Origin of the sequence: Nocardia pseudovaccinii NBRC 100343 (assembly GCF_001613225.1) — a bacterium.
GTDB classification, from domain to species: Bacteria; Actinomycetota; Actinomycetes; order Mycobacteriales; family Mycobacteriaceae; genus Nocardia; species Nocardia pseudovaccinii.
Map to the genome: position 1 here is coordinate 1 of NZ_BDBY01000034.1, position 111,569 is coordinate 111,569.

The 111,569-nt window shown below is 65.3% G+C and carries 122 protein-coding genes and 3 pseudogenes; 59 read left to right on the forward strand and 66 right to left on the reverse strand.

Annotated elements, in window-relative coordinates; genetic code table 11:
* Positions 1-95: 95 nt before the first annotated feature.
* The 5 genes from NP3_RS03925 (at position 96) to NP3_RS03945 (ending at position 5,788) form a co-directional block, all read left to right on the forward strand.
* Positions 96-1,100 carry a lactonase family protein gene (locus NP3_RS03925; RefSeq protein ID WP_063037842.1) on the forward strand — a complete coding sequence of 335 codons (1,005 nt, stop codon included), beginning with the start codon at positions 96-98 and terminating at the stop codon, positions 1,098-1,100.
* A gap of 124 nt (positions 1,101-1,224) precedes the next feature.
* The gene (locus NP3_RS03930) at positions 1,225-2,115 is read left to right on the forward strand and encodes a LysR family transcriptional regulator (RefSeq protein WP_307676529.1); all 891 of its coding nucleotides are present in this window, start codon (positions 1,225-1,227) and stop codon (positions 2,113-2,115) included.
* Positions 2,116-2,125: 10 nt separating this feature from the next.
* Entirely contained in the window at positions 2,126-3,040 is a 915-nt protein-coding gene (gene kdgD / locus NP3_RS03935) for a 5-dehydro-4-deoxyglucarate dehydratase (protein ID WP_063037844.1), read from the forward strand.
* A 26-nt stretch (positions 3,041-3,066) separates the two neighbouring features.
* Positions 3,067-4,509, forward strand: a complete 1,443-nt coding sequence (locus NP3_RS03940; protein WP_063038201.1) for an aldehyde dehydrogenase (NADP(+)) — start codon at positions 3,067-3,069, stop codon at positions 4,507-4,509.
* A 1-nt stretch (position 4,510) separates the two neighbouring features.
* Positions 4,511-5,788 carry a glucarate dehydratase family protein gene (locus NP3_RS03945; RefSeq protein ID WP_063037846.1) on the forward strand — a complete coding sequence of 426 codons (1,278 nt, stop codon included), beginning with the start codon at positions 4,511-4,513 and terminating at the stop codon, positions 5,786-5,788.
* On the opposite strand, the gene NP3_RS03950 is transcribed toward NP3_RS03945, so the two are convergent.
* Together NP3_RS03950 and NP3_RS03955 are read right to left on the reverse strand one after the other, a co-directional pair.
* Positions 5,774-6,442 carry a cyclase family protein gene (locus tag NP3_RS03950; RefSeq protein ID WP_063037848.1) on the reverse strand — a complete coding sequence of 223 codons (669 nt, stop codon included), beginning with the start codon at positions 6,440-6,442 and terminating at the stop codon, positions 5,774-5,776. The genes NP3_RS03945 and NP3_RS03950 overlap by 15 nt on opposite strands.
* Before the next feature lie 21 nt (positions 6,443-6,463).
* Complete coding sequence (locus tag NP3_RS03955) at positions 6,464-7,021, reverse strand: TetR family transcriptional regulator (protein ID WP_063037850.1); 558 nt, start codon at positions 7,019-7,021, stop codon at positions 6,464-6,466.
* A gap of 92 nt (positions 7,022-7,113) precedes the next feature.
* Between NP3_RS03955 and NP3_RS03960 the strand changes: the two genes are divergently transcribed.
* Positions 7,114-8,709: a GMC oxidoreductase gene (locus tag NP3_RS03960; RefSeq protein ID WP_063037852.1), complete on the forward strand. Its 1,596-nt coding sequence runs from the start codon at positions 7,114-7,116 to the stop codon at positions 8,707-8,709.
* Between the two features lie 3 nt (positions 8,710-8,712).
* On the opposite strand, the gene NP3_RS03965 is transcribed toward NP3_RS03960, so the two are convergent.
* Positions 8,713-9,237, reverse strand: coding sequence for a MarR family winged helix-turn-helix transcriptional regulator (locus NP3_RS03965; protein WP_307676533.1), 525 nt, complete (start codon positions 9,235-9,237; stop codon positions 8,713-8,715).
* A 110-nt stretch (positions 9,238-9,347) separates the two neighbouring features.
* Between NP3_RS03965 and NP3_RS03970 the strand changes: the two genes are divergently transcribed.
* A complete protein-coding gene (locus tag NP3_RS03970) occupies positions 9,348-10,793 on the forward strand; it encodes an MFS transporter (protein WP_063037854.1) in 1,446 nt (481 codons plus the stop codon).
* Positions 10,794-11,072: 279 nt separating this feature from the next.
* Complete coding sequence (locus NP3_RS03975) at positions 11,073-11,477, forward strand: hypothetical protein (protein ID WP_063037855.1); 405 nt, start codon at positions 11,073-11,075, stop codon at positions 11,475-11,477.
* 189 nt (positions 11,478-11,666) lie between these two features.
* Here the strand turns inward: NP3_RS03975 and NP3_RS47595 are convergent, their stop codons facing one another.
* The 5 genes from NP3_RS47595 to NP3_RS47600 form a co-directional block, all read right to left on the reverse strand.
* The gene (locus NP3_RS47595; RefSeq protein WP_157124063.1) at positions 11,667-12,398 is read right to left on the reverse strand and encodes a hypothetical protein; all 732 of its coding nucleotides are present in this window, start codon (positions 12,396-12,398) and stop codon (positions 11,667-11,669) included.
* 33 nt (positions 12,399-12,431) lie between these two features.
* Entirely contained in the window at positions 12,432-12,971 is a 540-nt protein-coding gene (locus NP3_RS03985) for a hypothetical protein (RefSeq protein ID WP_063037859.1), read from the reverse strand.
* 47 nt (positions 12,972-13,018) lie between these two features.
* Complete coding sequence (locus NP3_RS03990) at positions 13,019-13,237, reverse strand: hypothetical protein (RefSeq protein ID WP_063037861.1); 219 nt, start codon at positions 13,235-13,237, stop codon at positions 13,019-13,021.
* On the reverse strand, positions 13,230-13,661 hold the full coding sequence (locus NP3_RS03995) for a hypothetical protein (RefSeq protein ID WP_157124064.1): 432 nt from the start codon (positions 13,659-13,661) through the stop codon (positions 13,230-13,232). The genes NP3_RS03990 and NP3_RS03995 overlap by 8 nt, the downstream gene beginning before the upstream one ends.
* Before the next feature lie 441 nt (positions 13,662-14,102).
* A complete protein-coding gene (locus NP3_RS47600; protein WP_157124066.1) occupies positions 14,103-14,270 on the reverse strand; it encodes a hypothetical protein in 168 nt (55 codons plus the stop codon).
* 287 nt (positions 14,271-14,557) lie between these two features.
* On the opposite strand from NP3_RS47600, the gene NP3_RS04005 reads away from it, so the two are divergent.
* The 4 genes and pseudogenes from NP3_RS04005 (at position 14,558) to NP3_RS04015 (ending at position 17,115) form a co-directional block, all read left to right on the forward strand.
* Positions 14,558-15,943, forward strand: a complete 1,386-nt coding sequence (locus NP3_RS04005) for an NsdA family TPR-like regulatory protein (protein WP_063037865.1) — start codon at positions 14,558-14,560, stop codon at positions 15,941-15,943.
* Positions 15,940-16,494, forward strand: coding sequence for a GNAT family N-acetyltransferase (locus NP3_RS04010; RefSeq protein WP_063037867.1), 555 nt, complete (start codon positions 15,940-15,942; stop codon positions 16,492-16,494). The genes NP3_RS04005 and NP3_RS04010 overlap by 4 nt, the downstream gene beginning before the upstream one ends.
* Before the next feature lie 54 nt (positions 16,495-16,548).
* Positions 16,549-16,653, forward strand: a pseudogene (locus NP3_RS51785) (MmyB family transcriptional regulator); the annotation flags it as partial.
* A 120-nt stretch (positions 16,654-16,773) separates the two neighbouring features.
* Positions 16,774-17,115, forward strand: coding sequence for a helix-turn-helix domain-containing protein (locus NP3_RS04015; protein WP_063037869.1), 342 nt, complete (start codon positions 16,774-16,776; stop codon positions 17,113-17,115).
* 26 nt (positions 17,116-17,141) lie between these two features.
* On the opposite strand, the gene NP3_RS04020 is transcribed toward NP3_RS04015, so the two are convergent.
* Positions 17,142-18,146, reverse strand: a complete 1,005-nt coding sequence (locus tag NP3_RS04020) for a LacI family DNA-binding transcriptional regulator (RefSeq protein WP_063037871.1) — start codon at positions 18,144-18,146, stop codon at positions 17,142-17,144.
* A gap of 166 nt (positions 18,147-18,312) precedes the next feature.
* Here NP3_RS04020 and NP3_RS04025 point away from each other — a divergent pair, with 166 nt between their 5' ends.
* Together NP3_RS04025 and NP3_RS04030 are read left to right on the forward strand one after the other, a co-directional pair.
* A complete protein-coding gene (locus NP3_RS04025) occupies positions 18,313-19,308 on the forward strand; it encodes a sugar ABC transporter substrate-binding protein (RefSeq protein WP_245720800.1) in 996 nt (331 codons plus the stop codon).
* On the forward strand, positions 19,305-20,273 hold the full coding sequence (locus NP3_RS04030; RefSeq protein WP_245720801.1) for an ABC transporter permease: 969 nt from the start codon (positions 19,305-19,307) through the stop codon (positions 20,271-20,273). Before NP3_RS04025 ends, NP3_RS04030 begins: the two co-directional genes overlap by 4 nt.
* A 41-nt stretch (positions 20,274-20,314) precedes the next feature.
* On the opposite strand, the pseudogene NP3_RS04035 reads toward NP3_RS04030, so the two are convergent.
* Both NP3_RS04035 and NP3_RS50250 read right to left on the reverse strand, forming a co-directional pair.
* A pseudogene (locus NP3_RS04035) lies at positions 20,315-21,187 on the reverse strand (RNA-guided endonuclease InsQ/TnpB family protein); the annotation flags it as partial.
* A gap of 27 nt (positions 21,188-21,214) precedes the next feature.
* Positions 21,215-21,472 carry a hypothetical protein gene (locus tag NP3_RS50250; protein WP_245720803.1) on the reverse strand — a complete coding sequence of 86 codons (258 nt, stop codon included), beginning with the start codon at positions 21,470-21,472 and terminating at the stop codon, positions 21,215-21,217.
* 111 nt (positions 21,473-21,583) lie between these two features.
* Here NP3_RS50250 and NP3_RS04040 point away from each other — a divergent pair, with 111 nt between their 5' ends.
* From NP3_RS04040 to NP3_RS04065, 6 genes are all read left to right on the forward strand, one after another.
* A complete protein-coding gene (locus tag NP3_RS04040) occupies positions 21,584-22,354 on the forward strand; it encodes an ATP-binding cassette domain-containing protein (RefSeq protein WP_084508111.1) in 771 nt (256 codons plus the stop codon).
* Entirely contained in the window at positions 22,351-23,295 is a 945-nt protein-coding gene (locus NP3_RS04045; protein ID WP_063037876.1) for a ribokinase, read from the forward strand. Before NP3_RS04040 ends, NP3_RS04045 begins: the two co-directional genes overlap by 4 nt.
* A 24-nt stretch (positions 23,296-23,319) precedes the next feature.
* The gene (rbsD, locus tag NP3_RS04050; RefSeq protein WP_063037878.1) at positions 23,320-23,709 is read left to right on the forward strand and encodes a D-ribose pyranase; all 390 of its coding nucleotides are present in this window, start codon (positions 23,320-23,322) and stop codon (positions 23,707-23,709) included.
* 188 nt (positions 23,710-23,897) lie between these two features.
* Entirely contained in the window at positions 23,898-25,286 is a 1,389-nt protein-coding gene (locus tag NP3_RS04055; protein WP_063037880.1) for an amidase, read from the forward strand.
* 60 nt (positions 25,287-25,346) lie between these two features.
* Complete coding sequence (locus NP3_RS04060; protein ID WP_157124067.1) at positions 25,347-25,916, forward strand: DJ-1/PfpI family protein; 570 nt, start codon at positions 25,347-25,349, stop codon at positions 25,914-25,916.
* 64 nt (positions 25,917-25,980) lie between these two features.
* Positions 25,981-26,433: an SRPBCC family protein gene (locus tag NP3_RS04065; RefSeq protein ID WP_063037882.1), complete on the forward strand. Its 453-nt coding sequence runs from the start codon at positions 25,981-25,983 to the stop codon at positions 26,431-26,433.
* A gap of 18 nt (positions 26,434-26,451) precedes the next feature.
* On the opposite strand, the gene NP3_RS04070 is transcribed toward NP3_RS04065, so the two are convergent.
* On the reverse strand, positions 26,452-27,315 hold the full coding sequence (locus tag NP3_RS04070) for an EamA family transporter (protein WP_218024801.1): 864 nt from the start codon (positions 27,313-27,315) through the stop codon (positions 26,452-26,454).
* Between the two features lie 296 nt (positions 27,316-27,611).
* Between NP3_RS04070 and NP3_RS04075 the strand changes: the two genes are divergently transcribed.
* Positions 27,612-28,115 carry an Lrp/AsnC family transcriptional regulator gene (locus NP3_RS04075; protein ID WP_063038211.1) on the forward strand — a complete coding sequence of 168 codons (504 nt, stop codon included), beginning with the start codon at positions 27,612-27,614 and terminating at the stop codon, positions 28,113-28,115.
* Between the two features lie 27 nt (positions 28,116-28,142).
* Here NP3_RS04075 and ald read toward each other — a convergent pair whose 3' ends face one another.
* On the reverse strand, positions 28,143-29,249 hold the full coding sequence (gene ald / locus NP3_RS04080) for an alanine dehydrogenase (RefSeq protein WP_063037884.1): 1,107 nt from the start codon (positions 29,247-29,249) through the stop codon (positions 28,143-28,145).
* Between the two features lie 186 nt (positions 29,250-29,435).
* On the reverse strand, positions 29,436-29,954 hold the full coding sequence (locus NP3_RS04085) for a PadR family transcriptional regulator (protein WP_157124069.1): 519 nt from the start codon (positions 29,952-29,954) through the stop codon (positions 29,436-29,438).
* A gap of 90 nt (positions 29,955-30,044) precedes the next feature.
* On the opposite strand from NP3_RS04085, the gene NP3_RS04090 reads away from it, so the two are divergent.
* Complete coding sequence (locus NP3_RS04090) at positions 30,045-30,605, forward strand: hypothetical protein (protein ID WP_063037885.1); 561 nt, start codon at positions 30,045-30,047, stop codon at positions 30,603-30,605.
* A 16-nt stretch (positions 30,606-30,621) separates the two neighbouring features.
* A complete protein-coding gene (locus NP3_RS04095) occupies positions 30,622-31,923 on the forward strand; it encodes a carotenoid oxygenase family protein (RefSeq protein ID WP_063037887.1) in 1,302 nt (433 codons plus the stop codon).
* 2 nt (positions 31,924-31,925) lie between these two features.
* On the opposite strand, the gene NP3_RS04100 is transcribed toward NP3_RS04095, so the two are convergent.
* From NP3_RS04100 to NP3_RS04105, 3 genes are all read right to left on the reverse strand, one after another.
* Positions 31,926-32,903 (reverse strand): quinone oxidoreductase family protein, encoded by a 978-nt coding sequence (locus tag NP3_RS04100; RefSeq protein WP_063037889.1) that lies wholly within the window; start codon positions 32,901-32,903, stop codon positions 31,926-31,928.
* A gap of 318 nt (positions 32,904-33,221) precedes the next feature.
* On the reverse strand, positions 33,222-33,356 hold the full coding sequence (locus tag NP3_RS46435) for a helix-turn-helix domain-containing protein (protein ID WP_169814439.1): 135 nt from the start codon (positions 33,354-33,356) through the stop codon (positions 33,222-33,224).
* Between the two features lie 84 nt (positions 33,357-33,440).
* Positions 33,441-34,181, reverse strand: a complete 741-nt coding sequence (locus NP3_RS04105) for a PP2C family protein-serine/threonine phosphatase (protein WP_157124071.1) — start codon at positions 34,179-34,181, stop codon at positions 33,441-33,443.
* 168 nt (positions 34,182-34,349) lie between these two features.
* Between NP3_RS04105 and NP3_RS04110 the strand changes: the two genes are divergently transcribed.
* Complete coding sequence (locus tag NP3_RS04110) at positions 34,350-35,174, forward strand: class I SAM-dependent methyltransferase (RefSeq protein ID WP_063037891.1); 825 nt, start codon at positions 34,350-34,352, stop codon at positions 35,172-35,174.
* Positions 35,175-35,255: 81 nt separating this feature from the next.
* A complete protein-coding gene (locus NP3_RS04115; protein ID WP_062987240.1) occupies positions 35,256-35,447 on the forward strand; it encodes a hypothetical protein in 192 nt (63 codons plus the stop codon).
* 26 nt (positions 35,448-35,473) lie between these two features.
* Here NP3_RS04115 and NP3_RS04120 read toward each other — a convergent pair whose 3' ends face one another.
* On the reverse strand, positions 35,474-35,872 hold the full coding sequence (locus NP3_RS04120; protein WP_063037898.1) for a hypothetical protein: 399 nt from the start codon (positions 35,870-35,872) through the stop codon (positions 35,474-35,476).
* 176 nt (positions 35,873-36,048) lie between these two features.
* Here NP3_RS04120 and NP3_RS04125 point away from each other — a divergent pair, with 176 nt between their 5' ends.
* Positions 36,049-36,900: an alpha/beta fold hydrolase gene (locus NP3_RS04125; protein WP_063037900.1), complete on the forward strand. Its 852-nt coding sequence runs from the start codon at positions 36,049-36,051 to the stop codon at positions 36,898-36,900.
* Between the two features lie 2 nt (positions 36,901-36,902).
* Here NP3_RS04125 and NP3_RS04130 read toward each other — a convergent pair whose 3' ends face one another.
* Positions 36,903-38,123, reverse strand: a complete 1,221-nt coding sequence (locus NP3_RS04130) for an FAD-dependent monooxygenase (RefSeq protein ID WP_063037902.1) — start codon at positions 38,121-38,123, stop codon at positions 36,903-36,905.
* A 95-nt stretch (positions 38,124-38,218) separates the two neighbouring features.
* Here NP3_RS04130 and NP3_RS04135 point away from each other — a divergent pair, with 95 nt between their 5' ends.
* Positions 38,219-38,986, forward strand: a complete 768-nt coding sequence (locus NP3_RS04135; RefSeq protein ID WP_063037904.1) for a TetR family transcriptional regulator — start codon at positions 38,219-38,221, stop codon at positions 38,984-38,986.
* A gap of 124 nt (positions 38,987-39,110) precedes the next feature.
* Here the strand turns inward: NP3_RS04135 and NP3_RS04140 are convergent, their stop codons facing one another.
* Complete coding sequence (locus tag NP3_RS04140) at positions 39,111-39,788, reverse strand: class I SAM-dependent methyltransferase (protein ID WP_245720804.1); 678 nt, start codon at positions 39,786-39,788, stop codon at positions 39,111-39,113.
* A gap of 3 nt (positions 39,789-39,791) precedes the next feature.
* On the opposite strand from NP3_RS04140, the gene NP3_RS47605 reads away from it, so the two are divergent.
* Together NP3_RS47605 and NP3_RS04150 are read left to right on the forward strand one after the other, a co-directional pair.
* Positions 39,792-40,433 (forward strand): TetR/AcrR family transcriptional regulator, encoded by a 642-nt coding sequence (locus tag NP3_RS47605; protein WP_157124073.1) that lies wholly within the window; start codon positions 39,792-39,794, stop codon positions 40,431-40,433.
* A gap of 103 nt (positions 40,434-40,536) precedes the next feature.
* Complete coding sequence (locus NP3_RS04150; RefSeq protein ID WP_063037908.1) at positions 40,537-40,932, forward strand: hypothetical protein; 396 nt, start codon at positions 40,537-40,539, stop codon at positions 40,930-40,932.
* Between the two features lie 63 nt (positions 40,933-40,995).
* On the opposite strand, the gene NP3_RS04155 is transcribed toward NP3_RS04150, so the two are convergent.
* The 6 genes from NP3_RS04155 to NP3_RS04180 form a co-directional block, all read right to left on the reverse strand.
* Complete coding sequence (locus tag NP3_RS04155) at positions 40,996-42,213, reverse strand: cytochrome P450 family protein (protein WP_063037910.1); 1,218 nt, start codon at positions 42,211-42,213, stop codon at positions 40,996-40,998.
* 13 nt (positions 42,214-42,226) lie between these two features.
* Positions 42,227-43,348, reverse strand: a complete 1,122-nt coding sequence (locus NP3_RS04160; RefSeq protein WP_245720805.1) for a cytochrome P450 — start codon at positions 43,346-43,348, stop codon at positions 42,227-42,229.
* Between the two features lie 130 nt (positions 43,349-43,478).
* Entirely contained in the window at positions 43,479-44,084 is a 606-nt protein-coding gene (locus tag NP3_RS04165; RefSeq protein ID WP_063037915.1) for a GTP-binding protein, read from the reverse strand.
* Positions 44,059-44,409 (reverse strand): DUF742 domain-containing protein, encoded by a 351-nt coding sequence (locus NP3_RS04170; RefSeq protein ID WP_063037917.1) that lies wholly within the window; start codon positions 44,407-44,409, stop codon positions 44,059-44,061. Before NP3_RS04170 ends, NP3_RS04165 begins: the two co-directional genes overlap by 26 nt.
* Positions 44,406-44,834: a roadblock/LC7 domain-containing protein gene (locus NP3_RS04175; protein WP_063037919.1), complete on the reverse strand. Its 429-nt coding sequence runs from the start codon at positions 44,832-44,834 to the stop codon at positions 44,406-44,408. Before NP3_RS04175 ends, NP3_RS04170 begins: the two co-directional genes overlap by 4 nt.
* Positions 44,834-46,264 carry an ATP-binding protein gene (locus NP3_RS04180; protein WP_063038219.1) on the reverse strand — a complete coding sequence of 477 codons (1,431 nt, stop codon included), beginning with the start codon at positions 46,262-46,264 and terminating at the stop codon, positions 44,834-44,836. The genes NP3_RS04175 and NP3_RS04180 overlap by 1 nt, the downstream gene beginning before the upstream one ends.
* 355 nt (positions 46,265-46,619) lie before the next feature.
* Between NP3_RS04180 and NP3_RS04185 the strand changes: the two genes are divergently transcribed.
* Together NP3_RS04185 and NP3_RS04190 are read left to right on the forward strand one after the other, a co-directional pair.
* Complete coding sequence (locus tag NP3_RS04185; protein WP_040689525.1) at positions 46,620-47,051, forward strand: type II toxin-antitoxin system Rv0910 family toxin; 432 nt, start codon at positions 46,620-46,622, stop codon at positions 47,049-47,051.
* 13 nt (positions 47,052-47,064) lie between these two features.
* Positions 47,065-47,847, forward strand: coding sequence for an alpha/beta fold hydrolase (locus NP3_RS04190; RefSeq protein WP_063037922.1), 783 nt, complete (start codon positions 47,065-47,067; stop codon positions 47,845-47,847).
* A 41-nt stretch (positions 47,848-47,888) separates the two neighbouring features.
* On the opposite strand, the gene NP3_RS04195 is transcribed toward NP3_RS04190, so the two are convergent.
* On the reverse strand, positions 47,889-49,424 hold the full coding sequence (locus tag NP3_RS04195; protein WP_063037924.1) for a DHA2 family efflux MFS transporter permease subunit: 1,536 nt from the start codon (positions 49,422-49,424) through the stop codon (positions 47,889-47,891).
* A 98-nt stretch (positions 49,425-49,522) separates the two neighbouring features.
* On the opposite strand from NP3_RS04195, the gene NP3_RS04200 reads away from it, so the two are divergent.
* Positions 49,523-50,695 (forward strand): cytochrome P450, encoded by a 1,173-nt coding sequence (locus NP3_RS04200; RefSeq protein WP_063037926.1) that lies wholly within the window; start codon positions 49,523-49,525, stop codon positions 50,693-50,695.
* A gap of 128 nt (positions 50,696-50,823) precedes the next feature.
* Here NP3_RS04200 and NP3_RS04205 read toward each other — a convergent pair whose 3' ends face one another.
* The 18 genes from NP3_RS04205 to uraD all read right to left on the reverse strand — a co-directional run bounded on the left by NP3_RS04205 (position 50,824) and on the right by uraD (position 70,038).
* The gene (locus NP3_RS04205) at positions 50,824-51,414 is read right to left on the reverse strand and encodes a TIGR03086 family metal-binding protein (protein ID WP_063037928.1); all 591 of its coding nucleotides are present in this window, start codon (positions 51,412-51,414) and stop codon (positions 50,824-50,826) included.
* Positions 51,415-51,481: 67 nt separating this feature from the next.
* Positions 51,482-52,408 carry a DMT family transporter gene (locus NP3_RS04210; protein ID WP_063037930.1) on the reverse strand — a complete coding sequence of 309 codons (927 nt, stop codon included), beginning with the start codon at positions 52,406-52,408 and terminating at the stop codon, positions 51,482-51,484.
* Between the two features lie 109 nt (positions 52,409-52,517).
* The gene (gene alc / locus NP3_RS04215) at positions 52,518-53,684 is read right to left on the reverse strand and encodes an allantoicase (protein ID WP_063037932.1); all 1,167 of its coding nucleotides are present in this window, start codon (positions 53,682-53,684) and stop codon (positions 52,518-52,520) included.
* Complete coding sequence (gene allB / locus NP3_RS04220; protein WP_063038221.1) at positions 53,681-55,060, reverse strand: allantoinase AllB; 1,380 nt, start codon at positions 55,058-55,060, stop codon at positions 53,681-53,683. The genes alc and allB overlap by 4 nt, the downstream gene beginning before the upstream one ends.
* Before the next feature lie 19 nt (positions 55,061-55,079).
* Complete coding sequence (locus NP3_RS04225) at positions 55,080-56,558, reverse strand: glycerate kinase (protein WP_084508119.1); 1,479 nt, start codon at positions 56,556-56,558, stop codon at positions 55,080-55,082.
* Positions 56,559-56,564: 6 nt separating this feature from the next.
* Positions 56,565-58,340, reverse strand: a complete 1,776-nt coding sequence (gcl, locus tag NP3_RS04230) for a glyoxylate carboligase (protein ID WP_063037933.1) — start codon at positions 58,338-58,340, stop codon at positions 56,565-56,567.
* Between the two features lie 2 nt (positions 58,341-58,342).
* Complete coding sequence (locus NP3_RS04235; RefSeq protein WP_063037935.1) at positions 58,343-59,269, reverse strand: NAD(P)-dependent oxidoreductase; 927 nt, start codon at positions 59,267-59,269, stop codon at positions 58,343-58,345.
* Entirely contained in the window at positions 59,250-60,068 is an 819-nt protein-coding gene (locus tag NP3_RS04240) for a hydroxypyruvate isomerase family protein (protein WP_063037937.1), read from the reverse strand. The genes NP3_RS04235 and NP3_RS04240 overlap by 20 nt, the downstream gene beginning before the upstream one ends.
* Complete coding sequence (locus NP3_RS04245) at positions 60,065-60,445, reverse strand: allophanate hydrolase-related protein (RefSeq protein WP_040699294.1); 381 nt, start codon at positions 60,443-60,445, stop codon at positions 60,065-60,067. The genes NP3_RS04240 and NP3_RS04245 overlap by 4 nt, the downstream gene beginning before the upstream one ends.
* A 183-nt stretch (positions 60,446-60,628) precedes the next feature.
* Positions 60,629-61,696, reverse strand: coding sequence for an XdhC family protein (locus NP3_RS04250; protein WP_063037939.1), 1,068 nt, complete (start codon positions 61,694-61,696; stop codon positions 60,629-60,631).
* A gap of 4 nt (positions 61,697-61,700) precedes the next feature.
* Positions 61,701-63,143: an NCS2 family permease gene (locus NP3_RS04255; protein WP_063037941.1), complete on the reverse strand. Its 1,443-nt coding sequence runs from the start codon at positions 63,141-63,143 to the stop codon at positions 61,701-61,703.
* Between the two features lie 132 nt (positions 63,144-63,275).
* A complete protein-coding gene (locus NP3_RS04260) occupies positions 63,276-65,609 on the reverse strand; it encodes a xanthine dehydrogenase family protein molybdopterin-binding subunit (RefSeq protein WP_174566168.1) in 2,334 nt (777 codons plus the stop codon).
* On the reverse strand, positions 65,609-66,979 hold the full coding sequence (locus NP3_RS04265; protein WP_063037943.1) for an 8-oxoguanine deaminase: 1,371 nt from the start codon (positions 66,977-66,979) through the stop codon (positions 65,609-65,611). The genes NP3_RS04260 and NP3_RS04265 overlap by 1 nt, the downstream gene beginning before the upstream one ends.
* 23 nt (positions 66,980-67,002) lie before the next feature.
* Entirely contained in the window at positions 67,003-67,473 is a 471-nt protein-coding gene (locus tag NP3_RS04270; protein ID WP_063037945.1) for a (2Fe-2S)-binding protein, read from the reverse strand.
* Positions 67,473-68,348: an FAD binding domain-containing protein gene (locus NP3_RS04275; RefSeq protein ID WP_063037947.1), complete on the reverse strand. Its 876-nt coding sequence runs from the start codon at positions 68,346-68,348 to the stop codon at positions 67,473-67,475. Before NP3_RS04275 ends, NP3_RS04270 begins: the two co-directional genes overlap by 1 nt.
* A gap of 2 nt (positions 68,349-68,350) precedes the next feature.
* On the reverse strand, positions 68,351-69,226 hold the full coding sequence (gene pucL, locus NP3_RS04280) for a factor-independent urate hydroxylase (protein WP_063037949.1): 876 nt from the start codon (positions 69,224-69,226) through the stop codon (positions 68,351-68,353).
* Between the two features lie 3 nt (positions 69,227-69,229).
* On the reverse strand, positions 69,230-69,529 hold the full coding sequence (uraH, locus tag NP3_RS04285; RefSeq protein ID WP_063037951.1) for a hydroxyisourate hydrolase: 300 nt from the start codon (positions 69,527-69,529) through the stop codon (positions 69,230-69,232).
* Complete coding sequence (gene uraD / locus NP3_RS04290) at positions 69,526-70,038, reverse strand: 2-oxo-4-hydroxy-4-carboxy-5-ureidoimidazoline decarboxylase (protein WP_063037953.1); 513 nt, start codon at positions 70,036-70,038, stop codon at positions 69,526-69,528. The genes uraH and uraD overlap by 4 nt, the downstream gene beginning before the upstream one ends.
* Positions 70,039-70,232: 194 nt before the next feature.
* Here uraD and NP3_RS04295 point away from each other — a divergent pair, with 194 nt between their 5' ends.
* The 4 genes from NP3_RS04295 (at position 70,233) to NP3_RS04305 (ending at position 75,216) form a co-directional block, all read left to right on the forward strand.
* On the forward strand, positions 70,233-71,702 hold the full coding sequence (locus tag NP3_RS04295) for a PucR family transcriptional regulator (RefSeq protein WP_218024802.1): 1,470 nt from the start codon (positions 70,233-70,235) through the stop codon (positions 71,700-71,702).
* A 482-nt stretch (positions 71,703-72,184) separates the two neighbouring features.
* On the forward strand, positions 72,185-73,642 hold the full coding sequence (locus NP3_RS04300; protein ID WP_157124077.1) for a hypothetical protein: 1,458 nt from the start codon (positions 72,185-72,187) through the stop codon (positions 73,640-73,642).
* 43 nt (positions 73,643-73,685) lie between these two features.
* Positions 73,686-74,045: a hypothetical protein gene (locus NP3_RS47610; protein WP_157124079.1), complete on the forward strand. Its 360-nt coding sequence runs from the start codon at positions 73,686-73,688 to the stop codon at positions 74,043-74,045.
* Positions 74,046-74,472: 427 nt separating this feature from the next.
* Positions 74,473-75,216: an alpha/beta fold hydrolase gene (locus NP3_RS04305; RefSeq protein WP_063038225.1), complete on the forward strand. Its 744-nt coding sequence runs from the start codon at positions 74,473-74,475 to the stop codon at positions 75,214-75,216.
* 40 nt (positions 75,217-75,256) lie between these two features.
* Here NP3_RS04305 and NP3_RS04310 read toward each other — a convergent pair whose 3' ends face one another.
* The 3 genes from NP3_RS04310 to NP3_RS04320 are packed head-to-tail and all read right to left on the reverse strand — an operon-like array spanning position 75,257 to position 77,855.
* Positions 75,257-76,006 carry an SDR family oxidoreductase gene (locus NP3_RS04310; RefSeq protein WP_063037959.1) on the reverse strand — a complete coding sequence of 250 codons (750 nt, stop codon included), beginning with the start codon at positions 76,004-76,006 and terminating at the stop codon, positions 75,257-75,259.
* Positions 76,007-76,059: 53 nt separating this feature from the next.
* A complete protein-coding gene (locus tag NP3_RS04315; protein WP_063037960.1) occupies positions 76,060-77,280 on the reverse strand; it encodes an NADH:flavin oxidoreductase in 1,221 nt (406 codons plus the stop codon).
* Complete coding sequence (locus NP3_RS04320) at positions 77,277-77,855, reverse strand: TetR family transcriptional regulator (protein WP_063037962.1); 579 nt, start codon at positions 77,853-77,855, stop codon at positions 77,277-77,279. The genes NP3_RS04315 and NP3_RS04320 overlap by 4 nt, the downstream gene beginning before the upstream one ends.
* Positions 77,856-78,138: 283 nt before the next feature.
* Here NP3_RS04320 and NP3_RS04325 point away from each other — a divergent pair, with 283 nt between their 5' ends.
* From NP3_RS04325 to NP3_RS04350, 6 genes are all read left to right on the forward strand, one after another.
* Positions 78,139-78,744, forward strand: a complete 606-nt coding sequence (locus NP3_RS04325) for a hypothetical protein (protein WP_063037963.1) — start codon at positions 78,139-78,141, stop codon at positions 78,742-78,744.
* 137 nt (positions 78,745-78,881) lie between these two features.
* On the forward strand, positions 78,882-79,580 hold the full coding sequence (locus NP3_RS04330) for a helix-turn-helix transcriptional regulator (RefSeq protein ID WP_063037965.1): 699 nt from the start codon (positions 78,882-78,884) through the stop codon (positions 79,578-79,580).
* Positions 79,581-79,677: 97 nt separating this feature from the next.
* Positions 79,678-80,055 carry a VOC family protein gene (locus NP3_RS04335; protein ID WP_063038227.1) on the forward strand — a complete coding sequence of 126 codons (378 nt, stop codon included), beginning with the start codon at positions 79,678-79,680 and terminating at the stop codon, positions 80,053-80,055.
* A 225-nt stretch (positions 80,056-80,280) separates the two neighbouring features.
* Positions 80,281-81,909, forward strand: coding sequence for an NTF2-like N-terminal transpeptidase domain-containing protein (locus tag NP3_RS04340; protein ID WP_084508164.1), 1,629 nt, complete (start codon positions 80,281-80,283; stop codon positions 81,907-81,909).
* A gap of 70 nt (positions 81,910-81,979) precedes the next feature.
* Positions 81,980-82,696 carry a response regulator transcription factor gene (locus NP3_RS04345; protein WP_063037967.1) on the forward strand — a complete coding sequence of 239 codons (717 nt, stop codon included), beginning with the start codon at positions 81,980-81,982 and terminating at the stop codon, positions 82,694-82,696.
* Positions 82,693-84,189, forward strand: a complete 1,497-nt coding sequence (locus tag NP3_RS04350; protein ID WP_169814441.1) for a sensor histidine kinase — start codon at positions 82,693-82,695, stop codon at positions 84,187-84,189. Before NP3_RS04345 ends, NP3_RS04350 begins: the two co-directional genes overlap by 4 nt.
* Position 84,190: 1 nt before the next feature.
* Here the strand turns inward: NP3_RS04350 and cqsA are convergent, their stop codons facing one another.
* A complete protein-coding gene (gene cqsA / locus NP3_RS04355) occupies positions 84,191-85,423 on the reverse strand; it encodes an alpha-hydroxyketone-type quorum-sensing autoinducer synthase (RefSeq protein WP_084508123.1) in 1,233 nt (410 codons plus the stop codon).
* Positions 85,424-85,609: 186 nt separating this feature from the next.
* On the opposite strand from cqsA, the gene NP3_RS04360 reads away from it, so the two are divergent.
* Genes NP3_RS04360 through NP3_RS04370 form a run of 3 tightly spaced genes read left to right on the forward strand, consistent with a single transcriptional unit; the run spans position 85,610 to position 88,295 of the window.
* Entirely contained in the window at positions 85,610-86,506 is an 897-nt protein-coding gene (locus NP3_RS04360; protein ID WP_218024803.1) for an RNA-guided endonuclease InsQ/TnpB family protein, read from the forward strand.
* Positions 86,458-87,114 carry a response regulator transcription factor gene (locus NP3_RS04365; protein WP_063037974.1) on the forward strand — a complete coding sequence of 219 codons (657 nt, stop codon included), beginning with the start codon at positions 86,458-86,460 and terminating at the stop codon, positions 87,112-87,114. Before NP3_RS04360 ends, NP3_RS04365 begins: the two co-directional genes overlap by 49 nt.
* On the forward strand, positions 87,111-88,295 hold the full coding sequence (locus tag NP3_RS04370; RefSeq protein WP_063037976.1) for a sensor histidine kinase: 1,185 nt from the start codon (positions 87,111-87,113) through the stop codon (positions 88,293-88,295). Before NP3_RS04365 ends, NP3_RS04370 begins: the two co-directional genes overlap by 4 nt.
* Positions 88,296-88,312: 17 nt before the next feature.
* Here the strand turns inward: NP3_RS04370 and NP3_RS04375 are convergent, their stop codons facing one another.
* The gene (locus NP3_RS04375; RefSeq protein WP_063037978.1) at positions 88,313-88,705 is read right to left on the reverse strand and encodes a hemophore-related protein; all 393 of its coding nucleotides are present in this window, start codon (positions 88,703-88,705) and stop codon (positions 88,313-88,315) included.
* A 90-nt stretch (positions 88,706-88,795) separates the two neighbouring features.
* Complete coding sequence (locus tag NP3_RS04380; RefSeq protein WP_063037980.1) at positions 88,796-89,431, reverse strand: class I SAM-dependent methyltransferase; 636 nt, start codon at positions 89,429-89,431, stop codon at positions 88,796-88,798.
* Between the two features lie 60 nt (positions 89,432-89,491).
* Here NP3_RS04380 and NP3_RS04385 point away from each other — a divergent pair, with 60 nt between their 5' ends.
* The 3 genes from NP3_RS04385 (at position 89,492) to NP3_RS04395 (ending at position 91,002) form a co-directional block, all read left to right on the forward strand.
* Positions 89,492-89,992 carry a GNAT family N-acetyltransferase gene (locus NP3_RS04385; RefSeq protein ID WP_063037982.1) on the forward strand — a complete coding sequence of 167 codons (501 nt, stop codon included), beginning with the start codon at positions 89,492-89,494 and terminating at the stop codon, positions 89,990-89,992.
* 137 nt (positions 89,993-90,129) lie between these two features.
* Positions 90,130-90,717: a GNAT family N-acetyltransferase gene (locus tag NP3_RS04390; RefSeq protein WP_084508125.1), complete on the forward strand. Its 588-nt coding sequence runs from the start codon at positions 90,130-90,132 to the stop codon at positions 90,715-90,717.
* 48 nt (positions 90,718-90,765) lie between these two features.
* Complete coding sequence (locus tag NP3_RS04395; protein ID WP_084508128.1) at positions 90,766-91,002, forward strand: NUDIX domain-containing protein; 237 nt, start codon at positions 90,766-90,768, stop codon at positions 91,000-91,002.
* Positions 91,003-91,011: 9 nt separating this feature from the next.
* Here NP3_RS04395 and NP3_RS04400 read toward each other — a convergent pair whose 3' ends face one another.
* On the reverse strand, positions 91,012-91,251 hold the full coding sequence (locus tag NP3_RS04400) for a hypothetical protein (RefSeq protein WP_063037984.1): 240 nt from the start codon (positions 91,249-91,251) through the stop codon (positions 91,012-91,014).
* A gap of 5 nt (positions 91,252-91,256) precedes the next feature.
* Complete coding sequence (locus NP3_RS04405; RefSeq protein ID WP_157124083.1) at positions 91,257-91,475, reverse strand: hypothetical protein; 219 nt, start codon at positions 91,473-91,475, stop codon at positions 91,257-91,259.
* A 424-nt stretch (positions 91,476-91,899) separates the two neighbouring features.
* On the opposite strand from NP3_RS04405, the gene NP3_RS04415 reads away from it, so the two are divergent.
* Positions 91,900-93,249, forward strand: a complete 1,350-nt coding sequence (locus NP3_RS04415) for a helix-turn-helix domain-containing protein (protein ID WP_063037990.1) — start codon at positions 91,900-91,902, stop codon at positions 93,247-93,249.
* Entirely contained in the window at positions 93,246-93,830 is a 585-nt protein-coding gene (locus NP3_RS04420; protein ID WP_063037992.1) for an N-acetyltransferase, read from the forward strand. The genes NP3_RS04415 and NP3_RS04420 overlap by 4 nt, the downstream gene beginning before the upstream one ends.
* A 90-nt stretch (positions 93,831-93,920) precedes the next feature.
* Here NP3_RS04420 and NP3_RS04425 read toward each other — a convergent pair whose 3' ends face one another.
* The 3 genes from NP3_RS04425 to NP3_RS04435 form a co-directional block, all read right to left on the reverse strand.
* On the reverse strand, positions 93,921-94,163 hold the full coding sequence (locus NP3_RS04425; RefSeq protein WP_063037994.1) for an MTB12 C-terminal domain-containing protein: 243 nt from the start codon (positions 94,161-94,163) through the stop codon (positions 93,921-93,923).
* Between the two features lie 74 nt (positions 94,164-94,237).
* Positions 94,238-95,035 (reverse strand): helix-turn-helix domain-containing protein, encoded by a 798-nt coding sequence (locus NP3_RS04430; RefSeq protein ID WP_157124085.1) that lies wholly within the window; start codon positions 95,033-95,035, stop codon positions 94,238-94,240.
* 630 nt (positions 95,036-95,665) lie between these two features.
* A complete protein-coding gene (locus NP3_RS04435) occupies positions 95,666-96,730 on the reverse strand; it encodes a fatty acid desaturase family protein (protein WP_063037998.1) in 1,065 nt (354 codons plus the stop codon).
* A gap of 368 nt (positions 96,731-97,098) precedes the next feature.
* On the opposite strand from NP3_RS04435, the gene NP3_RS04440 reads away from it, so the two are divergent.
* On the forward strand, positions 97,099-97,713 hold the full coding sequence (locus NP3_RS04440) for a class I SAM-dependent methyltransferase (RefSeq protein WP_063038000.1): 615 nt from the start codon (positions 97,099-97,101) through the stop codon (positions 97,711-97,713).
* 34 nt (positions 97,714-97,747) lie between these two features.
* Here the strand turns inward: NP3_RS04440 and NP3_RS04445 are convergent, their stop codons facing one another.
* On the reverse strand, positions 97,748-98,155 hold the full coding sequence (locus NP3_RS04445) for a PaaI family thioesterase (protein ID WP_063038002.1): 408 nt from the start codon (positions 98,153-98,155) through the stop codon (positions 97,748-97,750).
* Between the two features lie 66 nt (positions 98,156-98,221).
* Here NP3_RS04445 and NP3_RS04450 point away from each other — a divergent pair, with 66 nt between their 5' ends.
* Both NP3_RS04450 and NP3_RS04455 read left to right on the forward strand, forming a co-directional pair.
* Positions 98,222-98,890: a TetR/AcrR family transcriptional regulator gene (locus NP3_RS04450; protein WP_063824665.1), complete on the forward strand. Its 669-nt coding sequence runs from the start codon at positions 98,222-98,224 to the stop codon at positions 98,888-98,890.
* Between the two features lie 195 nt (positions 98,891-99,085).
* On the forward strand, positions 99,086-99,505 hold the full coding sequence (locus tag NP3_RS04455; RefSeq protein ID WP_063038004.1) for a hypothetical protein: 420 nt from the start codon (positions 99,086-99,088) through the stop codon (positions 99,503-99,505).
* Between the two features lie 70 nt (positions 99,506-99,575).
* On the opposite strand, the pseudogene NP3_RS51375 reads toward NP3_RS04455, so the two are convergent.
* Positions 99,576-100,503: pseudogene (locus NP3_RS51375) on the reverse strand (IS5 family transposase).
* 43 nt (positions 100,504-100,546) lie between these two features.
* Entirely contained in the window at positions 100,547-101,149 is a 603-nt protein-coding gene (locus tag NP3_RS04470) for a TetR/AcrR family transcriptional regulator (protein WP_063824682.1), read from the reverse strand.
* Between the two features lie 82 nt (positions 101,150-101,231).
* Here NP3_RS04470 and NP3_RS04475 point away from each other — a divergent pair, with 82 nt between their 5' ends.
* The gene (locus NP3_RS04475; protein ID WP_063824683.1) at positions 101,232-102,332 is read left to right on the forward strand and encodes a Gfo/Idh/MocA family protein; all 1,101 of its coding nucleotides are present in this window, start codon (positions 101,232-101,234) and stop codon (positions 102,330-102,332) included.
* 253 nt (positions 102,333-102,585) lie between these two features.
* On the opposite strand, the gene NP3_RS04480 is transcribed toward NP3_RS04475, so the two are convergent.
* Both NP3_RS04480 and NP3_RS04485 read right to left on the reverse strand, forming a co-directional pair.
* Entirely contained in the window at positions 102,586-103,788 is a 1,203-nt protein-coding gene (locus NP3_RS04480) for a glycoside hydrolase family 76 protein (RefSeq protein WP_084508133.1), read from the reverse strand.
* A 243-nt stretch (positions 103,789-104,031) separates the two neighbouring features.
* A complete protein-coding gene (locus NP3_RS04485) occupies positions 104,032-104,613 on the reverse strand; it encodes a TIGR03086 family metal-binding protein (RefSeq protein WP_063038240.1) in 582 nt (193 codons plus the stop codon).
* A gap of 70 nt (positions 104,614-104,683) precedes the next feature.
* On the opposite strand from NP3_RS04485, the gene NP3_RS04490 reads away from it, so the two are divergent.
* Positions 104,684-105,292, forward strand: coding sequence for a TetR/AcrR family transcriptional regulator (locus NP3_RS04490; protein WP_063038010.1), 609 nt, complete (start codon positions 104,684-104,686; stop codon positions 105,290-105,292).
* A gap of 21 nt (positions 105,293-105,313) precedes the next feature.
* On the opposite strand, the gene NP3_RS04495 is transcribed toward NP3_RS04490, so the two are convergent.
* The 3 genes from NP3_RS04495 to NP3_RS04505 form a co-directional block, all read right to left on the reverse strand.
* Positions 105,314-106,051: a MerR family transcriptional regulator gene (locus NP3_RS04495; protein ID WP_063038012.1), complete on the reverse strand. Its 738-nt coding sequence runs from the start codon at positions 106,049-106,051 to the stop codon at positions 105,314-105,316.
* Between the two features lie 30 nt (positions 106,052-106,081).
* A complete protein-coding gene (locus NP3_RS04500; protein ID WP_063038014.1) occupies positions 106,082-106,984 on the reverse strand; it encodes an alpha/beta fold hydrolase in 903 nt (300 codons plus the stop codon).
* Positions 106,985-107,053: 69 nt separating this feature from the next.
* Entirely contained in the window at positions 107,054-107,527 is a 474-nt protein-coding gene (locus tag NP3_RS04505) for a GtrA family protein (protein ID WP_084508168.1), read from the reverse strand.
* A 208-nt stretch (positions 107,528-107,735) separates the two neighbouring features.
* Here NP3_RS04505 and NP3_RS49765 point away from each other — a divergent pair, with 208 nt between their 5' ends.
* Positions 107,736-107,903 (forward strand): hypothetical protein, encoded by a 168-nt coding sequence (locus tag NP3_RS49765; protein ID WP_218024804.1) that lies wholly within the window; start codon positions 107,736-107,738, stop codon positions 107,901-107,903.
* A 113-nt stretch (positions 107,904-108,016) separates the two neighbouring features.
* The gene (locus tag NP3_RS04510; protein WP_063038016.1) at positions 108,017-108,733 is read left to right on the forward strand and encodes an oxygen-binding di-iron domain-containing protein; all 717 of its coding nucleotides are present in this window, start codon (positions 108,017-108,019) and stop codon (positions 108,731-108,733) included.
* A gap of 163 nt (positions 108,734-108,896) precedes the next feature.
* On the opposite strand, the gene NP3_RS04515 is transcribed toward NP3_RS04510, so the two are convergent.
* Positions 108,897-109,655 carry a helix-turn-helix transcriptional regulator gene (locus tag NP3_RS04515; RefSeq protein ID WP_157124086.1) on the reverse strand — a complete coding sequence of 253 codons (759 nt, stop codon included), beginning with the start codon at positions 109,653-109,655 and terminating at the stop codon, positions 108,897-108,899.
* Between the two features lie 222 nt (positions 109,656-109,877).
* Between NP3_RS04515 and NP3_RS04520 the strand changes: the two genes are divergently transcribed.
* The gene (locus tag NP3_RS04520) at positions 109,878-110,435 is read left to right on the forward strand and encodes a hypothetical protein (RefSeq protein WP_157124089.1); all 558 of its coding nucleotides are present in this window, start codon (positions 109,878-109,880) and stop codon (positions 110,433-110,435) included.
* A gap of 51 nt (positions 110,436-110,486) precedes the next feature.
* Positions 110,487-110,969: a hypothetical protein gene (locus NP3_RS04525; RefSeq protein ID WP_063038022.1), complete on the forward strand. Its 483-nt coding sequence runs from the start codon at positions 110,487-110,489 to the stop codon at positions 110,967-110,969.
* A 22-nt stretch (positions 110,970-110,991) separates the two neighbouring features.
* Here the strand turns inward: NP3_RS04525 and NP3_RS04530 are convergent, their stop codons facing one another.
* Positions 110,992-111,561, reverse strand: coding sequence for a TetR/AcrR family transcriptional regulator (locus NP3_RS04530; RefSeq protein ID WP_063038024.1), 570 nt, complete (start codon positions 111,559-111,561; stop codon positions 110,992-110,994).
* Between the last annotated feature and the right edge of the window lie 8 nt (positions 111,562-111,569).

Here is a 111,569-nt window from a genome sequence, read left to right on the forward strand (position 1 = left end):
TTCATGCTGGTGCAGCGGTTCGTGCCGGAGACAAATGGTCGCAGTCTGGAGCAGATCGAGTTGGAGCTGCGGGCCCGGGTCAGCGGTAAAACCGCATGAGCGTGGCCTATGTCTCGAATGCCGACAGTCGCGAAATCTCGGTGCTGCGACTCGACGACGAGGGTGCGCTGACGCTCGTCGAGTCGCAGGCAGTGGACGGTACGGTGATGCCTTTGGCGATGAGCCCGGACCACCGGTACCTCTACGCATCACTGCGCTCGGCGCCGTTCGCGGTGGCGGTATTCGCCAGACATCCGGCAACGGGGCGGTTGACACCACTGCCGTCTGCGCCGTTGCCGGACAATATGGCCTATCTCGCTACGGATCGAAGCGGGCGTTATCTGCTGAGCGCTTCGTATTCGGGTGACAAGATCGCCGTCAATCCGATCGCATCCGATGGCGGCATCGGACCGCCGATCGCGGTGGAATCGACACCGCCGCATGCGCATTCGATACTCACCGACCCGTCGAACCGGTATCTGTTCGCGGCAGCGCTCGGCGGTGATGCGATTCTGCAGTATCGCTTCGATGCCGAAACCGGGCGGCTCACGCCGAATGAGCCGCCCCAGGTCGAGACAGCACCCGGCGCTGGTCCACGTCACCCCGTGTTCCATCCGTCCGGCGCGTTCGCCTTCGTGACGAATGAGCTGGACGGCACCGTGAACAGTTACCGCTTCGAATCCTGCACGGGCACATTGACTCTCATCGCGTCGGCGGCGGTGCGGCCGCCGGAGTCCGGAGGGCCGCCCTGGACTTCGGAGCTGCGCGGCACACCCGACGGCCGCTATCTGTATGTGGCCGAACGGACTTCGAGCACGATCACCGGATTTCGCATCGACCCGGCAACCGGACTGCTCGATCCGGTCGGACACACCCCCACCGAGGCCCAGCCGCGCGGATTCGCCATCGATCCGAGCGGGCGGTTCCTGGTGGTCGCGGGGCAGAAATCTGATGCCGTCACCAGCTACGCCATCGATCCCGCGACCGGCTCGCTCACCCCACGACAGCGGCTCGCGGTCGGTCGCGATCCCAACTGGGTCGAGATCGTCGCCCTCCAATAAATACCTTGAAGGTATTGGTTGATGCCGAATTGGCGTTGGACGAGTATCAGTAGCGAGTCATAGCCTGCGGAGAGCGCAATCTGCGGGCAAGGCGGAATGCACGCCACAACGCAGGAGGAGAACGATGTCGATGCTGTCGCTGGAGCAGGTCCGCGGCTTCGTCACGGTGGCCGAGGAGGGTAATTTCCGACGGGCGGCCGAACGTCTGCGGATGACGCAGCCGCCGCTCAGCCGCCAGATCCAGAAGCTCGAACGCGATATCGGCGTGGAACTGTTCGACCGCACCCAGCGGCAAGTCCAACTGACCCCGGCCGGGGAGGTTTTCCTGACCGAGGCCCGCCGTCTGCTGGCACTGGCCGGTGCCGCGCCGGGCACCGCCCGCCTGGTCGCCGCGGGCGGGGCGGGCACGGTGCGGATCGGGTTCACCGCGGCGTCGGGTTTCGGGTTCCTCGGGCGGTTCCTCAATCACATCGAGGCCGGACTCGACCAGGTCGAGATCGTGCTGCGCGAGATGGTGAGTTCCGACCAGTTCGAGAACCTGCGCAGCGGCAGCCTCGATCTGGCGCTGGCCCGCCCGCCGTTCGACCGCACCGAATTCGATTCGCGGCTGGTGCATTCCGAAGGTTTGATTCTGGCCGTGCCGGAGCAGCACAAGCTGGCCGGGAACGGTCCGATCGCGATCGAGGAACTGGGCGGCGAAACCCTGCTGGTGTACGCGCCGGGCCCGGCTCGCTATTTCGCCGATCTGGTCTCCGGCATCCTCGCCGCCGTGCCATACACCGCCACCCATGAACTCACCCAGGTGCACACCATGCTCGCGCTGGTGGCCGCCGGACGCGGCCTGGCCCTCGTACCGGAAACCTCCACCCATCTGCATCCCGACGGCGTGCGGTTCCGCCCGCTCATCGGCGTCGAGGATCCCGTTGTCCTGCACGCGATCTGGCGAGGTGACTGCGCCAATCCGGCGCTGCACCGAGTCATCGAACTGCTCGATTCGCTGCCGCCCGCTCCTTGAAAGGATCGATATGTCCCATCTGTCCGCCGACGAGTTGGGCCCCGCACTGGGCCGCGGGCTACTGTCCTTCCCCGTCACGCATTTCGATGCCGAGTTGGTCTTCGACGAGGCCGCCTATCGAAAGCACATTGCCTGGCTCTCCCGATACGAGGTGGCGGGTCTGTTCGCCGCGGGCGGTACGGGTGAGGGTTTCTCGCTGACGCCACCCGAAATCGGTCAGGTGGTGCGCGCCGCGGTCGCTGAAACCGGCGGACGGATCCCAGTTGTCGCACCAGCCACCGCGGGCACTGCCGCGGCGATCGAACAGGCCCGCTCCGCCGAAGCCGCTGGGGCCGAAGGCATTCTGCTCATGCCGCCGTATCTCACCGAGGCCGGACCGGACGGGCTTGTCGAACATGTCGCGGCCATCTGCGCCGCCACCTCGCTCGGCGTCATCTTCTACAGCCGCGCCAACGCCACATGCAATGACGTGACCTTGGCCAGGATGGCCGATCGCTGCCCGAACCTGGTCGGGTTCAAGGACGGTGTCGGCAACATCGAGACTATGACGCGCATCTATGCCCGGCTCGGCGACCGGCTCACCTACATCGGCGGGCTGCCGACCGCGGAGACCTTCGCCCTGCCCTATTCCGAAATGGGTGTCACCACATACTCTTCCGCGATCTTCAACTTCGTGCCGGAGTTCGCGCTCGACTTCTACCGCGCCGTGCGGGCCCGTGACCGCGACGAGGTCTACCGGCGGTTACGCGACTTCGTCATCCCCTATCTCGATATCCGTGACCGCGCTCCCGGTTATGCGGTGTCGATCGTCAAGGCCGGACTGACCGCAATCGGTCACCCGGCCGGGCCGGTGCGGCCGCCCCTGACCGATCTCACCGCGCCCGAGCTCGCCGAACTGACCGCACTGGTCGCCACGATCGCATGAACAGCCACAACCTTCGGGAGGATTTCATGGACACCGACCTCGACGAACTCGAGCGGATCATCGCCGCCGCGACCGACGCCGCAGGCCGCCTCGCCGACACCACACCCACCGAACGCGCGCGGTGGCTCACCCGGATCGCCGACGCCCTCGATGCCGCCGCCGATGAACTCGTACCGCTCGCCGCGGCCGAGACCCATCTGCCCGAAACGCCGCGCCTGCGTGGCGAATTGACCCGCACCACCTTTCAGCTGCGACTGTTCGCCGAAGTGCTCGGCGATGGCGAATTCCTCGCCGCCACCGTGGATCACGCCGATCCGAGCTGGCCGATGGGACCGCGACCCGATATCCGGCGCAGCCTCGTACCGATCGGCCCGGCACTCGTTTTCGCCGCGAGCAACTTCCCGTTCGCGTTCAGCATCGCGGGCGGCGATACCGCCTCGGCACTGGCCGCGGGCTGTCCTGTTGTCCTCAAAGCACATCCGGGCCACCCACGGCTGTCCGAACGGACCGGCGCGATCGTGCGCGAAGCGCTGACAGCGGCCGGGGCACCAGAAGGCACCTTCGCAGTCGTCCACGGCGTCGAAGCGGGCACTACCGCTCTGCGCCATCCGGATATCGCCGCCGCATCGTTCACCGGTTCCCTGGCGGGTGGCCGCGCATTGTTCGATATCGCATCGTCACGACCGCGCCCGATCCCGTTCTACGGCGAACTCGGCAGCGTCAATCCGGTAGTGGTACTGCCCGGCGCGATTCGCGCGCGCGGACAACAGATCGTCGAGGGGTTCGTCGGATCGTTCACCCTCGGTGCCGGACAGTTCTGCACCAAACCCGGTGTGCTGCTGTTGCCATCGGAGCACGGACTCACCGACGCGCTGACCACCGCGGTAGCGGCTGTGCCACAAAGGCCGCTACTCAACGAGCACATCGCCGACGGCTTCCGATCGCGCGTCACCACCCTGCGCGAAAATTCCACAGTCACTGCCCTTTCGGCGCCCGACGATCTGCTCGCACCGACCTTGCTGAGCGTGCGCGCCACCGATTTCCGGTCAGGCGGTGCGGCCCTGCAGGCGGAATGCTTCGGCCCGGCGGCGCTTGTCGTCGAATATGCGAATCTCATCGAGTTGCAACAGGTTCTGCGCGAACTCGAGCCCGGACTCACCGCGACGATCGTTGCGGAGGACTCCGAGATCGACGACGTGCGCCCCCTCCTGCCCGCCCTTACCGCTCTCGCGGGCCGACTGCTGTGGAACGACTGGCCCACCGGCGTCACCGTCAGCTGGGCCCAACAGCACGGCGGCCCATATCCGGCCACCACTGCCCCGACAACCACGTCGGTGGGCACCGCAGCCATCGCCCGCTTCCAGCGGCCGATCGCCTGGCAGGGCTTCCCGGATCGACTGCTCCCACCCGCCCTGCGCGAGGCCAACCCGTGGCGGCTGCCGCGCCGCGTCGACGGAAAGCGAGACTGATATGTCCCCCGTTATCACCGATGTCCGACTGACCCCGATCCTCATCGCCGACGCTCCCCTGCTCAATGTCGGTGGCGTGCACCAGCCGTATACGCCGCGCCTGATCGTCGAGATCGAAACCGACAGCGGCGCTTGCGGTCTCGGCGAAACCTATGGCGACCGCGTCTACCTCGATCGCGCGGCCGAGCTCGCCCCACAGCTGATCGGCATGCCGGTCGCCGCGGTCAACGCCGTCCGCCTGCTCGGCGCGAACACCACCGCGGAGGTGCTGATCGACAACCCGATCGCGGGCGGACTGCGCGGCACCCTGACCACCGACAAGGTCCGGCTCAGCGTGATATCGGCCTTCGAATCCGCCGCACTCGACGCCCACGGTCACGAACTCGGCCTACCTGTACACGCCTTGCTCGGCGGCAAGGTCCGCGACCGGGTCGACTATTCCGGCTACCTGTTCTACAAGTGGGCCGACCATCCGTTCCCCGACGCGCCGACCGACGACTGGGGCGAGGTCATCGATCCCGACGGCGTCGTCCGCTTGGCCGAGAAGTTCGCCGCCCATGGCGGATTCCGCTCGTTCAAACTCAAGGGCGGCGTATTCCCGCCCGAGGAGGAAGTCGCCGCGATCGAGGCATTGGCCAAGGCATTTCCGGATCATCCGCTGCGGCTGGATCCCAACGGCGGTTGGTCGCTGAGCAGCGCAACGACTGTCGCCGAACAACTTTCGGGTGTCGTCGAATACCTGGAAGACCCGACCGCCCGCCGCGAGGATATGGCCGAAGTGCACCGCCGCACCGGCATGCCGTTGGCCACCAATATGATCGTCACCTCGATCGAAGAAGTCCGTCCCGCTTTCGATCTCGATGCCGTCCAGATCGTGCTGTCCGACCATCACTTCTGGGGTGGACTGTTCGCCACTCGCGACCTGGCCGCCGTCTGCCACGCCTACGGCAGAGGCGTTTCGATGCACTCCAATACCCACCTCGGAATCAGCCTCGCGGCAATGACCCACGTGGCCGCCACCGTCCCCGAGTTGACCTACGCCTGCGACACCCATTACCCATGGCAGCCCGAGGATGTGATCGCCGAACCAATCGGCTTCGAAGAGGGCGCCGTCACCGTCCCTGACGCACCCGGCCTCGGCGTCCAACTCGATACCGACGCACTCGAGCGCCTCCATTATCGCTGGAAAGCCTTGCCGCAGTGGCACAATCGCAATGACATCGCGGGCATGCGCCTGGTCGATCCGGCGTACCGGCCGCCGACCTCACCCAAATACTGACGAATCGGTCCAGGCGACCGCGCGCAGCGGAAACGAGCCCATCCCACGCACCGGCGCCGGGAGCGCGACCAGCCTGGCACCGGTGTCGGGGACCACGTCCAGGTTCGTCAACTGCTCGATGATCGGGATTCCCGCCCCGAGCAGCGTGTGGTGGCACGGCCGCGTCGGCAGGGACGTGTCGTCGATGTCGAGCGAGTCGATGCCGACCAGTGCCACATTGGCGGCGACCAGTGCATCGGCGACCTCGCCGACCAAGAACGGATGACCGGGGCCGAGATACTCCGACGATCCCCATCGCGCCGACCATCCGGTATGCACGAGCACCGCCTTGCCCCACAGCCGGGCCGGGTCGCCGAGCACATCCGGCCCGACTACGCGGATTCCCATCGCGCGGATCATGACGATCGGCACGTTGAACAGCCGTTCCAGCGGCAGCTCGGCGATATCGGCGCCGTCGGCATGGAAGTGCGAGGGCGCGTCGATATATGTCCCCGCAATGCCGACGGTATCCACGCGCGCGATTTCGTAGGTCATATCGATCAGCGCCGACCGGTCACGTGCGATGTGTGTGGTGACTCGCGGTCCAGGCAGACCGGGATAGGTGAGCATGCCGTCCGAGATCGGATGAGACAGCTCAACTATCGCCTTGCTCATGCTAGAGACCGTACCCGCAGATCACGCGCGCAGCCCACGCTCCAATATCGCCCACGCCTGCCGGGATGTGGCCCGCCTGGATTTCGGGTCCGTCTTGGCTAGCACGGCCGCCAGCATCGCCACCGCTAATACGACGTCCATTGCCGTGACATCGGCGCGAATATCGCCGCGTTGACGCGGGTCGTCGAGTTTCTGGGCGATGAGGCCGAGTAGCCGCCATGCCGCACCGAGCAACTGCTCGTCCTCGGTGTTCGACGGATAGATCATGGCGATGAAGGCCGCGGACGCGTTCAGCTGATCGACGATGAGAGCCAGCACGTCCCGGACCGTGGTCGCGGGGTCGGCGGCAAGCACTTCCAACTCGACGATATTCTCCTCGAATACCGCCAGCGCCATGCTCTCCCTGGTCGGAAAATGCCGGTACAGCACACCCTGTCCGACACCTGCGGCGCGCGCGATCAAACTCAGCGGTGCGTCGAAACCGTTCTCCGCGAATACAGTTCGAGCCGCGCGAATCAGAGCCGCCCGGTTTCCAGCCGCTGCTTTGGGTCCCGGGTTCGGTCGGCGCGACGCTGTCATCCACCCAACGCTACCGCTTGACTCGACCGACAGTCTCCAGCAAACTGTCGAGCAATCCGGACAACACAGTCCGGATGTGAGTGAGGACGCGCATGTCGGTGATCACCCGCCGGACCCTGTTGACCGCAACCGCGGCGGCTGGCGTCGCCATACTCGGCTCACGAACCACCAGCCCGACGCACGGCATCGCCGCACGGGTCAACAGCGTCCCGCTCACCCGGGAGGAGCGCCGGGTCGTGGTGGTCGGATCCGGATTCGGCGGCGGCGTGACCGCGCTGCGCTTGGCCCAGGCTGGCGTGCCGGTGCTGCTGCTCGAACGCGGGATGCGCTGGCCGACCGGGCCGAATGCGGAGACCTTCCCCCGCGCATCGGCCCTGGACAAGCGGGTGCTCTGGTACCGGTCCAGCCCGACACTATTCGGTGCACCACTGGTTTTCGAACCGTATACCGGCCTGGTCGAGGCTGTACCCGGAACGAATATGACCGCCCTGTGCGCCGCGGGCCTCGGCGGCGGCTCGCTGATCTACCAGGGCATGTCGCTACAGCCCACCCAGCCGGTCTTCGATGCGAATCTGCCAGAGGAACTCGACTGGACGACCATGGATCGGGTTCATTACCCGAGGGTGGCGCGCATGCTCGGGCTCGCGGTGGCACCCGACGAATTGATCGCGGACCGGAACTACACGGCCGCACGCGTATTCGGTGATCATGTGCGCCAGGCCGGACTGCCGCTGTCGAAGATTCCGATGCCCATCGACTGGAACTACGCACTGGCCGAGCTGCGCGGTGAAATGAAGCCGTCGTACACCAACGGCGACGGCGCGATGGGCGTGAACAACGGCGGTAAGCATTCGGTCGATGTCACCTACATCGCCGCGGCCGAGGCGACCGGACGGGTAGAGGTGCAGACGCTGCACCAGGTCACCGATGTCGAACGCGGCCCCGACGGCCGCTGGATCGTGTACGTCGAGCGGCTCGACGCCTCCGGCAATGTCCTGGAAAACAAGATCATCACCGCCAATGCCCTGGTGCTGTCGGCGGGCAGCCTGAACACCACCAAGCTGCTGGTGCGGGCCGGGGCGAAGGGAAAGATTCCGGACCTGCCCGATGGGCTGGGCCAGCAGTGGGGCACCAATGCCGACCGGATCTACGTATGGACCGACCCCATCTCCGATTTCGGTGCGGCACAGGGCGGTCCCGTCGTCTACGGAAGTAAGAACTGGGACGATCCGCAGGCCGCGTTCACCGTCATCCAGGCCTCCATACCGCCGATGCAGATGGACCCGAAGAGCACCATGCTGGTCGGATACGGCGTCAGCGCGGACCGCGGCCGGTTCGTCTACGATTCGGCGACCGACGACGCGATCCTGCAGTGGCCGAAGAACGGCGACGCGAGCATCCAGAACAATCACATCGATCCGACCGTGCGCCGAATCGCCGGTCCGACAAGCGTTTTGGTGGATACCAACGCGCTGTTCCCGTCCACCTGGCATGCCCTCGGCGGCGCGAGCATGGGATCGGTCTGCGATCTCGACGGGCGGGTCCTGGGTCAGCGCGGTCTCTATGTGGTCGACGGCGCGCTCCTGCCGGGTAACGCCGCGGCCTGCAATCCGTCGATGACGATCGCCGCCGTCGCGGAGCGAGCCCTCGACCACCTGGTCTCCCGGGACATCGGCACCGCGATCTGACGACTACGGGCGCGGCCAGGGACGGCCGAGATAGCGCTCGATGTCGATATTGAAACGCTGCAGGTAATCGGCGAAGGCGGCCGCGTCCTGTGGTGACCAGTCCGCGAGGATCGTCGCCAGGGTTTGCAGCGATTCGTCGCGTTCGCGGTCGAGTTGCCGTTCGCCTTCGGCGGTAATGCGGAATTTGCGGGCCATGCCGCCATCCGGATCCGGGATGCGTTCCACTACATCGTCGCGCACCATGGCCGCGGTCCGCCGGTTCAACGTCGACACATCCTGACCCACCGCCTCGCTCAGCTGCCCAAGCGTCATCGGGCCTGCCACGCGCAGCCGATTGAGCAACGTATACGTGTTGCGATCGAGCCGACGCCCGCCGAGCTGCCGGGAGGCAAGGCTGTACCGGCCGAACAGCATGGTCTCGAACTCGATCTTGTCGAGGGTTTTGTCCATTTCGGGGTCCTTCTGCCGATCCGCGCCGACCTGCGCCTGGATTCCGTAGCACCAGGTATACCACGCGATGTGCGTCACACACATAATGTGCAACTAGCACATAGCATGTATATGCCATACAGTGTGCATAGAGCACATAGCATGCGCTCAACATACTTCCGCTGATTTCGACCGATTCGGAGACGCGCGTGAAAACCCCAGCCCCCGCTACCCGGCCAGGCGGCGTCCTCGCCGTGCTGGCCACCGCAGGCATCGTCGCCTCGTTGATGGCGACACTCGTTATGCCGCTGCTCGGTGAGCTACCGCAGCTGCTGCACACCACCTCGTCCAACGCCACCTGGGTGGTCACGATCACTCTGCTCGTCGGCGCCGTGATCACTCCGGTCGCCGGACGACTCGGCGACCTCTACGGCAAGCGAAGGATCCTGCTCGCCTCGATCGTGCCGCTGGTCGCCGGTTCGCTCGTCTGCGCCGTCGCGACCTCGATCGTGCCGATGATCATCGGCCGCGGCCTGCAGGGCGCTGGCGTCGGCATCATTCCGCTTGGCATCAGCGCACTGCGTGATCTGCTGCCGCCGCAGCGGTTGGGCGCTGCCATCGCACTGATCAGTTCGTCGCTGGGTATCGGCGCCGCCATGGGCCTGCCGCTGTCCGCGGCGGTTATCGAATACAGCAACTGGCGGGTGCTGTTCTGGGGCTCGGCCGCGCTTGCCGCGCTGGTCGGTGTGCTGATCTTCGCGATCATCCCGGATACCCCGAACAGCGGCGCCGCCGGACGTTTCGACGCACTCGGGGCGATCGGCCTCGGCGCCGCACTCGTATCGCTGCTGCTCGCCATCTCGAAGGGCGCCGCATGGGGCTGGACCAGTGCCGGAATCCTCGGCTTGTTCGTCGCCGCCGTGGTCTTGCTGCTGGCCTGGGGTTGGTGGGAGCTGCGCAATGATGCGCCGCTGGTCGATCTGCGCGTGACCGCACGTCCGCAGGTGCTGCTGACCAATGCCGCCTCGGTCGTCGTCGGTATCGCCATGTACTCCCAGTCGCTGGTCATGCCGCAACTGCTGCAACTGCCCACCGCCACCGGTTACGGCCTCGGCCAGTCGATGATGGCGATGGGTCTGTGGATGGCGCCCGCGGGTGTCGTCATGATGCTGATCTCGCCGGTGGGCGCCAAGCTCTCCGCCGCCCGCGGTCCCAAGTTCACCCTGGTCACCGGATGCCTGATCATCGCATTCGGCTATGCCGCCTCCATGGCACTGATGGGTTCCACCTGGGGCATGCTGGCCGTGACCGTGATCATCAGCGCGGGAACCGGTTTCGCCTACGGCGCCATGCCCGCCCTCATCATGGGCGCGGTCCCGGTATCGGAAACCGCCGCCGCCAACAGCTTCAACACCCTGATGCGCTCGGTCGGCACCTCCGCCGCGGCCGCCGTGATCGGCGCGGTACTCGCCCAGATGACCGTCTCGATGGGCGGGCACGCCATTCCGACCGAAAACGGATTCCGGGTCGCTCTGCTGATCGGCTGCGGTGTCGCCGTCCTCGGCGCCGCGATCTCCGCGACCATTCCGGCGGGCCGGACCCCGGACTTCTCCGAGCCCACCGCCACCGCGGAACCCGTCCCCGTTCGGGTGTGACACGCCTGTCCGCACGGCCCGGTCGAGAAAGTGCTCACCTGCGGTCGGCTACCACCAGCGGTTTGCCGAATGCCGCACTCCCAGAACTGATCACGATCTCCAGCCACCACGACCGGCCCCTCATGCGGTGCAAGGCCTCCCAGATCTGGGAGGCCGCAAATACCCAGTCATCAACGGCCGCCGTAGCTTCGGCGTGCCGACAGCCCAAGTTTCGGCGCAGCGCGGGCGGGGTAAAAGACCGAACGCTAGCTGTCACATGAAAGACGAAAGGGTTCAACCTTGTTCAACGCCAAGAAGCCGATCGCCGTGTTAGCGGCCGCATTCGGGATCACTGCCGGGATGGCGGTATTCCTGCCAGCCACTGCGTCCGCGGCAACATATGACGGCCAGTGTGGTGAAGGCTTCAAGGTGATCGACTCGCACGAATTGAAAGGCGGCACAGTCTTTCTCACCTACAACGGTAGGACCAACTGTGTGGTCACCGTGCGGGACAAGCCGGGCGAGCCGATCTCGATGGGCGCCGCCGTGCGGCAGTCGAAGGACCACTCCCAGGTGGTCATAAACGACGACCGCACCTTCACCGACTACGCGTACGCGAAGGTCGAAGCCGAAGGCAAATGCATCGACTGGGGCGGCCGCATCAAGGACGACCTCTGGGAAGAATTCGGAGTCCACTGCGGATAACTGTCCCTCGCCCCGCCGACGGCCGCACGGCCGTCGGCGGGTTTGCTCCCAGCAATAAACCCGAATCCCCAGGCGATCGCCGCAGCATGCAACGACCAATCGCATGTGCATCGCAAACTGTGGAAGCCGCGGTGGGAGACATGTTTTGGATCTTCACTGGTTGGGATGCCGGGCTCCTACATAATGTCATCACGACTGCGGCACAACAGATCTCGCGGGACTGTTCGGATTCCCCCACATCTCGCGACGTGACCCGGGCAGGCTCCCCCGGCGCAAGGTTCCAGGGTTGGGTAGCCGAATCCGACAAAGTGGCGGATCGATGTTTCCAGCGCTAGTCGCCTCGGTGTCGGCCCTCACGTTCGCGTTCGGAGCGTTCACGTTCGCGCTGTTGATGTTTCGCTCGTTCCCGCGCCGCGTCGGCAGAGGTTTGCGCTGGCCTTGCTTCCTCTCCCGCATCATCTGTTCACGCGTGACCGTGATGATGCGGAATCTCTCCGGAAATCGAGATTGAAGTTCGCGTATTTTCTCCTGGACTTCCTTGTCGACCTTCGCGCCCTCAACCGTGTACCACTCGATCGTCCAGCCGTCGCGAAGCGCGTGGCGGTCCTTCTTCAACTGATCGAGCGCTTCACGGCCGATGTTCCCGGCCTTGAATTCCATTGCATGACGGCCTCGAATTATCGCGGAGTCGTGAAAGCGCTTGCCGTCCCTCGTTCGATAATATGACTCCGTAACCCAGCCTCGTTCAACAGTCCGGCCGAGTTCCTGACACATGCCGTCGCGGAACTGGTTTCCGAAATCCCGGGATTTCGCCCACTTGCCGCTGGCAACCTGCCAATCCCGGTACTCGCGAGGCTCTTTACCCGCAGCCGTCTTCAGTGCCTTGTAACGTTGATATCGCTCATCATCGTCACCGTCCACGATGATCCCCCCATAGCTGACAGATCGTGAACGCTAATCCTTGTCACGGATTTCGATCCACTCTTTCAAGGGCAGGCGTCCAGCCGCCTGCCATTCGGCATAGTCCTCTTGTGAGTAGCCAAATATCGACGCGAAGAGATCGCCCTCACGACGGTAGACAGCAGTTGTCAGCAAGGGGACGACATCCAAATAGTTTTCGTTGAACGGACGACTTACTACCGGCCCGAACCCCAATGCCCTTGTCTCGGTGTCAAAGTCCGGCACGTTGTACCATTCGCCCTCGAAGTTTCGCCGAAATACCTCACCGAAGAATCGGTAGAACTGGTCGGCCACGTCGATGTTCTCGGGGAGCGCGACTGCCTCATCGGTGGGGAATCGCTCAAGGGCTGCTTGCTCGGCCTGTCGCAACCCTTCCACGGTCCACGGGTTGTTGGGCATGTCCGGAAACGTTTCATTCAGGAACCGGTCCAACTGTTCGTTCATTCGTGTCAGCCACGCCAGCCAGCGCGGGTCTTGCTGGTCCTTGTCCATCTGCCGCCGCTCAGCGGCCGTGTACTGCTCGAACCTACCCATCGCTACTCCTTCTTGAATTGCGGACGGAACCTGGTCGTGTCTCCGGCTCAGCGTTCCAGATACAAGCGTTCATTGGGCAGCCGAGGTAGCCCGCTCGGGTCGCCGGGGATTACGTTCACGGCGTCGGAATAGTGATGCTCTCGATGATCGCGCACAAACTCCAACGCGGCGGTGAGGCAAGCGGTAAAGTCGAATCGCGCACCATGCAGGAACACTGACAGATGAACATCGGGATCACTCGGCAGCGGCGAAAGCTGGTCACTCATGACGCGATTCCTGTGCTCGGCCGGTACCGGTGTAGGCCACGAACTTGGTCGGGGTGATCACATCGCACGCCACAGCGATAGCCCATGTGTGACCGTGGAAGTGGGCCATACTCGGCGCGATGACCGCAGCCGCATCCTTCCCACGCGCCGTCACCGCGATAAGCGTCGTCAGCATGAACGTGTCGTTGCCGATCGTGACTAGCCCCGCCAGGGTATAGCCGCGTCGGTGCGCCAAATCTGTGATGACGCGTTGATCCCGTAGCCGGTGCACGCCACTCATATCGAGCGAGATGACACCAATCGCCTTGACTGCCAACGGGTTGATGCCTCCTGCTCCGCGCATTGAAAGTTCGATTCCAAGGCCCGCCATCACATTCCGACATGAGTGGCCCTCCGCTGCACGGGCCGATACGGTGCTGAGCACGCGCGTATCGCATCAATGACGACACGGCCGGATGGCCGGAATGTGCATCGGGGTGGTTCGATCCAGCGCCGGAACTGTGCGCCTTTGTCGACCGGTGACGGCAACGCGACGGTGCCACCGGTGCGCACGACTGACACGTTCAGGCGGAACAACTCGGCGAACAGGGGCACATCGTCGGGGATGTCCGGCCGCACGAGCAGTGTCCACCGGTTCGACCGTGGATGCGACAGTATCGGCCCGAGGTCCGAACCATGTTGTTGCATATAGGTTTTCACCGCTTGGCCGAGATGAGCGGGGAGTATGAGCGCCCACACGTGCTCGGCCTTCATGGTGATCCGGCCGAGGTGCGGCGGGTCGACGGTCGCTGGCAGATCGCACACCCGCCTGTAGAAGTGACAGCGGGACAACGCAGTATCGCCAAATGGTGTGTGGTTCATCGGATTAGACCCCTTGGTCGTTCTGCTCGATGTCGGTCGGTTTGGGTGGTGTCCATTCGCGTAGGGCTTCCGCGAAGCGCTCGACCACGGCGGCGGGGAAGTCGACAGCAACGGGGGCGGGCGGTCCGACGAGCGGTGTCCGGCGCGGTAGTTGTTGTTCCGGGTTCAACATCGCGACCCCTTTCGCGTTCGCTCCGCTGCGCAATTCGATTCATCGGCACTCGACGGTGGAGGCATTCGGCACCGCTAAAGGGCGCTGCTAGGTCCAAGTACTGGGACGAAAGTCGGTACCGCTCGGCGTCGAGTGCCCTGTCAGACTCCGCCCTGACGCGATGGTCTGGGAACGCCGGGAAGGGGGAGGTTTGAGGGAGGTTCGAGGGAGAGCGCACAAGTTCGCGGTGGTCGCGCGGTCAAGGTGGAATGATTCGAGGAAGTGGCCGAACGAGGGGACGGGGGGACGTGTCCGAACCGAATCACCAGCTGAGCGCCGCGCGGACTCGGATCCGCTCCGCGACGACCGGGCATCCGCTGAACCGGGCCGAACTCGCGGACGCGGTGAATGCTTGGGTGTATCGCCAGACCGGACGAGTTATCCAGCTCTCCGGCAATTACGTGGGCAAGCTGGAACGCGGTGTCTTCCGCTGGCCGAGCGCTGATTTCCGCGCGGGGCTGCGGGCAGTCCTGGGTGTCGCGACGGATGCTGAACTCGGTTTTCGGCCCGCCGAACGCGGCAGCGGTGTGGTTAGCATGGGGGCAGATGCGAATGACCCGCCGATGTTCCTGCCGAGCGCAGGGAAAGACGTTGATGACGTGCTCCGCCGGACCTTCCTACTCAGCGCGTCAGCCGCTGGCGTGGGCGCGGTACTCGGCTTGGAATCAGCACGGCATGGACTCAACCGCGCGATGTCGGATGGGGTGTCGGTCGATCTGGACGACTGGCGCGAGGCAGTACGCGAATACGGATCCGCATACGTCACGCACACTTCGGCCGAACTGCACGAAATGCTATTGGTAGATGTGCTGGGCCTGCAGATGGCGCTGAGCATGTCAGCGGGTGACGGGGCGAAGCGGGAGTTGTACAAAATCGGTGCTTTGCTGAGTCAGTACATGGCGCAAGCGATCGGTGACTGTGGACAGCGGCGTGAGGCTATGCGCTGGTGGCGCACAGCACGCAAGGCAGCTGACCTTTCGGGAGATCTGCACGCGATGGCATACGTGCGAGGTCGCAAGGCGATCCGCGCCATCTATGACGGCGAGTCCCCGCATGTCATCATCGAGAACATCGCAGAAGCTGACCACCTCATTGCCAACGGCCCGGTTATCGGGCGTCCGAGTCTGCTCGCCGCTCGCGCGCAGTCGCACGCAATACTCGGCAACGCTGACGATGCCGAGGTGTCGTTGACTGCGCTGCGGGAGACGTTCGCCGAGTTACCTGCCGCAGTGACGAACGATCACGGCTGGCACTGCTGGGCTTACCCTGAGGAACGAGTCAGGTTCGCGGAGAGCTTCGTGTACTCCCAGCTCGGTGAGACCGAAAAGGCCGAGAAAGCGCAGTCAGCGGCGCTTGCTCTGTACCCGCCGAATAGTCGTCGCGGACCTGTGCAGATTGAGTTGCAGCGCGCGCTATGTCAGGTGCGTAGCGGCGACTTGAGCGCGGGAACGGCTTACGCGACAACGACTTTGGATGTACTCCCGAACGAGCACCGTACGCGTTTCGTTATGGGTTTGGGAAAGCAGGTGCTTGCCGCCGTGCCACCTGACCAACGGCGCATACCGACAGCCCGCGAGCTGCATGAACTCCTGCGTGACGATGCCCTCGGTGCGCAGCGGGCAATCGAGCAATGAAGGACGACGGCGATAACGGCCCGTTGAAGATCGAGCGACACGACGCTGCCGGAACGATGGCACTGGCTGACGAACTCAAGGCGGTGTATCTCGCCTCACACCGGGACCAGCAAGCCGACCCGTGGTACAGCCCCGCGAAGTTCTGGGAGCGGTTGGAGGAACTGTACGCACCCATCCCAAGTTTCGAGCTTGTCGCCGGACGAGTTGGCGGCCGGATGGCCGGTTACGCATTCGGGACCCGATTCGGCCGCCCACAAGCCGTCTGGGACAAGACCATACGCGTCTACCCCGAACTCGCGGGTGAAACGTCTGGGCCGGTGTACATGTTCCGAGAGTTCGCCGTTCACCCCGACAATCAGGGACACGGATACGCACGAATCATCCACGATGCGTTGCTATCCGGGCGCCCGGAGCCGTTGGCCTATCTACTCGTCCGAGTTGGCAATCCAGCCAGAAGCGCGTACGAGTCCTGGGGCTGGCGAGTGATCGGGCAAGACCAGCCGTTTCCCGATTCACCGATGATGGACGAGATGGCCAAGACAACGCGTTGAATCGCGCCCCAGCGATTGGCTGCGGCGGCTTCCCGCGAAAATGTATGGCACTAGCCTGCAGCGGGCAACCTCGTCGGCGAGCTCGCCACTCGCAGCGAGGAGTTCCGCAGCCGATGGGCGGCCCACGATGTCCGCATTCACGACACAGTGTTCCGCAAAACCAAGATGCGCGAAGACGCCGAGGTTAAACGTGAAGCTCGCGCAACAGACCTGCCAGGCCGAACACGAACCCGCCCATGAAGAATTCGTCCGCATGATCGAGAAGGGAGAACTGGACCGATGAGCCACGCACGCTGGAAGACCCTCCGGGAACGCAAACTCCCCGAGGGCGACTCCGAACCCGACGACGTCACCGATGCACGCCGCGAAATCCGGCTCTCCATGGCGCTGGCCCAAGCCGTCTACGAGCGCCGGACCGAACTCGGACTTACCCAGGCCGACCTCGCCGAACGTGCTGGCCTCACCCAAGCCGAAATCTCGCGGATCGAAGGCTCTGACACCGTGCCGACCCTCCCTCTACTCGCCAAACTCGCCGACGCTCTCGATGCCACACTGAACATCGCTCTCGATGCCGACGACACCCGAGTGAACTTCACCAGCCACCACACTGACGCAGCCTGAAAAGGATCCAGCCGCCACAGGTGTATTCAGAACTCGTCGGGACAGCCGCACGAACCTCTGGTGTGAAGTACCGCTCCGAGGTTCACCACTCCGGGACGGGGTGTGTGGTCGTCGAGTTGTTGTAGCAGCAGGTCGATGGCTGTCTCGCCCATGAGACGGGTGGGCTGGACCATGGTGGTCAGGCCTGGGCGGGTGTAGCGGGAGTATTCGATGCCGTCGAAGGCGACCACCGCGAGGTCATCGGGTACCCGTAGCCCGGCGTCGTAGGCGGCGCGGAGCATACCCATTGCCTGCAGGTCGCTGGTGACGAAAATCGCTGTGGGGCGGGGCGAGTCGGCCATGAGATCGGTCAGTGCGCGGTAGCCCGCGGCACCGCCGAAATCCGTTCGCACGATACGTCCTTCGGCAAGTCCTGCGGCGGCCAGTGCATTTCGGTAGCCCTGCACGCGGTCCTCGGCGGTGGACACGTGCGGGCCACTCAGGCAGGCGATTTCGCGGTGGCCGTGACCGATGAGATGGGCGACGGCCTGTTCCGCACCCGCGACCGAATCGCACATGACGTGCGCGCAACGCGCCGGATCGATGACGCGGTCCAGCGCGACCAGCACCATGCCCGCCTCCTCGCAGGCGTCGGCGACGCCGGTCTCCCAGGATGACGAAATCGCGAGCAGCCCTTCGACTCTGCGATCGATGAAGGTGCGCACATAGGCGCGTTCACGTTCCGGGTCACCGGCGGCATTGCCGACAAACAGCGGGTACCCCCGCGCGAAGGCGGCCGCCTCGATGACCGCCGAGAGTTCGGCGAAGAACGGGTTCGCGCCGTCCGGAATCACCAGGCCCAGTGCGTGCCCGCGGTTCATCCGCAGGCTGCGCGCGGACATATTCGGCCGGTAGCCGAGTTCGGCGATGGCCGCCTCGATCCGAGCCTTGGTCGCGGGCGCGACCTGGCGCGGGCCGCCATTGAGCACATAGCTCACCAGCGCCGGTGAGGTACCGGCCAGCCGCGCCACGTCGGCTCGTGTGACTACCATCCGAAATCTCTCCTTGCTCCGAGGCGTCCATCCAAGCACTCCGCACAAGTACTTGACAGCCGGTGACTCGGGTCACACACTACTCATCAACTCGCGTTGATCAACACGAGTTGATACCTGAGATGGATAGGTCGAACTCACGATGAATGCTCGATTCAGGCGTGCAATGGCGCCGCTTGTCCTCATCGGCGCGCTCGCCGCCGCTGCCTGCGGTCGCGGTGGACAGGACGGGAGCGACGGCGACTTCAAGATCGCGATCGTCACCCGGAACTTCACCAACCCCTACTGGGCTGCGTTGCGCGACGGCGCCCTCGCGGAGGGACAGAAGCTCGGGGTGAAGGTCACGGTGCAGGCCGGGCAGTCCGAGACGGACGCCGACGGTGAGAACGCCCAGATCTCCACCCTGGCCGCGCAGGGTTACGACTGCTTCGGCGTGGTGCCGGTCAACGCCACGAATGTGATCACCCCGCTGACGCCGGTGGCGCGCAAGAACATTCCGATCCTCGATCTCGACACCCAGATCGACGCGAAGGCCTCCGCGCAGGCCGGTGTGTCGTATGCGAGCTTCATCGGTTCGGACAATCTCGATGCGGGCCGGATCGCCGGGCAGAAGATGCTCGAGGCGCTCGGCGGCACCGGAAAGGTCGCGATCCTGCAGGGCATCGCGGGCGAGCAGAACGGCATCAACCGTGATCAGGGCTTCACCGAAGCGATCACGGGCAAGCTGGAGATCGTCCAGAAGGCGCCCGCCGACTACGAGCAGGACAAGGGGCTGCAGGTCACCGAGGCGATCCTGAAGGCGCATCCGGATATCACCGGCATCTTCGCCGCCAACGACACCATGGGCCTCGGCGCCGCGCAGGCGATCAAGAACGCGGGCCGGACCGGTCAGATCAAGGTGATCTCCGTCGACGGCATCCAGGCCGCCCTCGACGCCGTCAAGGCGGGCACCCTGACCGGCACGGTGACCCAATACCCGTATGCCGAAGGACAACTCGCGGTGCAGAGCTGCCTGGCCCAGCACCAGGGCAAGAAGCTGCCCGAGCGCGTGGTCTCCCCCATCGCCTTCATCGGCAAGGACAATGTCGAGCAGCAGATCGCGGCGTTCCCGCGTCCGATCGTCGCCTTCGACAACCCGGTGGAAGGGCTGCTGAACAAGTGACCGCAGAGGCAACCGAAGAACTCCGCGCGCGTGAGGGGCGCACGGAGATCCTCGCCAAGGTCGCCGAATTCGCGGCACCGCTCGCCCTGGTCGTTTTGTGGGTGGCTTTCTTCATCGCCACCCCGAACTTCCTGACGGCGGACAATATCGGCGATCTGCTCGTCGCCTCGACCATCCTCACCGTGCTCGCGCTCGGTCAGCAGTTCGCGATCACCGTCGGCGGCATCGATCTGTCGGTCGGCGCCAACTTGCCATGGGCGGCAGCCGTTCTCGGCTATCTGGCCAGCCACGGCTACCCGATGGCGGTCGCCATCGGGGCCGCGATCCTGAGCGGACTGGCGGTCGGCGTCGTCAACGGTGTGCTGGTCGGCCGACTGCACATGACCGATTTCGTCGTCACACTCGGCATGCTGAGCGTGCTCAACGGCATCACCCTGCTGCTGACGCACGGCAACACCGAGGCCGTGAGTTCCCGCTTCCTGCAACGGCTCGCACTCGACGGCATCGGACCGGTGCGCTGGTTCTGGCTGCTGGCACTGCTCGCCGCACTGGGTGTGGCGGGCATTATCTTCCGCACCCGGATCGGCACCCATCTGCTCGCCACCGGCGGACGACTCGAGGCCGCGCGCGACACCGGTATCTCGGTGAACCGCATCCGGCTGTTCGCCTACGCCATGTCCGGATTGCTGTGCGGCATTGCCGGTGTCATGCTGGTCGCCCGCAACGGCGGCGCGGATCCGTCGCTGCAGACCACCTACCTGCTGAGCTCGATCGCCGCGGTGGTGCTCGGCGGTTCGTCACTGTCCGGCGGCAAGGCGTCGGTGCTCGGCACCGTCTGCGGTGCGGTGCTGTTCACCTCGCTGATCAACGGGTTCACCATTCTCGGCATCTCGCAGTACTACCAGCCGGTCGCCGTCGGCGCGGTGCTGCTGCTGGCCGCCGGAATCGCCCGCTTCCGAAAGTAGACCCACGACTTAACGCTTCTTCCGCTCGAGGGCGGGAGATTTCACGCTCGGACCGCAACCCCACCAGCCACCCGAGGGAGGTGATCGGATTGTCTGACGTCGTCAACACGTGTGTGGCCGCGCTCTGCCACAGCCAGAATCACTCCGGCGGCGTTGCGGTCCCGACAGGCGGTAAACCCACATGCCTGGCACCGGAAGGTTCGTTCGGCGAGTTCGAGGGGCTGCTTGGCTCTCGCGAAACACCTCGAACACGTCATCGTCGTATACGCGGGCCGCACCAACACCACCTTCCGGCCAGCCCGCATGCCACGGTTGATCAGCTCGGTCTTCGCCGCTCCGATAGCCGCGTCGGCGGCCTTGCGGGCCATGGTGGATTTGGCCAGAAACTTCGGCGTGAAGTCCTCCACCGCGATCAAGCCGTGATGGTCGACAACGCTTTTCGCCCACACTCGTGCCTCGTGCTGAGTTTGGCGTGCGGCTTTCTTGTGCAGCTTGGTGGCCTCGCGGGCGGCGCGCCGGTACCCCTTCGACTGCGGGCCGCGTGTGCCACGGCGTCTTGCCATCTTGCGTTGCGACCGGCCGAGTTCGGCGGCACAGCGCGCACGATGTCCGCGATAGGGCAAATCGAACGACGGGTCGGTGGTTGTCGCCGTGGCACGCACACCCCAGTCAACACCGATACCGGCCTCGGTCACCGGTGCGGAATCGACGGTGCGGCGCACGACGAACGAGGCGTACCAGTGCCCGAGCGCATCACGACTGACACGCACGCTGGTCGGTGCCGACGGCAACTCCCGCGACCACACCACCGGAATGCTCGCGCCCTTTGCCAGCACCAGCCGCCCGTCGCGGAGGCTGAACCCACGCTGGGTGTACTCCAGCGACAACTTGGTCGTCTTGCGAGATTTGAATACCGGCCGACCGCGCCCCTTGACGGTGAACTACTGAGCAAGCGCCTGCGCATACGTTCGCAACGTCTGCTGCTGGGCGACTTGCGAACCCTCTCGCAACCACGCGCTCCCCGTGCGAGCGGCGGTCAGAAGCTTACTCAGAGTGCCGAACGTCGGCTTGTTACCCGACTTCTGTTGGTGGACAGCCTCGTTCCACAGAAACCGGCAGCGATGCCACTCAGCCAGCAAAGCGGCCTGCGCGGCGCGGCCCGGCCGCAGCCGATAGCTGTAGCGCACCACCTCCTCCATGGCCGTGAATCTAGCCGACACCACCGACACATAACCCGACCCGAGAACTCGAATAGGAGGACGGCGCTTGCTCACCCTCATGAACGAGGGAGTCTCCGCGCCAAACATCTGATGACGATTCCATTGCTAGAAGCGCACGAGCTCACCAAGTCCTTCGACTCGGTGCGGGCGCTGGCCGGGGTCTCGCTCACGATCCCCGAGGGCGAGGTCACCGCGCTGGTCGGCGATAACGGCGCGGGCAAGTCGACATTGGTGCGCTGCCTGACCGGCGTGCAGACACCGGATACCGGACAGATCCTGTTCAAAGGAGAACCGGTGCGCCTGCGCTCGCCGGAGGACGCGCGCAAGATGGGCATCGAGACCGTGTATCAGGATCTCGCCCTCATCGATGATCTGGCCGTGTGGCAGAACCTGTTCCTCAACCGCGAGTTGGTATATCCGCTCGGCATCGTCAACCGCAGGGCGATGATCGCCCGCAGCGGTGAGATCATGCGCGATCTGGATGTCGATGTGCCCTCGGTGCGCACCACCGTGCGCCGGATGAGCGGCGGTCAGCGTCAGAGCATCGCCATCGCCCGCGCGGTGGCCTGGGGCAAATCCATGGTGATCATGGACGAGCCGACCGCCGCACTCGGCGTGCGGGAGACCGCGGCGGTCGAGAAGTTGGTGCGCGGCCTGCGCGAGCGCGGGATCACCGTTTTGATCATCAGCCACGACCTGGCGCAGGTCATGCGGATCTGTGACAACGTGGTGGTGCTGCGGCGCGGCAGATCCGTTGCGGCACATCGGATCGACGAGGTGGACGGTGACCGGCTGGTCGCACTGATCACCGGTGCCGCACCCGGCAATCTGGAGGTCACCGCGAACGGAGCCGAGTCGTGACGGTTGTCGTCCTCGGCTCGGTCAACCAGGACATCGTCTGTGAGGTGGAGCAGCTGCCACAGCCCGGCGAAACCGTGCTGGCACTGCGCTCGCGAACCAACCTGGGCGGCAAGGGTTCCAATCAGGCCGTCGCGGCGGCACGAGCGGGCGGCCGGGTCGAATTCATCGGCAGGATCGGTCGTGACGCCGATCCCGGATTGCGGAAATCGTTGCGCGAGTATGGTGTCGAGCTCACCGCGCTGCGCGAGGTACGGGACGCGCGAACCGGCACGGCCTATATCACCGTCGCCGACGGCGAGAACCAGATCGTGGTCGATCCCGGCGCCAACTTCCGCTGGGAACCCGAACCCGAACTCGACACCATGGCCGAGGCCGACTTGCTGCGGACGGCGGAAGTCGTTGTCGCACAGTTGGAAGTGCCGCCGAACGTGGTCGAATGGGCCGCGCGGCGGGCGCGCCGGTTCGTCCTCAATGCCGCGCCGGCGACGGCGCTGCCGGATGAGCTGCTACGCCGCTGCCACCCGCTGATCGTCAACGAATCCGAACTGTCGGCACTGACCGGGACCACCGCGCGGACACCCGAACAGGCATTCCACCTGGCCCGTTCACTGTGCCTGCGCGGGGTGGAATCCGTCGTCGCCACCTTGGGCGCCGCCGGGTCGGTCTGGGCGCATCGCTGTGATGTTCCGGCACCGGTCGCGGGTGGATATCAGGCTGCGCCACAGGTGAATTCGGTGGATTCCACCGGCGCGGGCGATGCCTTCGTCGGTGCGCTGGCCACCGCACTCGCCGATGGCATGCCGCTCGGCGGCGCCGTGGCCTACGCCACCGCGGCTGGTGCGCTCGCCGTCCAGACGCCGGGAACCCACGCCTCCTACCCCACCGGGGACCAGATCGTCACGGCGCTCGCGGCCATCCCCGTGGCCCAGCCACTTGTCTGACCCTCTTCGAGAAGGAACCGAACCTTGCGCACCAGCGGACTCATTCACGCCGATTTGCTCGCCGCGCTCACGGCGCTGCGCCATACCGACCTCTTCGCCGTCAGCGACTCCGGTCTGCCGACACCCGTCGGCGTCCCCGTCATCGACTTGGGCATCAGCTACGGATTCCCCCGGTTCGAGCCGATCCTCGACCTGATCCTCGGCGAGGTCACCATCGAAGCCGCCTGGGGTAGCCGTGACGTCGCGGACCAGAATCCGGAGGCTGCGGCCTTGCTCAGCGGCCGCCTGAACGCGGAGTTGCTCGATCACGACGACTTCAAAGAGCGCATCGGGGCCTGCCGGTTCGTGGTGCGCACCGGTGAGGCCCGGCCGTACGCCAATGTGTTGCTGCGGGCCGGGGTGCCTTGGTTGTAGCGTTCAGAAATATTGTTACTTGCAACATTGAACCCAGCGCACGCGCGTCCCGTATCGATTGCGGAATGGTCGGTTGACTATCTACTGTCGGGTGCTCGGATCAATGACTGATTCCACAGGTCACGCCAGCTCAGCGACTGCTCGCAGCTCGCATCGACACGACGTGTGGGTCGGAGGGAGCGGTAGAGATGGATCTTCGCGAGGTCGTGTCCGCGGGTGTGTGGGAGCAGCGACAGCTGCTGGATCAAGGGGTGCTGACGGCCCGTGAACTGATCGAGGCGACCCTCGACGGGATCGACCAGGCGGGCGAGCTCAATGCCTTCACCAGCGTCCAGCACGAGCAGGCCGTCGCCGAAGCCATCGAACGGGATCGACTGGACGTCGCTGAGCGCGGACCGCTGCACGGCGTCCCGATCGCGGTCAAGGACGAGATCGACGTGGCGGGCGTCCCGACCACCTTCGGCACCCGCGCCAACCTCACCCCGGCGGTCGCCGATGCCGAGGTGGTGCGGCGGTTACGGGCGGCGGGTGCGGTCATCGTCGGCAAGACCACCATGCCGGAGTTCGGACAGTGGCCCTACACCGAATCCACCACCTACGGGCTGACCCGCAATCCGTGGGACAGGACCCGCTCGGCCGGCGGCTCCAGCGGTGGCTCCGCAGCGGCGGTCGCGGCGGGGCTGGTGCCCGCCGCGCTCGGCGGTGACGGCGGCGGCTCGATCCGGATTCCCGCCGCCTGCTGCGGACTCTTCGGCCTGAAAACCCAGCGCGGACGGGTGCCGACCGCACCGAACGAACATCTGTGGTGGGCATTGGGCGTCCTCGGCCCGCTCACCCGAAGCGTGCTGGATTCGGCGATCGTCTACGACGTCATCCGCGGCGCCACACCGGCCGACCGTTTCCACGCCCCCGACCCGGAGCTGTCGTTCGAAGAAGCCGCCCGGCGCACACCGACCAGCCTGCGCATCGGCTACACCACGAAATCACAGACGGTGCTGGCGAAGGCGGTTCCCGAACATGTGCGCGCCGTGCACGACACCGCCGAACTTCTTGCCCAACTCGGGCACACGGTCACCGAGATCGATCCGGGCTATCCCGATTTCACGTCCGCCTTCTATCCGCAGTTCTACGGGGGCGTGCACGCCGAGATCCCGCTCGTCGATCATCCGGAACGGCTCGAACGCCGCACTCGCCAAAACCTGATGCTCGGTTCCTGGGCTCGCCGACCAGTGGTCGAATGGGCCATGCGTCGCGGTGAAGTCCTGGCGCGCAAGGCCGATCGCATTTTCGACAAGTGCGATCTGCTGCTGACCCCCACCATCGCGCGCCGTCCGCCGCGGGTCGGCGTCCTCGACAATACGAACCCCGTCCGCGCACAACTCGCCTCGGTCCCCATGGTCGCCTTCACCGGATTCTGGAATGTGACCGGGCATCCCGCCGCCTCACTTCCCGCGGGCATGGCCAGCGATGGGCTCCCGCTGGCGGTCCAACTGGTGGGACCGGCGAATGGCGAGACCACGATTCTGTCCGTGGCCGCCCAACTCGAGCAGATCCGCCCACACCCCCGTCTCGCATAACTCGAAAGCCCCTGCCTCCGCTGCCATTGTCGATAAAATTCGCACCGGAGGTGATGTGCCGTGACAAGCGTATTGCTGATCACCGGAGACGCGGCCGAAGACCTGGAGGTCATGTACCCCTACCAGCGGCTGCTCGAGGAGGGGTACGAGGTCCAGGTGGCCGCCCCCACCGCCAAGAAGCTGCAGTTCGTCGTGCACGACTTCGTCGACGGTTTCGATACCTATACCGAGAAACCCGGCCACACCTGGCCTGCCGATATCGCGCTGGCCGATGTCGATCCGAGTCGGTACGCGGCGTTGGTCCTGCCCGGCGGACGAGCGCCGGAGTATTTGCGCGGCGATGCGGAGTGCCGCAGGGTCGTCGAACATTTCGTCGACGAGGACAAACCGATCGCGGCACTGTGCCATGGTCCGCTGATTCTCCTTGCCGTCGGCGCGCTGAACGGTCGCTCGTCGAGCGCCTATCCGGCATTGGCACCGGATCTGAATGCCGTTGGCGCACAATGGGAAGACAGTCCGGCCCATGTCGACGGCAATATCGTGACGGGTCGCGCCTGGCCGGACCATCCACAGTGGATGCGCGCGTTCTTGGAGGTGTTGCGCGCCAAAGCGCCCGCCCCGGGTCAGTAAGGCCTGGCATCCCGCCTCGCGGCGTACTACTATCGCATGTAGTAGACGAGTGGGAGGGGCATTCATGGAAACCATGACAATCGAGCGCGTCATTGCGGCGCCGATCGACGATGTCTTCGACTGGCTGACCGACGCGAGCAACTACACCAAGGCACGAATTGTGCTGCGCGAGCGCCTGATCCAGCAGGGCGAGACGACACCTTACGGGCTCGGCGCCGTCCGAATCCTGACCTGGGGCATCGGCTGGTTCCGCGAACGCATCACCGGCTACGACGCGCCGCACGAATTCAGCTACCTCGTCGAGCGCAGTATTCCGGCGTCGCGCCACGAGGGCGGCCGACTGAACTTCACCGAGGTCGACGGCGGCACGCGGGTCAGTTGGACCACCACCGCCGAGGCGCGCCTGCCTTTCGCCGCCGCATGGTTCACCCGTGCACTCGCCAAACCGGTGATCCTCTACTCCTTCGGCCAGGTGCTCGACGCCGCCGAATCCGCACTGGCCCAAGCGAATCGGTAGGCGTCGAGGACCCCGCTGTCAGCGGTCGCGCGCACCGAGCGTCAGAAACGCGAGCCCGAGTGCGAGCACCGCCAGCCCGCACCACGACGCGATCGGCAACCGCTCACCGACCACGACCACACCGAGTACCGCAGCCACGGCGGGTTCGGCGAGCGTCAGTGTCGTCGCCACCTGCGCGGTCGTATGCCGCAGCCCGTAACCGAACAGGCGATAGGCGACGAAGGTCGTGAACACCGCCAGATGCAGCGCCACCGCGATGCCGCGACCGGTGTGTAGCCAGGATGTACTGGTGCACAACACAACCGGCAACACCAGCAATCCGCCGATGCCGAACATCGTGCCCATCACCGCATTCGACGAATGGCCGTGCGCGATGAGCCTGCCGCCGATCAGCGAATAGACGGCGTAGGTGAGTCCACCGAATGCGGCGAGCGCGATGCCGACCAGGTCGACCGGCGCGGTCCCTCCCGTCATTTCTGGCCCGAGCACGAGGACGGCACAGCCGGTTACCGCCGCCACGGTGGCACCGGCCCACCGCCGGGTCGGTTTGCCCTGCCCGGCAACCCAGGCCAGTAACCCGGCGAAAACCGGCGCACTGCCGAGCGCGATCACGGTGGCGACGGCCACGCCCGTCCGCGCCACGGCCGGATAGAAGGTCACCGGATACCCCGCCACGGCCAACGCCCCGACGACAACCAACCACCACTCGCCGCGCGTGCACCGCAACCGCGTACCGGTGGACAAGAACAACAACAGCCCACCGAGCACCAACCCGGCAGATCCGATCCCCGCCGCGGGCGCACCCGCGGGAGCCAATGAACTGGTGGTTCCGGTGGTCCCCCACAGCACCGCCGCGGTCAGGATGGGAACCGGACCACTCAACACCCCGGCACCCGAATGTTCAACCGCAACAAAAGATTTGATATCAGACAAGGCCATGCACTTCCGTCATCGAATTCGACAGGGATTCGAAACGGGCGCACGACATCACCTCGAGACTGCCCTCTGGAACAGCCCGGACCGCGAATCAGAAATTCAGCAGGTGCGCCCGATCAGGCGCACGGCGGCGGCGTAACAGCATGCCAATAGATATCCACGCGACGATCCTAACGCAATGACCGGCCCTGGATCGAATGATCTTCGATACAGTTGGCCTGGTGAGGAAGATTGATTCACCGATCGGGCCTGCGGTCGGTGCAGTGCGGACCACGCCTCGTCCGGCGGTGCAGTTGGACGATATCGACCGGATACTGCTCGATCAGCTCGCACGCGACGGCCGCATGACCAACAGCGCGCTCGCCGATGTCGCGGGGATCGCGCCGTCGACATGCCTGGGGCGGGTGCGGTCGCTGGTGGAGCGCGGCGTGATTCGCGGATTCCACGCCGATATCGATCCGGCGGCGCTCGGCCGGAATCTACAGGCCATGATCGCGGTCCGGGTGCATGCCAACGCACGTCCGCACCTCGCCGAGTTCGGGGAGCAATTGGCCGTACTCGACGAAGTGCTGAACGTGTACTTCATCGCGGGCGCCGACGACTATCTGATCCATGTCGCCACGGCCGACAGCGAGGGACTCCGGGTCTTCGTACTGGAACATCTGAGCGCACATCCCGCGGTCGCCTCCACCGAGACGATCCTCATCTTCGAGCACGTGCGCCCACGAACCAGTCCGATGACTTAGCTCACCACCCCGCCCGGCGGCCATCCCCTAGGCGGCCAGCCTCTCGGCGGCGTAATCGTGTGCCGCCGCAACGGATTCGGACAGCAGGTGGCTGCGGTGCGTGCTCAGACCGGCGGCCAAGCCCGGATCCGCGGCGCACGCATCGCGCCAGCCGCGCTCGGCGAGCGAAATCGCGTACGGCAGTGTGGCATTGGTGAGTGCGACGGTCGAGGTGTAGGGCACCGCGCCGGGCATATTGGCGACGCAGTAGAACACCGAATTGTGCACCTGGTAGGTCGGCTCGGCATGGGTGGTCGGTCGCGAATCCGCGAAGCAACCGCCCTGATCGATGGCGATATCGACCAGTACCGAACCCGGCTTCATCTGTGCGACAAGATCATTGGACACCAGCGTCGGCGCCTTCGCACCGGGCACCAGCACCGCACCGATCACCATATCCGCCTCCCGGACCAGACTCTCCACCTCGAAGGAGTTGGAGATGATGGTCCGCACCTGACCGCGATACTGCTCGTCCAGCGCACGCAGTCGCGCGATATTCAGATCCAGCACGGTCACGTCCGCGTGCATGCCGACCGCGACGGCGATCGCATTGCTCCCCGAGACACCGCCGCCAAGCACGACCACGTTCGCCGGACGCGCACCCGGCACACCGCCCATCAGCACGCCGCGACCGCCGCCGCTGCGCATCAGGTGATACGCACCGGCCTGCGGCGCGAGCCGTCCCGCGACCTCGCTCATCGGCGCCAGTAGCGGCAGTGATCCGCCCTTTCCGGTGACGGTCTCGTAGGCGATCGAGGTGATTCCCGAGTCGAGCAGTGCGTCGGTGCACTCCTTGGATGCCGCCAGATGCAGGTAGGTGAACAGCAGTTGCCCCTCGCGCATGCGCGAATACTCTTCGGCCACCGGTTCTTTCACCTTGAGCACCATTTCCGCGGTGCCCCAGACCTCATCGGCGGTGTCCAGCACCCGCACCCCGACGGCCGCGTACGCCATATCCTCGAACGCCGACCCCAGCCCGGCACCGGCCTCGATGTACACCTCGTGTCCGCGCGAAACGAGCTCGTGCGCACCGGCGGGTGTGCACGCGACCCGGTACTCGTGGTTTTTGACCTCGCGGGGAATTCCGATCTTCATCAACACTCCTGTACGTCGATCCGGCGGATTGGCGACATGTGATCCGTTCGACCACCTCAGTGTGAGTATGAAGATCATTCAAGATCAGGTCTATATTGGTGAAGATAGTTCTCTATCTAACGGTCACGCCATCCTGATATTCATATTCGAGGATCGGCCGGAGTCCCGATTCGAAACATATTCGGCCTAGCGCTCCGGGATCTGACCGATGGCCCACTCGGCCCACTCTCGACTCATCGCATGGAACCTTTTGCCCCACTCCATCGCGATGCGTCCGTAGACGGACAGGTCGTCATCATCCCAGTCGATCGACGCCTCGAGTGCGGCCAGTTCGGCCCCGGCCTTCGCGGATCCGGATTCGATATCGGACAGATAGTCACGGGCATACGCCCGGGAGACCGCGCCCAGAAAGAAGACGCGCAGCAGCATTTCGTTGCGCGCCACACGTTTCGGCTTGGTCGTGGTGAGCCACTCCCGCAGATCCGCCAGGCCCGCGCCGGTGATCGTGTACTCCTTACGGCCGCGCGGCCCCTCATCCGATACCGCGATCGAGCCCGCATCGGCGAGCTTGGTGAGTTCGGTATAGATCTGACTCTGGGTGGCGGGCCAGACATTGGCCAGCGACACCTTGAATCGTTGCAGCAGGTCGTAGCCGCTGGCCGGACGATCGGCCAGCAGTCCGAGCAGGGCATACCGGAGACTCATGCCGTCAGCCTACATTCCACTATTGACAGGTCGAAAGTTGAGCCTCTAACTTGGACATGTCAAAACTGGAATATCGAGGAGTTCTCGGACATGTCCTATCTGCGCGCTTTCGCCCCATGGATCGTCTTCGCAGTGGTCCCGTCGCAGTACTGGCAGTGGGCCGCGCTCGCCGCCCTCGGCGTCTCGGTGCTCGGTATCGCCCAGCAGGTCCGTGCCGGTCAGCGACCGGAAGCCATGGCCATCGATATCGGCTCGGTCGTCTTCTTCGCGGCACTGACCGTCGTCGCCTTCGCCGCTCCGGACAGCGCCATGCACCCCTACACTCCGGCGCTCTCATCCGGCGTGCTCGCCGTGGTAGCGGGCGTCTCGCTGGCCGTGCGTATGCCGTTCACGCTGTCGATCGCCAAACAGACCACGCCGCAGGAACTTTGGGATCATCCGGTCTTCGTCCGAACGGCATATGTCATCACCTCGGTGTGGACCGCGAGTTTCGTCATCGGCTGCATCGCACTGACCGCGCTCGTGCACTCCGCCTCGGGTGTGCGCACCATCGTGCAGGTCCTCGCCTTCGTCCTTCCGGTGCTTTTCACGATCCGCTACGTCGCCTACATCCGGGCGAAGGCGAACTCGCTCGACCCTTCCGCATCCTGAACAGATAGGCCCTGTCATGACCACCTCGGTTCCGCACCTCACCGGCAACTACGCACCCGTCACCGAAGAGCTCACCGCCTACGAATTGCCGGTCACCGGAACGATTCCCGCCGAATTGACCGGCTGGTACCTGCGCAACGGCCCGAATCCGCATGCCGCGGCCTCCGCGCACTGGTTCCTCGGCGACGGCATGGTGCACGGCGTCCGGCTCGAACAGGGCCGCGCGGTCTCCTACCGCAACCGGTGGGTCCGCACTTCCACATTCACCGACGGCGCTCAAGTCCGCGATGCCGATGGCCACCTCGATCTCACCGCGGGGCTCGCCAATACGCACGTCATCCGGCACGCCGGGCGCACCCTGGCACTCGTCGAATCGTCCTACCCGTACGAATTGACCTGCGAGCTGGACACGGTCGGACCCTACGACTTCGACGGCAAGCTGCGCACCGCCATGACCGCGCATCCCAAAACCTGCCCGACAACCGGCGAACTGCATTTCTTCGGCTACGACTTCACCGCGCCCTATCTGACCTATCACCGCGCGGACGCCGCAGGCAATCTACTGGTCAGCCGCCCGATCGAGGTGCCCGCCGCGACCATGCACCACGACTTCAACCTCACCGCGCCCCATGTCGTATTCATGGATCTGCCAGTGGTTTTCGATCTCGAGACAGCGAAATCGGGTGGCGGCATGCCGTTCCGGTGGCGCGACGATTACCAGGCCCGGCTCGGGGTGCTGCGCCGTGACGACCCGCACGGCGCGATCCGGTGGTTCCCGATCGATCCGTGCTACGTCTTCCACACCCTCAATGCCCACGATGAGCTCGGCCGGATCGTGCTGCACGTGATCCGGTATCCGAGTCTGTGGCGGCAGGATGCGCGCCTTCCGGAGCACGCCTCGCTCTGGCGCTGGACCATCAATCTGGCCACCGGCACCGTCGCCGAAGAACAACTCGACGATCGCGACGCCGAATTCCCGCGCATCGACGACCGGCTCGCGGGTCTGGATTCCCGCTTCGGCCACGCCACCGTCGCCGGGGACAGCGGCGCATTACTGCGCTACGACCTGCACACCGGCACCAGCACAGCACACGAATTCGGTCCGGGCCGCATTCCGGCCGAGGCCGCTTTCGCACCCGCGGACGACCGCCCCGGCGGCAACGGCTATCTCATGACCTACGTCTACAACGCCGACACCGATCGGAGCGATCTCGTCATCGTCGACGCGTCCGAGTTGGCCGCGCCACCAGTGGCGACCATCCATCTACCCGCTCGGGTCCCCTATGGATTCCACGGAAACTGGCTGGCCGACAAATGATTTCAGCCGTTGACCGCAAGTACCAGCTTGCCGGTCGAGGCGCGACTCGCCATCAACCGGTGCGCCTCGGCGACCTCGGACAGCGGGAACTCCGCGGTGATCGGCAACTCCACCTGCCCCGTGGTGACCAACCGGAAGGCCCGATCGGCAATCTCGCGCAATACCTGCGGCGCGTCGGCGGTGAGGCCGAGGATCGAGAATCCGGAGATCGACAGACCCCTCGGGTAGAGCTCGGACTGGCCGATCTGCCAGCCCGGCTCACCACTGGCATTGCCGTAGGAGATCAGCCGACCGAACAGCGCAAGCGATTCGAGACCGCGCCGCAAGGTCTGCCCGCCGACCGGGTCCAGCACGATATCGACTCCGCGCCCACCGGTCGCCTCCCGGACATCGGTCTCGAAGGTCTCGGCCAGAAAGGCGTCGTCATAACCGAGTTTGCGCGCGTATTCCGCCTTGGCCTCGCTGGAGACCACGCCGTATACCGCGCCCGCCCCCGCCAGCTTGGCTACCTGCCCCACCACGGTGCCCACCCCGCCCGCCGCGGCCTGCACCAGCACGGTCTCCCCCGGCTGCAGCTTGCCGACGGTGTTGATCAGCGCGTAAGCCGTCGGCAGGACCGTGGGAAGCGTTGCGGCCGTCCGCAAATCGACACCATCGGGCACCGCGAATACCGTCGCGGCAGTCACCACGGCGACCTCGGCGTAAGCGCCGCCATCGGTGATCGCCGCCACCGACTGGCCGACCGTGAACCCGTCGACATCGGTGCCGATCGAGCGCACCCGCCCCGACAGTTCGAGTCCCGGCACGAACGGCAGATCCCGGACCCGATACCCCACCGAACGCGCCTGCAGGTCGGCGAAGTTCACCCCGACATATTCGACATCGATCGCGACCTCACCTGGACCCGGCTCCGGAGCATCGAGCTCCACCTCCTGCAGCACCTCGGGTCCGCCCAGTTCACTGATCTGAATCGCCCACATAACCCCACACTCCACTCGACAAACACCGACGAGCTAGTTCTACAGCGTGCGTTCCAATCCTATGATCGGAACCCACCACCCTTCGCGGGTGTCCTAACCCATCGCCACCGTAGTGGCGTGGGTGTCGGTTTCCGCGTCATCCGGGACGGTTTCACCCACACCGGAGTGTGGGCCAGCGCCGTCTCGTCGGCGGACATTGATGACCGGGGCTCGCGCTTCGGGCTCCCAGGCCTGGGCTCGATGATGTTTCTCGCCCCAGGCGGCGAGATTGATCGCGGCGTTCAGACCACGGCACCACCACCTCCGGACCGGAATCTCCTATGTCAGTGCGGATTTCACCGTGGCCAAACATTGGTTATACGCCATCCGCGCGCCGCCAGCGTGCCGGGCCAGCGCGGTGCGCTGCTCGACTGACGGGTCGAGACAGAACCGAAAGCAGGTGTGCCGCACCACGAACAAAGCATCGCACCACCCACCGACAAATTCCCGGACTTACCGAACTCCGCGCTGAGATCAGATCTTGGAGACGGACCCGGGTTACCGGCAGTCCACGACCAGTGCCGTGGCATTATCGGTGCTACCGGCCTGTAATGCGTTGTCCACCAAGGTTTCCGCGGTGTTGGCCGCGGTTTGCCCCGCGACGAGTATCGACTTGATCTCGATCATATCGAGCCGCTTGTGCACGCCGTCGGTGCTCAACAGCAGTCGGCCCCGGCTCGATCCGGTGGCGGCGCGACCGATGACATCCGGACTCGCGGTGCGGGTGGAGGTGGTGACGAGGTGGTCCATGCGGTTCGCCGGACGAACCCCCCTGGCGCGCATGAACTCCGCGACGGTGTGGTCGGTGGTGATCTGGTGCAGCACCCGGCCGTTCCAGCGGTAGGCGCGACAGTCCCCGACCCAGGCGATATCGCAGGGCCCGTCGGGCTGATCCGCGGCGGGTAGCACGGCGATCACGAGCACGCTGTCGGCCTGCTCCTCCGGGAATTCACGCAGCAACTCTTGCTGGGCCGCGACCACACCGGCCAGCGCGCCGTTGCCCGCACCGATCCGCGCGGCGACCGAGGCCGCGGTCCGCGCCGCCCTGGCCGCGGGCAGGGTGTCGCCGACCCCGTCGGCGACAACGAACGCGGCACGCCCGACGGCGGGGTCGGTGTAGGTGGCGAACGCGTCGGCATTGAGCGAGCGCCGTCCACGGGTGCTCACCACACCGGGCGTGATGCCGCCGAGCTTTGCCGGATCCGGACGGACGATGGCGATCGAAGCGGTTGTCTGCAAGGTCTGACCTCCTTGGGCTGGACCTGCCCCAACGCTGCCGATCCGCACAACTCTGTAACTCCAGTGAACCTCGGTTTTCCGTGTACCGTGCCAAAATTACGTGAGAGAATCCTTTGAATCGTCGGCGGACCCGCCATCGGCATCCGACCGCCGAAATACGATGGCTCGGTGGACAGCGACGACAGCCTCGATCAACTGCTGGCGAACCGCGGTAACTGGGATGCCCGTGCCCCGATTCACGCGGCCAGCGAGTTCTATCGCGATCGCGATTCGTCGTATTGGTTCGCACCCTTCGAATGGAATGTCCTCGGCGATGTGCGCGACCGCGATGTGCTGCATCTGCAGTGCCATCTCGGTACCGAGACAATCGAATTCGCCAAGCGCGGGGCAACGGCGGTTGGTCTCGACTTCTCCCCCGCCTCCATGAGGCAAGCCCGAGAACTCGCCGCCGATGCCGTCGAGTACGTGTGCGCCGATGTCTACGATGCTCCGAATGCATTGGCGCACAGGAAATTCGACATCGTGTACACCGGCAAGGGTGCGCTCTGCTATCTGCCCGACCTGCCGCGCTGGGCGACGGTGCTCGCCGAACTGCTGCGCCCGGGCGGCCTCGTGTACATCGTCGAATTCCACCCGCTGCTGCACTCCCTCGGACCGACTCCACCGGCTGGCATCGATCCGGATTCGCTTGTCCTGCACGATGATTACCTCGAGGGGCGTGGTGCGCAGCGTCGCGACAGCGACCACACCTACACCGACGGCCCGGCACTGACCAGCGACACGACGGTGTACGAGTGGCGCCACGGGCTCAGCGAGGTGATCAATGCCCTGATCGGCGCGGGCCTGAGAATTTCCGATCTCACCGAAACCGAGATGTTGCCGTGGCCGCGGTGGTCGCGCATGATCCGCACCGACAACGACTGGTTCCGCCTCCCGCCGACGGACCCCATCCTCCCGTTGCTGTACGGATTGGCGGCAACCAAACCGGCCTAGCCGCAGTACATCCCGCAACTTTGCTACGCGATAGCCAATACACTCCTTACACTGCGACAATCCACATCGAGGGAGCGTCGAGTGTCCACTACCGTTCAGGTCTTGTTCGTTGTCGTCGCCGTGCTCGTCGGCATCATCGTCGCGGTGATATCCGGAATTCTGTCCAAGGTCAGCGGCTCGCCCGCGGGCATCGTGATCCGTGACGGCGGCGTCGCCTTCGCGGGCACGGCCGGGCTGACCCTGCTACTACTCAAGGCCATCGGAGTGCTTTGAGCGCCCCGAGGCCGAACAGCCCGAGTTCAGCTACCGAAGACGACGCAGGCGGCACCGACCTGCACGCCGGTGCCGACTCGTATGTCCACCGTTCCGATGGGCGTCACATCCGGGGCCTGTACGGCGCTGAGCGTGTGCGGGCCGGTGGTCTTCGGGATCCAGGTCAGCAGGGCGATGCCGCCCAGCGGTCGGACCACTCCGAACAGGACGCCGTTGTCGTAGAAGGAGACCAGTTCGGCGGCATTGTCGACATAGGCCTCGGCGGTGGCCGGGCAGCCGGTGCCGTAGTTGGTCGCCATGCCGTAGTTCGAATCCGGCATCACACCCACCCGGGTCACCGCGGCATTCGCCGTCGGCGCGGTGCAGGCCAGTGCGGCGATCGCGATGCCGAGCACGGTCGCGGTCGTGATCGTTCGGTAGCTCATGATTCGGTCCTCGTCGTGCGGTGCCGAGTTGCCAAGCGGAGATCATAGATACTCGCCCGGGCGCTACATCACGAATCGCCCAGCGTTGCGCCATTATGTACCCGGCGGTTCGTTTTGCGGGTCGATATGAGCGGTCATACACGACCCGAGCTAGAACGTGTTCTAACGTGTCGGGTATGGACGTGACATACGAAGGCACGAAACGGGAGCTCGCCACCGACCAGGGCATGCTGCGCTATCACGAGGCGGGCGACGGGCCGCCGCTGTTACTGCTGCACGGCTCCGGGATCGGCGTGAACGGGTGGCGTAACTATCGCGGGAATCTCGCGGTCTTCGCCGAGCACTTCCACTGCTACATCCTCGAATTCCCCGGATTCGGCGTGAGCGACCCGGTGGACGGACACCCCATGCTGACCGCGGGCGCGGCGGTGCTGCGATTCATGGACGGGCTCGGCATCGAATCCGCTGCCATGGTCGGCAATTCGATGGGCGGTGTGGTCGCGGCGAATCTGGCGATCCAGCATCCGCAGCGGGTGCGCAAGCTGGTCACCATCGGCGGGATCGGTCCGAATATCTTCAGTTCCAGTCCGAGCGAAGGGATTCGGCTGCTGCAGGAATTCGCCGACAAACCCGATCGGGACAAGTTGCTGCGCTGGTTGCGTGCCATGGTCTACGACCCAGCGGTGATCACCGATGAGATCATCGAGGAACGCTGGGCGGCCGCGCAGCATCCGGATACCCAGCAGACCGCCGCCATGATGTACGGCTCGGCCGCCTGGGCCATGCAGCAGAAATTCCTGGCGAATTCGAATACACCGCCCTATTGGTCGATGCTGCACAAAGTGCAATGCCCGACCCTGCTCACCTGGGGTCTGGACGACCGGGGCAGCCCGCCCGATATGGCGCTCGTCCCGATGCGGCAGATTCCCAATGCGGAACTGCACGTGTTCCCGAACAGCGGGCACTGGGTCATGATCGAGGCCAAGGCGGCCTTCGAACGCGCCACCCTGGAATTCCTGCGCCGCTGAGTTCAGGCCTGGCGCGCCGGACGACATGCCTTGGCAGTGACCGGAATCTCTGGATATTCGGGCAAGGATTCGTTCGTCTTCGGCGCCATGATGCGTTCCATACCTGCCATGGACTCCAGCACGGGGAGCCGCGTGATGATATTCCGAATTGCCATGCCCGAGCGAGTTTTCGGCACCATCAGCCGCAGGTTCGGTCCGATTTGCTGTTTGCGGTCGACCAGTGCGCGGTGGCTCTGCTCGTAGCGGCGAAAACCGGTGCGGTAATCGCCGTTCGCGGCGGCCAGTGCACCGGCGAGCCGGTAGGCGCCGACGAGGGCGAGTTCGGCACCGGCTCCGGAGGCGGGTGAGGCGCAGTAGGCGGCGTCGCCGACGAGAGCGATGCGGCCGGTCGACCAGGAATCCATGTGGACCTGGCCGAGGGAGTCGAAGTACAAGTCCGGATCGGCGAGTGCGCCGTCGAGCAGTTGTGCCACGTGCCATGCGGATTCGGTGCCGAACCGTTCGATCAGCAGCGCGCGGGCCGCGGCGCTGTCGCGCGGATCGAGGTCGAGGAGTGGGCTGCGGAAGATGAAGTAGGCCTTGGCCTGTGCGTGATTGCCAGAACGGTAGATGCCCGCCATCGCACCCGGGGTGTTGTAGACGCTGACCCAGCCGTCGGGCCCGAGCGCCGCATCGGCGTCGCCGAAGGCGAAGTAGTGGTCCAGGTGCCGGACGAAATTCGATTCCGGACCGAAGGCCAGGCGCCGCACGGTGGAGTGCAGCCCGTCCGCGCCGATGACCAAGTCGAATCGCTGCTGCGGAGCGCGTTCGAAGGTGACGGTGACGCCGTCGTCATCCTCGTCGAGGGCCCGGATCGAATCGCCGAACAGGTATTCCACGTCGCTGTAGCTGTCGTGCAGAATCCGGACGAGGTCGCCGCGCATGATCTCCACCTCGGCGCTGGCGTACTTGTCCTTGATCTTCTGCATATCCACCTGGGCGATGGAGTCGCCGGTGGTGTTCACGAATCGCATCCCGGCCACATCGGCGGCCGCCGACCGGATCTGCGACATGATGCGCATGCGCTCGGCGACCTCGATCGCCTGATCCCGCACGTCCACCCCTTGGCCGCCGACTCGCAGACCGGCCGCACGCTCGACGATGGTCGGCTGGAAGCCGTGCCGCACAAGCCAATACGCCAGCGTCTGTCCGGCGATGCTCGCACCGGAGATCAGAATCCGCATTGCCCACTCCTTGTCTCGAAATAATCTGACCGTTGGTCAGTGAGATCACTGTATGGCGCTGACCAACGGTCAGTCAAGCGGTAGGATCGGTCACCATGGCCGATGATTCGCGTGCCCGCATCCTGCAGATCGCGCTCGACTTGTTCGCCGAACGCGGATACCACACGGTTTCCGTGCGCGAGATCGCCGAACAGGTCGGGCTGACGAAAACCGCTGTGCTCTACCACTTCCCGAGCAAGAGCGATATCGTCGCCGCACTCGTGGAGCCGTTGCTGGTCGACAGCGAAGCGGTGCTCGAGACGGCGGCGCGCGGGCGGGACGCGCAAGCGCGCCGCTGGGCGGTGGTGGCCGGGTTGCTCGAGGTGTGGCTTTCACACGGTCAGCTACTGCGGATGCAAATGCAGGACCAGGCATTATCCGCCGACGAGGCGACCTTCGCGCGATTGCGCACCATCGCACTGTCGGCCCAGGACCTGATCGCCGGGCCGCGCGCCGATTTCACCACCCGAGTGCGTGCCGCGCAGGTCTATGCGGCACTGAGCGATCCGGTGGTCATCTTCGCCGACCGGGCCGCCGACGAACTACGCGAGGCCATTCTCGATGGTGCCCGGCGCCTACTCGGCACCGCTGCCGATCCACAGCCTTCGGCCGCCCGAAGCGACCCTGTCCCGCTACCGACCGCCGAGGTCCCGGCCACCCGCCCGAACCGCCGCGGCCGCCCCGGCGCAATGACCTCGGAAATGATCGAATCCGCCCGCCACATGCGAGATTCCGGCCGCCCCATCGACGAGATCGCCGCCGAATTCGACATCTCACGCGCGACGTTGTATCGGAACTTGAGCAAGCACACTAGCGAATTATGAGATTATTTTCGAGACGAGCTAGGGTTTCCCGCCGTCCATGTGACGATCGCTGCCGTGGCGGCTTGCGGGACGATTCACTGGGCGCGCAGCATTGACCCAGCAGCGGGAACGCCCGACTACCCGGTCATGACTGGATGGCTCGAGCGATCACCTGGATGGCCCGTAGGCTGCCGTCAGCCAGGCCGCGGGTGAGGTTCTCGGCCTTCTCGGCGAAGTTCGGGACGAAGGCGTGCAACCCGACGGAATCGGGGGGCGAGGCCAGTACCGTCCGCATGGTCGCGGCTGCTTGTTCAGTGAGGTCGTTCCACTGCTCGATTACCAAACCCGCTGTCTCGATTGCCTCGCGCAACGCATCGGGGGTCACCAGATGGCTCTGTTCCGGTTGCTCGGCCCAGGGCAAAGGATAGTCGGGGTCGCCGCCCGAACCCGCGGTGACATCCCAGATCGCGAGCAGACCGCCCGGGACCAGGACCCGGCGGGCTTCTCGGTAGAGCAGGTCCTTGTCGGCGATGTTCATCTGCACGTGCTGGCTGAAGGCGACGTCGAAACTGCCGTCAGCGAAGGGTAGTGCGGTGACGTCGGCTCGGTGCACGGCAATCCGATCCTCCAGTCCGACAAGCTCATTGAGCCACTCGGCCGTATCGCAATAGTCGGCGGTCAGATCGACAGCGGTCACCGGGCAACCGCATCGGTCCGCGATGAAACGGGCGGTGCCGCCGATCCCGCTACCGGCGTCGAGCACCCGGCTGTGCTGCGTCAGGCCGGTCAGCTCCGCCAGTTGATACGTGGCGATGCGACCCATGGTGTGAAAGTCCTCGACGAGGGCGAGGTCTGCGAGTCGCAGACTGCCGAGATCCCGGCCCGCGGCAATGAGGGCGCGTTCGATGCCGAGGCGGGCGTGGCATTGGCACGCGACGGCGGACCCGACCGCGTGATCCTGCGTGAAGTCGCCCGCACTGCCGGGGTTTCGCATTCGGCCGCCTACCGCCATTTCGCCGACCGGGAGGCACTGCTCGCCGAAGTGGCGGGCCATGCCCGCGGCGAGCTCGCCACCGAGATGAGCCGCCGCATCGCCCGCACCCGGGACCCACGCCGACAGCTGCAAGCCGTCGGCACCGCGTACATCGATTTCGCGCTGAACCAACCCGGGCTGTTTCGCACCGCATTCGGTGTACACGCCGTCACCGCCGAATCCGAACCGCACACCGTCGGTACCAACCCCTACGAGATCCTCGGCCACGTGCTCGATCGGGCGCAGTCGGCCGGACTACTGGACCCCGAACGCAGGCCCGGCGCGGAGATTGCCGCCTGGTCGACGGTCCACGGCCTGGCCTGCCTGCTGATCGACGGACCCCTGCCCACCGACCCGGCCGCCATCGAGTTCGCGGTCGGGCGGGTGCACGACCTCATCGACCGGGGCCTGCTCGAGCAACAGCCGGACACCTAGCGAATGCGCGTACACGCGGTATAGCCGCTGGTTCATCGTCTTCTCCCCGACCGCCCGCCACCGCGGATTCCCAGAAGCCGCCCGCCAAAGGCACCGGCCCCGGGTGGACAGCGCCAAGGCCGCCGCGCGCGCCACGAAACTACCGCACTGTCTGCTCGCCTACCGCCAGTCCGACGGCTATCCCGCGGTGGTCCCCGCGCAGGTCATCGGCTCTAGCGAGGCGGGGGTAAACCTCACGGTCCCAGCGGAAATCGCCCAGGGCGGCCGCCGCGCGGGCCTGCTAGCCCACACCTACCGCCCACAGCTCGTCGGCCTCGAATGCCGCCAGCACACCGGCTGGATCGAAATCGACGGCACCAACGCGACCTCCGCACCCCACACCGAGTCCGGTTTCATCGCACCCCCGAACAAGACACTGCTGTTGCTGGCCAACGGATTAATGGCCCGCCGCGGACTGGCACAAGCCCGAAAACAGGGCCGCATCGATGCCTCGAGCTGACCCAGGAAAGACACGAACCCCCTCCCGATCGAAATCGGAAGGGGGCCCGGTTTTTCAGGTGGACTACTCCAGGGTAACCGGCAGCCTGGCATGCCCATTCGAGATGAAACTGACCACCGTCCCCAACTCGGACGGATCCGCCGCCAACCGCATATTCGGAAAGCGCGCGAAGATCGCGGGCAACGACACCAGCGCCTCGAGCCGAGCCAACGGCGCCCCAAGGCAATGGTGCACCCCGTAGCCGAAAGCCAAGTGGTCCTTACTGTCTCGGGCCACATCGAATTGATCGGCGGTGTCGCCGTGAACATTCGGATCACGGTTGGCGGCCGCGTACGAGGCGAGAATCGGCTCACCCTTGGCGATATGCACCCCGTCGATCTCGATATCGTCGACCGCGAACCGCAGCGGCAGATGTGCGACCGGCGCCTCGAACCGCAATGCCTCCTCGACCAGATCGGCCCACGTCGCGCGCTCCGCGACCAGTGCGGCGCGCTGCTCCGGATTGGTCAGCAGCGCGAAGATCGCCTGGTCGAGCAGATTGACCGTGGTCTCGTGCCCGGCGCTGATGACAAGCAGCAGCGTATCGATCAATTCCTGCTCGGTGAGCTGGGACCCGTCCTCCTCATCGCGGTGTGAGATCAGCAGACTGGTCATATCGTCGCCGGGATGGTCGCGCCGATACGCCACCAATTCACCGAGGATCCGATACATCTCCATGTAGTTCGCCTGCGACTCCTCCGGACCGAGCGAGGTGTCGAAAATACCGTCGACGCATGTGCGCAAGCCCGAATTGAGTTTCTCGGGCACACCCATCAATTCGGAGATGACCTGAATCGGCAGCGGATAAGCGAAACCCTCACGCAGATCGACCGATTCACCCGCGGGCGTCTGCGCGAGTTCGGCGAGCAGTTCCTCGGTGATCCGCTCGATCTGCCCGCGCATCGCCTCGGTGCGCCGATGCGTGAACGCGGGCGCGACCAACTTGCGCAGCCGCTTGTGGTCCGCACCGTAGGCGGTGAACATATTGTTCACCGCAACCCACAGGAAAAGCGGCCAGTCCTGCGGAATTTCGCCATTGATGAACGCGGGCCAGTGCTGACTCGCGTCCTTGGACACCCGCGCGTCGACGAGCAACTTCTTGAGCAGCCCGGCATCGGTTACCGACCAGGCCCGCACACCGCCGGGCAATTCCACCAGCGCCACCGGCCCACGCTCGCGCAGGCGTGCGGACTCGCCCTGGATATCGCTTCCCGTGAGATCCAGGGTAATAGGTTGTTGCACTACAGAAATCTCCTTACAGCATGGCTAGCGGAGGGGATTTGGGAAAAGTGACCGGGAGGGATACCAGGGCCCGATGGAACGGACCCGGCCGCCAGGCGAGTTGTTCGGGCTCCGTCCCCAAACGCATTTCGGGAAGTGCGTCGAGCAGTTGGTCGATGGCATCCTGGACAATGAGATAGGCGACCGACCGCGCCGGACACGAATGTGGGCCCACACTCCATGCCAGATGCGAACGGTTGGGTCCGAATTCGCTCACGCCGACGGCGGGATCGTTATTACATCCGGACATGCTGATGACGACCGGTTGGTGAGCGGGCAGCCAGACACCGTCGATGAGGATCGGCTGTCTCGGATAGGAGACGCAGTAATTCGCCATCGGCGGGTCGGTGAACAGCACCTCGTCGAGTGCGTCACGGGTGGAAAGACTTCCGCCGTGCACGCTGCCCGCGAACCGGTCGTCGGTCATCATCAGCAGCAGTGTGTTGGTGATCAGGTTCTGCTGCGGTTCGATGCCCGCACCGTAGACAGTGACGAGCTGGTGGATCATCTCCTCGTCCGACAGCACGGCCGAATGCGCGATCAGCCGCGAGGTGATGTCGTCGCCGGGAACGCTGCGCTTCAGCGTGACGAGCTCGAACAGCGCGTCGGTGAGCATCGCATTGCCCTTGTCGGCGTTCACGCCTTCGAAGATGGCCGCCATCCCCGTGGCGACCTGCTGGCCGATCTCCGCCGGACAGCCGAGCATCTCGTTCAACACCTGGAAGGTGAGCGGAAATGCGTACTGGCTGATCAGATCGGCCGCACCGTCACCGCAGAAGGCATTGATCAGTGGAATGGCTGCATCTTCGACGACGGCATGCAGTGCGTGCAAATCGACCTCGGCCAGGCTTGCCGCATTCGCCTGTCGATAGCGCAAATGCTCGTTTCCGGCGCTGCGCAAGGCATTCGGCCGCCATTCCAGCATCGGCAGGACCGGGCATTCACCAGGAATCTTTTGCTGCCAGGTGCGCGGATCCGCCGGAAAGTGGTCGGGATCGTTGAGGATTCGTACGGCGGTGTGATAGCCGATCACCAAAGTGGCTGGTACACCGGGCGATAGGTCGATCGGTACCAGAGATCCGAACTGGCGGCGCATGTCACGGTACGCGCGGTGCGGATCTGCTGCGAACTCCTCCGAGTAGAGCGGTACGCGCGGGCCGTCGGTCTCGATCGGCGACCCCAACGCGACAGGGCCGGGCTTTGTCGAATCAGTGTGCAATGCGTGGTTACTTCCGAGACTCCTGGCGATGGAATAGGAACTCGACGAGCGTGATCAGCGACCGCAGACAGGTGCTGCGCTGACGCGCGTCGAGCGAGGTCAGCGGAGTATCCGGAGCGAGATCCAGTGCGTCCCGGATCTCTTCGAGCGGATAGCGCTGAGCGCCTTCGAACTGGTTGACCGCGACCGAATACTGGACCCCGCGCTCCTCGAGCACGGACAGCACCTCGTCGGCCTTCTCGATGCGCCGGGTGTCCACCAGGACCAGGGCGCCGAGCGCACCGCGCGCCAACTCCTCCCACAGCGGGACGAAACGCCGCTGTCCCGGCGTCCCGAAAAGATAGAGGGCGAGTGTGGGATTCAGCGTGATACGGCCGAAATCCATCGCCACGGTCGTCTGCGATTTGCCCGGTAGCCCGGCCATATCGTCGACGCCGACACTGGCCTCGGTGATCGTCTCCTCCGTGCGCAGCGGCCGGATCTCCGAAACGCTGTTCACGAATGTCGTTTTGCCGACACCGAAATTGCCTGCCACCAAGAGCTTTACCGACCGGGTCACGGTCTCCGGCACATAGTCGACAGTGCGCTCAGGCCGGGAGAGCGCGGAGCCCATTGAGTACCTCCTCGAGCAGGGTGATCTCCGGCATGACTTCGGCCGGGGTCGGAGTGGCCAGATGTTCGCTGTCCAGCAGATCGGCGACGACGATCTTCACCACGGACGGCGGCAGGTCGAGATAGGCGGCGATCTCGGCAATGGACAGGGCACTGCGACGGCTGCACAGGTTCAGCACCTGGCGCGCATCGGGTGTCGCACCAGGTGCCGGATCTTTGGCGGCGACGACCAGGGTGACCAGGTCCAACTCACGACTGGGACGGATTCGCCCCCCGGTGCGCACGTAGGCCCGGACCAAGTCGGGGTCTCGCCGGGACCTCGTCATGATGTCAAGCCGCCCTCAACCCTCCCGCGCGGCTGGGCGCCTAACTCGTGCCCGACCCGCCCGGCGAGTTCGTTCATGCGGTGCGCGACCAGCCCGATATCGGTCTCGGGCGTCGTCGAAACACCGAGCAGTGCACCCTCGCCCGCCGCGGTGATGAGGATCATGCCCTGGTCGTATTCGGTCATGTTCTGGCGCACACCATTGTCGAGGCCACCACAGAATTCGCCGAGCGCTTTACCTAGTGAACGCAGACCCGAGGCGGCCGCGGAGAAACGCTCGGCATCATCCTTATTGACACCGTCGGAGTGCGCGATCCGCAGTCCGTCGTCGGACAGCAGCACTGCGAACCGGACGCCGGGAACGTTGCTGAGATCCTCGAGTAGCCAACCCAGCCTATTGCTGCTGTCGGTCACCGGTGTGCTCATCAGGATGACATCCCTTCCGTGTTATCGGAGGCAGCAGCCTCACGGCCGCTCTTGGAACCCGTCTGCCAGGCGGAGGCGATCTCGGGACGCGCCTGTCCCGCTTCGGATTCGGTGCCGGTCTGCGCGGGCACCGAAGACACCGCCCGACGACGTCGTTTGGGTAAGCCGCCACTGGTGATCTCGTGCACAGCGAACTCCTCGTTCTCGGCGGGTTGTTCGCCCACCCCGGCCAAGACCGGAACCGGGGATAATTCGAAGGGCTTACCCTCGGCGGCAGCGGTTGGCACGGGTTCCGGGGCCGGGGTAACGGCGGGAACGGCCGGTTCGGCGTTGGCCACCGCGGTGACGAGCAGCGCCTCGGGGATGTAGACCATCGCCCGCATACCGCCGTAGACGTTCGGGCCATCGATGTAGACGGTGAATCCGTAGCGTCGGGCTAGTGCCGCGATGCCCGGGAAACCGACGCGCGGGGACGGGCCGAGCTGGTGGATGTCGATCGGGCGCTCGTTGGCGAGCACCTGCCTGGCCTCCTCCATCTGCTCCGCGTTCATCCGCACACCGGCATCATCGATGATGACGGTGACGCCGTGGTGGCCCTCCTGGAAGGTCACATCCACATAAGACGTCGGCGGGGAGTAGCGCAGCGCGTTGTCGAGCAGCGTGGCCAGGGTGTGCACGAGCGGTTCCACCGCGCGGCTGATGACGATGCGGTCGAGCTGGTTGGCCCGCACCCGCAGGTAGTCACGCACACGCCCGATCGCGCCGCCGACCACATCGGTGAGCGACTGCGCGGGCCAGCGCCGACCCGGCAGACCACCACAGACGATCACATACGACTGGGCCTGCCGCAGCATCTGCTGCACGGTGTGGTCGATGCGGGTGAGGGTGGCGTAGACCTCGTCGTCGCGGTGCTCGCGCAGCGCGGAGCTCACCACCTGACTGACATCCGCGCCGAGGCTCACCACGGAGGTGCCGAAGGAACGCACCGCCGCACTGGTCGCGGCCCGCGAAGCGGATTCGATCTCGGCCCGAGTGCCCTCCTCGGTCGCCTTGATCGCCTGCTGCGCCTTTTCCTCGGCCTCACGCGCGGCCTGCTCGTGCGCCTCCGACTGCACCATGCGCAGGTCGTCGGCGTACCGCTCGGAAATCCATTGCAGGCACTGGGTGAACCGGGAGGTCTCCTGCCCCGTCGGCACCTCGATGGCCGAAACCGGTGCCTCGAAGCGGCGCACGGCCTCGGTCATCGCCGGCAATGTCTGTCCGGCGAAGTGCTCGAGGGTTTCCTCCTGCGCCCGATTCGCTCTATTGAGGGCGTCGGCGCGGATCTTCTGTTGTTTCGCGTATTGCGCTACATACAACGCCGCCGCCACGGCAATAATGAGAGCGGGGGCGAGGATCCATGAAAGCACCACGGCGATATCTTGATTCATCAGCTCTCTCGTCGTTGCGACAGCCGGAGTCACTGCGCGTTGTCTCGCCTTCCTCGCGACGCCGACCAGGATCAACATTCGTCGAATGCGGCCACATCGACACCGGCACCAACCCCAGAGTGCCCGCACGGCAAGCGATTCGACGAATCACCAACCGGGCGGATCGAGCCGATAAGTAGCTCGGCACCCGACGACCCGCCCACAGTAGCAGCATCGCCGGGAAGTCTCTCTCGATCCGAGGACCACATTCCGATTCCTCGAACCGCCAGCGCCCCCATTGCATTTCGCGTACCGCCCGATCGGTATGACCGAATGCCATAAATAGCGAACCGTGGGTACCGGATACTATGCGCGAATGGCAAAGCTGAAGGTGTCCGTCGACGTGCCGATTCCCCCGCAGGAGGCCTGGTCGCATACCTCCAACCTCACCGAACTCGACAAATGGCTCCTCATGCACGAGGCGTGGCGCAACGAGGTGCCCGCCGAACTGACCGTCGGCACCCAACTGGTCGGCGTCGCATCGGTCAAGGGATTGCGCAATCGGGTCACCTGGACGGTCAAGGCCGCTGAACCGCCGCGGCGCCTGGCCTTGAGCGGCACGGGCAAGGGCGGCACCAAATTCAAGCTCGAACTGCTCGTCGCCGCGAAGGGTGCGGGCTCGGAGGTCACCGTCGATATCGATCTGGGCGGCGCGCCCCTGTTCGGTCCGATCGGTTCCGGGGTCGCGCGGGCGCTGAAGGGCGATATCGAACGCTCGTTGGAGCGTTTCGTCGCCCTCTACAGCTGAGGGGAGTCCGAACGTGCCGCATGCCGAGGCCGCGGACGGCGCCCGGATCGCGTATCAGACCGGCGGTGACGGTCCGCCGCTGCTGCTGCTCACCGGACAGGCCAATAATCACCACTGGTGGGATGGAGTCCGCGCCGACTTCGAGACCGCGTATCGCACCGTCTCACTGGACTATCGCGGGACCGGTGACAGCGATAAGCCGGATACCCCGTACAGCACCCTCGGATTCGCCGAGGACGCCATTGCGGTGCTCGACGAACTCGGCATCGAGAAGACCGCGGTGTACGGCACGTCCATGGGTGGCCGGGTCGCGCAGTGGCTGGCCGCGCGGTTTCCGGATCGGGTGCATGCGCTGGTGCTCGGCTGCACGTCACCGGGTGGTCGCCACGCTGTCGAGCGCGACGCCGAGGTGCGGAAGTCGCTGTCCCAGCCCGATCCGGTGGCGGCACGGCAGGCGCTGCTGGAACTGATGTACACCCCGGGGTATCTGGTGAGCACGTCCGGGCCGTTCAACACCCTCGGCGATCCGAGCATGCCCGCCTACGCGAAGCGCAGACATCTCTACGCGAGCAATAAACACGACGCATGGGATGTGCTCGCGGATATCGCGGTTCCGACGCTGATCGTGCACGGGAGCGAGGACCGGTTCAATCCCGCGGCGAACGCACCGTTGCTCGCGGAACGGATTCCCGGTGCGCGGCTGGCGTGGATCCCGGGGGCTCGGCATGCCTATTTCGACGAATTCCGAAGCACCGCAAGCCCGCTCGTCCTGGACTTTCTGGACGCTCGCCGGTAGCCCGAGTTCGCCTGGTGCACAGGCGAACTCGGCCCCTTCGGCTAATGCACCAGAGCTGGCGCGTCGGCGACCGCGGGTGTCTGCGGCTTGGTGCGCGGCAGGAACGCCGCGGGTGCCAAGGTCAGCACCATGAGCACCAGCGCCACGATGTAGGTGTGGCTGAATGCCGTCGCGGCCTGGCTCAATCCGGTCTCGACCGCACCGGGCGGCAACTGCGCCGCGATCGAGGGATCGTAGTTCGACGCGATCGCGGGCTTGGCGAACGGATGCCGGTTCAGCAGGCTGCTGAGCACCACCGACATCGTCGCGGTGCCGATGGAGCCCGCGGACTGGTTGATGATGTTCATCAGCGTCGTTCCGCGCGCGACCTGCTGGTGGGTCAGCGTCTGGATCGCCGCGGTCATGGTCGGCATCATGGTGCAGCCCATACCGAGGCCCATCACGAACAGCGCGCCCAACATGAACGGATACGACGTATCGGACTTCAGCTGCACGAAGAACACCGTGCCGAGTGAGATCAGCGAAATACCGGTCAACACGATCTTGCCCGGACCGATCTTGTCGACGAGTCGGCCCGCGATCGGCATCGTCAACATCGCGCCAAGGCCCTGCGGCACCATCAGCAGACCGGCCGCCATGGCGGTTTCGCCGCGCACCTGCTGCAAATAGGTCGGCAGCAGCAGGCCCGCTCCGAAGAAGGCGGTCGCGAACAGCACCATGGTCAGCACCGCGAAGGTCAGCGATCGGTTGCGGAACAGATGCAGATCGATCAGCGGATGTTCGGTGCGCAGCGCGTGGAAGACGAACAGCACGATGAGCACCAGACCGATGGCGGCGGGTATGAGCACCTTGGCCGCCATGACCGTGCCCTCACCCGGAATCGAGGAGACGCCGAACAGGAAAAGCGCCAGACCCGGCGAGGCCAGCAGCATGCCGAGGAAGTCGAAGGATTCCGACGGCTCCGGGTTATCCGAGGGGAAGACGATGAAGGCGAGAACGAGCGCGATCACCCCGACCGGAGCATTGATCAGGAAGATCCACTTCCAGCCGTAACTGTCGATCAGCCAACCGCCCAGGATCGGGCCGCAGATCGGGCCGAGCAGCATCGGCACCCCGAGCACCGCCATCACCCGCCCGACGCGTTGCGGACCGGCCGCGTGGGTCATGATCGTCATACCGAGCGGCATCAGCATGCCGCCACCGAGACCCTGGACAACGCGGAAGGCGATCAGCGTTTCCATGCTCCAGGCCTGGCTGCACAGCACCGATCCGAGCACGAACAGCGTCAGCGCGAGCATGTACAGCCGTTTGGTGCCGAACCGGTCCGCCGCCCATCCGGTCAGCGGGATGACGCTGGCCAGCGCGAGGGTGTAGCCGGTCATCGACCAGGCCGCGATCGCGGTGGTGGTGTGGAACTCGTTCTGGAATTTCGGGATCGCGACGGTCACGACGGTGATGTCCAGGATCGACATGATCGCGCCGAGCACGACCACCCCTGCCACCTTGAAGACCGCGATGTCTAGCTTGTCGGTCGCGGGGTCCGCTGCGACCGACGTGGTATCCGGAGGATGTGTCACCGCTTAAGCCTTGCACCTCGCCGACCAAATGACCAGCAAATTCTGCGACCTTCGCCACACCTCGCGTCCGCCGGTATCGCGCCCCGGATGATGGCGGCGTGACATTGCAGATCTTCGATGCCGAATTCGCCGCGAATCCATGGCCCACGCTGCGACGATTGCGCGAGGACGGCGGGGTGCATCGGGTCCGGACACCGGACGGCCCACCCGCCTGGTTGATAACCCGGTTCGCCGATGTCCGGGCCGGACTGCTCGATAATCGGCTCTCCACCCAGCCGCGCTATGCCGGGGAGACGGACTATCGCGGGTTCGTGGTGCCGTCACCCTTGGACCTCGGATTCCTGGAGAGCGAACCGCAGGACCACGCCCGGCTGCGCCGGGCCGTCACCGCCGAGTTGTCGCCGCGACGGCTCGCCGAATGGGCGCGCACGGCACCGGAATTGGTATCGGTGTGTCTGTCGGAGGTGGACTGCGGCGGCACGATCGATCTCATCGAGCGGTTCGCCGTTGTCCTGCCCGCGGCCGTGCTCGGCGAATTGCTCGGGTTGGCAGCACCGGAGCGCGAGGCGCTGTCGCGTTGGGCGCGTTCGACATTGCTGCCGAGCGCCACTCCCCCGCGTGCCCGCGACACGCTCACCACCATGCGCGCCATCGTCATCGCGACGATCGAGGGGGCGCGGGGCGACAATGTGCTCGGGCGGCTGGCGCGTTCGAGTCACGAGACCGGCTCGCCGGGTGCGCACGAGCTGGCCTCGATGATGTTCTATCTGCTGTTCGTCTGGTACGAAGTGCTCGTCGACCTGATCGCCGGATCCACGTTGGCGCTGCTCACCCATCCGGATCAGCTGGCGGTGCTGCGCACCATGGCCGATACTCGACCGGCCGTGGACGAACTGCTGCGCTACCTGTCGCCGCAGGTGGTTTCGGGGCCCAGATTCGCAACCACCGACCTCGAAATCGCGGGGCACACCATCCGTTCCGGTGACACCGTGCTGCTCTGTCTGGCATCGGCCAACCATGATTCGGAGATCTTCGACAATCCTGCCGAGCTCGATCTCGCACGCGCGAACAATCCGCATTTAGGTCTCGGGCACGGCGGCCATTCCTGCCTCGGCACCGCACTGGTTCGAACCATCGCCGGAGCCGTACTGGAGACCTTGCTGCTGGACGGCCGAACTCCGACGCTCGTCTACGATCCACGAGAAATTCAGTGGCGCTCCGGTTTTCGGCATCGCGGACCGCTCGAGTTGCCCGTCGTGCTGGCGCGGTAGCTCTGCGGTGCTTCTCGGTGCCGGGATGCGCGGAATCCGACTTCCTGCGCGCCGATCCGAGTGCCAACTGCCGTGCCGCGCACACCGGCCGCCCCGGAACCTTCAGGGCGGGCACCGATTGGGACAGTTCAGTTCTGTGGGCCCGGCGACTTCCAGGAAGGATCGCGGCCGAACCACCCCGCGAGGCGGTCGTATGCGGGAGCATCGGCGGGCACGGGCACCTCGAGGTCGAAGGCCTTGTCCGGTCCGCGGAATTCCGGGCGCAGCATCTTGCGCGACCAGGCCAGTCCGTATTCCGCGATGTCCGGGTCGAAGTCGATGGGCTGGTCGGTCGCGCGAGCGAGATCCCAGGTGTGCATGGCCAATTCGGTGATCTGCTGGTCGGCTCGGCTGCGCAGCGGCGCTTGTGCGCCGCCGGGTACCGGAACCGGGCGTTCCAGGTCGGCATGGCGCCAGACGTCCAGGACGGGTGCGGCGGCCGCGCGATACTCCGCCGCCCAGTTCGGACTCAGCTCGGCGGGCGGCGCCGCCCAATCGGCCATCTCGCCACGCGCCGAATCCAGGAAATTCCGCAGGCTCTGCCCGATGACATGTCGCACGAGCGCCTGCACGTCCCAACCGGCACAGGGTGTCGGCAGGGTCGCCTGTTCCGGCCGAATCGCCGCGATGACCTCGCCCATCTGGGTCAATGCGCGGTCCAAGAGGTCAACGGTATCCACGCCTGTCGATTCTGCCCCGCGTCCGCCGCACACATTGCCGAACGCGCAACTCGGCCGACCAGCGCGATCAGCGTGGAGCAGGTTCGACAGTTTCCGGATCGACGGATGGGCCGACGCGCGGCCGGGACCGTGTGACGGCCACCCCGGCCAGGCACAGGACACCGCCGACGATGGTCAGCGCGCCGGGTACCTCGCCCAGCGCGATCCCCGACATCAACACGACCAGCGCCGGGACCGCGTAGGTTGTCACGCCCATTTTCCCGGCCGTCGTGCGGGCTAGTGCGTAGGCCCATGTGGTGAAAGCCAAGGCTGTGGGGAAGACGCCCAGGTACACCAGACTCAGTGTGGACGACAGCGGCGCGTCGGCCGCCTCGGTGACCAGTTGCCAGGAGAAGGGCAGACACGCGACCGTTCCGATGACCGAGCCGAAGGTGACCACCTGCAATGCGGATGCGCTCGCCAGCGCCGGTTTCTGCGCGATGGTCGATGCCGCCCAGACGACGGCCGCGAGCAGGCACAGCACGACACCGAGCACCGCCGCACCGCCGCCATCGGAGGTCGACAGTCCGACAACGACGGTTCCGGCGAACGACACGACCAGCCCGACCATCAGCCGGGCCGGAAACCCTTCCCGCAGGACCAATCCGCCGAGCACCGCGATCAACACCGGACCGATGCCGACCACCATCGCCGCGGTCCCGGCGTCGACATTGCGCTCACCCCAGTTCAACGCCACCATGTAGACGCCGAACCACAGCACCCCGGAGATGACGATGCCCGGCCACGCGGCCCGCGGCGGCAGACCCGCACCACGGATGACCAGCACCGTCACCAGCGTGATCGATGCGGCGAGCAATCGCCCGAGTGCCAGCGCACCCGGCGAAAAGTCGTGTCCCGCACTGCGGATGAAGACGAAGGCCGAAGCCCACAAGACCACCGTCACGGCGGCGGCGACAATGGCTTGCCGCTCGACCGGCCCATCCGTACGCATCATGGGCCGAACGTAGATCAGCCGGTCGACAAGTGCCAGCGGTTTTCGGACGCGGGCCGGGCCGGTCGGCCGGACGATCGGTTGGGCTTCCGATCGCCCGGCCGACCGGCGACTACAACGCGAGCAGCGCGTCGATCACGGCCGACGGCACCGCGTCGGGGCTCGCGAAGGGCCGTTGCGCGAGCAACTTCCGTGCTTCGTCGCGGGACAACCCGCCATCGGCGGTGAGCACCTGCAGCGCGTGCGTTTCGGGCAGGGCTCCGAGCCAAGCGACGGTGTTGGCGACCAAGGTCTCCGGATCGATCTCGCCGTGGACCCGCAACCGTGCCACGCCGCCGTCGGGGTACACATCGAGCCGGACATGGGTGACCGGCGCATCGGCTCCGATCCGGAAGAAGTGACGGGCATCCGGCTGCAGCCGCGTGCGCGGCAGCAATTCGGTCCATGTCGACGGATCATCCAGGTCCGAATCGGCATCGGCATCGGCACCGCGCAGCACCGCCCAACCCGGCGCATTGCCGACGTAATTCGAAGTGTCGATTTCCACGCGCCGAATCGCCCCGCGCGCACCCAGCCGCACCGTGACGTGATCATTGCCCGCATCGCGGCGACGAGCGCCCTCCCAGCCTTCGTCCATCTGCCGCGACCGGCCCGGTAGCAGGATATTGGTCGGCGCGGAGAAGAACATGTTTGAGCAGTCGACCACATCGCCGCCGTGTTCCAGAGCTGCGAGATCGACTGTGCCACTGAGGAAACGGGGATCCGGCAGCGGGGTCCCATGGACGCGGAAGCGGGCGATGCCACCGTCCGGGTAGATCGAGAGCCGGATGTGGGTGAAGCGGCGCTCGTCGGTGACTTCGAAGAAGTTGTCGGTATCGCCCGCGATATCCGACTTCGCGACCAGTGTCACCCATTCGGCGTGCTGGAGTTCGGCAGGCGAGGGCTGGCCCTCCACACTCGTCGCCTCGACCGAGGCGAAGGGCGGGTAATTGCCGATGAACCATGCGGTGTCGACGACGACACCGTGCACCCGCCCCGGCACACCCAGCCGGACAACCGCATAGTCATTGCCGGTTTCGCGACGACGCCGCGTTTCCCAGCCGTCGTAGGTCTTGCCCTTGTGGCCGAAGTCCTCGGTGCTGAAAACCGCACGGCCGGGCCGGATCAGATTCTCGCGCTCGGCGAACAACTCGTCATTGGCGTAGACCACACTGCCAGCGAGCGCGCGGGAGGCGAGGTCGGGCAGTCGGGTGAAGGCGGGGGCGGATTGATCGGTCATACTTCTCCTCGGGCCAGGAGCCGCCCCTGCGGCTCATTTTCGATATCGATTCGGTTGCCGCGCAACCAGGTACCGCGGACCGCGCCCGCGAGCGGGCGAGCCGCGTACGGTGTGACGGCGTTCTTGTGGTGCAGGCGACGCACGTCGACGAGGAAGGCGTCATCGGGTGCGAAGACACAGAAATCCGCGTCGTAGCCGACCTCGATGGCGCCCTTGCGCCGCAGGCCCGCATGTTCGGCGGGCGCACGGCTCATCCAGCGCGCGACATCCACCAGGCTGAAACCGCGCAGTCGCGCTTCGGTCCAGACAGCCGAAAGTCCCAGTTGCAGTGAGGAAATGCCACCCCAGGCGCGGGCGAAGTCGCCGGTGTCGAAGCACTTCAGGTCGGCGGTCGAGGGTGAGTGGTCCGAGACCACCATATCGATGGTGCCATCGCGCAACCCTGCCCAGAGCAACTCGCGATTGCCGCTTTCACGGATCGGCGGACAGCATTTGAATTGCGTTGCACCGTCCGGAATTTCCTCCGCCGCGAACGACAGATAATGCGGACAGGTCTCGGCGGTAATCCGGACGCCGTCGCGGCGGGCCGAGGCGATCATCGGCAGCGCATCCGAACTCGACACGTGCAGAATGTGCACGCGACAGCCGGTCCACCTGGCCAGTTCGATCACCTGCGCGACGGCCAGGTTCTCCGCACCGCGCGGGCGCGAACGCAGGAAGCCGGAGTACTTGTCCCCCTGTGGAATCGGTGCGTGCTCGATGGCGTGCGCGTCTTCGGCGTGCACGATGAGCAGACCGTCGAACAAGCGGATCTCCCGCATGGCCAGTTCCAGCTGAGTGGCGTCCAGTGCCGGGAATTCGTCGACGCCGGAGTGCAGCAGAAAGCATTTGAAGCCGAATACCCCCGCGTCTTGCAGCTGCCGCAGATCCGCCAGATTTCCGGGGATCGCTCCGCCCCAGAATCCGACGTCCACATGCACGCGGTCCTGCGCGGTCTTGCGCTTCACTTCGAGTGCCGCGAGATCACAGGTCGGCGGAATACTGTTGAGCGGCATATCGATAATGGTGGTGACACCGCCCGCCGCGGCCGCCTTCGTCGCACTCGGGAAGCCCTCCCATTCGGTGCGGCCGGGATCGTTGACGTGCACGTGCGCATCCACAACGCCGGGCAGCAGCACCTCGTCGGCGGCCAGCTCGACGACCGTTTTCGCGGTCAGGATGGAGTCCAGCGGCTCGATCGCCACGATCCGGCCGTCGCGCACGCCGACCGAGCCACCGGTCTCCCCCGCCGTCCCGATGATCCGCTCCGCACGGATCACCAGGTCCAGGTGTGCGGGGACCGGTGAGATCGTCTGGATCTCGGAGTTCTTCCGCATCACACAGCTCCATCGGAAATCATCGGAATCTCCCGTCGAATGTCCTTGCGCCGCTGTCGTTTCGGGAGGCGGCAGCGACGATGTCATCGGCCAGAGCTGCCACGCTGCGCTGTGGAGTGGCCGCCCCGGCGCTGTGGCCCGCGGATATCTGGTCCCTAGCGGCGATCGGCAGCTGATGTCCAGCAGATGGCCGCACCTCCGTGGCCGCACCGGCAGCGTGATCTGCGGATCCTTCGCCCGCAGCGGCCTCCGGCGACTGGTGCTCCGCAGATGGCCGTTCCGCCGTGGCCGTCCCAACGGCGTGGTTTGCAGGCACCTGACCCGTGGCAGCCTCCGGCGACTGGTGCTCCGCAGATGGCCGTTCCCCCGTGGGATCCAACGGCAGGTGTTCCGCGGCGAGCCGCGCACCCAGCCGCTCGAGCAGCAGTTCCCCCTCCGCGAAGCAGCGCGCGATATCGGGTTCGATATCGGCCAGGACGTATGCGGCCGAGAACCCCGCCTCATGCAATCGCTGGAGGGGCAGCGTATTCCGGCCGCAAACAGCGATGACCGGCACGCCCGCAAACCCGGCGGCAGTAGCGACCCCGGCCGGTGCCTTGCCGTACAGGGTCTGCTCGTCGAGCATGCCCTCCCCGGTCACCACCAGATCCGCACCGGCGACCTGTTCCGCGAAACCGACCAGCTCCAAAACCAATTCGATCCCGGGACACAGCCGAGCACCGAGCACCGCGACGGCCGCGAACCCGACCCCGCCCGCCGCACCGGCACCCGCACGATCACGCATATCGTTCCCTGTGGCGACCGCGACACAATCCGCCCAATGAGTGAGCGCCGCGTCGAGCACTTCCACTTTGTCACCATCGGCACCCTTTTGCGGACCATAGATGGCTGCCGCACCGCGCGGACCGGTGAGCGGGTTGTCGACATCGCACGCGACGGTGACCTCGACCCCGGCCAGCCGTTCCCGCACCGGCGCAAGGTCGATCGTGTGCAGCCGCGCCAATGCCGCACCGCCGTCACCTATTTCGGCACCGTCGACATCGAGCAGTCGCGCACCGAGGGCAGCGAGTAGCCCGGCACCGCCATCAGTACCCGCACTACCCCCGATGCCGAGCACCACCCGACGGCAACCCGCATCGATCGCCGCGGCGATGACCTCGCCGGTGCCCCGGCTGGTGGCCGTCATCGGTGCGAACTTCCCACCCGGTAGCCGTACGAGCCCGGATACGTCCGCCAGTTCCACGACGGCGATATCGTCGCGCCGGGCATACGCCGTGCACACCGGTTCGCCGGTGGGTCCGGACGCGGTCACCAGCACCGCCTCGAAACCCGCCGCCAATGCGGCGGCGACGGTGCCGTCCCCGCCGTCCGCGATCGGCACCACCGACACCTCGGCACCGGGCCGGACGCGGTGGATGCCGACCCGGACAGCGACACCGACCTGCGCCGCGGTCAACGACCCCTTGAACTTGTCGGACGCGATCAGGACTCGAGTCATCGCGGCTCAGTCCAGCTGCGCGGTCGCGGTCGGGACGTCGGCCGCGGCCTGCGCCAGTTCTTCGAATTCGACGATATTGTCGATCTCGAGTCCCATCGACACATTCGTCACCCGTTCGAGGATGACCTCGACGATTACCGGCACCCGGAATTCGGTCACCAGCTTCTTCGCCTCATCGAGCGCCGAACCGATCCACGCCGGATCGAATACCCGGATCGCCTTGCAGCCCAGGCCTTCCGCGACCTTGACGTGGTCGACGCCGTACCCGGCGAGCTCTGGGCTGTTGATGTTGTCGAAGGCGAGCTGCACGTAGTAATCCATGTCGAACGCGCGCTGTGCCTGACGGATCAGGCCCAGATACGAATTGTTCACCACGACATGGATGTACGGGATATTGAACTGCGCGCCGACCGCCAATTCCTCGATGAGGAACTGGAAGTCGTAGTCGCCCGAGAGCGCAACCACGGTGGCATCGGGATCTGCCGTCGCGACACCGATGGCCGCGGGTACGGTCCAGCCCAGCGGCCCGGCCTGGCCCGCATTGATCCAGTGCCGCGGCCGGTAGACGTGCAGCAACTGCGCCGCCTGGATCTGTGAAAGACCGATGGTGCTGACGTAGCGCACCTCGGGTCCGAATGCCTTGTTCATCTCCTCGTAGACGCGCTGCGGCTTGATCGGCATATCGTCGAAGTGCGTCTTGCGCAGACCGACTTGTTTCCGGTTGCGGCACTGCTCGGCCCACACGCCGCGATCGGGCAGCTGTCCGGCCGCATCCAGTTCGCGCGCGACCTCGACGAAGACCCGCAGCGCGGCACCCGCGTCGGAGGTGATGCCGAAATCCGGTGCGAACACCCGACCGATCTGGGTCGGCTCGATATCGATGTGTACGAAGGTGCGGTCCTTGGTGTAGGTGTCCACACCACCGGTATGCCGGTTGGCCCAGCGGTTTCCGATACCGAAGACGAAATCGGATTCGAGCAGGGTGGCATTGCCGTACCGGTGTGAGGTCTGCAGTCCGACCATGCCCGCGTGCAGTGCGTGATCGTCGGGAATCGTGCCCCAGCCCATCAGCGTCGGCACCACCGGCACACCGGTGAGTTCGGCGAATTCGACCAGCAGCGCCGCGGCATCGGCGTTCACGATGCCGCCACCCGCGACGATCAGCGGCCGCTGCGCCGCGTTCAACATCTCGATGGCCTTGACCGCCTGCGCCCTGGTCGCGGCGGGGCGGTGCACCTCGAGCGGCTCGTAAGTCTCGACGTCGAACTCGATCTCGGCGAGCTGCACATCGATCGGCAGATCGATCAGGACCGGACCAGGTCGGCCCTCGCGCATCAACCGGAAGGCCTTCTGGAACGTGCCCGGAACCTGTGCGGGCTCGAGCACCGTCACCGCCCACTTGCTCACCGGAGCGGCGATCGAAGCGATATCGACGGCCTGGAAATCCTCCTTGTGCAGCTTGGCCACCGGAGCCTGACCGGTGATGCACAGGATCGGGATCGAATCCGCGCTGGCGGAATACAGGCCGGTGATCATATCGGTGCCCGCGGGCCCCGACGTGCCGATACAGACGCCGATATTGCCCGCGGCCGCCCGGGTATACCCCTCGGCCATATGCGAGGCGGCCTCGACGTGGCGGGCCAGCACGTGCTCGAGACCGCCGTGCGCGCGCATCGCGCTGTAGAAGGGGTTGATCGCGGCACCCGGCAAGCCGAATGCCTGTGTCGCGCCTTCCTTTTCGAGAATCAGAACCGCGGCATCCACGGTGCGCATGCGTGCCATGGTCAGTGCTCCCGGCCCGACAGCGCCTCGGTCACCTTCAGCAGACCCGAATGGTCCAGTGAACCGTGACCCATCGCACGCGCGGCCGCGATCAACTGCGCGGTCAGCGCACCCATCGGGATCGACACCTCGGCGTCGCGGGCGGCCTGCAGGATGATGCCCATATCCTTGTGGTGCAGGTCGATTCGGAAGCCGGGCTTGAAGTCGCGCTTCAGCATGGACGCGCGCTTGAGTTCGAGGATCTTGCTGCCCGCGAGCCCGCCCGCCAGCACATCGAGGCCCTTCTCGGCGTCCGCGCCCAGGTTCTCCATCAGCAGAATCGCCTCGGCCACCAGGGCATAGGTGCCGCCGACGACGAGCTGATTGGCGGCCTTGACCACCTGACCGGCACCATTCGGTCCGACCAGTGCGAAGGTCTTGCCGACCGCCTCGAAAATCGGTGTGGCCGCGACGAAGTCGGTCTCGTTGCCGCCGACCATGATCGACAGCGCGGCATTGATCGCGCCCGGCTCGCCACCGGAGACCGGGGCGTCGAGCACCCGCAGCCCCTTCTCGATCCCCCGCTCGGCGGTCGAGCGCGCGGTCTTGGGCGTGATAGTGGAGAAGTCGATGTACAGCGTGCCGGGCGCGGCGTGCACGAGCACATCGGCGAAGACCGCCTCGACGTGCTCATCCTGCGGCAGCATCGTGATGACGATGTCGGAGTCCCGCACCGCTTCCGCGACACCTGATGCGGCCGAACCACCCGCGGCCTTCAGCTTCTCCAGACCGGTGGGGCCGATGTCGTAACCGGTCACCTCGTGCCCGGCGGCGACGAGGTGGCCCGCCATCGGGCTGCCCATGATCCCCAGGCCGACAAAACCGATCCTTTGCCCACCCGTCGCCCGGCCGCCACCCCCCACGGAATCGCTACGCGATGCTGTAGTCATTTGTCCACTTCCAATCCAGCTCGGGATCTTTGTATTCGAGGCCGATCCAGCCGTCGTAGCCGCTCTCGGCCAGGGTTTCGAAGAGCGCGGCGAAATCGAGTTCGCCGGTGCCGGGACGGCCGCGGCCCGGACTGTCGGCGATCTGGACGTGGCCGAGATGCGCGGCGTACGTGCGGATCACCGAGTGCAGGCCCTCGCCCATACGGGCCAGGTGGTACAGGTCGCAGAGGAACCGCACGTCGGATTCACCGGTCTGCTCGATGACCTGCACCGCGTGCGCGGCGCTCACGATCGGATAGTTCGGCGACTCGAAGGAATTCAGTGCCTCCAGCAGGACGACGGCACCGATGGCACCTGCCGCCTGTGCGGCAAGACTCAGGTTCTCCAGCGCGAGTTCGTCCTGCTTGTCCGGACTCTCACCCTCGACACGATTGCCGTAGAGGGCATTCAGCGCGCGGCAGCCGGTCTCCTCGGCGATACCGACGGCGACATCGATATTGTCGCGGAACCGGGTGACCTCACCCGGAACCGAGACCAGGCCGCGCCCGCCCGCCGGAATCAGGTCGATGAAGTTCAGCCCGACCAATTCCACACCGGCATCGCGGATCGCACGCACGAACGCATCGATCTCCTTGTCGCCCGGCGTCGGATCCTCACCGAACGGCCACCAGAATTCGACCGCGTCGAATCCGGCCTGCTTTGCCGCGGCGGGGCGTTCCAGCAACGGAAGTTCGGTGAACAGGATCGAGCAATTGACATCGAATTTCGGGAAGGCGACGCCCCCGGCCTGCTTACTCATTCAGCTCCTTGACGGTATTTCTTCCAGCTGCCGATGGCGGTGATATCGATCAGCTCCGGATACGAGGTCGGCGCGCGGCGCAGCAGCATCGATAGGACCGAACGACCGTCTTCGAGTTCGATCGCACCGAGTTCGAGTTCGGGTGGTTCGGCAGGCAGCAGCCGCTGCCGCAGCACTTCCATGGGGATATCGAACAGTTCACCGGATATCGAATCGCCGCCATCGGCAACGGGATCCAGACCTGGGAACCGATCGCCGACCGAATAGAAACGGTAGCGCGGCGCGGTTTTCGCTTCGCCCGCGAAAGGCGCGCCGTCGAGCAGATGATTGAGCGGTTCGCCGCGCATGGCGGAACCATTCAGAAATATCAACGGCATTCGGTGAATCCTTTGTTCGCGATTTCGTCAATTATGTCGGCCGACCACACTGTCGGAATAGCGGCGATTAGCCCGAAGCCAATGGGATATCCCGAAGTCGATTTCGTAGGATGCTCCAGCCGCGGGGCCGAAACCGCGCGCCCCGCGTACCGGGTGTACGAATGCACGGCGGGGGCGCGCGGCTCACCAGACCGGGAGCAGGTCCCGGTGGATCGGTCCGCCGGTGGCGGTCAGCGGTTGGGCCGAGCCGCCACGGCGCACCGCGACGATCTCGGCGGCGATGGATACCGCCGTCTCCTCCGCGGTCCGCGCGCCGAGATCCAGCCCGATCGGTGAATGCAATTGGGCCAGTTCCGATTCCGTCACACCGGCGGCGCGCAGCCCGGCCATGCGGTCCTCGTGGGTGCGCCGGGAACCCATCGCGCCCACATAGGCCACCGGCAGGCGCAGCGCCACCTCGAGCAGCGGGATATCGAATTTGGCGTCATGAGTGAGCACGCACAGCACGGTGCGCGCATCGACCTGTGTGCGTGCGAGATAGCGGTCCGGCCACTGCACGACGATCTCGTCGGCATCCGGAAAACGTGCCCGCGTGGCGAACACCGGCCGGGCATCGCAGACGGTGACGTGATATCCGAGGAAACGGCCGATCCTGGTGACGGCGGCCGCGAAATCTATTGCGCCGAAGACGATCATGCGCGGCGGTGGTACATACGATTCTACGAATACCGTGACTTCACCTGCACCACAGCCGATCTCGCGCACACCGGTCGCGCCGATGTCGAGCATTGCCCTGGCCTCGGCCGCGACCACCTCGTCGAAGGCGTCGCCGACGGTCCACCAGGACCCGATCGCCATGGCAACACCGGTCTGCAGATCCCGTACCAGCGCGACCGCCTCGTCGGTACGCAGGATCGCCTCGATAGCGACCCGCTCGACCGCGGTGATCCGCTGGACGAATACCTCGAGCTTGCCGCCGCAGGTCAGCCCGACCGCGAAAGCGTCGTCGTCGCTGTATCCGAAGGTTTCGCGCACCGGCTGCCCGGTGCGCAGGACCTCACGGCAGAGTTCGTACACCGCGCCCTCGACACAGCCACCGGAGATGCTTCCGATGACAATGCCGTCGGCGTCGACCGCCAGCGCCGCACCGGGCGGCCGAGGAGCACTTCCGGTGACGCCGATGACGGTGGCCACGGCGTAATCCTTGTCCGCCGCATGCCATTTCCGCAGTTCTGCCGTGAGGTCGCGCATGGTGCTATCCGCCCAGGAGTAGTTCGATGGCCGAGATGCCGAAGTAACCGGCGAAGACGAGGCTCACCACCCCGATCAGCCAATGGATTTCACGGAATTTGCCGCGCGCCAGCTTGATCACCACGTACGCGATCAGGCCCGCACCGACACCGTTGGTGATGGAGTAGGTGAACGGCATCAGCACGATCGTCAGGAAGGCGGGCACCGCCACCTCCAGATCGTTCCAATCGATCTTGCGGGCCTGGGTCATCATCAGCGCACCGACGATCACCAGCGCCGGTGCGGCGGCCTGGATCGGCACCACGGCCGCGAGCGGGGTGAAAAATACTGCGAGGCAGAATAATCCACCGGTCACCAGGCTGGTCAGTCCGGTGCGGGCGCCCTCACCGACACCCGTCGCGGATTCGACGTACACAGTATTTCCGGCACCGCCGCTGACGCCGCCGATGACCTGGGAGATACCGTCGATGGTCAGCACCTTGCCGATACCCGGCATGGTGCCCTTCTCATCGAGCAGCCCGGCCTCGTCGCAGACGCCGAAAACCGTTCCCATGGCATCGAAGAACCCGGTCAGCACCAGGGTGAACAGCACGACCCCCGCAACCAGCCCGCCCGCCTCGGCGAAACCGCCGAAGAGGTCGATATTGAGCGCCAGCCCGAAATCGGGTGCGGCGAAGAACCCCTTCGGCTTCTCCGGCACCACCGGCCCCCAGGCCTGCGGGTCGATCTTCGCCAGCGCGTTGACGACAATGGCAAGCACCGTCGAGATGGCGATGCTGATCAGAATCGCACCGGGCACCTTGCGGATGAACAGTGCCAGCATCACCAACAGGCCGACCGCGAAAATCACTACGGGCCAACCGGATAGGTGCCCACCGGCGCCGAGGGTGACCGGCGGACCGGTCTGCGCGCCGTGTCCGACCACCCCGGCCGAGACCAGTCCGATCATCGCGATGAACATGCCGATCCCGACGCCGATCGCATTCTTGAGACCGAGCGGGATGGCGTTGATGATCATGGTCCGCAGGCCGGTCGCGGCCAGGATCACGATGATCACGCCCATCAGGACGACCAGACCCATGGTCTGCGGCCAGGTCATATGCGGCGCCGCCTGGAAGGCGACCACCGGAACCACGCCGAGTCCGGCGGCGAGCGCCAAAGGCACATTGCCCGCCACGCCCATCAGGATGGTGCTCAGTCCCGCGGAAAACGCGGTGGCCGTGGTGAGTTGAGCGATGCTCAGCTTGTCACCGTTGACATCCGCGACGCCGCCGAGAATCAGCGGCACCAACAGGATGACGTAGGCCATGGCGACGAAAGTGGTAATACCGCCACGGATTTCGCGAGAAACTGTGGTTCGGCGTTCGCTCAGCCGGAAGAATCGGTCGAGCGCAGACCTTCCTGTCACCGGCTCTGGCGTGCTGGGCTTGGTCTGTATCTGGGTCATTGGCGTGCCCTCCTCGGGGCGTAGCCGACCTACGGTCCGGCGGCTGTCCTTTTGGACTGGGCCGGACCGCACGGTTCGGGTACTGCTGTTGTGGAGTCTCTCCGGTCCGCTGGAACCGGCTGCCCCTGTTGATCAACTGCTCCGGATGATGTCTTCCGGTCGCACCGGCACTCGGTTGATGTGCACGTTTCCACCCCGTGATCGGCAGGCGTCACGGATCGCCGCGGCGATCGCGGGTGTCGAAGAGAGCGTGGGCGGCTCTCCGGCGCCGCGCAGCCCGTAGGGGGCGTGCGGATCGGCATTTTCGAGAATCTCCAGCCGCTGTGACGGCGTATCGAGAATCGTCGGGATCAGGTAGTCGGTGAAGGACGGGTTGCGCACCTTACCGTTTTCGACCTGGATTTCCTCCATGACCGCCAGGCCCAGCCCCTGGACGGAGCCGCCGTGGATCTGCCCTTCCAGGGACAGGCGGTTCATGATCTTGCCCACGTCCTGGACCGCGTCCAGGGAGACGACCTTGACCAGGCCGAGGTCTGTGTCCACGTCCACCACCGCGCGGTGTACGCAGAGAGCCAGCTGGGTGTGGCTATTGCCCTGTCCCGTAACGGGATCCATACCGGTGGTCGGCCGGTGGTGGTACTCGCGGGTCTCTTCGATAGCCCCCTCATCCAGGACATCGACGATCGCCGCGAGCACCTCCCCCGTGCGCGAAACCACCTTGCCGCCGACCAGACGCAGTCCCGGCATGGCACCGAACTTTGCCTGGGCCAGGGCGAGCACGCGCTGGCGCACGGCCTCACAAGCCGCCTTCACCGCGCCACCGGTCATATAGGTCTGGCGGGAGGCGGACGACGAACCCGAGTCGCCGACCTGGTTGTCGGCCGGGTGAATGGTGACCCGTTCGATGCCGAGTTCGGTCCGCGCGATCTGCGCCTCGACCGTCACCAGTCCCTGACCGACCTCGGCGGCCGCGGTGTGCACCAGCGCAACCGGTTCTCCCGCGATGACTTCCAGCCGCACCCGAGCGGTCGAGTAGTCGTCGAAGGCCTCGGAGAAGCAGATGTTCTTGATGCCGACGCCGTAGCCGACACCACGCACCACGCCCTCGCCGTGCGTCGTCTGCGATGCGCCGCCGGGCAGGTTTCGGATATCCGAGGCGTCCAGCTCCGGGGGCATCGGCATATCCCGCAGCTGCCCGAGCATTTCGGCCATCGGCGTCGGCGCGTGCAGCACCTGACCGGTCGCCAGCTTGGAGCCCTGCGACACCGCGTTGATCTGGCGCACGTGCACCGGATCCAGATCCAGCGCCTCGGCGACCTTGTCCATCATCGACTCGTGCGCGAAACAGGCCTGCACCGCGCCGAATCCGCGCATCGCACCGCACGGTGGGTTATTGGTGTAGATGCCGTACGCGTCGATCTCGATATGCGGAATCTCGTACGGCCCCACCGCGAGCGAGGACGCGTTACCGGTGACATTCAGCGTCGCCGAGGTGTACGCGCCACCGTCGAGGACGATGAGAACCTTTGCGTAGGTGAGCTTTCCGGCATCATCGGCACCGTATTCGTAGAGCATCTTCGCCGGGTGCCGGTGCACGTGCCCGAAGAACGACTCCTCGCGGTTGTACATCATCTTGACGGGCTTGCCGGTGCGCATGGCCAGCATTCCCGCGTGGATCTGCATGGACAGGTCCTCGCGGCCGCCGAAGGCTCCGCCGACACCTGCCATGGTCATGCGGATCTGGTCATCGGCCAAGCCGAGACAAGGCCCGATCTGAGACAGATCATTGTGCATCCACTGAGTGGCGACATAGAAGTCGAGCCCACCGTCCTCGGCCGGAATCACCAGGCCGGATTCGGGGCCGAGGAATGCCTGGTCCTGAATGCCGACCTCGAATTCCTCGGTGATCACCACGGTAGCCAGCGCGCGGCCCACGGTGATATCGCCGACGCGCACCGGCTGATGCCGGGCGATACCGCCGCGTTCTTGCACCGCGAGCCGTTTCGGGGCCGAGAGCACCGCCATCGGGTCGGTAATGGGTTCCAGTACTTCCCAATCGATTTCGATGGCGTCGAGGGCGCGCCGGGCGATCTCGGGGTGGTCGGCGGCGACCAGGGCGATGGGCTCACCGTGGTGGCGCACCTCGCCGATGGCCAGGACCGGCTGATCCCAGGTGTGGTCGAGGCCGTACATCTTGCGGCCGGGCACATCCTCATGGGTGAGTACGGCGTGCACACCTGTCATGGCCAGTGCGGGCGCGATATCGATACCGCGGATGATCGCGCGCGGATGCGGGCTGCGCAGCGTCGCGCCCCAGAGCATGCCGTCCATCCATAGATCGGAGGCGTAGGCGAACTCGCCTTTGACCTTCAACGTGCCGTCAGGTCGCAGCGGGCTCGCACCGACGCCGCCCCTACCCGGCGCGGCAACCTCTTCGGGGAATCGGGTGGTCCGTGGGACAGTCATCATGCCTCCTGTCGCATCAGCCGTTTCCGGGCGGCGACACCCGCACGGCCGACGACATCCTGTGCGACGGTGCGCAATTCGTCGTTCTCCACAACGGTGCGCCCGCCGACGAGCAGCCGGGCCAGTGGTGGTGTCGGTCCGAAAACCAAGGAGCAGACCGGATCCTCGATCGCCGAGCGGAAACCGTCGACCCGCCAGATGGCGAGGTCGGCGAGTTTGCCTGGTTCGATACTGCCGATCTCGTTGTGGCGGCCGAGATTCCGGGCACCTCCGAGGGTGCCGATCTCGAGCGCCTGGCGCGCGGTAAAGGCGGTCGGGCCGTTGACCGCGCGCTGGAACAGCATGGCCTGCCGCATTTCGCCTGCCATGGAGGTCAGCTCACTCGACGCCGCGCCGTCCACGCCTAGACCAACCGGCGCACCGGCGGCCACCAGATCGCTGACGCGGGCGATACCCGCACCGAGCCGGGCATTGGAGCTGGGGCAATGCGCCGAGCCGCTGCCGGTTTCGGCGAAGCGCCGGATATCGGCGTCGTGCAGGTGCACCGCGTGCGCGAACCAGACGTCCTCGCCGAGCCAGCCGAGCTTTTCCATGTATTCGACCGGGGTGCAGCCCATCTGCTCGATGCAGTGCTCTTCCTCGTCGAGCGTTTCGGCGAGATGGGTATGCAGCCGAACACCTTTGGCGCGCGCCAGCGTCGCGGAATCGATCATCAGCCCCTCGCTCACCGAGAACGGCGAGCAAGGCGCGACCGCGACCCGCAGCATCGAATCGAACGACGGATCGTGGTACTTGTCGATGACTTCGGCAGTGTGGGCGAGGATTTCGTCTCGGCTCTCGACCACCTCGTCCGGCGGCAGACCGCCGTCCTTCTGTCCGCGGTCCATGGAACCGCGGCACGGGTGGAAGCGCAGGCCGATCTCGCGCGCCGCGCGCACCTCGGCCTCGAACAGGTCGCCGCGTCCCTTCGGGAAAATGTAGTGGTGGTCGCTGCTGGTGGTGCAGCCGGTCAACGCCAGCCAGCCCAGACCGGCAGCGGCCGCACCGTAGACGACGTCGGCGTCCATGCGCGCCCAGGTGCGGTAGAGACCGGTCAGCCATTCGAAAAGGGTGGAATCCTGGAACAGGCCCTGGCTCGCCCACTGATAGAGGTGGTGGTGGGTGTTGACCAGGCCCGGTGTCACCAAACAGCCTGTGCCGTTGATCTTTTCGGTGCCCGGGACGATCGGTGCCGGTCCGGCGCCGAGGGCTTCGATGCGGCCATCGGAGATGACGACATATCCGGACGCGATCTCGTCACCGACGACCGGCGCGATATAGGCGTTCTCGATGACGGTCCGCCCACCCGTCACCCGACCGCCACCCCTCATGGAATCGCTGCGCGATGCTTTCCTCATTTGCCCGCCTTACGTGCCGCGGCCAGTCGCACCGCGTCGAGGATCTTCTCGTATCCCGTACAGCGGCAGAGGTTTCCGGCGAGCGCCTCGCGGATCTCCACATCGGAGGGATCGGGATCGCGTTCGATGAGATCGTGCGCCTGCACGATGAGACCCGGTGTGCAGAAGCCGCATTGGACCGCACCGGCCTCGACGAACGCCTCCTGCATCGGATCGAGTTTCGCGCCGTCGGCCAGCCCCTCGACGGTGCGCACCGAGCGATCCTGCACCTGGCCCGCGGCCACGAGACAGGAACACACCGGCGTGCCATCCAAATAGACTGTGCACGAACCACATTCGCCTTGCTCACAGGCGTTCTTGGAGCCGGGCAGGCCCATGCGCTCACGCAGCATATAGAGGAGGCTCTCGCCCTCCCACACATCGTCGACGGTCTCTCGCGAGCCGTTCACGTCGAAGGCCACACGCATCAGGCTGCCCTCCTTCTTTCTGCTAGGTAGTCCGTCCATGCCCAGGACAGGGTGCGGCGAGCCAGCACCGTCAGGGCATGTCTGCGGTATTCCGCGGTGCCGCGGACGTCATCGATCGGCTTGGCGGCGGCCGAGACCAGCTCGCCGAATTCGCGCACGACATCGAACGGCAATGGGGCCGGGTCATCCCAGTCGAGCGCATCGGCGAGGAACTGCTCGGCCGGTGTCGCGCGCAGCGGCGTCGGTCCGGCGGATCCGATGCCGGTGCCGACCGTGCGGGTGTCGGGGTGCAATGCGATCGAGAACGCGCAGACCGCGATCACCATGGCATTGCGGGTGCCGACCTTGGCGAAGTACTGCGGCCCGGTGGCGGGCTCGATCCAGATAGCGCGGATCAGCTCGTCGGGTTCCAGGGCGTTCTTCTTCACCCACACGTAGAAGTCATCGATCGGGATCAGGCGGGTGCCGCGTGCGGCCGACTCCACCTCGATCACCGCGTTGCCCGCCAGCAGCGCGGGGTGGGCGTCACCGGCCGGGGACGCGCCACCGAGATTGCCGCCGACCGTGCCGCGATTGCGGATCTGCGGCGAACCGACGGTGCGCGAGGCCTGCGCCAGACCGGGCAGCTGGTGGTCGAGCCGGTTGATGATGCGCACATACGGCACGCCCGCACCGATCCGGATCCGGCCGTCGGGCTCGGTCGAGTAGTCGAACAGGTCGCGACAGCGGTTGAGATCGAGCAGTGCCGCCGGACGGCCGTGGTCGAAGTTCATCTCGACCATGACATCGGTGCCGCCCTGGATGGGTTCGGCTTCCGGATTCGCGGCCTTCAGCGCGAGCGCCTCGGCCCAGGTATCGGGTCGTAGGAAATCCATCGTCACTCCCAAGCCGGTCCGGACGCGGGAGCGTCCTCGGTGAGTACGGTGCCCTCGATCAAGCCGTAGGGACGGTCGGCGGCGAAGAACACCTCGTTGTCGTTCTCCAGTCCGAAGCCGGACAGATCCACGACGAAGTGGTGCTTATTGGGCAGCGACAGCCGGACCTCGCAGACCTCCGGGACCGCGCCGATCACTCGGTCGCCCATGGCGTAGAGGCTCTGCTGCAGCGAGTAGCTGTAGGTATCGGCGAATGCCTCGAGCAGCGCACCGCGGACCTCGCGGTAGGCCTTGTCCCAGTCGCCCGGTTCGCTCGCGAAACGCCATTCCGCGTTGACCTCGGTGGCCAGTACGCGGTCGTAGGCCTCCTGCAGCGTCGTGTACTTGTCCTTGATATAGCCGTGGAATTCCGAGCCGGTGGAGTTGAGCACCACCAGGCCCGTCAAACCCGAGACCACCCAGGCGTTTTCGCCGTCGTAGTGCACCCGCGAGGTGCGGGTCTCCTGGCCGGAGCGCACGAACGAATACTGCTTGTCACCGGGGCCGACCACGATGCGCTCCCAGGCGTACTCCGCCAGGGAGACCCGCGCGTGGTGGATCGGCGGCTGAGAATCGACGAAATGCCGTGCCAGCAAAAGACCGAACGCTTCCGGGGAGGTGATGCCGTGTTCCTTGGCGAAGGCGAACACGGTGTTCTTCTGGGTGTCGGTCGGCAGGACCGTCGCATTGTCACCGGTCAGGTGGACCTCGTCCATGTCACCGGATAACGCCACACCGACGTTCAGATCCCGGATCTCGTGGACGCCACCGGTTTTCGTCACCCGGACGACCCGGTTTTCCGCTTTGCCGTATCTATTCGGCCCGAGCTTGATCGACATGGTTCAGCTACCTCGGTAGGTCGAGTAGGAATAGGGACTGAGCAGCAGTGGCACGTGATAGTGCTCAGCTGGGTCGGTGACGCGGAAGTCGATGGTCACCGACGGATAGAACGGACTGAGGTCACCGGTTTCGAAAATCAGCCGGTGGACACCGATTTCGGGCGCGGGCAGATCCTTGACGCGCCCGTCGTCGTCGGTGCGGCGCTCGGCGAGCACGGTGCCGTCGGCCTTTTCCAGCCGCACCGGCAGCCCCGCCGCCGGGCGACCGGATGCCGCGTCGAGCACGTGGGTGGACAGACTCACCTGTCCTCCAACAGCTTTCGGATCCGCAGCCGGGTGATATCGGCGAGTTCGCGTTGGGTCGCGATGCGCTCGCCCTCGGCGGTATTCGCCAGGCGCCTGCGCAGTTCGGCGCGGATCTGCTCGGCGGAGCGACCGGCGGCGCGGATCAGGAAGACGTGCCCGAACCGCTGCTCGTAGGCCAGGTTCCCGGCGGCGATGTCATCGAGTGTCTGCTGGTCGGCGCTCGCCGTGCCGGACTGCTCACCGGCGGACCACTTGGCCTCGCGCTCGTGCGTGCCCGCCTTCGCCCGGTCACCGATTCGCGGATGCGCGGACAGCGCCTCCGCGATATCGGGCCAACTCAGCTCCCGCACCCCGGCGACCGCGGCGGCCAGCAGGCTCGTGCTGTCCACATAGGGCCGGTGCGCTGCCACCTTCTGCGCCCAGACGTGTGAGGCGCAGCAGGTCAGCAGTTCGGCCTCGGCCTGGTCCGGAGGCAGCGAGTTGAGCCATCCGATCTCACCGGACATCCGATCTCCCATCGAGTGAGTTCTGGTGCTGGGAGTAAGTACACCCGCCGTTCATCTGCGCTGCCAGGACCCAGAAATCCGAAGTGTGCGCCAGTTCACACGGGCTCGTTTGTGTGAATATCCAAAGCGTCACCGGGAGGGCACGAGCTGGGCTGTTAGCCTCGGCAAGCGTGCGACTTAGATCACTTCTGACCATGAACCTCGGTCTCGAGCTCGTCACCGGCGAGGAAGAGCTCGACCGCTTTGTGCGCTGGGTAGTGACCACCGACATGCTCGATCCGAGTCGTTATCTCTCCGGCGGTGAGCTGGTGCTGACCGGGCTGCAATGGCGGCTTTCGCCGGAGGACAGCGAGACCTTCGTGCGCGCGCTGGCCCAGGCCGGAGTCGCCGGACTCGCCGCCGGTGACGCCCGCTACGGCGGCGCTCCGCCCGACGTCGTCGAGGCCTGTCAACGGCATCGGATACCGCTCTTCCGTGTCCGAGAGGATGTTGCATTCGCCCAGGTCACCGAGACGTTGACCCGCAATCTGTCCACCGGGCGCGCTGCCGATCTGACCGCCATTCTCGATCGCCATCGCCAGCTCGTCTCGGGTACCGGGCTTGGCTCGGTGCTCGAACTGATCGAACGCGATCTCGGGATGCGCTGCTGGGTCGTCGCATCCACCGGACGCGTGGTGGCCGGACCCGCCGCACTGCCACCGGTCGAGGCCACGGCAGCATTCCTGAACGCCCGCCGTCTCCCCCACGTGCTGGTCCAGGACAAGGCGCGCTACTCGCTGTTCGCGGTCGACGAGCACAGCACCTCTCGCGCCGCCGACTGGTTCCTGGTCTTCGAGGGCGACTTCAAAGACTGGCCGGAAGAACGTCGAGCCCTGACCGGCGAGCTCGCCGCGGTCGTATCGCTCGAACGCGCCCGGCTCGACGACCGGCAGAGCGCCGAGGGCCGCCTAGCCCAGGAACTCATCGAACTGATCGTCTCCGATGCCAAACCCGCCGAAATCATTTCCCGCCTGGAACTGACGGGTCTCGGTCCCGCCGAAACCTATATCGCGGTCGCGGCTGGCGCAGATGCCTTGCGCCCCGGCGAATTACGCGTCCTGCTGCGCGAAATCCTCTACGGCAAAAGGCCTGCCGCAGGTGTGGTCGACGGTGAAGCCATCGCCCTCATCCCCGCAGACGGCTCCGTCATCAGCGAAATCCACCGCGCTGTAACCGCTTTGGAACCCGGACTTCAGGGTGCTCACCTCTCGATCGGTGTCAGCGGCATCGTCGACGGCGAAGGTCTGCGCGGCGCGGTAGAAGAAGCCCGCTACGCCCGCCGCCTGGCGGCCGACCGCCCCACCCCCACCACGGTCGTCGGCCACGACGAACTCGCCACCCATATGCTCCTGCTGGCCAGCGTCCCCGACGAGGTCCGGCGCATGTTCCGCCTGCGCCTGCTCGACCCGTTGAGCAGCTACGACCAGGAAAACCGCGCGGACTTGGTGCACACCTTGGAAACCTTCCTCGAGGTGTCCGGCTCGTGGACCAAATGCGCTGAACTACTTCACGTTCACGTGAATACCCTGCGCTACCGTATCCAACGCATCGAGGAACTGACCGGCCGCGACCTGTCCCGCCTCGAAGACCGCGTCGACTTCTTCCTGGCCCTCGCCCTCCGCTGATCCGAGCTACGTCGCGCCTGCAGACGGCGGGTATTTGCCTCAGTTGACGTATGCCGAGGCCTCTGCCTACACCATGGCAGATTGCCCGCATCCAGGAATGACGACTCATAACAAACCGGACGGACGATATGGAATGGCGTGCGCAAGGTCCATGCGGCAACGAATCTTCATAACCGACTTGATCGACATCGGTAGGCGCAGAGTTCACAACCGACTATGTGGTATAAATCATCGGCTTTCAGATGTTTTTTCGGTTTGCACGGTACGACGCCGACCTTTTGCAGGAACTTGATGCCGTAAACCTCGGACCTGGAGGTTTATTCCTTCGTTGTTGCAACGACGAGGTGGTCATCCGCGATGATGGTAGTTGAAGGCATGAGGGGTGATGCTCCGTGGCCATCCTGGTAGTCGGGGACGGACTGGCGGCTGGGCATCGGTGCGAACGCCTTCTGTACCCGTTGGCCCGTGGAAGCAGATCCTTGATGAGTTCGGCGATAAATAACAAAGACGACGAAGTCGCCAAATCCGCCCTGGCAGTACTTGCATCACCATGGAATTTCTACCTACAAGCTACAGAAGAGCTGATTGCGGAGGACGTAGAACTCGTCCGCAAAGTCGAGTTCGGCATCAAGGTACCGGAAATGCACCCATCCGGCGCACCATTCTACCTCGTGCCATTGCGCCCGAAGAAGGGCAAGCAAGTCTACCTACCGCTCGAAAAGGAGGGAACTCGACCGGCGGTACGACTGAGCCACGAGGAACATATAAAACTTTGTCAAGATTTCATTTTTGCCCGATTTGCACAGGTTATAGCATCGGTCAAGAATGATATGTTCCGAAGGCAGAAGGAAAAGGAGGTTACCGAACTCATTGCTGGTCTCATGCAGCTACCTGTCGTAAACAAAGACAAAGCCAAAGCGATCTTCAACGACATTTTCAACGGGACGGACCGCAGCATCAAGCTGTTGAAAGATGTTCAGTATGATATGCACGTCGGTACGTCTCTCTGGCGGCTGTGCGATCAATTGGTGAGCCGATATTTTATCGTGTTCCGGATCGACAATGCACAACGGGGTGAGACGCTTCGACTGAAATATTCGTACCGCCAGCGGTACCACGAGGAGTTGTCGATCAGAGGCCGACTCCGGCGCGCGCTTGCCGCCAATCCTTACGACGTGCGTGTTCATATCCCGCTCGCTCGGCTGTCTCCACACTACAACCTTCGCATGGATGCGCCACCAGGCTTCTACTTCGACGAACAACGGATTTTGAAAGATAAACATACCCACCACACAGAGGAGCCCCATTGGGTTAGACGACATTGGGATCACATCATCGGCCGGAAGAGTGATGCCAGCATGGACAATGTCAGCGACCAGGTTTCCGTCTTCAGAGAAACAGGCATGGCGACTCATGCAAACATATTCGTCGGAAACGGAGAGAACGAGGGGGTGCGACTGTTTGCAGGTTTACGCGTCTGGGAGATACCACCAGGGTTTACCGGTCGCGCATTCATTACCATCCTGCTGACTTTACTACTGTCTTCGACAACAATTCTTTGGACTCTTGGCGTCAATAATTCGCCAGTTGTATCGGCAGCGGCTTCTCTGATATTGACAGCAATATCCATTATTCAAACAGTCGCTACGGACGTATTTCCGAAGCAGGAGATCGTCACACGCCCGGTTGCACCTCGTGTATGCACCACAATATCCGTGCTGAGTACAATCCTTCTTGCCCTTTGGCTTCTCGGCAGGACGGTGGGCGCTCGAACCGATTTCATCCTACTCAATACACACTGGCTCGACACCGGCATTCGGTGGTTCGGAACCAACTACGGCGCCTTCTATATCGCAATAATGATCACGGCGCTTTGCTTCCTCGGATTCAGATGGCAAAAATTGGCCCACCGATATGCGAGAGTAACAACCGGCCGATAGTGCAGACAATCACTTCGATGACGCGCATCAAGGAGATCTTACAATGGTAGCGGAACCGGATTTCTCTCCGATTCAACATACAAAGCGTAATGATATACGACTTGTGCAGAACCCAAACGTGCCCGAAGAAGCTCCAGGCATCCCATGGGACGCCCCCTCGGGCGAAATATATGTACACTCTTTCAGTTATGACCCAAAAGAAGGGCCGCTGTCAGATGGTGTCGAACCCGATCTCCCTACCACCGCGACGCTGCATGCCTTGTGGCAAGCCATACGAGATGAGTCGTATTTTGGTGGTGATACCGAAGGTGCGGTCAGCAGGATAGCGCCGCTGATGTCGGCGTTCATGTGTGAAGGATTATCTTCCGGCCCGGAGTCGGGTGGCCATACCAACGGCGAGTGAAGGTGGGACCTCGAACCGACTCTCGGGCTGCACAACATCAAGGCCTGCACGCGGGTGTGCTGGCGGCAGGCAGGCCACACAGGTTTCCGTCGGAATCAATCCGACCGATGCTCAGCGCCCGGGCATGGAACCGAATAGGACTACCTGCTCGACAGTGACGACCGAGAACTCGTCGCGGTTGTCCTGAGGCCAACAGGCGAAACCGGTTTCGACGGCGGTAAATGCATATACTCGCATGCAGCGCCTCGGCGAGGTTGATCGAGACGGAAACGGAACTGGCACGTGTCCGATCTTTCCCGCCTCGAAGACCCGCCGAGCTCTTCATCGCCCTCCGCTGAAGGAACCCATGGACACTACGGATCTATACATCCCGACTCGGCTCGGTACCCTGCACGTCGTCACAACCGGGCACGGCGATCCGCTCGTGATGTGGCCGAGCCTGCTCATGGATGCCGGGCTCTGGGACGCTCAGATCGCTCACTTCGCCGAGAATTATCTGACCATCGCGGTGGACCCGCCCGGCCACGGAAAATCCGATCCACTCACCCGCGGCTTCACCTTCGACGACTGCGCGGGCTGTGTGGTCGACATCCTCGACCACCTCGAACTCTCGCGGGCCCACTTCATCGGGAACTCCTGGGGCGCCATGATCGGCGGCACCTTGGCCGCCGAATATCCGGACCGCGTGCGATCCGCCATCTTGATGAACGGCACGGCCTCACCGGCGCCAAGCGGTCAGAAATTGCAGTACAGGGCGCTGCTGGTCTTCGTCGGTATCCTGCGCGGCATCCGTCCGCCGCTCACTCGATCCGTAGTGAGCGCCTTCCTCGGGCCGACCACCGAAGCCACCCGCCCCGATGTCGTGCGCCGGGTCCTCGACACGGCACGCCGCAATGATCCGAAATCGGTCGCTCATGCCGTCCGATCCGTGGTGATCGAGCGCCCGGACCAACGCGACCGCTTCACCGCGATCACCTGTCCCACGCTGGTCGTCGGCGGTCGCGAGGATCGCACCTTTCCGGTGCCCGAACTGGAGACCATGGCGCGCAGCATTCCCGGCGCGGAGTTCACGGTTATCGAGAATGCCGCGCACCTCGCCGCCGCCGAAGTGCCCGATGTCGTCAACCAATTGGTCGAAACCTTCCTGACCGACCACGCCGAAGCGCACTGACTCGGGATTACCCACGCCGGGCTCGCGTGCTGCCGCGGGCTCAGCCGAAGGTGGATCCCGCGGTCATGCCGCCGTCGATGACGTACTCCGCACCATTGCAGAAGCTCGACTCGGTGCTGGCCAAGAAGACAACCAAACTCGTCACCTCCTCGGGCAGGCCAAGGCGGGCCAGGGTGTTCTCGTTCCGATCGACGTCCACCGCACCCGCCATCGCGCCGATCATCGGGGTGAGAATGCCGCCCGGGTGGACCGAGTTGACACGCACGCCATGCGGAGCCAGTTCCAGCGCAGCCGATTTCGTGAGCCCGCGCAGACCGAACTTCGATGCGGTGTAGGCGTGCATACCGGCCACGCCCTGCATTCCGGCGGCCGAGGAGATGTTCACCACCGCCGACGGACGGGCCGCGACCAGCGCGTCACGCGTCGCCGTCAGTCCGAGGAACGGACCGGTGAGATTGATCGCCAGCACCTGCTGCCACTGCTTCTCGGTGTAGGTACCCAGCGGTCCGCCATCCAGGACACCGGCATTGTTCACCAGCACGTCCAGCTTGCCGAACCGACGTACGGTCTCGGCTACGGCGGCCTCCCAGTCGCCGGACCGGGTGACGTCGAGGTGGACGTAGGCGGCCTGCTCGCCCAGTTCGTCGGCCAGCCGCGCACCGGCCTCGTCCGCGATATCGCCGATCACGACCGATGCGCCTTCGTCGACGAATGCCCGCGCGTGGGAGGCGCCCATCCCCGAGGACCCGCCACTGATCAAGGCGACCCGTCCGGCCAACCGTCCCGCCATAATTCGCTTCCGCGATGGTGAATGTGCGCCGCGCTCATCACCACTGACAACGCTCATGGCCGCACCTCCGGCTCGGTACCGAGAACCGGCACTGTTTCGATGATCACCGGGCCGTCGAGTCGGTACAGGCACTTGGTTCCGGTGTAAATGGTCGGCATGCATTCGTTGCAGTGGATGCACGCGGACCGGGTGGCGGCCTCGGATTCGATACGGTGCAATAGATTCGGTTCACGCAGCAGCGCACGGCCCATGGCGACGAATTCGAAGCCCTCGGTCCTGGCGAGCCGCATGGTGTCCAGATTCGTAATGCCACCCAACAGGATCAGTGGCATCGACAACTCCCGCCGGAAGTGGCGGGCCCGCTCCAAGAGGTATGCCTCCTGATACGGGTACTCCTTCAGGAACGAACGGCCGACCATGCGAAAGCCCCAACGTGCCGGTGCCGGAAGCACTTTCGCGAACGACTTGCGCGGCGCGGCACCGTGGAACAGCAGCATCGGATTCAATAGCGAACTGCCCGCGGTCAATTCGAGAGCGTCCAGTGCGCCGTCGGCTTCCAGCCAGGCCGCCACCCGTAGCGACTCCGCGACCGTCAGCCCGCCCCGGACGCCGTCCTCCATATTCAGTTTCGCGGTCACCGCCAGCCGGTCACCCACGGCTTCCTTGACGGCAAGGGCAATTTCGCGCGCCAGCCGCGCCCGGTTCTCGGCCGAACCACCGTAGCGATCGGTGCGCCGGTTCAGCAGTGGGCTGAGGAACGAACTCGTCAAATAGTTGTGCCCGAAGTGGATCTCGACCGCATCGAACCCCGATTCCTCGGCCAGCCGCGCTGCGGTGGCATGAGCCGCGACCAGTTCGCGAATCTCATGCTCTTTGGGCACCTTCATCATTTTCATGCCCAGCGGGCTGAACATACGGCTCGGCGCGAGGGCGGGGTAACCGTTGGACGCCGCGTTGGCTACCGGACCCGCATGCCCGATCTGCGCGTTGGCCGCCGCGCCCTCGGCGTGTACCGCAGCGGTCAGCCGCCGCAAACCCGGGACCGCCTCCTGGCGCATCCAGATCTGATGCCGGTCGGTACGACCGCCCGGCGCCACCGCGCAATAAGCGACGGTCGTCATGCCGACGCCGCCGGCCGCCACTTCGCGGTGGAAGGCGATCAGTTCGTCGGTCACCAGCGCATCCGGGGTGCGTCCCTCGAATGTCGCCGCCTTGATCACGCGATTGCGCAGGGTGATCGGCCCGAGCCGGGCCGGTGTGAATACGTCTGTCATTTCTTTTCTTTCGACGGGGCGGTCAGACCGGCCACCACGAACTCCCGCAATGCGGCGATCGCCGCCTGCGACATCTCCCGCTCCTGCGATCCGGCTCCCCCGAATCGCATGATGATCAGATCGAAGGCCAGGGCCCAGCGCAGACGGCTTTCGGCCTCGGTCAACTCGGGCAGCAATGCCACCCAGGACGCCATGCGGAACCACCGTTGATTCCACAGCACCGGGTGCCCGCCGAGGACGAACCGCGCCAGCAGCCGTAGATGCAACCGGCCCACCGGATCGTCGGCCAATGCGACGAACGGTTCCAGCACCACGTCCACCACCTCGGCCACCGAACCGCGCGCATCCGTCACCATCGACAGCCGGTCGGCCCACAGCGGCCCGAGCCGGTCCTCGAGCAGCGCCGTGACCAGCGCCTCCTTGGACCCGAAGTGATAGTGCACCGCAGCGGGGTTGGCTCCGGCCGCAGCACAGATCGCCCGCACGGAAACCTCGTCATAGCGCTCGGTCAGCAGCAACCGCTCGGCCGCGGCGAGCAGACGACCCCGCGTGTCCGACGAAAGCTTCTCTGTCATGGAGGTAGCAAACCACGTCCCCATCGGTATTTCAATCATTGATTCAATCAGTGGAACAGGTGGGGCGGCCTGATTCCGCTCGGCGCCCGGTGATCGGAAGACACGCCAGGATCTGGCTATTGGATACGGCGAATCGCCACTCTTGCGCTCGCCCACCCGGCGGCGAACGATTAGCTGTGCGGTGGCCGTGTTCGCGGGCCGTGCGGTCCGAGCACCCTCGGTGGACCGCGACGCGTGAGCCTCGCTATAGAGCGGAGTGATCCCTCCGCACTAGGAGGACTCGATGTTCATCCAAGTTATTCAAGGAAAGGTTTCCGACGCCGATCGGCTACGTCGGTGTATGGATCGGTGGACCGAGGAATTGCAGCCGGGAGCCGTCGGCTATCTCGGGACGACCAGCGGGTTGTGCAATGACGGAACGTTCATCGCATTGGCGAGGTTCGAATCCGAGGAAGCGGCGCGGCGCAATAGCAATCGTCCGGAGCAAGGCGCGTGGTGGGCCGAGACCGAGCAGTGCTTCGACGGACCGGTGCAGTTCATGGATTGCCCCGAGGTGACGCAGTGGCTGGGCGGTGGCTCCGATCAGGCCGGGTTCGTCCAGGTCATGGAGGGACATACCCGCGATCCGCGCCGCATGCGCGAACTGCTCGCCGAAGGCACCGAGCGCATCCACGAACTGCGCCCCGAAATTCTCGGCGGTACCTTGGCGACATACGGCAGCGACGGGTACGTCGAGGCCGTCTACTTCACCTCCGAGGCCGAGGCCCGCGCCCACGAAAAGCTGGAGATTCCAGACGATCTGCGCACCCTGTTCGAGGAGGAAGGCGAACTCATGGGCGAAGTCGAATACTTCGACCTACACGAACCGATGCTGGTCTCGCGTCGCTGACCCGAGCCGTCGCATACCCGGTGACACCCGCGCGCGGGCGAGCGCGCGAGGCGCTGGCTATGCGACACCTTCAACTGAATCCGCCAAGACAATTCGGGCAGGCATTCGATGTCGGTGGCCGGCGCTAGCGTGGCGGCGTGAACCGTACGGATCGGTTGTATGCGATCGTCGAGGAATTGCGGGCGGTGGCGCCGCGGATGCGGACCGCGCGGGAGCTGGCCCAGCGTTATGAGGTGAGCGTTCGAACGATCGAACGTGATATCGCCGCACTGCAGCAGGCGAGTATTCCGATCTACGCGGATGTCGGCAGGCGCGGCGGCTACGCGTTGGAGAAGAGCATGTCGCTGCCGCCGCTCAACTTCACGGCGGCGGAAGCGGTCGCACTCGCCGTGGCTTTGGCGCGCAGCGAGGCGACGCCCTTCGATCAGGCGGGGCGCAGCGCGTTGCGCAAAATTCTCGGAGTGATGTCGGAGCGCAATGCGGCCGCGGCGCGCGACCTCGCCGCGCGGGTTCGGTTGCTGGATCCGGTGGATGCGCCGCCCGTCCAGGCCATTCCGTCGGTCATCGCGCAGTCGATCGAAGCGGGACGGGTGCTGCGAATCGGCTATTCGGATCGCTTCGGCGCGGCCAGCGAACGCGAGGTCGAGCCGACGGCCTTTCTCAACGGAGCGCACGGCTGGTATCTCATCGCGTGGTGCCGGTTGCGTGCGGAGTCGCGCTGTTTCCGGCTGGACCGCATCCGCGCGGTGACCATGACAGATATGCCGACCTCGCCGCGCCCGCTCGCCCCTTCGGATATTCCGAAGGACCTCGAACTCCGAACCGTCGCGCTGTGAGACCAAATCGGCGGGAAACACCGACAGGGGGTTGTCGCCGCGCCGGGTGATCGTGATCGGGCAAGACACCGATACCCGATCGCGAGGAGACGACACGGTGAGCACTCCCCCTTTCAACACGGTTGCCTGGTTCCAGGTCGGCAGCGATAAGCCGCAGGAGGTCGAGAAGTTCTACGGCGACCTGTTCGGCTGGAGCTTCGCCGCAGACCCGAATGCCGACACCTATGACTTGGTCAGCTACCCCGCGAGTGAGGCACCCAGCGGCGGCATCTCGCGCACCCCCGACGCCTCGGCCAATCACGCGACCTTCTTCGTCCTCGTCCAGGATGTGGCGGCCACGGTCGCCGCCGCCGAAAAGCTGGGCGGAAAGGTGTCGGTCCCACCGATCACCGGCAAGGACGGTCTCGTCTTCGCACACATCCTCGACACCTCCGGAAACGACTTCGGCATCTTCAGCCCACCGCCGCAGTCGTGAACCGACGGGGACCTCGGCCATCGGCCGGGGTCCCCCGGTCGGCTCGAACTTTGTTGCGGGGAGCCAACATAAGGCCATATCTCGAGTCCATCGCAATTCGGCAGCTATCCGATTTATCGAATGGATAGCCGCCGAATGCGCGGGCTAGCCTCGAAGTCCATTGCGCTGCGCAATCGGATGCTGACGACCATCAATCGCGGTTGGACTCGAGAATCGAGGATCCCGATGAGCAATTCCCCGGGCGTCGGACCGCACAGGAGCCGCACACGCTGGTCGGCGGCACTCGGCGCGGTGATTCTCGCGGCGGCACTCAGCGGGTGCGCCTGTTCGTTCGGGGAATATTCGGATGACGCGAGGGTGGCGGTCGAAAAGTTCACCGAGCTGCTGAACAAGCGGGATGCGGATAGCGCCGCGAAATTGACCACCCAACCGAGCAATGCCGCCACATCGCTGCGACAGGTTTTCGAGGGATTGGGCCCTGGTGCCCCCGACTTCCGTGTTTCGCAATTCATCGCATTGGACTCCAAGGAGGGAATCTTCGCCCTGCAGGGCGCGTGGGCATTCGGACACGATCGAAACTGGACATACGACGCGCAGGGCACGATCCGAAAGTTGGCGACCGGCTGGCGAATCTCCTGGGACCCCACTATCGCCTTGCCGCAACTGGACAACACCCGCAAGGTCAATCTGGTAAAGGCCTACCCGACGCCGCCGCCCGTGGTGAAGGACAGTCTCGGACAACCGTTGATGACCGAGCAGATCATCGCTGTGGTCCGGCTCGATCCCGCCCGCATCACCGATCCGGTCGCCACCACCGACGCGCTGGCGAAGGCCATCGCACCGGTCGCCCCATTGATCACCGGCGAGTCCTTACGCGCGCAACTCGCCGCCGCCAAAGGCCAACCGGTCGTCGCGGTGAATCTGCGGCAGGACGACTTCGCGGTTCTCGAACCGGACATCACGCCGATTCCCGGGGTGGTGGCACAGCCGCAGCCACGGCTGATCTCCGCCGACCGGCGCATCCAATCCCCCATGCTCGACGCGCTGCGCACGGTGTGGCAGGACAACCGGGACCGGACCGCGGGCTGGGCGGTGCAGCTATCGGGACCCGACGGGCTTCCGATCGCCAACATCGCCGGACAGCAGGGCACACCTGCGCCGGATGTGTCCGCGACCCTGGATCCGTACTGGCAGCGCGCCGCCCAGGATGCGGTCAACTACCTCGGGAATCCGGCGGCCGTCGTCGCGATCCGTCCCACGACCGGAGCCATTGTCGCCGCCGCCGAGAACAATGCGGCCAGTACGAACGAACCGGTGGCCTTCGCCGGGCTCGCCCCGATCGGCGGCACTTCCGAACTACTGCGGACGGCCGCGGCCACCATCGCGCACAAACCGCCGCAGAATGTATCCCTCGACGAGATCGCCCAGGCCGCCCGCACGCTGGGTCTCGGCGCCGATTTCGAGCTGACGGGTCTGGACAAGGTGAGTTCGCGAATCCCGGCCCCGGGCACCGCGGACGCCCGACGCGGCGGACGGGCGAGCGAAATCCAGGCCAGCCCGTACAGCATGGCGATCCTCGCCGCCGCCATCGCCAATGGACGAATCACCCCTCCCATGATCGAAATCGGCCGCCCGGCAACGACTTCCGCCGAATCTGGTCCGCTGCCCGCCGCGGTTGTCGACCAACTCCGGAGCCTGATCGGCGGCGGCGGATATGTCACCACCGCGGGCGGACAGGGCTGGCTGCTCGCCAATACCGGCGAGTTGGCCTTCGCACTCCATGTCGAGGATCCGGACAGCAGCACCACCCTGCGGAACGCGGCCGAACGCATTTTCCATCCGGACCTCGGATAGGTCTAGGGCTCACAGCCAACACCCAGCTTGTCCTGAGCTGCGACCTTGCTCGGTCAGTCACGCTGGTGGAATGAGCAGAGCAGAGCCGGAAGCACGCATTCTCGTCATCGACGATGAGCCGATGATCGTTGAGCTCCTTGCGGTGAGTCTGCGATTTCAGGGGTTCGAGGTGGTCACCGCGATCAGCGGGACGGACGGGCTGGACAAGGTGCGCCGGTTCCGGCCGGACGCGCTGATCGTGGACGTGATGATGCCGGGCATGGACGGGTTCGGGCTGTTACGGCGGCTGCGCGCGGACGGGATCGATGCGCCGGTGCTGTTCCTGTCCGCACGCGACGAGGTCGACGACAAACTCACCGGACTGACCCTCGGCGCGGACGACTATGTCACCAAACCGTTCAGCCTGGAAGAGGTGATCGCCCGGCTGCGGGCCATCCTGCGGCGGTCGGGCCGGGATGCCGTCGCGGACCTGTCCTCCCGGATCGCGGTGGGCGATATCGAACTCGACGAGGACAGTCACGAAGTATGGAAAGCCGGTGTGCCGGTGGCATTGTCGCCCACCGAGTTCACGCTGCTGCGGTATTTCATGGTGAATTCGGGCAAGGTGCTCAGCAAGGCGAAGATCCTGGATCACGTGTGGCGCTACGACTTCGGCGGCGATGCGGGTGTGGTCGAGTCGTATGTGTCGTATCTGCGGCGCAAGGTCGATACCACCGAACCGAAGCTCATCCACACGCTGCGCAGCGTCGGCTACGTGCTGCGCGCACCGCAGCCGAGCCGGATATGAGACTGCGCGAATCACTCGCCCGGCGGGTGTCGGCCATCCCGCTGCGGGTGGGACTTGTCGTCGCCCTGGTCTTCCTCGCCGCCATGGTGCTGCTCTCCACGGGTTTCGCGGTGACCTCCGCCTTGAGTCGATCACTGACCGCACGCACCGATGAGCAGCTCTACGACGCCGCTCGCTCGTGGGCCGAACCACGCGAGATGAAGCAGGTCGTCACGAATGACGGTGCGACGGTGTGGGTTCCGGCCGACCTGCCGCAGGCGCCGACCCCTCGGCTGTTCACCGATCAACCCCGCCGCTTCTACGAGTTGCACAAAGGCCCTGAGGGACAGACCTATCCGGGCACCTCGGTCACGGTCGCCAGCATCGGCACCACGCCGGATATCGACGGAAATACGGCATCGGTCCCCACCACCGTCGGCTCGACCGACGGATCCGAGGTACAGTGGCGCGCCCTGACCACCAGCAACCAGTACGGCTCGACGACCATCGCGCTGCCGCTCACCGATAACCAGGAGACGGTATCGCGCTTGATCTACTTCGAACTCGGCACCGGCGCGGCCGCGCTGATCGCGCTCGGTGTGGTCGGGTACTTCGTCGTGCGGCGCAGCCTGCGGCCGCTGCGCAATGTCGAGAAGACCGCGGCGGCGATCGCGGGCGGCGATCTGCACCGGCGCGTTCCGGTGCGCGGTGTCGATACCGAGGTCGACCGGTTGGCTCGGTCGTTGAACGCGATGCTCGCGCAGATCCAGCACGGCGTCGCGGCCACCGAGGCCTCCGAGGAGGACGCCCGGCGCTCGGAACGCCGGATGCGCCAGTTCATCGCCGACGCCAGCCACGAATTGCGCACCCCGCTCACCACGATTCGCGGTTTCGCCGAGCTCTACCGCCAAGGCGCGAGCACGGATGCGTCCATGGTGGTCGGCCGCATCGAGGGCGAGGCCGAGCGCATGGGCCTGCTCGTCGAGGACCTGCTCATGCTCGCGCGGCTGGATGCCAAACGCCCACTCGACCGCCGCCAAGTGGATCTGCTGACCCTCGCGGGCGATGCGGTGCACAATGCGCAGGCCATGGCGGCGCGGCAGCAACCTCGCCGCCCGATCACCCTGGAGGTCCGTCCCGGCGTCGGCACCATGGACGTGACCGGCGACGAAGCGCGATTGCGACAGGTGCTGGCCAACCTGCTCGGCAACGCCCTGGCTCACACTCCGGCCACCGCCGCGGTCACCGTGCGGCTCACCCCGTCCACGGATGACGTGCGCATCGATGTCGTCGACACCGGCCCCGGCCTGACGCCGGAGGCCGCCGCCCGCGTCTTCGAACGGTTCTATCGCACCGACGACTCGCGCACCCGGGCCAGCGGCGGAACGGGTTTGGGGCTATCGATCGTGCAGGCCCTTGTGGCGGCGCACGGCGGTCGGGTGAGAGTGGACAGCGAGCCGGGCAGCGGCGCGACCTTCACGGTGATCCTGCCGCGTGCGACGGCCGTCTCATAGCTCACTGAGTCGGCACGAGTTGCGCCGGAATCGGTGCGGGCCTCGGCCTTTCGTAACGCACCGGCGCCATCGCGCCGAAGTTGTTGCGAACCTCGGCGCACACCTGGATGAGTCGATCCACCTGCATATCGGTGAGCCCCGCATGTAGCGAGAAACGGATGCGCGCGCGGTCGGGCGCGGTGGCGGGCCAGCAGAGGACCGAACCGAAAATGCCATGGGCCTCCAGGAAGTCGCGGATCGCGATGGTGCGCTCATCCGAACCGGTCTGCAGCGCGACGATATGGCTGGCCGAACCCTCCAGATCGAATTCCAACGCCATCAGCGCACGCCGCACGACAGCGGAGATCTCGCGCAGCCGGACCCGCCGCCACTCGTCTATGCGAATCACTTCGAGCGTCGCGGCCAGTCCGGCGATATCGTGCGGCAGCAGTGTCGCGGAGAAGACCGCGGGATCGGATTCCATCTTGAAGTAGTCGACGAAATCGATATTGTTCGCGGCGACGAATCCGGCGCGTCCCGCGAAAGCCGTTGCGAGGCTGGCGGTCCGGAATGGCACCCGGTCGGTGAGGCCGAGCGCGACCACCATGCCCGCACCGTAGGGCCCGTCGGTGCCGAGCGAATGCGATTCGTCGACCACCAGCACACTGCCGGTTTCGTCGGCGACATCGCAGATCTGGGTCAGCGGACAGCGACTCCCGTTGCCGCTGTAGATCGAATCCACCGCGATGATGCCGGGGCCGTGCTTGCGGATCTCGTCGCGCAGATGGCCCGGAAAATTGTGCCGGAACGAATATACCGGCGCACCAGCGGTTTTCGCGCCGTGCCACAGCGACATATGCGCAATGTGATCGACATAGACCGGCGTATGCGAGTCGGCGATCGACTGCATCAATCCGGCATTCGCATCCCAGCCCGACTGACACAGAATTCCGGCGGCGGTCCGCATATGTTCGGCAAGCGTCGTTTCCAGCGCGATCTGCGGATGGTCGGGACCGTGTACGAAGACGCCCGACGGGGGTGCTCCCCCGCTCGCGTACTGCAATGCCGCGCACATCGCGCCGACGATATGCGGCTCGTGCGCAAGCGCGAGATAGTCGTTGCTGGTCAGCACGACGTCACCCGGCCTGGGCTTGCGGCCGTGCAGAATATGCCGTCCGCCCCATGCGATCGCGACCCGTTCCCGGTGGAATCGGTTGACGCGAAAGAATATGCGGTCGGCAACCGACATTGTCATCTGAACTCCTTTCACTGCTATCAGCTACCTGGATGTTCGTTAGTGCACAGTCGCTTACAGCGGAGGTGAATGCGAGCGTGGCCGGGACGCCGAGAACCGAGTGTTCCCTGGACCGGACACTAGCGCTGCTCGATGTACTGGCGCAGAATCGTAATCGGTGCGCCGCCATGATGTTATCGTGAAAGTGTGCAGCTTCGATACAGCTACCGCCTCTACCCGACATCGGGTCAGCAGACGAAGTTGGCGAAGGCATTCGGGTGCGCTCGTGTCGTCTTCAACGATGCTCTTTCATCACGGCGGCATGCATACGCGGAGGGATTGACGCTCTCGGACGCGGACCTGTCGAAGCGGCTCACCGAGGCGAAGAAGACACCGCAGCGAGGGTGGCTCGGTGAGGTGTCATCGGTGGTATTGCAGCAGGCGCTGGCCGACCTGAACACCGCCTACCGCAACTTCTTCGCCTCGATCACGGGCAAACGGAAGGGAGCGAGGATAGCGCCGCCCCGGTACCGGTCCCGGAAAGATAACCGGCAGTCGATCCGGTTCACCCGCAACGCCCGGTTCCAGGTCCTCGACAATGGCAAGCTGCGACTGCCAAAGATCGGTGACATCGAGCTTCGCTGGTCGAGGGGCCTGCCGTCGGAACCATCATCGGTCACCGTCACCAAGGATGCGGCAGGCCGGTATTTCGCGTCCTTCGTGGTGTTGGTCGCCGACGAGTCACTGCCCGAGCTGGACACCGAGGTCGGTATCGACTTGGGACTCACCACCTTCGCGGTGTTATCGGACGGGAAGGTGATCGAATCCCCGAAGTTTCTGCGCCGAGCCGAACGCAAGCTCCGTAAGGCCCAGCAGGATCTGTCGAAGAAGCAGCAGGGCAGCCGTAACCGCGCGAAGGGCGGATGTCAATACAGAGCACACACCGAGTCGTTCGTCGTAAATCACTCCTCGCCACATGTGCCGAAATCGGCGGCTCGCCCCGGAGTCTGTCGCACTAACAGCGCCCTAACAGCGACAACAGGCACGATGGTCGGGTGCGGGTACTGGTGGTCGAGGACGAGCAGTTGCTGGCCGACGCGATAGCCGATGGGCTGCGGCGGCATGCGATGGCGGTCGATGTGGTGTACGACGGCGCGGATGCGCTGGAGCGGGTCGGCGTGAACGACTATGACGTGATCGTGTTGGATCGCGATCTGCCGACGGTATCCGGGGATCTCGTCTGCACCTCGCTCACCGAGGCTGGCAGCGACGCCAGGATTCTGATGCTGACGGCCGCCGCGGCGGTGGCCGAGCGAGTCGCGGGCCTCGGTCTCGGCGCCGACGACTACCTGACCAAACCGTTCGCATTCGCCGAATTGGTGGCCCGCATTCAGGCGCTGGGGCGGCGCGCACGGCCCGCGACCCCGTTGGTGCTGGAGCGGGCCGGGATTCGGCTCGACCCGCATCGGCTGACGGTCACCCGCGACGGCGAGCCGGTTTCCTTGTCGCGCAAGGAGTTCGCGGTACTGGCCGAATTATTGCGTGCCGACGGCGGAGTGGTGTCGGCGGAGCAGCTATTGGAGAAGGCATGGGACGAGAACATCGATCCGTTCACGGGGGTGGTGCGCTACACGATCATGATGGTGCGTCGGAAATTGGGCGATCCGCCGGTCATCGAGACCGAGGCGGGCGTGGGGTACCGCATCCGGTGAGGGGCCGCACCATTCGGCTCCGGCTCACCCTGCTGTACGCGGGCGCGTTCTTCATCGCCGGGGCGATCCTGGTTGCGCTGATGTATTTCTACCTCGATCGTTCGCTGGATCGGCGACACGGGATGGGTGCCCAGATCCTCGTGCGCGAATACCTGGCCAAGCGGAACCGCCCGATCGTCACCGAGGAGTTGTACACGGCGCTCACCGCGCAAGCCGCCAAGGAGCGCCGCGACACCTTGGAGGCGATGCTCGTCTGGTCGCTGGTCTGCCTGGGTGCGATCGGGATCGTCGCGGGCGGACTGGGTTGGCTGCTGGCCGGGCGGGCCTTGCGTCCGCTGCAGCAGATCACCGCGACCGCGCGCCGGGTGGCAGATCGCAGCCTGCACGAACGGATCGCGCTGACCGGACCCGATGACGAAATCAAAGATCTGGCAGACACCTTCGACGCCATGCTGGAACGGTTGGATCGCGCCTTCGACGGTCAGCGGCGCTTCGTCGCCAATGCCTCACATGAACTGCGCACACCGTTGACCATCAATCGCACGTTGATCGAAGTGGCGCTGGACGATCCCGGCGCACCCGAATCCACGCGTCGGCTCGGGGCAACGCTTTTGGAGGTCAATAGTCGGCACGAGCGGTTGATCGACGGATTGCTGGTGCTCGCGAGCAGTGAGCAGCGGCTCATCGAGCGCAGTCGGGTCGATCTGGCCGAAGTGGTCCGTCGGGTGGTCATTGTCGCGGGTGATGCCGCCGACCGGGCCGGTATCGAGATCCGCACCGACATCGAGGCGGCGCCGGTCTCCGGTGATCCGGTATTGCTGGAACGTCTGGCGCAGAACCTGGTGGACAACGCGATTCGCTACAACGTCAGCGAAAAAGGCTGGGTCTCGATCAGATCGGTGAGCACCGGGGGCAATGCCCAGCTCGTTGTCGAGAATACCGGCCCAGTCGTGCCTGCCTTCGAGGTCGACGGACTCTTCGAACCGTTCCGCAGACTGGCATCCGGCGAACGGGTCGCCGAATCGGCGCACGCACCGAACAGCCGGGGTGCGGGGCTGGGTCTGTCGATCGTGCGATCGGTCGCGCACGCACACGGTGGCGAGGTCCGGGCGACCGCGCGGCACGAGGGCGGTCTCACCGTCACGGTCACCATCGAGAACCGAACGGGCGACACCGGATAGCGCCGCCCGCGTTCGACTCAGTAGTTGTGGCAGGTGTTCGCGATCTGGCGCAGCTTCTCGATCTTCTGCTGGCCCTCGGGCGAATTGCGCTTCTCTTCGATCTTGGTCCGCGCATTCGGGTGGTTGTCGATCCACTGCTGGGCGCGCTGCTTGCGCTGCTCGACCGGCAGCCCGAGGAATTCCTGCAGCTTCGCCTTGCGATCGGGGTGGCTGTCCAGGCGTTCGGCGAGCTTGGGCGCCTCGGCGTGAATGGCCGCATCCACCTGCGCGAAGCTGCATGTCGTCTCGATCAGTCCGCCGCCGATGCCCGGTTGCGCCGAAGCGGTTCCAGGAACCAGTAGCGCCCCCGCCGCGAGCAGACCGCCGAGTGCAACAGCGGTTCGCACGAATCCGGTACGGGTGTATGTCATGACGAATGACCCTTTCCATTGGCGATCGGATCACGGCAGGCAGTGCCACGACCCGATGCACAGTCCATCAGGCAGGGTGTTTGTACAGCGCTAGGAACGGCGCACACGGGCAATCCAGGCAGCCTCATCGACAACGCTGCCCGGGGTGAGGCCGAGTTCTTGTGCCTCGACGACGGCCTCGCTGACACGTCCGCGATACCGGGCGGGCTTCAGTTCTTCCAAATCCCAGCCCGCGCCGAACGGGTCGGAGATCGCGGAGCGGCTGATGCGCGGACCGAATCCGGGTTCAGTATCCGACAGCGCGAGGATGTGGAGGTAACCGCCGGGCTTCAGGACCCGGTGCAGGCTGCGCAGATAATCGGTCGGATCGCCGTTGTCGTGGGCGAAGACATGAAACAGCGCACTGTCGAGAATGGTGTCGTAGCGCGGCTCGTCCCCCAGATTCAGCGCATCCGCCACCTCGAACCGCGCGGCTACACCATGCTCGCGCGCATTGGCCCTGGCATATGCGATCGCACTCGGCGCGAGATCCACCCCGAGCACGTCATAGCCGAGCTCGGTCAGCCGAATGGTGTGCTCACCGGCACCACACCCCACATCGAGCACCGCACCCCGAATCCACCCCTGCTCGATCAGGTCGAGCACCGCGGGCTGCGGCTCCCCGATCACCCATGGAGCGGACCCGTTGTCATAGACGGCATTCCAGAATTCAGGCGGTCGATTCATATCTCCAGCCTTCAACCTCAACCAGGGTTCATGTCAACCCCACCGGGCTACATTGCGTTGATGACCGATTCCCCGCACCTGCGCCCCGCCCGCCCCGAGGACGCCGAATCCATCGCGACCATCTGGTACGAAGGCTGGCGCGACGCCCACCTCGGCAATGTCCCCGACGAACTCGTCGCCGTCCGCCCTCAGGAATCGTTCGGCACGCGCGCCGAGGAGCGCATCTCCGACACGGTTATCGCGATCGTCGCCGACCAGGTAGCCGGTTTCGTCATGACCCTCGATGACGAAGTCGACCAGGTCTATCTATCCCGGCACCACCGCGGCACCGGAGTCGCCGCGTCCCTGCTCGGTGCCGCCGAGCAGCGCATTCATGCTGGCGGTCATTCCCGCGCCTGGTTGGCCGTGGTTGCAGGCAACACCCGTGCCCGCGCCTTCTACGCCCGGCACGGATGGGTCGATGAGGGCCTGTTCAGCCACCGAGCACCTGGACCGGATGGCCCCGTGTCGGTTCCTGCCCATCGCTACGTCAAGCATCTGGGTTTTTCGCCGAAGCACTAGGCGCGGCTGGCCGTTGAACGCCGCGCGTTGCGGTTCGCCTGTCAAGTCGCGACGCGCGTAACTCCCGGCCATACCGAGCATCTCGACCAGCCCGTTATTGCGTTGCTCCACGTCGGATCAGCTGCCAACATCCCAGGATGGACACCGAGCACCCCGCCGCGCTTGCGTCCGGAATCGCACCGCCTCAGCAGATCAACCTGGGCGATCTGCTGCTGCGCCGTTGGCAGCCCGAGGATCTGATGCCGCGATTCGACGCGGTCACCGCCTCCTTCGACCACCTCCATCCATGGATGGACTGGCTTGCCGAACCCATGACACTCGAGCAGCACCGTGCCTTCGGCGACGCGATGGCGGCGAGTTGGCCGAGCCCCGACGGAAGCTGCAACTACGGCATCTTCGACGTCGACGGGACTCTACTCGGTGCGATCGGAATCCACGACCGCGTCGGTCCGCGCACACTGGAAATCGGCTACTGGTGCCATGTCGCGCATACCGGCCGCGGAATAGTCACCCGCGCCGCCGCCGCGCTGACTCGAATCGCATTAGCCCTATCTGGCATCGACCACGTCGAAATCCACTGCGACGAAGCCAATATCCGCAGCGCCGCGGTCCCCCGCCGACTCGGATACCGGCTCGACCGGATCGCACCACGCGAGGTGCGCGCCCCCGCGGAGTCGGGCCGCGGGATGTTCTGGATCAAAGACGGCCGAGGCCAGAATGTGTGAGCGCCGCATGAGACGTTTCCGCGCGAAGACCGACAGGAGTTGCCTGCCATGGCGGACCGCCACCTGATCGACGTGCACGTGCTGCTCACCGATGGTGACCGGCTGCTGCTGACCCAACGTCGAGGCAATGACGCTTTCGCTGGTCGCTGGCATTTGCCGTCCGGCAAACTCGACGCCGATGAGCCGATCACCGCAGCCGCTGCCCGGGAAGCCTGCGAAGAGGTGACAGGGCTGAGGGAGACCAGCCTTTCGCAAAAGTATCCCGGCGGCACCGCCTATAGCTGAAACGCTCAGTCAGGTACCTGTGTCGTGGAGGCCGACCGACTCACCCCTTGCCGCGTCGCTCTTGTCCAAGTCGGCATCCAGGAGCCAGCCGTCTTCGCCGACTCGACACAGCCAGCCATCGGCCGTGCGCTCGTAGATCGGAGCGCTGTCAACGGGGGCGAGGTCGAGTTTGAAATGGGTTTCTTCGTGAAAGGCGGCGAGCAATGCGCGCACAGATGGAGCGATCTCGCCCCGAGGGATCTCGGACATCTGCCCTATGCCTCCGATGAGTCCGGCAGGATCTTCGAATTCATGAGCGCCGCCCAATAGTCGTCTCGAAGCGCGTCCCACAGATCACTGTGCTTGGGCAGCAACTCCCGAGCGGCGGCCAAATCGGGATACGGATCGAATATGACCGTTCCGGGTTGCGCATCCGTCAGCGGGGCGCGCGACGGCAAGCAGTACGCGGCGAACGACTCCGAAGTGAGCTGCACGCGCAACACCCGCGCGGAGCATCCGACAAGCTGCCACACGGCAACCTTGCGACCGTCCCGAGTTTGCGCGGTACGCAGCCGATCTCGTCGCATCACACCGCCCCACGATTCGCAGGTGCCGTCGACTCGATACCCCGGCGCTCAGTTCGCCCAGAGTGTCCGGCCCACTCGCGAATGGCATCCGCGAACCGCTCGACCACATCGGCCGTAGCACCGCTGTACGCGACTGGCGGCCCCGCAATCGGATACCGCTGCGGCAGTTCCGAATTCGTCATGATCCCTCCCCTTGACTGCAGTCGACGCACCCGAGACCTCGGATGCCCATAAAGCGTCGCCGACCAGCCACTTCGATCCCAGCCACGAAACCGCACGCAAGTAATACGCTTCTGATACCGAGCGTTGTCGACGCGGACTGGGGGTGGCCATGATCGTTACCAATTGGACCGGTATCGAAGTCAAGGCTCTTCGCATTGCCGCTCTACGACTCACCCAGGAAGCGTTCGCGGAGCAGCTCGGCTACCAGCCGGTGACCGTGCGGAAATGGGAGCGTGCGCTCGACACCCGTCCAGTCCGCGGCAAGTCCGCACTGGACCTCGACACCGAACTCGCACGGCTGAACGACAACCAGGCCGAACGGTTTTGGGCGGCCGTCACCGAAGCGCGTTCGACAGTTTCGGTGCATCCTGGCGTGTATGGGGCCGACGCCTCGACCGATCGGTCTGGCGGCTCGCTCGGTATCTACGCGTGGGAAGTCGATGGTGACGTGAAACGGCGGGAGTTCGAGAAGTTGGCTGCGGCAACTGGTGCCGCTGTGGTTCTGAACTCGTGGGATCTCCATGGAGACCGACTCGGCATGTCCGATGCGCGGAGACTGCTCGACCGCGTCGACCAACTGGTGAGTGAGGATCAGCGAGTTGGTGGGGCACCCCTTGTGAGCTACGCCGTAGAAGGACTTGCCCGCGCCAAGAACCAGCTGGAAACATGCGCGTTCGATGCGGCCACAGGCGACGCATTCGCCAGTGCGACCGGCGAACTAGCGGTAATGACCGCGTGGCTGGCATTCGATGCGGACATGCATCCGCTAGCGCGGCGCTGCTTCTCCGATGCCATGGCGCTGGCGAGTCAGGCAGATAACGCCGATCTGACCGCGCACACGTGCTTATATGCGGCGAACCAGTCGATCGCACTCACCCAGATGGGACAGGTAAGCCCGCACCATGCGCTGAAGCTGGTCGATCGAGCGCGAGATCTCATGCGGGGCAGACCATCTGGGCGGATCCACGCCCTGATCGCGATCCGGCAGGCACAGGCTGTGGGCCTGCTCGGGGATCGCAGCGCATTCGGGCGTGCGATTGCTACCGCGTGGCGGGAGGTAGACCAGGCAGTGGAGCACGAGCCCATCGAAGAATGCCCGGCCTGGCTGCGGTTCGTCGGCCACGCCGAGGTCCGCGGCCATGAGGCACGCGGATATGGACGCGTCGGCGACCTCACGAGGGCGGTGGATCTGCTGGAGGTGGCTGTGAACGACCAAGCGTCCGTTCGTAATTCGGTAAATGCCCGGGCATGGTTGGCGTCGGCGCGGGCCGCGACCGGGGACATCGCAGGCGCACTCGCCGAAGCGATGCCCGTAATAGAGCATCTGGGCAATACGGTTTCGTCACCTCGCACCGTAAGGGTCCTCGTACCTGTCCGGCGAGCCACTTCCGGTTCGTCCATGGGGACGGAATTCGGTCAGCGCTTCGACACCCTCACACAAACAGCGATCAACGCATGAAACCGCCCGACGCAGTTGTATTCCAGCACCTCGATGCCGCGCAGGCCCGCGAGCTCCGCGCGACAGTGGCCGACATCTACCGCCGGTCCTACGTGGACGCGATCGCGTCCGGCGACCCATTCGACTCGCCCGACCAGTTCATGCATCGCTTCGACACCTACACCGCCCCAACGCGCGCCGACGTATTCGCGATGGTCATCGCATACTTCGACGGTCGACCAGCCGGACAAACCTGGGGATGGACACTCAGCCCAAATGCCGCCTGGTGGAAGAACTTTCAACCTGACAGCACGACCGTCGACCGCGACGCCTTCACCGTCGAAGACGGCACCCGTACCTTCGCGCTATCGGAAATCATGGTATGCGCGAACAACACCGGCCAAGGCTTGGCCCGAAACCTGCACGACAAGCTGCTGAACAGCCGACCCGAGCGACGCTCGACACTCTTGGTCGAGCCGGAAAACGAGCGCGCCTACCGGGCATATCGAAACTGGGGCTGGACCCGCGTCGGGATCACCAAACCGAGCTGGCCCGACGCACCCACATTCGACGTGCTGATCCGCGAACTGCCCACTGCCTGAGCGGAAATACCCGGCATGAATCACTTCGGTCGACAGGCGCGAGCGATCACGCAATCGGCAAGCTGAACGCCCCGATGAGCGACAGCCAAGCTAGGGGCAGGCCAGTGATTGCTGTCCATCGGCGACGATCTGCATACACACCCAGCCATCGTCCAGCCGCCACACATTGTCTACGGGGACGAGCGGGATAAGCATGGGGGCGTTGCCATCCGGGGAGGTGGTGCTGGTGGTGGCGATAAGGCGATTGCGGCCTATGTCGGTGGTCTTATCGACATTCACCTCGAAGGCGAAATGGTAGGTCCGGGCCAGTTTTTGGTGATGCGACCGAGACATTGCGGAATCCCCTCCCCGCCGAGTCGATACCGGCGCCCGTTGCCGAGGTTAGCAGCGGTGATCGCGGAGCGGCGTCATTCGAGTTCGCGTCCGGCCAGCCAAAGTTGTTCGAAATGCCCGATCGCGCCTCGAACGAATGCCGGTTCGTCGATACGGAATCCACTCAGCTGCTGAGTGGTTCCCGTGGTGAAGGCAAGAAAGGCGACGGCGTCGTCGAAGATGGCGAAGTTGACCGCGTCGGCCGCCAGCGGCCAGTCGATTACTCGGATGCGGTAGTTCGGATGCTCAGCTGCTGCCTTCGCCAATTGTTGGGCCCACACCATCATCTCTTCGTTGGGTGTGGCGATGACCCGGCGGACCGAGCGTCGGCCAGGTGCCTCCGACCACGCGACGATCGCGTTGAAGTACGCGGCAGCCGCGCGGCTGGTCTTCTCATCGGTGAAACTGAGGAAGTAGGCAGCTGGCCGTAGTCTGATGTAGCTCGTCATGATTCGGTAGCGTGCCCGGTGTACTTCGGCGAGCATCGCAGTGTAGAACTCGCTGTCAGATACCGGCGTCAACGTCGCACCTGCGTGCGCCGCGTGACCGCTGAAGCTGGCACTGTCGACGCCGCGTGATCGGTCGGCTCGCATCCAACGCTGCTTCCACTCCGAGCTATCGCCGCCGCAAGCTTCGACGAATGCCTGTGTCTGCTCCCAGGAAGGGAGCCGGTGGCCGTTGAGTATCGCGGAGACGGTGGCGTTACTCGCGTTGATCGCAGCCGCGAGCACTCGATATTTCGGACCGCCTGCGGCGCGGTGTAATTCCCTCAGCGACAGGGCGAAGCTTTCGGTAGGCCGGTCCGGATCGAGCGGACGGCGAGCAGACGGCATCGGTGAACCCCCTGATGGAAGATACCGGTTCATTATCCGTCGTTGTCAGTGTCGATCCGGATTTTTCCGTCCGGGCTCGATCGCATCCGAAGCAGCAGCGTCCTGATCCGGTCTCCGTCTCTTCTGCCGATGTCGCGGCTATACCTGACATTACGGCTGTGCGCGGGCGCGGCGTGTTCGAAGGATGTGACGTAATGCCCAGTGAAACAACAAGATTTGGCGACCGGGAGCAGACCGTCCGACGGCTCGCTCACCCGCCGCTGTCCACGCAGCAGTGTGCCGCGCTACAGACACTCGCGGCCATTGTCGCGTTGGCAGACGCATGTGCGACAACGTGGTTGTTCGCCGCGGGAATCGCGGCCTGCCTCACGCTCGCGAGGCCGCTGGGTACCGGTGTCCGATGGTGTCTGGCCGCCTTCCACCTGCCACGAGGCCGGAGAACCGCAGTCGATGCCTGACCGGCACGACAAGCAGCGTAATGCCGCAACACGAGTGCTTCCGAACGACCTGGACTCCCTTGTCCTTTTCGTACTTGCGCACCGCCCCGGTTTGCTGCCGCCTGCTCGGGCTGTTGTGTGCGATCCACTCGGGCCCGGCCCGCTTTGTCGCCGTGGCCCGGCCGGGAAACATTCATCTGGCGACTGGATGTCGGTCGGTGGCGCGCAGGGGCGCGCCGACGTGGTGCATGTGCCGCAGCGCCTCGCGGTAGGAGGAGATCAGCCCGGTCTCGTGGTATGGCACGCCGATTTCGGCGCAGTAGTCGCGGACGATCACCTGGGCGTGACGCAGGTTCGGCGTCGGCATGCTCGGGAACAAGTGGTGCTCGATCTGATAGTTGAGGCCGCCGAGGGCGAGGTCGGTCAGCGCGCCACCTCGCACGTTGCGGGAGGTCAGCACCTGCCTGCGCAAGTAGTCGGGGCGGTCGTCGCCGGTCAGGGTTGGCATGCCCTTGTGGTTCGGGGCGAAGATGCAGCCCATGTACAGGCCGAACAGCGCCTGGTGGACAGCGAGGAACGCGAAGGCTTTGTCGGCGGGCAGGACCGCGAACAATGCGGCCAGATAGGCGGCGAAGTGGCCGAAGAGCAGCGCGCCCTCCAATCCGCGGTATTTGATCGATCGATTTCTGAGCGCACGTGCTCCGGCCACATGGAGGTTCAGGCCCTCCAGCATCAGTAGGGGGAAGAACAGGAAGGCCTGCGCCTTCCCGATGAGACGAGGCAGACCATGGCTGGCCCGCGCCTGCCGTTGTGACCAGACCAGGATGTCGGGGGCGACATCGGGGTCGAGTTCCTCGTGGTTCGGATTGGCGTGATGCCGGGTGTGCTTGTCCTGCCACCAGCCATAGGCAAGGCCTATGCCAGCGTTGCCGACCAGTCGGCCCACGACTTCTGTCGGCCGCCGCAACCGGAAGACTTGGCGGTGCGCGACATCGTGCATGACGAGTGCGACCTGCGCGCACGTCACGGCCATGAGCGCCGCGACCACGAGCGTCCACCACGAGTCGCCCACGAGGACGAACGCCACCCAGCCGACCGCGAACGCAATCCCGACGAGGCCGAGCCGGACGGCGTAGTAGACGGGACGCCGGTTCATCAGTCCCGCTTCGGTGATCCGGCGCAGCAGACGGGCGAAATCACCGCCGCCGCGCCGCGATGACTGTGGACATGACTGTGCAGCAAACGCCGGTGTCGTCATAGATCTTCCTCAGAGCCGAGTCGGAGATGCCACCTCCGCCCGTCTTCGATGCCGACCGGTCGATGTCGATCGGAGATCTGATCCAGCGGCCGCTGCTCGGTGCGTCCGGAGCGGGGTGACGATTTCGATACACCGAAGCTAACGGCCGGAATCTCATCCCATGTAATCCCTTGGTATGACCCGGAATCGGACCGTGGTGTGATATCGGATGTCCACCGCAGACCGAGGATCCGGGATGCGGATCCGGACGCATGGTGTCGTGTCGGTGGGCGGACTGCACCGGCGGGCGCCATCAGGCCGCGCGCTCACTACCGGCACGGCGGTGGCACAGTGAACCAGAGGCGGCCCGGAGAGTAGAGGAACAGACCATGAGCGGACGTACCCCCAGCCAGTGGGAAGAGCTCACTGCCGCTGACCCTGCGCATTCGACGTGGTACGTGGAACGGTTCCGCGCAATGGCAGCCGAGGGCACCGATATCGTCGGGGAGGCGCGGCTGGTCGACGCGATGCTCGACCGCGGTAGCCGAGTCCTGGACGCTGGGTGCGGTCCGGGGCGTGTGGGCGCCTACCTGCACCGCGCCGGGCACGTCGTGGTCGGCGTCGACGTCGACCCGGTGTTGATCGCGGCGGCGGAGCAGGACTATCCCGGTCCCACCTGGATAGTCGGTGATCTCGCTGAACTGGACTTGCCAGCCCGCGGGATCGGCGGCGACTTCGATGTCATCGTCTGTGCGGGCAACGTGATGACATTTCTGGCGCCGTCCACCCGCGCGGCGGTGCTGGCCGGGTTCGCCCGCCATCTCGCTCCAGCCGGTCGGGTGGTTGTGGGGTTCGGCGCCGATCGTGGTTACGAGTTCCCGCAGTTCCTGGCAGATGCCGAGGACGCCGGACTCACGGTGGATCTGCGGCTATCGACGTGGGACCTGCGTCCATTTACCGACGATTCCGATTTTCTAGTCGCGGTGTTCTCGCGCGCAGATTGAAGCCGCCCTGCTCCGGGTCGCTGATCCTTCGGTTTCAGGCGGCCGCGTGCGGAACGCGTGTCTGCACAGTTTGGATCACGTGGACGCACAGCTCGCCGGACTCGTCCGCGATTTGCACACCCACCACCACCGCATTGCGGCTGACGCGCACCGGCGCGGCGACCGCATGCGCCGCTCCGCGGACCGGACGCAGGAAATGCGTCGTCGAATCGGTCGTCGCGGGCAGCGCCCCCGGAGCGGAATTGAGAACCGCGCAGACCGCGGCAGCCGCATCGGCCAACCCCATCAGAGCACCGCCGTGCAGGCCACCCCCTGTTGTCGACAGCTCGACGGTGTGGGTCAGGCGGGCGGTGACCGCAGAGGGTGTGAGTTCGGTGAACTCCACTCCGAGAGTGCGGACGAACGGAGCGAGTCGGTAGACGTCTTCGGCGGTGATGGTCATGGTCGGGCCTCTCATCGTTGTAGAGACTTCACTCTACAACTACGTCTGGAGAGTATTCTCTACAGCGTGGTGAGATTCGTACACGACACCGCGGCGATCCTCGACGCTGCTGCGCGGCTGCTGTCCACACAAGGTCCCGCCGGTGTCACGATGTCCGGGGTGATCCGGGAATCCGGTGCACCGAGCGGATCGGTCTACCATCGCTTCGCCGATCGGCCATCACTGCTGGCTGCCCTGTGGAACAGGGCCGTCGGGCACCTGCACCGGGACGCCTACGTCCTGTTCGAAGAGGACGATCCGGTCGAGGCCGCCGCCGCGATCACAGGCCACATCGTGCGATGGTGCCGGAGCAACCCGCTCGACGCGCAGGTTCTGCTCGCAGGTGTCCACCAATTCGCTCCCCAGAGCTGGCCCGCCACCGCGTGTGAGGAGCGCGCCGCCGAAACAGCCCGGTGGGATGCCGCCGTCCGCGGACTCGTCCACTCGTTGCGCGCCGAAACCGGATTGTCCACGGCAACAATCGTTCTCACCATCGTCGACCTGCCCTACGCCGCGGTGCGGCGATATCTCACAGCCGACCGGCCGATACCCACCGAACTCGACGTCCAGGTACCCACCATGGTGCGCACGTTGCTGAACAGCATGCCTGCCGCAGAAGACAGAGCCGCTGTTCGACAGGGCTCCGAGAGAACCGCCACCAACGACCGCGGCGGTGAACCGATCGGCCGACATTAACGATTTCGCCAGTTCGGCAACTACTTCCGCTTCCGACGCCGCTGGGAGCGCCGGTCCCAGGTGAGCGGGTAGTCCACCAACCACGCAAGGCAGCCACTCGACCACGTCGCTGAACAAGCTGCCGGTAACGATCGCGCGCAGCGTAATTCGCGACCACGGCCACCGTCGAAGGGGACGCGCGGTTAAGCTGGACGAGTGAATGCCCTGCGGCGGCTGCTGTTCGGGTCGGGGCGGTTACCAGCGGACCTGCGAGCGTCGCTGGACGCCTCCGGCGGCATCGTGTTCTTCGAGGAGAGCCTGAGCGGTTCGGTCATCCGTCGCAGTCTCCGGCCATCGGGTCGTCTCGTGGAATGGGAGCGACGGGAAGTCTCGGGCGCGATCGCGGTCACTGTCGTCGGACGGGTACTGGTGTGGGCGGGCCGGTTCAAACACATCGATGTGCCGATGACGCATCCGCTATGGGCGGCAATCGAATTCAGACTCGATCGACCCGATCGAGTCTGCTTCGCCTACGACCCGGCGACCACCGATCCGCGGCAGCGGGAACGGGTCGAAGTGAGACTGAGAACCTCGCAGGCGAAACAACTCGCTGAGCTGATGACACGACCGGCGTGAATGTCTCTCCGGCAGAAAACAACTGGAGTTACGAACACCGGACAAGCCGGGCAGTGAGTTCTGTCTGCGGCTAGGCTGCGTCTCCCAAATTGCTGGTCCCGACCCGGGCGTGGATGACGGCGCAAGCCAATAGGACGCCACCGAGGTAGGTCAGCGCGTACTTGTCGTAGCGGGTCGCGATGCCGCGCCACTGTTTGAGCCGATTGAAGCCCCGTTCCACGGTGTTGCGCAGACCGTAAAGTTCGGGGTCGAATGCAGGTGGCCGGCCTCCCGCCGACCACTTCGCCTTGCGCCGGGCGATCTGGTCTTTGCGTTCGGGGATGGTGTGTTTGATTCTTCTGGAACGCAATTCGGTTCGTGTGCTGGGATGCGAGTACGCCTTGTCGCCGAGCAGCCGGAAGTCGCGGCCGGGCTTGCCCGCGGCACGGCGGGTCTGGGCGTAGTCCTCGAGCAATGGCACCAGCTGGGGATTGTCCCCGGCCTGGCCCGCGGTCAACCGGACCGCGACCGGGGCTTGGCGCTGATCGGTCAGGGCATGGATCTTCGTGGTCAGCCCGCCACGCGAGCGGCCCAACGCGTGGTCGGCGGGCTCATCGGCGGCTTTCTTGTAATTCGACCGAGCCCCCTGTGGCGAGCGTGTCCGAGCGAGCACCTGCGGCATGCTGATGCGCCCGCGCGCTCGTCGAGTCGACCGACAGCAGCTTCTCGATATCGCAGGCCATCTCGGTGTGGAACCCGAACACCGCCGCCGCCCGGGTGAACATCTCGTCGTAGGTGCCATCCAGAGACCACCGATGATGTCGCTTCCACACCGTCTGCCACGGCCCGAAATCGGCAGGCAGATCCCGCCACGGACTGCCCGTGCGGAATCTCCAGGCGATACCCTCCAGCATCAACCGATGATCACCGAACCTGTTGCCCCGCTTGCCCTTATCCGAGGGCATCACCGGTTCGACAGCCGACCAGAACTCATCAGAAATCACATCCATCCGCGTCACCGGCCAATCTTCGCCAGTCAAGACCGAATATTCGGGAGAAACGCTAGGAGCGGTTGCGGTCCCTGAGTCCGTCGAGGACGATCCGCAGGTTGCGGCTCCACTGACCGCTGTCGGCCTGAAGTCCGATGGTATGCGAGTCGGTCGAGACTCCCGCGAGCAGGAAAGCAACATCCTGCCAGGCGATATCGCGTCGCATCTCGCCCGCGCTCTGCGCCGCTTCGACCAAACGCCTGATCCGTGCGCGTATTTCAGCCAGCAACTGATCCAAGCCCGGGAAACCGGCACCGCCCAGCGCCTCGTTGGCGCCGCAGCTCTCGGTGCGCAGTCGCACATACACCGAGGCGAAGTCGGTGAACCCGTGCCATGGATCGGGGTCGGCGATCGCGCGATCGACGCTGGAGATCATGTCGCCCAGCACCTCCTCCAGGACGACCTGCAGCAGCGTCTCCCGCGAGGGAATCCGCCGATAGAAGGTGCCCTTGCCGACTCCGGCGCGCTGAGCGATCTCCTGAGCGGTGACCTCGACCCCGACCTCGGCCAGTGCCGACCGCGCCGCCGCGACCAGGCGCTCGAGGTTGCGCCGGGCATCGGCACGGGGTGCCTGGCCAGCCTCATCGGCGAGTAGTCGGTCCACGGCACTGATCACATCCACCAGCGTAACAACTGGACTTGGGGAGTCCGGTTAGCTATAAACGGACTTGAAAGGTCCGCTTATGTAAGGAGTGATCATGGACCCCATTCGGGTAGGTATCGTCGGCGCCAGTCCCGACCGCGGCTGGGCCGTGCGCGCACATGTTCCCGCGCTGCAGGCGCTCGAGGACTTCCGGATCACCGCCGTGGGCACGAGCCGTACGGAGAGCGCGGAGCGGGCGTTGCGGATGTTCGGCGCGACGCACGCATTTACCGATCCGCGCCAGCTTGCGCAGGATCTCGAGGTCGACCTGGTGGCGATCACGGTGAAGGTGCCCGCGCATGCGGAGCTGATCCGCCTGGCGCTGGCGGCGGGCAAACACGTCTACTGCGAGTGGCCGCTCGCACTGAACACCGCCGAGGCCGAATCGTTGGCCGAGCTCGCCTCAGACGCGGGCATCCGCCACGTGGTCGGCCTGCAGACCCGATACTCGCCGGCGATCGCCCGCGCCCGCCAGTTGCTCGCGGAAGGTTATGTGGGGGACGTTGTTTCGGCGACCGTGTACTCCGCACGTCACCTGGGTGCGGGCACGCGGGTACCGGCTTGGGCGGCCTACACCCTCGACCAGCGCAATGGTGCGGGCATCGTGGAGATTGTCGGCGGGCACACGTTCGACGCGGTCGAGTACCTGATCGGCGGTTTCACCGACCTGTCGGCCCGGCTCACCATCCGCTACCCGCATGCCGTGATCGAGGAAACCGACACGGCAATTAGTGTCACCACTCCGAACCATCTGCTGCTCGACGCCGTCACGGCGGACGGAGTTGTGGTGTCGGCTCACATCCATGACTCCAAGGTGACCAACGGTCACACCCGGATAGAGATCTCAGGCACCGCAGGGGATCTGGCGATCGTTTCCGGCGCCAACGGGGCGGGCGGCATTTCGTTGAGTGAACTGCGCCTGCTGGGTTCCCGCAGCGAGGGCTCCTGGCAGCCGCTGCAGGGCGAGGATCCGCTGGCGGACATGACGCTCGACACCGAAGTCGGCAACGTCGCGAGACTGTATGCGGCGCTGGCACAGAACATCCGAACCGGCACCACGACGGTCCCGACCTTCGATGACGGGGTCCACATGCACCGTCTGCTCGACGCCATCCGTCGATCGGCAGACACCGCGACACGGGTGCCAACCTCCTGAGGAACCCGACACCTCGTCGGCGGCCAGCACGACCAAACACGCGATTCGGGAGACACGGCCTAGGCGCATCCAGGTACTGCTCGACAATGCGCAATGACCACACCGAAGTCGACACCCTGACCGAGCGGGAATGCGAACCGGTTGGTTCTTGGATTCTGTTGTGACACATCGTGTTCGACACCGCGGTTGCTGTCGAACCTCGTCGACGGTCTCCGCGCTCACCGCCCCTGAGGCGAATGCGCCGGGGTGTGCGTCAGCGTCCCGCGGCGGTGAGCTGGTAATCCGCTTCGAGCAGCATCCACCCGCTCAGCTGTACCGAGAGATCGCGGCTCAGGTTCGCCGACGAAGCGGCGGACGAATGCGTGAGCGGGGGAAGGGTTCCCGGAGCCTCCGGCACCGCGACCGCGCGGGCCCAGTCCGGACCGAACAGGGGTAGCCCGTCCACCTCGGCGCGATTTTCCCAGGCCGCACGCGCGGAAGCGTGCACGATATTCGCGGCGGTGGTGTCACCCAAGGCCAGTGCGGCTTCGGCGAGATATCTGGCGAGGATACCCATGAACAGCCCCGAGTCGTTCCCGGAGGCCGCGGCGATCACCCCGGCGTCCGTGAGCCGGTCCGCGGTTGCGGCAACGAGTGCTGCCACGCGGCTGCGATGGCTCGATTCGCCGGTACGCACTGCCAACTCGGTTTCCAGCCCGATGGTCACGCCCTGGCTGTAGGTGTGGACAGTCCGGTCCACTCGTGCGCCGGGCTCATGGACACCGTCGAGGATCAGGCCGCTGTCGGTATCGCGCAATCGCGTGTACAGGAAATCGGCAAGTTGCCGGGCGCGGGGCAATTCGCCCAAACGCGCCATAGCGATACCGGTCGGACCGATCGCAGGGGTGTTGTAGAAATCGTCGCCGGACCGCCACGGCACCGCACCGACGATCGGGTTCCAGCCTTCGATCAAGGCGGCCCGCAAGTCCCCGATGGCGGCGCCGAACCGGACACCGAGCAGCCGGTCGGCACGTTCGAGCGCCAGCACCAGCCACGACATATCGTCGTAGTACCGGTTGGTCCAGCCGGTGAGATTGCGGGTCAGAATACCGCGTGCCAGGGCGACGACCCGGTCGATGCGTTCGGGAGTACGGGTGCGGTACGCGGCGTCCACCGCACAGTCGAGGAGGTGGGCTTGCCACCAGTAACACCATCGCACGAACGACTGGTCCAGCAAGGACGACGGCCAGACGAGCGCACCCAACCGCATTCCCGACTGCCCCCAGAGCGTGCGCACGTGCCGTTGCACGATCGCCTGTTCCGCGAGCTCAGCCCGCTTCCCGGGCGCCTCGGGGCCGGCTGACATCTTCCGCGTGATCCCCGCCTGCGTCGGCTGTGCCATTGCGGTGAGCGCGATCGAGGCTCCGCCCGCCAACAACACACCGCGTCGGCTGATCACCTTGTTCCGGCGATCCATCCGCTCGGACTCCCTTTACTGAACAACGTTCCCCGCAGCCGGAAACCGCGCAGCTACACCCTATCTCGCAACGACCACCACCGCGCGCCGCCGACCGGCGCCCCCGGTGCGGGTGTCAACCGCCGAGTGTGGCTGCCGCGGTCGTGAGATCGAGGAACACCGTTTCGCCGTTGGCCTCGTCGAGGCCGTCATCATCGGCTGACCCTGAAATCTCCGATCTTCGAACCGCTTCGGTGGAGCGCGCTATTTCCGGCCGTCGGCGGCGTTCCGATGGGGCTCCCAGTGGGGATCGCGGCCGAGAAGGGCTGCGATGACGTCCAGTACGGGCAGCGGTCGGTCCGGCTCCACCGGGGGCCGATAGACGCCATCCGGGCCGTTGAGCGAACTGCCCGGCGCGGTGATCGACTGAGCAATCGGCAATGCGAGCGCGGTGAGACGGTCGGGGACCGGGCAGGGGCGGCACAGCGCACGGGACAGGTCCCAGCGGTGCACGAGCATGTCGACGAAATGGACCGACAGCACTGTGTCCGTTGCCATCGGGCCGCGCTGCGGCAGGTTCACGACATCGCCGCTCTGTTCCATCGCGACCACCCACCGTGCGGCTGTGCGCGCGAAATCGTCGCGGGGATTGTCGGCGTGGTCGTCGATCGGCGCGAAGATGGCCGCGATCACAGCCTCGTGGCGTTCGTTCATGTGACTCACAAGGTCCGCGACGGTCCAGCCCGCACACGGTGTCGGCGCGTCCAGGTCCGCATCGGAAACAGTGGCCACATCGTGTGCGATCAGCGCCAGGGCCGTCGCGTCGAGTCGTAGCAGATCACTCATCAGCACACTCTCATTAGCATTCGATCGTTCGCTATAAGCATAGCGAACGATCGGACGCTATGATGGATTGATGTCGCCACGCAGCTCATTCGCCGAAGCGGCCCGCACCCGGGATCGAATCGTGCGGACCGCGGTCGAGGAGGCGTCGTGTATCGGTTTGGAAGGTCTCACGATCGGGTCACTCGCCGACCGGCTCGCCATGAGCAAGGCAGGTGTCATCGGCCCCTTCGGATCTCGCGAAAACCTGCAGAACGCCGCACTCGAACAGGCCGGCCAAATCTTTCGGACAGCGGTACTCACCCCTTTGACGGCGATGCCTCCCGGCGCGGCCCGCCTGGAACGGCTGATCGATGCCTGGATCGCTTACCTGGCCGAATGCCCTTTTCCCGGAGGGTGTTTCGTCACCGCGGCGTCGACCGAACTCGATGGGCGGCCCGGAATATTGCGGGATCGGCTGCGTGAGGTCGTTGCCGACTGGCGCACCTTTCTCACCGCCGAAATCGCTGCGGCACAAGACGAAACGACCGCTTCGCATCGCCGCCCCGACGAGATCGCCACCGTACTCATCGGCATCTCCATGGCGGTCAATCAGGAAATCCAACTGCTCGACGACGAATCCGCCGCCCAACGTGGCCGCGCGGCCATGCGCAACGCGGCCGGACTGCCTCCGTCACCATAGCTTCGACCACAAATGCCGACTTCAGCTGTGGCGCCGGGCGGTTCGGCGCCGCTCGGCGCGGTGAGCGAGTGCATCGATGATGCGTTGCCATGCCGGTGACGCCTCGGAGATCCGGGAAGAGATCAGTTGCAGGCTCTCTGGTCGGCCGTTGTCTCGTTCGTGTTCGATCTCCCATGCGTCCAGGTCGTCGATGAGCCGGTCCAGGCGTGGATCGTGCGGATCCCAGTCGACTGCTCGATCGCAGGCGAGATACAGGCGCGTGGTCTCGGGGTCGTCGAGGCCCGCGGTCTTGTCCCGTATCCGCTGCGGCATGGCCTGCGGGTCCAGCGCCTGCAGCAGGATCCACGAGTCGCGCTCGAGTCGCACCCTCTGTTCGCTGACGCCGAGACTACGCATCCGGTTCAGGATGGCGACCACGTCGGGGGGCAGAACAAGGCTTTCACCGCTTGCCAAATCGGCGATGCGGCCGCGGTATTCGGTGAGCTGGTCGATCTTGCGCTGCAATTCAACGTCGATGTCGGCGATGGCCGCGGCGAACTCGGTCGGCTTTGCATGGAGCAGCGCATCGATACGGGCCAGCGGAACACCGGCGTCGGCGAGGGTCCTGATCCGGATGAGGTCCACCGCGGCTTGCGCGCTGTAGCGGCGGTAGCCGGAGGCGTCGCGCTCGGGCTCGGGCAACAGGCCGACGTGGTGGTAGTGGCGAACGGCGCGCACGGTCACGCCCGCAGTCGCCGCTAACCGGCCGATGGTCAGCACCGTTCCCCTGTCGTCATGGTTGCGCCGAGTCTAGTGGGGCGCCACCCGGTCTACGACGTCGCGGATCGCCTGGACCACGGCGTCGGGGCGGTCGAAGCAGAGCCGGTGGTGGAGGGTGTCGGAGAGGATGCGTTGTTCCCCGTGCGAGACCCCGCTCACCAGGGCCGCGTCCATTCGCGTCTTGGCGTCGTTCATCTCCGGCGAGGTCAGCGTCTGCTGGGTAGGGTCGCTGCCCACGACGGTTAGTGCGACAACCGGGACGTCCGGGATATTCGGCCCCGCTCGCAGTTCGCTGGCGAGGTCGGTCAAGGTGGCACGCTCGGCGATGCCGACCCGCATCCATTCGTCGCTCACCTTGGCATCGATCAGTGGTTGCCGTATGTGCTCGGGGTAGTCCGCGAGCAACTCGGCGTGTATCTCGCGCAGGGCCGGGCGCATCTTTCGGAGCTGCTCCGGATCAGGTCCCATCTGCTCGATGGCGGCCAGACTCGCTGTGGGAGGCATGAATTCGTCCCAGTCGCGGTGCAGGACGTCCAAGCAGACCAGTCCCGCCACGTCCTGCGGGTACAACTGCGCGAACCGATGCGCGTAGCAGCCGCCGAGGGAGTGTGCCGCGAGAACGTAGGGAGCGGTGACGTTCTGGGCGCGCAGCAGCTCGCGCAGTTCCGTGGCCACCGCGGCGGCAGTGCGCGGCAGGGCCAGGGAATCGCTGTAGCCCGTGCCGCCACGGTCGTAGACCACAGCGGTGGTGAATTGCGAAACCTGTTGCTGGACACCGAAGTAGTCCAAGCCGACCGCGCTCGCGCCAGGCAGGAACACGACGGCCGGTCCGCCACTGCCCGACCGATGCACGAAAACACGGCGGCCGTCGATTTCCTCGAACCCGCCGATCGGCGGAGCGAGCCGAGTCGCGGAAGTGATGTCATTCGTCATGCGACAAGACTCCAACCCTGACCCAGGGTAAGGGTCAATCCTTCCGCCGCAGTGCCCGAAACGTGCTGATCAACGCGCCGCCTGCGACAGGTCGGATGGCCCGTGCTCGAAGACGAAGCCGCGCAGAGCCAGAAAGCGCATAACGCCGACCGCCGCCAGGATGGCGATCACCGCGCAGATCTGTGCGATCTCACCGAGGCCGGGTGCCCAGAATTCGAGACCGGCGAGCGCCGCGGTGCTGATCAACAGGCCGATCAGCACCAGCCCGCCCCCTTCCCACTGTGCGGTGAACCAGCCGACCCGCCCGGCCGCGTGGAAGGTGAGCTGCCGGTGCAGTTCGTTCGCGATCACCGTGCTGACGATCGAGCCGGCGATATTGGCGACCAGCGGGCCGATCCCGTTCATGGCCATGAACAGCAGGATGTAGGCAACGTTGCTGGACCCGCCGACCAGGGCGAAGCGGATCAGCTGGGCGAAGGCGTGATCACCGCCCAGATACCGCGTCACGCGGGCGAGTCGGTCGAGCCATTCCGTACGCAGCATCGGATAGTGGCCAGCATTGATAGTCAGATCGATGCCATCGAGGATCGTCTTGACCCCGTACGCCTTCCCCAACCCGGAAGCTGCAATTGCTGTGCTGTTCACGTGAACACTGTCGCCAGCCCGGCTGATGCCGACCTGACGCCAACCTGACACGCCCACTGATACGCGCCCGGACCGAGACCTGGAGCCACGAGGAATTCCTCGCCGCATGCCGAAACGCGAGGTCGCCGCCCCAGAAGCCCACGGCGATGAATGCCACATCCGCACCGCCCGCTTTAGACTGCTGCTCACCGGCTGCGTGCCGCGCATGCTGGCGCAACGCAGCGTGACCCCGACCTCGACCGCGACCCACCTGACCTATGACGTCGTTGTCTGATACCCGATGCATTGCCACATCGATCCGACAAGATCGGCAGGAGCCTGCGAATTCGGTGTGCGGGAGCGCGTCGGCGAGCAAAATGGCGGGGACGGCACAAGTAGGGAGGTTTCATGGAAACCCGTACCGACGAGATCGCCGAAGATATCTACCGCATCTCTACCTTCATTCCCGAGGTAGGGCCGACGGGCTTCACCTTCAATCAGTTCCTCGTCGATGCCGAGGAACCGTTGTTGTTCCACGCCGGTATGCGCGCGTTGTTTCCGCTGGTGTCCGCGGAAATCGCGCGGATCATGCCGGTGGAACGGTTGCGCTGGATCACCTTCGGTCATGTCGAAGCCGACGAATGCGGAGCGATGAACCTCTTCCTCGCTGCCGCACCGCATGCGCAGGTGGCGCACGGTGAGCTCGGCTGCCTCGTCTCGATCGACGATATGGCGGATCGGCCGCCGCGTCGGTTGGCCGACGGTGAGGTCATCGATCTCGGCGGCCGTCGAGTACGGCATCTGGATACTCCGCACGCACCGCACAACTGGGAGGCGCGCGTGCTGTACGAGGAGACCACCGGCGTGCTGTTCTGCGGTGACCTGATGACCCAGCTGGGAAGTGGCCCGGCACTGACCGATTCCGACCTGGTCGAGCAGGCGGCCGTCGCGGAGGACGTGTTCCACGCCACCTCGTTGGGGCCCGCCGTGCCCGCCACTCTGAATCGGCTCGCGGAGCTGGCACCCACCACGCTGGCGATCATGCACGGTTCCAGCTTCGTCGGAGACGGGGCCACTGCGCTGCGCAATCTCGCCACGGTCTACCAGGACCGCTTGGACTCCTGATCGCCCGGAAGCGCACGGCCGCCGATGTTTCCGTGCGGCTCGTCACAAAGCCGACCGGGACAACGACTTCCACGCCATCCAAAGCCATAGACGCAGTGCAGGCTTCCTCCGACGCCTGTGCCAACGTCGACGATCTCAGCATCGCCGGGGTGCGGGCCGCGGGCTAACCCGGGCGGACGAGGCCGAGACTGTGCGCTTTGCGCAGTGCCGAGATGCGGTCGCGCACACCGAGTTTGCGGTAGATGTTCTCGGTGTGCTTGGACACGGTCGCTGGGGTGATCGCGAGTCTGGTGCCGATGGCGCGAGCGGTCAGCCCATCACATAGCAGAGTCAGGACCGCGAGCTCACGTGGAGTGATCTTGTGTTCGGCGGGGTCTCCCGGTCCCGTGCCGGTGATGACCGCTGCCTCGTGGGCTTCGACGGTGTCGAGCAATGATCTGGCGAGCGCGGCGTATTCGAGGTCGCGATCGCTGAATCCGAGGCCGCTGCGGCTCATGATGACACTGCGGATTCTGCCCGGCCCCGCGGACAGCGGCAGAGCGAGCTGGCGGTCGATGCCGATCGCGTCCTTACCCGCTCGATATCCCTCCCCTTTCCACCAGCGGTCGTCGGCGACCTCGTCCATGCTCAGTGGTGTCATGTCCCGAGTGTGTGCATAGTGCCGCAGCAAGGGATGAGATCGCATGTGCGCGTGGATGAGTGCGTCCAGCGGGGCCTCGTACAACCAGTCAGGGGAACCGGTGAGCGCGTGACCGGTGCCTGCGTCCCAGTTCAGGTCGACCAGAACAGCCAGGTCACACGGTAGGTCAGCGGTCAACCTCTGCATCAAGAGCGGCCAGACCCGCACCGGCTGCTTCTCGGTGATGATCTCCAGCGCTAGATCGTGGATCTTCTTGGCGTCCCCACCCAGCCGATCGGTCACTCCTGCATTGTGCACCAACGGATCTCGTATATCAGCCGAAAGGCCGGACTGCTATACGCAAGTCTGCGAATAGCAACGGACGCAACGTGGACACTACCGTTGAAGTGCACGTAATCAGTTGGCCGACAACACTTTCGAGTCAATGCGCTCGGCAGCGGTGGTGTCGGAAGACACGAACAGGGGACAATCATGATGCGACGGATCATGGTATCGATGGGGTCGGTGTCGGCGGCGCGCGAAAATGCACGTTTCCGTCGTCGGCGCCTCATGATCTCGGCGGCAACGCTATTGGCCGCCGCCGGAATCACTGGCACTACGCTCAGTGCCGCCCCCACAGCGCACGCTGACGTACTGTCGCTGTACCCGCTTTACACATGGTGGAATCCGGAACGCGGCGACAACTTCACCACCGGCAACCGCAACGACGAAAACAGCGCCACCGCCGCCGCCTACCTGCCCATCCGCAAGGAAGCCTTCGTCTACGAGACCCAGCAGCCGGGAACCGTACCGCTGCACCTGTTCTGGAGCAACAGCCGCCAGGACAACTTCAGCACAGCGACGCAGGTAGGCATCGATTCCGCCTACAGTGCCGGATATACCTACATCGGCATTCAGGGATATATCAACACCAGCCAGGAGCCCGGCACAAGCCCGCTGTACCAGTTCTGGAGCGAAGCGCGCCAGGACAACGTCATCGCGGTCGATCAGACCACCATCGACTCCGCGTACAGCGCAGGTTATGTGCTCATCCGCGTCGAAGGCTACGCGCCGCACTACTGACCCGAGAAGATTGCGGCCATCCGGCGGCGATCGGCGGTATAGAAAGTTCCCATGGCTCGCATCGGCGTCACCGGACATATGAACATCACGGCCGACACAGTCCCGTTCGTGTACGACGGGATCAGGAAAGTCCTTGCCAGACAGGGAGACCCCGACGATCTGGTGGGTGTCAGCTGCATTGCTCGCGGCGCCGACTCGGTGTTCGCCCGGGCGGTGCTCGATGCCGGTGGGCGGCTGGAAGTAGTACTGCCGTCCGCGAATTATCGACAGCGGAAGGTGAAACCCGACCACGCGGAGCTGTTCGACGAGCTGATCGCACGCGCCCATACCGTGCGCGTCATGGACTTCGACGATGCCGGACGGGAAGCCTACGAGGCCGCGAACGAAGCCGTGCTGTCATCCTGCGATCGGCTCGTCGCGGTATGGGATGGCGAGGTCGGCGGCAAAGGCGGGACCGGCACGGTGGTCGCGCTGGCGCGAGCCCGTGACGTGCCGGTGGAGATCGTTTGGCCGGACGGAGCCGAGCGAGAGTGACCTACCGATTGTCTTGCCGAGCTCAGCCGAACAGACCGGCGCGCGCCGCGGTCGAAGCCACTGCCGCGGCCGCGTCGGCGGTGCTGTCGTCCACCGGCTCACGGGTGATCAGCACCCGGAAATAGATCGGCGCCACAAGAGTTTTGATCAGCTCGACGGGGTTTGTACCAGCGGGGAGTTCACCGCGTTCGACGGCGCGCGTCACGACCGGCAGCGCCTTGCGGATGCGGTCACGGAAGGCATGGCGGGTCGGATCGGGCGGCGCGGCGTTGGACAGCATGACAGCGAGGACCGCCCGGCCGGACGGGCTGCTGATCCACGCGACCAGACTGCGCGCCAGCGCGCGCAGGTCGTCCTCGACCGAACCCGTGTCGGGGATGGGGATTTCCGCTTCGACGCTGTCGGCCAGTGCATCAGCGATCAGTTCGTCCCGGTCGGCCCAGCGCCGGTAGACGGTGGTTTTGTGCACACCGACGCGCTGGGCGACGTTCTCGACGGTGAATGCGGCGTACCCGTGCTCGCTCAACTCGTCGACGGTCGCGGCGAGCACGGCGGCGCGAACCTTGGGTCCGCGTCCTAGAGGTGCGGTCATTGCAACTC

Excerpts from the sequence above, each read along its gene's own strand:
- NP3_RS03925 (WP_063037842.1), top strand. The coding sequence starts at position 96 with ATGAGCGTGGCCTATGTCTCGAATGCCGACAGTCGCGAAATCTCGGTG.
- NP3_RS04310 (WP_063037959.1), bottom strand. The coding sequence starts at position 76,006 with ATGGCGGGACGGTTGGCCGGACGGGTCGCCTTGATCAGTGGCGGGTCC.
- NP3_RS04505 (WP_084508168.1), bottom strand. The coding sequence starts at position 107,527 with ATGCTGCGTACGGAATGGCTCGACCGACTCGCCCGCGTGACGCGGTAT.
- alc (WP_063037932.1), bottom strand. The coding sequence starts at position 53,684 with ATGACCGATCAATCCGCCCCCGCCTTCACCCGACTGCCCGACCTCGCC.
- NP3_RS04305 (WP_063038225.1), top strand. The coding sequence starts at position 74,473 with ATGTGGCCGAGCCTGCTCATGGATGCCGGGCTCTGGGACGCTCAGATC.
- NP3_RS03945 (WP_063037846.1), top strand. The coding sequence starts at position 4,511 with ATGTCCCCCGTTATCACCGATGTCCGACTGACCCCGATCCTCATCGCC.
- NP3_RS03940 (WP_063038201.1), top strand. The coding sequence starts at position 3,067 with ATGGACACCGACCTCGACGAACTCGAGCGGATCATCGCCGCCGCGACC.
- NP3_RS04040 (WP_084508111.1), top strand. The coding sequence starts at position 21,584 with ATGACGATTCCATTGCTAGAAGCGCACGAGCTCACCAAGTCCTTCGAC.
- NP3_RS04380 (WP_063037980.1), bottom strand. The coding sequence starts at position 89,431 with ATGAATCGACCGCCTGAATTCTGGAATGCCGTCTATGACAACGGGTCC.
- NP3_RS04100 (WP_063037889.1), bottom strand. The coding sequence starts at position 32,903 with ATGTGGGCGATTCAGATCAGTGAACTGGGCGGACCCGAGGTGCTGCAG.
- NP3_RS04425 (WP_063037994.1), bottom strand. The coding sequence starts at position 94,163 with ATGTCTCGGTCGCATCACCAAAAACTGGCCCGGACCTACCATTTCGCC.
- NP3_RS04395 (WP_084508128.1), top strand. The coding sequence starts at position 90,766 with ATGGCGGACCGCCACCTGATCGACGTGCACGTGCTGCTCACCGATGGT.
- NP3_RS04065 (WP_063037882.1), top strand. The coding sequence starts at position 25,981 with ATGGAAACCATGACAATCGAGCGCGTCATTGCGGCGCCGATCGACGAT.
- NP3_RS04235 (WP_063037935.1), bottom strand. The coding sequence starts at position 59,269 with ATGACTACAGCATCGCGTAGCGATTCCGTGGGGGGTGGCGGCCGGGCG.
- NP3_RS47610 (WP_157124079.1), top strand. The coding sequence starts at position 73,686 with ATGGTAGCGGAACCGGATTTCTCTCCGATTCAACATACAAAGCGTAAT.
- NP3_RS04415 (WP_063037990.1), top strand. The coding sequence starts at position 91,900 with ATGATCGTTACCAATTGGACCGGTATCGAAGTCAAGGCTCTTCGCATT.
- NP3_RS04225 (WP_084508119.1), bottom strand. The coding sequence starts at position 56,558 with ATGACTCGAGTCCTGATCGCGTCCGACAAGTTCAAGGGGTCGTTGACC.
- NP3_RS04260 (WP_174566168.1), bottom strand. The coding sequence starts at position 65,609 with ATGACTGTCCCACGGACCACCCGATTCCCCGAAGAGGTTGCCGCGCCG.
- cqsA (WP_084508123.1), bottom strand. The coding sequence starts at position 85,423 with ATGACAATGTCGGTTGCCGACCGCATATTCTTTCGCGTCAACCGATTC.
- NP3_RS04400 (WP_063037984.1), bottom strand. The coding sequence starts at position 91,251 with ATGTCCGAGATCCCTCGGGGCGAGATCGCTCCATCTGTGCGCGCATTG.
- NP3_RS04090 (WP_063037885.1), top strand. The coding sequence starts at position 30,045 with ATGTCCTATCTGCGCGCTTTCGCCCCATGGATCGTCTTCGCAGTGGTC.
- NP3_RS04165 (WP_063037915.1), bottom strand. The coding sequence starts at position 44,084 with ATGGGCTCCGCGCTCTCCCGGCCTGAGCGCACTGTCGACTATGTGCCG.
- NP3_RS04140 (WP_245720804.1), bottom strand. The coding sequence starts at position 39,788 with ATGGGTCGCATCGCCACGTATCAACTGGCGGAGCTGACCGGCCTGACG.
- NP3_RS04170 (WP_063037917.1), bottom strand. The coding sequence starts at position 44,409 with ATGACGAGGTCCCGGCGAGACCCCGACTTGGTCCGGGCCTACGTGCGC.
- NP3_RS04250 (WP_063037939.1), bottom strand. The coding sequence starts at position 61,696 with ATGCGCGACCTCACGGCAGAACTGCGGAAATGGCATGCGGCGGACAAG.
- NP3_RS04210 (WP_063037930.1), bottom strand. The coding sequence starts at position 52,408 with ATGATGCGTACGGATGGGCCGGTCGAGCGGCAAGCCATTGTCGCCGCC.
- NP3_RS04390 (WP_084508125.1), top strand. The coding sequence starts at position 90,130 with ATGGACACCGAGCACCCCGCCGCGCTTGCGTCCGGAATCGCACCGCCT.
- NP3_RS04510 (WP_063038016.1), top strand. The coding sequence starts at position 108,017 with ATGGAAACCCGTACCGACGAGATCGCCGAAGATATCTACCGCATCTCT.
- NP3_RS04445 (WP_063038002.1), bottom strand. The coding sequence starts at position 98,155 with ATGACCATCACCGCCGAAGACGTCTACCGACTCGCTCCGTTCGTCCGC.
- NP3_RS04275 (WP_063037947.1), bottom strand. The coding sequence starts at position 68,348 with ATGGATTTCCTACGACCCGATACCTGGGCCGAGGCGCTCGCGCTGAAG.
- NP3_RS04340 (WP_084508164.1), top strand. The coding sequence starts at position 80,281 with ATGAGCAATTCCCCGGGCGTCGGACCGCACAGGAGCCGCACACGCTGG.
- NP3_RS04245 (WP_040699294.1), bottom strand. The coding sequence starts at position 60,445 with ATGCCGTTGATATTTCTGAATGGTTCCGCCATGCGCGGCGAACCGCTC.
- NP3_RS04085 (WP_157124069.1), bottom strand. The coding sequence starts at position 29,954 with ATGAGTCTCCGGTATGCCCTGCTCGGACTGCTGGCCGATCGTCCGGCC.
- NP3_RS04175 (WP_063037919.1), bottom strand. The coding sequence starts at position 44,834 with ATGAGCACACCGGTGACCGACAGCAGCAATAGGCTGGGTTGGCTACTC.
- NP3_RS04420 (WP_063037992.1), top strand. The coding sequence starts at position 93,246 with ATGAAACCGCCCGACGCAGTTGTATTCCAGCACCTCGATGCCGCGCAG.
- NP3_RS04025 (WP_245720800.1), top strand. The coding sequence starts at position 18,313 with ATGGCGCCGCTTGTCCTCATCGGCGCGCTCGCCGCCGCTGCCTGCGGT.
- NP3_RS04300 (WP_157124077.1), top strand. The coding sequence starts at position 72,185 with ATGAGTTCGGCGATAAATAACAAAGACGACGAAGTCGCCAAATCCGCC.
- NP3_RS04500 (WP_063038014.1), bottom strand. The coding sequence starts at position 106,984 with ATGACGAATGACATCACTTCCGCGACTCGGCTCGCTCCGCCGATCGGC.
- NP3_RS50250 (WP_245720803.1), bottom strand. The coding sequence starts at position 21,472 with ATGGAGGAGGTGGTGCGCTACAGCTATCGGCTGCGGCCGGGCCGCGCC.
- NP3_RS03930 (WP_307676529.1), top strand. The coding sequence starts at position 1,225 with ATGTCGATGCTGTCGCTGGAGCAGGTCCGCGGCTTCGTCACGGTGGCC.
- NP3_RS04135 (WP_063037904.1), top strand. The coding sequence starts at position 38,219 with ATGGCCGATGATTCGCGTGCCCGCATCCTGCAGATCGCGCTCGACTTG.
- kdgD (WP_063037844.1), top strand. The coding sequence starts at position 2,126 with ATGTCCCATCTGTCCGCCGACGAGTTGGGCCCCGCACTGGGCCGCGGG.
- NP3_RS47600 (WP_157124066.1), bottom strand. The coding sequence starts at position 14,270 with ATGTTGAACCCGGAACAACAACTACCGCGCCGGACACCGCTCGTCGGA.
- NP3_RS04270 (WP_063037945.1), bottom strand. The coding sequence starts at position 67,473 with ATGCGTGTGGCCTTCGACGTGAACGGCTCGCGAGAGACCGTCGACGAT.
- NP3_RS04485 (WP_063038240.1), bottom strand. The coding sequence starts at position 104,613 with ATGAGTGATCTGCTACGACTCGACGCGACGGCCCTGGCGCTGATCGCA.
- NP3_RS04320 (WP_063037962.1), bottom strand. The coding sequence starts at position 77,855 with ATGACAGAGAAGCTTTCGTCGGACACGCGGGGTCGTCTGCTCGCCGCG.
- NP3_RS04240 (WP_063037937.1), bottom strand. The coding sequence starts at position 60,068 with ATGAGTAAGCAGGCCGGGGGCGTCGCCTTCCCGAAATTCGATGTCAAT.
- NP3_RS03960 (WP_063037852.1), top strand. The coding sequence starts at position 7,114 with ATGTCGGTGATCACCCGCCGGACCCTGTTGACCGCAACCGCGGCGGCT.
- NP3_RS04435 (WP_063037998.1), bottom strand. The coding sequence starts at position 96,730 with ATGACGACACCGGCGTTTGCTGCACAGTCATGTCCACAGTCATCGCGG.
- NP3_RS04480 (WP_084508133.1), bottom strand. The coding sequence starts at position 103,788 with ATGGATCGCCGGAACAAGGTGATCAGCCGACGCGGTGTGTTGTTGGCG.
- NP3_RS49765 (WP_218024804.1), top strand. The coding sequence starts at position 107,736 with ATGCCGAAACGCGAGGTCGCCGCCCCAGAAGCCCACGGCGATGAATGC.
- NP3_RS03955 (WP_063037850.1), bottom strand. The coding sequence starts at position 7,021 with ATGACAGCGTCGCGCCGACCGAACCCGGGACCCAAAGCAGCGGCTGGA.
- NP3_RS04010 (WP_063037867.1), top strand. The coding sequence starts at position 15,940 with ATGAAGGACGACGGCGATAACGGCCCGTTGAAGATCGAGCGACACGAC.
- NP3_RS04385 (WP_063037982.1), top strand. The coding sequence starts at position 89,492 with ATGACCGATTCCCCGCACCTGCGCCCCGCCCGCCCCGAGGACGCCGAA.
- NP3_RS04490 (WP_063038010.1), top strand. The coding sequence starts at position 104,684 with ATGTCGCCACGCAGCTCATTCGCCGAAGCGGCCCGCACCCGGGATCGA.
- NP3_RS04525 (WP_063038022.1), top strand. The coding sequence starts at position 110,487 with ATGGCTCGCATCGGCGTCACCGGACATATGAACATCACGGCCGACACA.
- NP3_RS04185 (WP_040689525.1), top strand. The coding sequence starts at position 46,620 with ATGGCAAAGCTGAAGGTGTCCGTCGACGTGCCGATTCCCCCGCAGGAG.
- NP3_RS04055 (WP_063037880.1), top strand. The coding sequence starts at position 23,898 with ATGGATCTTCGCGAGGTCGTGTCCGCGGGTGTGTGGGAGCAGCGACAG.
- NP3_RS04440 (WP_063038000.1), top strand. The coding sequence starts at position 97,099 with ATGAGCGGACGTACCCCCAGCCAGTGGGAAGAGCTCACTGCCGCTGAC.
- NP3_RS04130 (WP_063037902.1), bottom strand. The coding sequence starts at position 38,123 with ATGCGGATTCTGATCTCCGGTGCGAGCATCGCCGGACAGACGCTGGCG.
- NP3_RS04345 (WP_063037967.1), top strand. The coding sequence starts at position 81,980 with ATGAGCAGAGCAGAGCCGGAAGCACGCATTCTCGTCATCGACGATGAG.
- NP3_RS04295 (WP_218024802.1), top strand. The coding sequence starts at position 70,233 with ATGAACCTCGGTCTCGAGCTCGTCACCGGCGAGGAAGAGCTCGACCGC.
- uraD (WP_063037953.1), bottom strand. The coding sequence starts at position 70,038 with ATGTCCGGTGAGATCGGATGGCTCAACTCGCTGCCTCCGGACCAGGCC.
- NP3_RS04160 (WP_245720805.1), bottom strand. The coding sequence starts at position 43,348 with ATGCGCCGCCAGTTCGGATCTCTGGTACCGATCGACCTATCGCCCGGT.
- pucL (WP_063037949.1), bottom strand. The coding sequence starts at position 69,226 with ATGTCGATCAAGCTCGGGCCGAATAGATACGGCAAAGCGGAAAACCGG.
- NP3_RS04125 (WP_063037900.1), top strand. The coding sequence starts at position 36,049 with ATGGACGTGACATACGAAGGCACGAAACGGGAGCTCGCCACCGACCAG.
- NP3_RS03990 (WP_063037861.1), bottom strand. The coding sequence starts at position 13,237 with ATGAGTGACCAGCTTTCGCCGCTGCCGAGTGATCCCGATGTTCATCTG.
- NP3_RS04325 (WP_063037963.1), top strand. The coding sequence starts at position 78,139 with ATGTTCATCCAAGTTATTCAAGGAAAGGTTTCCGACGCCGATCGGCTA.
- NP3_RS04180 (WP_063038219.1), bottom strand. The coding sequence starts at position 46,264 with ATGAATCAAGATATCGCCGTGGTGCTTTCATGGATCCTCGCCCCCGCT.
- NP3_RS04120 (WP_063037898.1), bottom strand. The coding sequence starts at position 35,872 with ATGAGCTACCGAACGATCACGACCGCGACCGTGCTCGGCATCGCGATC.
- NP3_RS04020 (WP_063037871.1), bottom strand. The coding sequence starts at position 18,146 with ATGGTAGTCACACGAGCCGACGTGGCGCGGCTGGCCGGTACCTCACCG.
- allB (WP_063038221.1), bottom strand. The coding sequence starts at position 55,060 with ATGCGGAAGAACTCCGAGATCCAGACGATCTCACCGGTCCCCGCACAC.
- NP3_RS03950 (WP_063037848.1), bottom strand. The coding sequence starts at position 6,442 with ATGAGCAAGGCGATAGTTGAGCTGTCTCATCCGATCTCGGACGGCATG.
- NP3_RS03985 (WP_063037859.1), bottom strand. The coding sequence starts at position 12,971 with ATGGGTAGGTTCGAGCAGTACACGGCCGCTGAGCGGCGGCAGATGGAC.
- NP3_RS04475 (WP_063824683.1), top strand. The coding sequence starts at position 101,232 with ATGGACCCCATTCGGGTAGGTATCGTCGGCGCCAGTCCCGACCGCGGC.
- NP3_RS04350 (WP_169814441.1), top strand. The coding sequence starts at position 82,693 with ATGAGACTGCGCGAATCACTCGCCCGGCGGGTGTCGGCCATCCCGCTG.
- NP3_RS04255 (WP_063037941.1), bottom strand. The coding sequence starts at position 63,143 with ATGACCCAGATACAGACCAAGCCCAGCACGCCAGAGCCGGTGACAGGA.
- NP3_RS04530 (WP_063038024.1), bottom strand. The coding sequence starts at position 111,561 with ATGACCGCACCTCTAGGACGCGGACCCAAGGTTCGCGCCGCCGTGCTC.
- ald (WP_063037884.1), bottom strand. The coding sequence starts at position 29,249 with ATGAAGATCGGAATTCCCCGCGAGGTCAAAAACCACGAGTACCGGGTC.
- NP3_RS04265 (WP_063037943.1), bottom strand. The coding sequence starts at position 66,979 with ATGAGGGGTGGCGGTCGGGTGACGGGTGGGCGGACCGTCATCGAGAAC.
- NP3_RS04015 (WP_063037869.1), top strand. The coding sequence starts at position 16,774 with ATGAGCCACGCACGCTGGAAGACCCTCCGGGAACGCAAACTCCCCGAG.
- gcl (WP_063037933.1), bottom strand. The coding sequence starts at position 58,340 with ATGGCACGCATGCGCACCGTGGATGCCGCGGTTCTGATTCTCGAAAAG.
- NP3_RS04375 (WP_063037978.1), bottom strand. The coding sequence starts at position 88,705 with ATGACATACACCCGTACCGGATTCGTGCGAACCGCTGTTGCACTCGGC.
- NP3_RS04430 (WP_157124085.1), bottom strand. The coding sequence starts at position 95,035 with ATGCCGTCTGCTCGCCGTCCGCTCGATCCGGACCGGCCTACCGAAAGC.
- NP3_RS04315 (WP_063037960.1), bottom strand. The coding sequence starts at position 77,280 with ATGACAGACGTATTCACACCGGCCCGGCTCGGGCCGATCACCCTGCGC.
- NP3_RS04095 (WP_063037887.1), top strand. The coding sequence starts at position 30,622 with ATGACCACCTCGGTTCCGCACCTCACCGGCAACTACGCACCCGTCACC.